This window comes from Fredinandcohnia onubensis, assembly GCF_002734215.1.
GTDB classification, from domain to species: Bacteria; Bacillota; Bacilli; order Bacillales; family Bacillaceae_L; genus Ferdinandcohnia; species Ferdinandcohnia onubensis.
Map to the genome: position 1 here is coordinate 1 of NZ_NSEB01000012.1, position 115,343 is coordinate 115,343.

112 protein-coding genes, 2 pseudogenes and 2 riboswitches (1 of these 116 running past the window's edge) are annotated in these 115,343 nt (G+C 36.9%); of the genes and pseudogenes, 33 read left to right on the forward strand and 81 right to left on the reverse strand.

Annotated features, from left to right (window positions below):
* Positions 1–60: 60 nt before the first annotated feature.
* The 3 genes from CKK03_RS14600 to CKK03_RS14610 are packed head-to-tail and all read right to left on the reverse strand — an operon-like array spanning position 61 to position 1,973.
* Entirely contained in the window at positions 61–1,068 is a 1,008-nt protein-coding gene (locus CKK03_RS14600; protein WP_099363289.1) for an LLM class flavin-dependent oxidoreductase, read from the reverse strand.
* A gap of 15 nt (positions 1,069–1,083) precedes the next feature.
* The gene (locus tag CKK03_RS14605; protein ID WP_099363290.1) at positions 1,084–1,368 is read right to left on the reverse strand and encodes a DUF3219 family protein; all 285 of its coding nucleotides are present in this window, start codon (positions 1,366–1,368) and stop codon (positions 1,084–1,086) included.
* Positions 1,369–1,370: 2 nt separating this feature from the next.
* Positions 1,371–1,973: a class I SAM-dependent methyltransferase gene (locus tag CKK03_RS14610; protein WP_099363291.1), complete on the reverse strand. Its 603-nt coding sequence runs from the start codon at positions 1,971–1,973 to the stop codon at positions 1,371–1,373.
* 137 nt (positions 1,974–2,110) lie between these two features.
* Between CKK03_RS14610 and CKK03_RS14615 the strand changes: the two genes are divergently transcribed.
* The gene (locus tag CKK03_RS14615; protein WP_099363292.1) at positions 2,111–2,434 is read left to right on the forward strand and encodes a LapA family protein; all 324 of its coding nucleotides are present in this window, start codon (positions 2,111–2,113) and stop codon (positions 2,432–2,434) included.
* Positions 2,435–2,463: 29 nt separating this feature from the next.
* Here CKK03_RS14615 and CKK03_RS14620 read toward each other — a convergent pair whose 3' ends face one another.
* A complete protein-coding gene (locus tag CKK03_RS14620; RefSeq protein ID WP_099363293.1) occupies positions 2,464–4,662 on the reverse strand; it encodes an ATP-dependent helicase in 2,199 nt (732 codons plus the stop codon).
* 145 nt (positions 4,663–4,807) lie between these two features.
* Here CKK03_RS14620 and fumC point away from each other — a divergent pair, with 145 nt between their 5' ends.
* Complete coding sequence (fumC, locus tag CKK03_RS14625; RefSeq protein ID WP_099363727.1) at positions 4,808–6,196, forward strand: class II fumarate hydratase; 1,389 nt, start codon at positions 4,808–4,810, stop codon at positions 6,194–6,196.
* Between the two features lie 33 nt (positions 6,197–6,229).
* Here fumC and pepF (CKK03_RS14630) read toward each other — a convergent pair whose 3' ends face one another.
* Positions 6,230–8,020 (reverse strand): oligoendopeptidase F, encoded by a 1,791-nt coding sequence (gene pepF / locus CKK03_RS14630; RefSeq protein WP_099363294.1) that lies wholly within the window; start codon positions 8,018–8,020, stop codon positions 6,230–6,232.
* Between the two features lie 133 nt (positions 8,021–8,153).
* On the opposite strand from pepF (CKK03_RS14630), the gene CKK03_RS14635 reads away from it, so the two are divergent.
* The gene (locus tag CKK03_RS14635; protein ID WP_099363295.1) at positions 8,154–8,939 is read left to right on the forward strand and encodes a hypothetical protein; all 786 of its coding nucleotides are present in this window, start codon (positions 8,154–8,156) and stop codon (positions 8,937–8,939) included.
* A gap of 17 nt (positions 8,940–8,956) precedes the next feature.
* Here the strand turns inward: CKK03_RS14635 and shc are convergent, their stop codons facing one another.
* Entirely contained in the window at positions 8,957–10,843 is a 1,887-nt protein-coding gene (gene shc / locus CKK03_RS14640; protein WP_099363296.1) for a squalene--hopene cyclase, read from the reverse strand.
* A gap of 74 nt (positions 10,844–10,917) precedes the next feature.
* Between shc and CKK03_RS14645 the strand changes: the two genes are divergently transcribed.
* On the forward strand, positions 10,918–12,057 hold the full coding sequence (locus CKK03_RS14645) for a DUF2515 domain-containing protein (protein WP_099363297.1): 1,140 nt from the start codon (positions 10,918–10,920) through the stop codon (positions 12,055–12,057).
* A complete protein-coding gene (locus tag CKK03_RS14650) occupies positions 11,984–12,439 on the forward strand; it encodes a CBO0543 family protein (protein ID WP_245864142.1) in 456 nt (151 codons plus the stop codon). Before CKK03_RS14645 ends, CKK03_RS14650 begins: the two co-directional genes overlap by 74 nt.
* A 22-nt stretch (positions 12,440–12,461) precedes the next feature.
* Here CKK03_RS14650 and CKK03_RS23740 read toward each other — a convergent pair whose 3' ends face one another.
* The 8 genes from CKK03_RS23740 to CKK03_RS14685 all read right to left on the reverse strand — a co-directional run bounded on the left by CKK03_RS23740 (position 12,462) and on the right by CKK03_RS14685 (position 16,851).
* The gene (locus tag CKK03_RS23740) at positions 12,462–12,620 is read right to left on the reverse strand and encodes a hypothetical protein (protein WP_180271261.1); all 159 of its coding nucleotides are present in this window, start codon (positions 12,618–12,620) and stop codon (positions 12,462–12,464) included.
* A 15-nt stretch (positions 12,621–12,635) separates the two neighbouring features.
* A complete protein-coding gene (locus CKK03_RS14655) occupies positions 12,636–13,082 on the reverse strand; it encodes a DUF5392 family protein (protein WP_099363298.1) in 447 nt (148 codons plus the stop codon).
* A 372-nt stretch (positions 13,083–13,454) separates the two neighbouring features.
* Positions 13,455–13,940 carry a Cys-tRNA(Pro) deacylase gene (gene ybaK, locus CKK03_RS14660; RefSeq protein WP_099363299.1) on the reverse strand — a complete coding sequence of 162 codons (486 nt, stop codon included), beginning with the start codon at positions 13,938–13,940 and terminating at the stop codon, positions 13,455–13,457.
* Between the two features lie 18 nt (positions 13,941–13,958).
* Complete coding sequence (locus CKK03_RS14665) at positions 13,959–14,348, reverse strand: VOC family protein (protein ID WP_099363300.1); 390 nt, start codon at positions 14,346–14,348, stop codon at positions 13,959–13,961.
* A gap of 167 nt (positions 14,349–14,515) precedes the next feature.
* Positions 14,516–15,034, reverse strand: a complete 519-nt coding sequence (locus CKK03_RS14670) for a YfiT family bacillithiol transferase (protein ID WP_099363301.1) — start codon at positions 15,032–15,034, stop codon at positions 14,516–14,518.
* Between the two features lie 240 nt (positions 15,035–15,274).
* A complete protein-coding gene (locus tag CKK03_RS14675) occupies positions 15,275–15,670 on the reverse strand; it encodes a secondary thiamine-phosphate synthase enzyme YjbQ (RefSeq protein WP_099363302.1) in 396 nt (131 codons plus the stop codon).
* A gap of 23 nt (positions 15,671–15,693) precedes the next feature.
* Positions 15,694–15,897, reverse strand: coding sequence for a zinc ribbon domain-containing protein (locus CKK03_RS14680; protein WP_099352911.1), 204 nt, complete (start codon positions 15,895–15,897; stop codon positions 15,694–15,696).
* A 57-nt stretch (positions 15,898–15,954) separates the two neighbouring features.
* Entirely contained in the window at positions 15,955–16,851 is an 897-nt protein-coding gene (locus tag CKK03_RS14685) for a TIGR01777 family oxidoreductase (RefSeq protein ID WP_099363303.1), read from the reverse strand.
* A gap of 105 nt (positions 16,852–16,956) precedes the next feature.
* On the opposite strand from CKK03_RS14685, the gene CKK03_RS14690 reads away from it, so the two are divergent.
* On the forward strand, positions 16,957–17,856 hold the full coding sequence (locus tag CKK03_RS14690) for a nuclease-related domain-containing protein (RefSeq protein WP_099363304.1): 900 nt from the start codon (positions 16,957–16,959) through the stop codon (positions 17,854–17,856).
* A 333-nt stretch (positions 17,857–18,189) separates the two neighbouring features.
* Here the strand turns inward: CKK03_RS14690 and CKK03_RS14695 are convergent, their stop codons facing one another.
* Together CKK03_RS14695 and CKK03_RS14700 are read right to left on the reverse strand one after the other, a co-directional pair.
* Positions 18,190–18,765, reverse strand: a complete 576-nt coding sequence (locus CKK03_RS14695; RefSeq protein ID WP_099363305.1) for an ECF transporter S component — start codon at positions 18,763–18,765, stop codon at positions 18,190–18,192.
* A gap of 164 nt (positions 18,766–18,929) precedes the next feature.
* Positions 18,930–19,059: riboswitch (FMN riboswitch) on the reverse strand.
* A gap of 110 nt (positions 19,060–19,169) precedes the next feature.
* Positions 19,170–20,171: an LLM class flavin-dependent oxidoreductase gene (locus tag CKK03_RS14700; protein ID WP_099363729.1), complete on the reverse strand. Its 1,002-nt coding sequence runs from the start codon at positions 20,169–20,171 to the stop codon at positions 19,170–19,172.
* 197 nt (positions 20,172–20,368) lie between these two features.
* Here CKK03_RS14700 and CKK03_RS14705 point away from each other — a divergent pair, with 197 nt between their 5' ends.
* Both CKK03_RS14705 and CKK03_RS14710 read left to right on the forward strand, forming a co-directional pair.
* Positions 20,369–21,619 carry an Nramp family divalent metal transporter gene (locus CKK03_RS14705; RefSeq protein ID WP_099363306.1) on the forward strand — a complete coding sequence of 417 codons (1,251 nt, stop codon included), beginning with the start codon at positions 20,369–20,371 and terminating at the stop codon, positions 21,617–21,619.
* Between the two features lie 124 nt (positions 21,620–21,743).
* Positions 21,744–22,454, forward strand: coding sequence for a DUF421 domain-containing protein (locus CKK03_RS14710; RefSeq protein WP_099363307.1), 711 nt, complete (start codon positions 21,744–21,746; stop codon positions 22,452–22,454).
* Between the two features lie 44 nt (positions 22,455–22,498).
* Here the strand turns inward: CKK03_RS14710 and CKK03_RS14715 are convergent, their stop codons facing one another.
* Positions 22,499–23,068, reverse strand: a complete 570-nt coding sequence (locus CKK03_RS14715; protein WP_099363308.1) for a GNAT family N-acetyltransferase — start codon at positions 23,066–23,068, stop codon at positions 22,499–22,501.
* An 88-nt stretch (positions 23,069–23,156) separates the two neighbouring features.
* Between CKK03_RS14715 and CKK03_RS14720 the strand changes: the two genes are divergently transcribed.
* Complete coding sequence (locus tag CKK03_RS14720; RefSeq protein ID WP_099363309.1) at positions 23,157–24,572, forward strand: Na+/H+ antiporter NhaC family protein; 1,416 nt, start codon at positions 23,157–23,159, stop codon at positions 24,570–24,572.
* A gap of 479 nt (positions 24,573–25,051) precedes the next feature.
* On the opposite strand, the gene thiW is transcribed toward CKK03_RS14720, so the two are convergent.
* Both thiW and CKK03_RS14730 read right to left on the reverse strand, forming a co-directional pair.
* Positions 25,052–25,555 (reverse strand): energy coupling factor transporter S component ThiW, encoded by a 504-nt coding sequence (gene thiW, locus CKK03_RS14725; RefSeq protein ID WP_099363310.1) that lies wholly within the window; start codon positions 25,553–25,555, stop codon positions 25,052–25,054.
* Positions 25,556–25,575: 20 nt separating this feature from the next.
* Positions 25,576–26,337 carry a 3-oxoacyl-ACP reductase gene (locus CKK03_RS14730; RefSeq protein ID WP_099363311.1) on the reverse strand — a complete coding sequence of 254 codons (762 nt, stop codon included), beginning with the start codon at positions 26,335–26,337 and terminating at the stop codon, positions 25,576–25,578.
* Between the two features lie 91 nt (positions 26,338–26,428).
* Positions 26,429–26,535, reverse strand: a riboswitch (TPP riboswitch).
* Between the two features lie 136 nt (positions 26,536–26,671).
* Between CKK03_RS14730 and CKK03_RS14735 the strand changes: the two genes are divergently transcribed.
* Positions 26,672–27,070 carry a hypothetical protein gene (locus CKK03_RS14735; RefSeq protein WP_099363312.1) on the forward strand — a complete coding sequence of 133 codons (399 nt, stop codon included), beginning with the start codon at positions 26,672–26,674 and terminating at the stop codon, positions 27,068–27,070.
* A gap of 19 nt (positions 27,071–27,089) precedes the next feature.
* Here CKK03_RS14735 and CKK03_RS14740 read toward each other — a convergent pair whose 3' ends face one another.
* Positions 27,090–27,752 (reverse strand): DNA alkylation repair protein, encoded by a 663-nt coding sequence (locus tag CKK03_RS14740; protein ID WP_099363313.1) that lies wholly within the window; start codon positions 27,750–27,752, stop codon positions 27,090–27,092.
* A gap of 126 nt (positions 27,753–27,878) precedes the next feature.
* The gene (locus CKK03_RS24155; RefSeq protein ID WP_281254508.1) at positions 27,879–28,010 is read right to left on the reverse strand and encodes a hypothetical protein; all 132 of its coding nucleotides are present in this window, start codon (positions 28,008–28,010) and stop codon (positions 27,879–27,881) included.
* A gap of 310 nt (positions 28,011–28,320) precedes the next feature.
* On the opposite strand from CKK03_RS24155, the gene CKK03_RS14745 reads away from it, so the two are divergent.
* Both CKK03_RS14745 and CKK03_RS23745 read left to right on the forward strand, forming a co-directional pair.
* Positions 28,321–29,373 carry an alpha/beta fold hydrolase gene (locus CKK03_RS14745; protein WP_099363314.1) on the forward strand — a complete coding sequence of 351 codons (1,053 nt, stop codon included), beginning with the start codon at positions 28,321–28,323 and terminating at the stop codon, positions 29,371–29,373.
* 130 nt (positions 29,374–29,503) lie between these two features.
* Complete coding sequence (locus tag CKK03_RS23745; protein ID WP_180271262.1) at positions 29,504–29,647, forward strand: hypothetical protein; 144 nt, start codon at positions 29,504–29,506, stop codon at positions 29,645–29,647.
* A 44-nt stretch (positions 29,648–29,691) separates the two neighbouring features.
* Here CKK03_RS23745 and CKK03_RS14750 read toward each other — a convergent pair whose 3' ends face one another.
* Positions 29,692–30,138, reverse strand: a complete 447-nt coding sequence (locus CKK03_RS14750) for an RlpA-like double-psi beta-barrel domain-containing protein (RefSeq protein ID WP_099363315.1) — start codon at positions 30,136–30,138, stop codon at positions 29,692–29,694.
* 132 nt (positions 30,139–30,270) lie between these two features.
* A complete protein-coding gene (locus CKK03_RS14755) occupies positions 30,271–30,726 on the reverse strand; it encodes an RrF2 family transcriptional regulator (protein ID WP_099363316.1) in 456 nt (151 codons plus the stop codon).
* A 175-nt stretch (positions 30,727–30,901) separates the two neighbouring features.
* Here CKK03_RS14755 and hmpA point away from each other — a divergent pair, with 175 nt between their 5' ends.
* Positions 30,902–32,122: an NO-inducible flavohemoprotein gene (gene hmpA / locus CKK03_RS14760; protein ID WP_099363317.1), complete on the forward strand. Its 1,221-nt coding sequence runs from the start codon at positions 30,902–30,904 to the stop codon at positions 32,120–32,122.
* 73 nt (positions 32,123–32,195) lie between these two features.
* Here hmpA and CKK03_RS14765 read toward each other — a convergent pair whose 3' ends face one another.
* Positions 32,196–33,521 carry a uracil-xanthine permease family protein gene (locus CKK03_RS14765; protein ID WP_425432876.1) on the reverse strand — a complete coding sequence of 442 codons (1,326 nt, stop codon included), beginning with the start codon at positions 33,519–33,521 and terminating at the stop codon, positions 32,196–32,198.
* Between the two features lie 261 nt (positions 33,522–33,782).
* Between CKK03_RS14765 and CKK03_RS14770 the strand changes: the two genes are divergently transcribed.
* Positions 33,783–34,760: a Rieske 2Fe-2S domain-containing protein gene (locus CKK03_RS14770; protein ID WP_099363319.1), complete on the forward strand. Its 978-nt coding sequence runs from the start codon at positions 33,783–33,785 to the stop codon at positions 34,758–34,760.
* Between the two features lie 56 nt (positions 34,761–34,816).
* Here the strand turns inward: CKK03_RS14770 and CKK03_RS14775 are convergent, their stop codons facing one another.
* A complete protein-coding gene (locus tag CKK03_RS14775; protein ID WP_099363320.1) occupies positions 34,817–35,083 on the reverse strand; it encodes a phospholipase A2 family protein in 267 nt (88 codons plus the stop codon).
* 236 nt (positions 35,084–35,319) lie between these two features.
* Between CKK03_RS14775 and CKK03_RS14780 the strand changes: the two genes are divergently transcribed.
* Entirely contained in the window at positions 35,320–36,570 is a 1,251-nt protein-coding gene (locus CKK03_RS14780; protein WP_099363321.1) for an MFS transporter, read from the forward strand.
* Positions 36,571–36,714: 144 nt separating this feature from the next.
* Positions 36,715–37,287, forward strand: coding sequence for a DUF502 domain-containing protein (locus tag CKK03_RS14785; protein ID WP_099363322.1), 573 nt, complete (start codon positions 36,715–36,717; stop codon positions 37,285–37,287).
* A gap of 59 nt (positions 37,288–37,346) precedes the next feature.
* Here CKK03_RS14785 and glnA read toward each other — a convergent pair whose 3' ends face one another.
* Complete coding sequence (glnA, locus tag CKK03_RS14790; protein ID WP_099363730.1) at positions 37,347–38,681, reverse strand: type I glutamate--ammonia ligase; 1,335 nt, start codon at positions 38,679–38,681, stop codon at positions 37,347–37,349.
* 85 nt (positions 38,682–38,766) lie between these two features.
* Positions 38,767–43,255: pseudogene (gene gltB, locus CKK03_RS14795) on the reverse strand (glutamate synthase large subunit).
* A 581-nt stretch (positions 43,256–43,836) separates the two neighbouring features.
* Here gltB and CKK03_RS14800 point away from each other — a divergent pair.
* Positions 43,837–44,052, forward strand: a complete 216-nt coding sequence (locus tag CKK03_RS14800; RefSeq protein WP_099363323.1) for a hypothetical protein — start codon at positions 43,837–43,839, stop codon at positions 44,050–44,052.
* 29 nt (positions 44,053–44,081) lie between these two features.
* On the opposite strand, the gene CKK03_RS14805 is transcribed toward CKK03_RS14800, so the two are convergent.
* The 5 genes from CKK03_RS14805 to CKK03_RS14825 form a co-directional block, all read right to left on the reverse strand.
* Positions 44,082–44,909 carry a hypothetical protein gene (locus CKK03_RS14805; protein ID WP_099363324.1) on the reverse strand — a complete coding sequence of 276 codons (828 nt, stop codon included), beginning with the start codon at positions 44,907–44,909 and terminating at the stop codon, positions 44,082–44,084.
* Positions 44,896–45,801, reverse strand: coding sequence for a WD40/YVTN/BNR-like repeat-containing protein (locus tag CKK03_RS14810; RefSeq protein WP_099363325.1), 906 nt, complete (start codon positions 45,799–45,801; stop codon positions 44,896–44,898). Before CKK03_RS14810 ends, CKK03_RS14805 begins: the two co-directional genes overlap by 14 nt.
* A gap of 122 nt (positions 45,802–45,923) precedes the next feature.
* A complete protein-coding gene (gene nadE / locus CKK03_RS14815; RefSeq protein ID WP_099363326.1) occupies positions 45,924–46,742 on the reverse strand; it encodes an NAD(+) synthase in 819 nt (272 codons plus the stop codon).
* Positions 46,743–46,781: 39 nt separating this feature from the next.
* Complete coding sequence (locus CKK03_RS14820) at positions 46,782–48,257, reverse strand: nicotinate phosphoribosyltransferase (RefSeq protein WP_099363327.1); 1,476 nt, start codon at positions 48,255–48,257, stop codon at positions 46,782–46,784.
* A gap of 28 nt (positions 48,258–48,285) precedes the next feature.
* A complete protein-coding gene (locus CKK03_RS14825; RefSeq protein WP_099363328.1) occupies positions 48,286–48,834 on the reverse strand; it encodes a cysteine hydrolase family protein in 549 nt (182 codons plus the stop codon).
* 197 nt (positions 48,835–49,031) lie between these two features.
* On the opposite strand from CKK03_RS14825, the gene CKK03_RS14830 reads away from it, so the two are divergent.
* Positions 49,032–49,319 carry a hypothetical protein gene (locus CKK03_RS14830; RefSeq protein ID WP_099363329.1) on the forward strand — a complete coding sequence of 96 codons (288 nt, stop codon included), beginning with the start codon at positions 49,032–49,034 and terminating at the stop codon, positions 49,317–49,319.
* 47 nt (positions 49,320–49,366) lie between these two features.
* Here CKK03_RS14830 and CKK03_RS14835 read toward each other — a convergent pair whose 3' ends face one another.
* The gene (locus CKK03_RS14835; protein ID WP_099363330.1) at positions 49,367–49,645 is read right to left on the reverse strand and encodes a DUF1292 domain-containing protein; all 279 of its coding nucleotides are present in this window, start codon (positions 49,643–49,645) and stop codon (positions 49,367–49,369) included.
* A gap of 417 nt (positions 49,646–50,062) precedes the next feature.
* Between CKK03_RS14835 and CKK03_RS14840 the strand changes: the two genes are divergently transcribed.
* Positions 50,063–50,944 carry a DMT family transporter gene (locus CKK03_RS14840; protein WP_099363331.1) on the forward strand — a complete coding sequence of 294 codons (882 nt, stop codon included), beginning with the start codon at positions 50,063–50,065 and terminating at the stop codon, positions 50,942–50,944.
* Positions 50,945–50,992: 48 nt separating this feature from the next.
* Here CKK03_RS14840 and CKK03_RS14845 read toward each other — a convergent pair whose 3' ends face one another.
* The 3 genes from CKK03_RS14845 to CKK03_RS14855 all read right to left on the reverse strand — a co-directional run bounded on the left by CKK03_RS14845 (position 50,993) and on the right by CKK03_RS14855 (position 54,337).
* The gene (locus tag CKK03_RS14845; RefSeq protein ID WP_425432871.1) at positions 50,993–52,618 is read right to left on the reverse strand and encodes a long-chain-fatty-acid--CoA ligase; all 1,626 of its coding nucleotides are present in this window, start codon (positions 52,616–52,618) and stop codon (positions 50,993–50,995) included.
* A gap of 111 nt (positions 52,619–52,729) precedes the next feature.
* Positions 52,730–53,404 carry an N-acetylmuramoyl-L-alanine amidase gene (locus tag CKK03_RS14850; protein ID WP_099363333.1) on the reverse strand — a complete coding sequence of 225 codons (675 nt, stop codon included), beginning with the start codon at positions 53,402–53,404 and terminating at the stop codon, positions 52,730–52,732.
* A 126-nt stretch (positions 53,405–53,530) separates the two neighbouring features.
* Positions 53,531–54,337 (reverse strand): RDD family protein, encoded by an 807-nt coding sequence (locus CKK03_RS14855; protein WP_099363334.1) that lies wholly within the window; start codon positions 54,335–54,337, stop codon positions 53,531–53,533.
* Positions 54,338–54,676: 339 nt separating this feature from the next.
* Here CKK03_RS14855 and CKK03_RS14860 point away from each other — a divergent pair, with 339 nt between their 5' ends.
* Positions 54,677–55,657 carry a stage II sporulation protein M gene (locus CKK03_RS14860; protein ID WP_099363335.1) on the forward strand — a complete coding sequence of 327 codons (981 nt, stop codon included), beginning with the start codon at positions 54,677–54,679 and terminating at the stop codon, positions 55,655–55,657.
* Here CKK03_RS14860 and CKK03_RS14865 read toward each other — a convergent pair.
* From CKK03_RS14865 to CKK03_RS14885, 5 genes are read right to left on the reverse strand one after another with little or no spacing between them, the layout of a single operon-like run.
* Positions 55,635–56,993 (reverse strand): DUF58 domain-containing protein, encoded by a 1,359-nt coding sequence (locus CKK03_RS14865; RefSeq protein ID WP_099363336.1) that lies wholly within the window; start codon positions 56,991–56,993, stop codon positions 55,635–55,637. The two genes, CKK03_RS14860 and CKK03_RS14865, sit on opposite strands and share 23 nt — an antisense overlap.
* Positions 56,944–57,873, reverse strand: coding sequence for an AAA family ATPase (locus CKK03_RS14870; RefSeq protein WP_099363337.1), 930 nt, complete (start codon positions 57,871–57,873; stop codon positions 56,944–56,946). The genes CKK03_RS14865 and CKK03_RS14870 overlap by 50 nt, the downstream gene beginning before the upstream one ends.
* Positions 57,870–58,997, reverse strand: a complete 1,128-nt coding sequence (locus tag CKK03_RS14875) for a DUF4350 domain-containing protein (RefSeq protein ID WP_099363338.1) — start codon at positions 58,995–58,997, stop codon at positions 57,870–57,872. Before CKK03_RS14875 ends, CKK03_RS14870 begins: the two co-directional genes overlap by 4 nt.
* Positions 58,984–59,637 carry a DUF4129 domain-containing protein gene (locus CKK03_RS14880; protein ID WP_099363339.1) on the reverse strand — a complete coding sequence of 218 codons (654 nt, stop codon included), beginning with the start codon at positions 59,635–59,637 and terminating at the stop codon, positions 58,984–58,986. The genes CKK03_RS14875 and CKK03_RS14880 overlap by 14 nt, the downstream gene beginning before the upstream one ends.
* Before the next feature lie 13 nt (positions 59,638–59,650).
* Positions 59,651–60,565, reverse strand: coding sequence for a hypothetical protein (locus tag CKK03_RS14885; protein WP_099363340.1), 915 nt, complete (start codon positions 60,563–60,565; stop codon positions 59,651–59,653).
* Positions 60,566–60,797: 232 nt separating this feature from the next.
* Between CKK03_RS14885 and CKK03_RS14890 the strand changes: the two genes are divergently transcribed.
* Positions 60,798–61,292 carry a metallophosphoesterase family protein gene (locus tag CKK03_RS14890; protein ID WP_099363341.1) on the forward strand — a complete coding sequence of 165 codons (495 nt, stop codon included), beginning with the start codon at positions 60,798–60,800 and terminating at the stop codon, positions 61,290–61,292.
* On the opposite strand, the gene CKK03_RS14895 is transcribed toward CKK03_RS14890, so the two are convergent.
* Positions 61,289–62,410: an NAD(P)/FAD-dependent oxidoreductase gene (locus CKK03_RS14895; protein ID WP_099363342.1), complete on the reverse strand. Its 1,122-nt coding sequence runs from the start codon at positions 62,408–62,410 to the stop codon at positions 61,289–61,291. The two genes, CKK03_RS14890 and CKK03_RS14895, sit on opposite strands and share 4 nt — an antisense overlap.
* 187 nt (positions 62,411–62,597) lie before the next feature.
* Between CKK03_RS14895 and CKK03_RS24160 the strand changes: the two genes are divergently transcribed.
* Positions 62,598–62,726, forward strand: coding sequence for a hypothetical protein (locus CKK03_RS24160; protein ID WP_281254511.1), 129 nt, complete (start codon positions 62,598–62,600; stop codon positions 62,724–62,726).
* Positions 62,727–62,895: 169 nt separating this feature from the next.
* Positions 62,896–63,051, forward strand: coding sequence for a hypothetical protein (locus CKK03_RS23750; RefSeq protein WP_180271264.1), 156 nt, complete (start codon positions 62,896–62,898; stop codon positions 63,049–63,051).
* Between the two features lie 23 nt (positions 63,052–63,074).
* On the opposite strand, the gene CKK03_RS14900 is transcribed toward CKK03_RS23750, so the two are convergent.
* The 5 genes from CKK03_RS14900 to pgoN form a co-directional block, all read right to left on the reverse strand.
* Positions 63,075–63,890 (reverse strand): nucleotidyltransferase domain-containing protein, encoded by an 816-nt coding sequence (locus CKK03_RS14900; RefSeq protein ID WP_099363343.1) that lies wholly within the window; start codon positions 63,888–63,890, stop codon positions 63,075–63,077.
* Positions 63,891–64,006: 116 nt separating this feature from the next.
* The gene (gene hutP, locus CKK03_RS14905; protein ID WP_099363344.1) at positions 64,007–64,444 is read right to left on the reverse strand and encodes a histidine utilization transcription antiterminator HutP; all 438 of its coding nucleotides are present in this window, start codon (positions 64,442–64,444) and stop codon (positions 64,007–64,009) included.
* 173 nt (positions 64,445–64,617) lie between these two features.
* Positions 64,618–65,022 carry a MaoC/PaaZ C-terminal domain-containing protein gene (locus CKK03_RS14910; RefSeq protein ID WP_099363345.1) on the reverse strand — a complete coding sequence of 135 codons (405 nt, stop codon included), beginning with the start codon at positions 65,020–65,022 and terminating at the stop codon, positions 64,618–64,620.
* Positions 65,019–65,468, reverse strand: a complete 450-nt coding sequence (locus CKK03_RS14915; RefSeq protein WP_099363346.1) for a MaoC family dehydratase N-terminal domain-containing protein — start codon at positions 65,466–65,468, stop codon at positions 65,019–65,021. Before CKK03_RS14915 ends, CKK03_RS14910 begins: the two co-directional genes overlap by 4 nt.
* 170 nt (positions 65,469–65,638) lie before the next feature.
* Complete coding sequence (pgoN, locus tag CKK03_RS14920) at positions 65,639–66,475, reverse strand: glyoxal/methylglyoxal reductase (RefSeq protein ID WP_099363347.1); 837 nt, start codon at positions 66,473–66,475, stop codon at positions 65,639–65,641.
* Between the two features lie 311 nt (positions 66,476–66,786).
* On the opposite strand from pgoN, the gene CKK03_RS14925 reads away from it, so the two are divergent.
* Entirely contained in the window at positions 66,787–67,713 is a 927-nt protein-coding gene (locus CKK03_RS14925) for a nuclease-related domain-containing protein (protein ID WP_099363348.1), read from the forward strand.
* Positions 67,714–68,415: 702 nt separating this feature from the next.
* Here CKK03_RS14925 and CKK03_RS14930 read toward each other — a convergent pair.
* The 4 genes from CKK03_RS14930 to desA form a co-directional block, all read right to left on the reverse strand.
* The gene (locus tag CKK03_RS14930) at positions 68,416–68,589 is read right to left on the reverse strand and encodes a twin-arginine translocase TatA/TatE family subunit (RefSeq protein WP_180271265.1); all 174 of its coding nucleotides are present in this window, start codon (positions 68,587–68,589) and stop codon (positions 68,416–68,418) included.
* 94 nt (positions 68,590–68,683) lie between these two features.
* Positions 68,684–69,283, reverse strand: a complete 600-nt coding sequence (locus CKK03_RS14935) for a response regulator transcription factor (RefSeq protein WP_099352957.1) — start codon at positions 69,281–69,283, stop codon at positions 68,684–68,686.
* On the reverse strand, positions 69,280–70,413 hold the full coding sequence (locus CKK03_RS14940) for a sensor histidine kinase (RefSeq protein ID WP_099363350.1): 1,134 nt from the start codon (positions 70,411–70,413) through the stop codon (positions 69,280–69,282). The genes CKK03_RS14935 and CKK03_RS14940 overlap by 4 nt, the downstream gene beginning before the upstream one ends.
* A 68-nt stretch (positions 70,414–70,481) precedes the next feature.
* A complete protein-coding gene (gene desA, locus CKK03_RS14945; RefSeq protein WP_099363351.1) occupies positions 70,482–71,519 on the reverse strand; it encodes a Delta(5) desaturase DesA in 1,038 nt (345 codons plus the stop codon).
* 306 nt (positions 71,520–71,825) lie between these two features.
* Between desA and CKK03_RS14950 the strand changes: the two genes are divergently transcribed.
* A complete protein-coding gene (locus CKK03_RS14950; RefSeq protein ID WP_099363352.1) occupies positions 71,826–72,416 on the forward strand; it encodes a guanylate kinase in 591 nt (196 codons plus the stop codon).
* Between the two features lie 47 nt (positions 72,417–72,463).
* Here the strand turns inward: CKK03_RS14950 and CKK03_RS14955 are convergent, their stop codons facing one another.
* The gene (locus CKK03_RS14955) at positions 72,464–73,399 is read right to left on the reverse strand and encodes a manganese-dependent inorganic pyrophosphatase (protein WP_099363353.1); all 936 of its coding nucleotides are present in this window, start codon (positions 73,397–73,399) and stop codon (positions 72,464–72,466) included.
* An 89-nt stretch (positions 73,400–73,488) separates the two neighbouring features.
* The gene (locus CKK03_RS14960) at positions 73,489–73,782 is read right to left on the reverse strand and encodes a DUF6509 family protein (protein WP_099363731.1); all 294 of its coding nucleotides are present in this window, start codon (positions 73,780–73,782) and stop codon (positions 73,489–73,491) included.
* Between the two features lie 304 nt (positions 73,783–74,086).
* Here CKK03_RS14960 and CKK03_RS14965 point away from each other — a divergent pair, with 304 nt between their 5' ends.
* Positions 74,087–74,287, forward strand: coding sequence for a hypothetical protein (locus tag CKK03_RS14965; RefSeq protein WP_099363354.1), 201 nt, complete (start codon positions 74,087–74,089; stop codon positions 74,285–74,287).
* Positions 74,288–74,322: 35 nt separating this feature from the next.
* Here the strand turns inward: CKK03_RS14965 and CKK03_RS14970 are convergent, their stop codons facing one another.
* From CKK03_RS14970 to CKK03_RS14995, 7 genes and pseudogenes are all read right to left on the reverse strand, one after another.
* Entirely contained in the window at positions 74,323–75,276 is a 954-nt protein-coding gene (locus tag CKK03_RS14970; RefSeq protein WP_099363355.1) for an ArsA family ATPase, read from the reverse strand.
* A 14-nt stretch (positions 75,277–75,290) separates the two neighbouring features.
* Entirely contained in the window at positions 75,291–75,554 is a 264-nt protein-coding gene (locus CKK03_RS14975; RefSeq protein WP_099352965.1) for a cory-CC-star protein, read from the reverse strand.
* 71 nt (positions 75,555–75,625) lie between these two features.
* The gene (locus CKK03_RS14980; RefSeq protein ID WP_099363356.1) at positions 75,626–77,371 is read right to left on the reverse strand and encodes a carbon starvation CstA family protein; all 1,746 of its coding nucleotides are present in this window, start codon (positions 77,369–77,371) and stop codon (positions 75,626–75,628) included.
* A 533-nt stretch (positions 77,372–77,904) separates the two neighbouring features.
* Positions 77,905–78,144, reverse strand: a pseudogene (locus CKK03_RS24250) (transposase zinc-binding domain-containing protein); the annotation flags it as partial.
* Positions 78,145–78,279: 135 nt separating this feature from the next.
* Positions 78,280–79,074, reverse strand: a complete 795-nt coding sequence (locus tag CKK03_RS14985) for an ABC transporter ATP-binding protein (RefSeq protein ID WP_099363357.1) — start codon at positions 79,072–79,074, stop codon at positions 78,280–78,282.
* Positions 79,049–80,077, reverse strand: coding sequence for an ABC transporter permease (locus CKK03_RS14990; RefSeq protein WP_099363358.1), 1,029 nt, complete (start codon positions 80,075–80,077; stop codon positions 79,049–79,051). The genes CKK03_RS14985 and CKK03_RS14990 overlap by 26 nt, the downstream gene beginning before the upstream one ends.
* 177 nt (positions 80,078–80,254) lie before the next feature.
* Entirely contained in the window at positions 80,255–81,274 is a 1,020-nt protein-coding gene (locus CKK03_RS14995) for an ABC transporter substrate-binding protein (protein WP_099363359.1), read from the reverse strand.
* A 311-nt stretch (positions 81,275–81,585) separates the two neighbouring features.
* Here CKK03_RS14995 and CKK03_RS15000 point away from each other — a divergent pair, with 311 nt between their 5' ends.
* A complete protein-coding gene (locus CKK03_RS15000) occupies positions 81,586–82,929 on the forward strand; it encodes a sodium-dependent transporter (protein ID WP_099363360.1) in 1,344 nt (447 codons plus the stop codon).
* A gap of 36 nt (positions 82,930–82,965) precedes the next feature.
* Here CKK03_RS15000 and CKK03_RS15005 read toward each other — a convergent pair whose 3' ends face one another.
* Complete coding sequence (locus CKK03_RS15005; RefSeq protein WP_099363361.1) at positions 82,966–84,309, reverse strand: hemolysin family protein; 1,344 nt, start codon at positions 84,307–84,309, stop codon at positions 82,966–82,968.
* Between the two features lie 223 nt (positions 84,310–84,532).
* Between CKK03_RS15005 and CKK03_RS15010 the strand changes: the two genes are divergently transcribed.
* A complete protein-coding gene (locus tag CKK03_RS15010) occupies positions 84,533–85,066 on the forward strand; it encodes a YceI family protein (protein WP_099363362.1) in 534 nt (177 codons plus the stop codon).
* A gap of 33 nt (positions 85,067–85,099) precedes the next feature.
* Here the strand turns inward: CKK03_RS15010 and dacB are convergent, their stop codons facing one another.
* From dacB to CKK03_RS15035, 5 genes are all read right to left on the reverse strand, one after another.
* The gene (gene dacB, locus CKK03_RS15015; RefSeq protein ID WP_099363363.1) at positions 85,100–86,566 is read right to left on the reverse strand and encodes a D-alanyl-D-alanine carboxypeptidase/D-alanyl-D-alanine endopeptidase; all 1,467 of its coding nucleotides are present in this window, start codon (positions 86,564–86,566) and stop codon (positions 85,100–85,102) included.
* Positions 86,567–86,725: 159 nt separating this feature from the next.
* Entirely contained in the window at positions 86,726–87,556 is an 831-nt protein-coding gene (locus CKK03_RS15020) for an undecaprenyl-diphosphate phosphatase (protein ID WP_099363364.1), read from the reverse strand.
* Between the two features lie 73 nt (positions 87,557–87,629).
* Positions 87,630–88,244, reverse strand: coding sequence for a DedA family protein (locus CKK03_RS15025; RefSeq protein ID WP_099363365.1), 615 nt, complete (start codon positions 88,242–88,244; stop codon positions 87,630–87,632).
* 99 nt (positions 88,245–88,343) lie between these two features.
* Positions 88,344–89,096, reverse strand: a complete 753-nt coding sequence (locus tag CKK03_RS15030; RefSeq protein WP_099363366.1) for an exodeoxyribonuclease III — start codon at positions 89,094–89,096, stop codon at positions 88,344–88,346.
* Positions 89,097–89,120: 24 nt separating this feature from the next.
* Positions 89,121–89,855 carry a glucose 1-dehydrogenase gene (locus tag CKK03_RS15035; protein ID WP_099363367.1) on the reverse strand — a complete coding sequence of 245 codons (735 nt, stop codon included), beginning with the start codon at positions 89,853–89,855 and terminating at the stop codon, positions 89,121–89,123.
* Between the two features lie 135 nt (positions 89,856–89,990).
* On the opposite strand from CKK03_RS15035, the gene CKK03_RS15040 reads away from it, so the two are divergent.
* Both CKK03_RS15040 and mntR read left to right on the forward strand, forming a co-directional pair.
* A complete protein-coding gene (locus CKK03_RS15040) occupies positions 89,991–90,953 on the forward strand; it encodes a hypothetical protein (RefSeq protein ID WP_099363368.1) in 963 nt (320 codons plus the stop codon).
* Between the two features lie 66 nt (positions 90,954–91,019).
* The gene (gene mntR, locus CKK03_RS15045; RefSeq protein WP_099363732.1) at positions 91,020–91,436 is read left to right on the forward strand and encodes a transcriptional regulator MntR; all 417 of its coding nucleotides are present in this window, start codon (positions 91,020–91,022) and stop codon (positions 91,434–91,436) included.
* Between the two features lie 25 nt (positions 91,437–91,461).
* Here mntR and CKK03_RS15050 read toward each other — a convergent pair whose 3' ends face one another.
* From CKK03_RS15050 to CKK03_RS15070, 5 genes are all read right to left on the reverse strand, one after another.
* Positions 91,462–93,480, reverse strand: a complete 2,019-nt coding sequence (locus tag CKK03_RS15050) for a DUF4179 domain-containing protein (protein WP_099363369.1) — start codon at positions 93,478–93,480, stop codon at positions 91,462–91,464.
* Positions 93,481–93,599: 119 nt separating this feature from the next.
* Positions 93,600–94,046: a YndM family protein gene (locus CKK03_RS15055; protein WP_099363370.1), complete on the reverse strand. Its 447-nt coding sequence runs from the start codon at positions 94,044–94,046 to the stop codon at positions 93,600–93,602.
* A gap of 95 nt (positions 94,047–94,141) precedes the next feature.
* Positions 94,142–95,938, reverse strand: a complete 1,797-nt coding sequence (locus CKK03_RS15060; RefSeq protein ID WP_099363371.1) for an ABC transporter ATP-binding protein — start codon at positions 95,936–95,938, stop codon at positions 94,142–94,144.
* A complete protein-coding gene (locus CKK03_RS15065; RefSeq protein ID WP_099363372.1) occupies positions 95,922–97,661 on the reverse strand; it encodes an ABC transporter ATP-binding protein in 1,740 nt (579 codons plus the stop codon). The genes CKK03_RS15060 and CKK03_RS15065 overlap by 17 nt, the downstream gene beginning before the upstream one ends.
* Positions 97,662–97,779: 118 nt before the next feature.
* Positions 97,780–99,114, reverse strand: a complete 1,335-nt coding sequence (locus CKK03_RS15070) for an MDR family MFS transporter (protein WP_099363373.1) — start codon at positions 99,112–99,114, stop codon at positions 97,780–97,782.
* A gap of 127 nt (positions 99,115–99,241) precedes the next feature.
* On the opposite strand from CKK03_RS15070, the gene corA reads away from it, so the two are divergent.
* Positions 99,242–100,192, forward strand: coding sequence for a magnesium/cobalt transporter CorA (corA, locus tag CKK03_RS15075; RefSeq protein WP_099363374.1), 951 nt, complete (start codon positions 99,242–99,244; stop codon positions 100,190–100,192).
* Between the two features lie 83 nt (positions 100,193–100,275).
* Here the strand turns inward: corA and CKK03_RS15080 are convergent, their stop codons facing one another.
* Positions 100,276–102,495 (reverse strand): glycoside hydrolase family 3 protein, encoded by a 2,220-nt coding sequence (locus CKK03_RS15080; RefSeq protein WP_099363375.1) that lies wholly within the window; start codon positions 102,493–102,495, stop codon positions 100,276–100,278.
* Positions 102,496–102,965: 470 nt separating this feature from the next.
* Between CKK03_RS15080 and pepF (CKK03_RS15085) the strand changes: the two genes are divergently transcribed.
* Positions 102,966–104,780, forward strand: coding sequence for an oligoendopeptidase F (pepF, locus tag CKK03_RS15085; RefSeq protein ID WP_099363376.1), 1,815 nt, complete (start codon positions 102,966–102,968; stop codon positions 104,778–104,780).
* An 81-nt stretch (positions 104,781–104,861) separates the two neighbouring features.
* Here pepF (CKK03_RS15085) and CKK03_RS15090 read toward each other — a convergent pair whose 3' ends face one another.
* From CKK03_RS15090 to CKK03_RS15125, 8 genes are all read right to left on the reverse strand, one after another.
* Positions 104,862–105,338 (reverse strand): NUDIX hydrolase, encoded by a 477-nt coding sequence (locus tag CKK03_RS15090; RefSeq protein WP_099363377.1) that lies wholly within the window; start codon positions 105,336–105,338, stop codon positions 104,862–104,864.
* 70 nt (positions 105,339–105,408) lie between these two features.
* A complete protein-coding gene (locus tag CKK03_RS15095; protein WP_099363378.1) occupies positions 105,409–105,798 on the reverse strand; it encodes a VOC family protein in 390 nt (129 codons plus the stop codon).
* A 15-nt stretch (positions 105,799–105,813) separates the two neighbouring features.
* A complete protein-coding gene (locus tag CKK03_RS15100; RefSeq protein WP_099363379.1) occupies positions 105,814–106,569 on the reverse strand; it encodes a class I SAM-dependent methyltransferase in 756 nt (251 codons plus the stop codon).
* Positions 106,570–107,134: 565 nt separating this feature from the next.
* Entirely contained in the window at positions 107,135–107,581 is a 447-nt protein-coding gene (locus CKK03_RS15105) for a hypothetical protein (RefSeq protein ID WP_099363380.1), read from the reverse strand.
* A 160-nt stretch (positions 107,582–107,741) separates the two neighbouring features.
* Complete coding sequence (locus CKK03_RS15110; protein WP_099363381.1) at positions 107,742–110,114, reverse strand: polyprenyl synthetase family protein; 2,373 nt, start codon at positions 110,112–110,114, stop codon at positions 107,742–107,744.
* Positions 110,115–110,183: 69 nt separating this feature from the next.
* Positions 110,184–110,675, reverse strand: coding sequence for a DinB family protein (locus CKK03_RS15115; protein WP_099363382.1), 492 nt, complete (start codon positions 110,673–110,675; stop codon positions 110,184–110,186).
* Positions 110,676–110,693: 18 nt separating this feature from the next.
* Positions 110,694–111,398 carry a class I SAM-dependent methyltransferase gene (locus CKK03_RS15120; RefSeq protein WP_099363383.1) on the reverse strand — a complete coding sequence of 235 codons (705 nt, stop codon included), beginning with the start codon at positions 111,396–111,398 and terminating at the stop codon, positions 110,694–110,696.
* Positions 111,399–111,420: 22 nt separating this feature from the next.
* On the reverse strand, positions 111,421–112,302 hold the full coding sequence (locus CKK03_RS15125) for an aminoglycoside 6-adenylyltransferase (protein ID WP_099363384.1): 882 nt from the start codon (positions 112,300–112,302) through the stop codon (positions 111,421–111,423).
* A gap of 263 nt (positions 112,303–112,565) precedes the next feature.
* On the opposite strand from CKK03_RS15125, the gene CKK03_RS15130 reads away from it, so the two are divergent.
* Positions 112,566–114,395, forward strand: a complete 1,830-nt coding sequence (locus tag CKK03_RS15130) for a M6 family metalloprotease domain-containing protein (RefSeq protein WP_099363385.1) — start codon at positions 112,566–112,568, stop codon at positions 114,393–114,395.
* Positions 114,396–114,456: 61 nt separating this feature from the next.
* Here the strand turns inward: CKK03_RS15130 and CKK03_RS15135 are convergent, their stop codons facing one another.
* Positions 114,457–115,343, reverse strand: the final stretch of a protein-coding gene (locus tag CKK03_RS15135) for a DNA topoisomerase III (protein ID WP_099363386.1). Its footprint extends 1,285 nt past the window's final position; only the last 887 of its 2,172 coding nucleotides appear in the window; its start codon lies beyond the right edge, outside the window; the stop codon is at positions 114,457–114,459.

The window sequence follows — 115,343 nt, forward strand, 5'->3', positions numbered from 1 at the left end:
TTAAATGTCCTTTACAAAGGGTACAGTTTATATGTTCCGTGGTTTTTTTGTCCGATAAATTTAAATACTGTTAAGGCCCATCTCTTTAGCTATTAATTCATAGGATTTGAGTCGATCCTCAGGGGAATGCGTAATGGTTACGATCATAAGTTCATCGGCTTGATATGCTTGTTGAAGCTCAAAGAGTCTATTTTTCACTTCTTTTGGGTCTCCAATGATGACTTTTTGTTTCATTTTTTCAAAACCATCGTAAAGATTCTCTTTATCTAGGTATTCCTTCGCTTCTGAAATGGAGGGAACTCCCTCGTAACCTTCTTTCTTTTCTCTTTGCTTTCCCCAGATATAAGAACTTAACGCAATATCCTCGGCTCTTTCCTTTGTTTCGGCACAAATGGCAGAAACAGTAACAATTACTTGTGGCTTGTCCCCTTCATTTCGCGTTACAAAATTTTTAAGATAGTCTCTTACAATCTCTTCACCCTCATTGTCGCTCATAAATAACCCAAAGGTATAAGCTAGCCCTTTTTCTGCAGCGAGTTTAGCGCTCTTTTTGCTTGTTCCCAAAAGCCAAGCGACTGGCGGTGATTCTGGGATTGGAGCAGCTTTTAAGTTAGCAAATTCATGGTCAGGTGGAAAATCATGATGTATGAAATGTAGAAGCATATCGATTAATTCTGGCATTTTCCAAACCTGTTGTAAGAAATTGTCGGACAAGGCATTCGTTGCTTCTGCAGAACCACCAGGAGCCCTGCCAATTCCGATGTCTATTCGATTTGGAAATAGTGTAACAAGCATATTATAGACCTCAGCCACTTTATATGGCTTATAATGTGGCAATAGAACCGCTCCCGAACCAATTCGAATTGAATTGGTATGTGCTCCAATATAACCGAGCATTACCTCAGGCGCAGGACAGGCTAGTCCTGATAAGTCGTGATGCTCAGCAATCCAATATCTAGTGTATCCTAACCGTTCCCCCGCTTGGGCTAGTTTCATGGATTCCACCAATGCTTCTTGCGGTGTTTGATTTGCAGAAATGGGAGCTTGGTCTAAAATACTTAATCGCATCTTTTTGACTCCCTTCTATTCTTCTATTTTACGAAGAGTCAGTCTGAAGTGTCCTACCTGGCCTTTTTCATAAAGATTCGTGATAGAAGTTGAGTATTCCTGGATATTCACTTTACACTCTATATCTCGATCTGGCACTTTTAAGTTAAAAATTCCTTTGTATAATAATGTTGTTACATCATGATATTCTTCGGTTGTTACTTTGAAATCTACTCTTATAAACAATAACTCATCATTTAGCTCTTCATGGTAATCTGTAATATTCAAATTATAATCATCTAAGTATATTTCGGTAACCATTATCAGCACTCCTCTTTATCATTTTTTATTTCCATCACGATGAATAATCCTCTATAAAATTCTTTACGATCCATAATTTTTAATCCATTTTCTTTAACGAGTTTTTCAGTTTCCCGATTTAGACAACAGCCATCACAAACTTTTTTCCAAGCAGGAGTAAGCCAATCCTGTAGTTTTGATAGAAATGGATTTCTCATTTTCACATGTTCAAACATGAGAATTGTTCCATTTGGTTTGCAAACCCTTTTCATTTCAAGTATCGCTTTTTTAGCGTCTGGAATCGTGCAAAACACAAGCGTGGCAACTACGGTATCAAATGTATCATCTTCAAAAGGTAAGTTTTCAGCACCCGCTTGCACAATTTCAATCGGCACAGTAGCATGTGATTTATTATTAATAGCTCTACTCGTCATTTGTGGATTAGGTTCGATTGCTGTTACACGGTTAACGTCCCGGTAAAGCGGGAAATTAATACCTGTTCCTGAACCCAGTTCAAGTACTTGTCCTGTTGCTTTGTTGAGCAAATGGCGACGAATCGAGCTGAACTTTCTTTTTTCAAGTGGTTTCATAAAAAAATCGTATAGCGTTGGAAATAGCGTACTCATTCTTTCAACTCCATTAGCCTTCAATACTTTCATTATATAATAATTGGGATACGGATTTCGAATAATTGGTATGCACTAGGAACATGTAATGCTAAAATGGTAAGATAAAAATAAGATTGGTTAAGGAGTTGTATGTTTTGAGATTCCAGTGGAATTTAATTTTAGGACTTTTATTTGCACTTATTGTAGCAATCTTTGCGGTAGTGAACGTGGATTCTGTTCGAGTTAATTATGTTTTTGGTTATACAGAAATCCCACTTATTTTAATTATTCTGGGTTCAGCTTTACTTGGTGGCTTAATCGTGGGCATGTTTGGTATCCTTCGTCAATATAGGCAGCAACGTCAAATCAAAAAGCTAGAGAAAGAAATTGAGCAACTTAAGAGTGCGAAAGTTGAGGAAACACCAGTAGAGACAAAAACGGAAGTAGATACAACTGAAAAAGCAGAAAGTGAAAAATAAGGAAAGGAGCTTACCCTTTCCTTTTTTCGTTATTTTACCCGCACCCCATCTGCTGGCTCCAATAACCCCATTTCTAAACAGGTTTCAAGTAGCAATATTTTTCGTTCTTTCTGAAATTGAATTTCGATTCTTTCACCGGTTACCGACATAATCGTTCCGTGACCAAACACACGATGCTTTACAGCCATTCCCTCTTCGATATCGTCTCCCCTTTTAATCGCATTTGGATTATATGGAACGATCGTCTTTTCACGTACCAGCTTTTTCTTTTGATCTGCATGCTCTACTCTAACCGGTGGAGAGATAATATTTTTTACATTTGCCACAAATCGTGAACCTGAAACGTCTTTTCCATTTTGTTTTTTATAAGATAAAAGTTCGAGTTCCTGTTCCGCGCGCGTCATTCCTACATAAAACAACCGGACTGCCTCTTCCATTAGATCACGGTTGCCATCTTTATATGTATTAATCTCATCATGTGAAGGAATTACTCCTTCGATCAGATCAATCATATACACTTTTTTAAACTCAAGCCCCTTTGAACTATGAAAGGTAGAAAGGGTGATCGCATCTTTATTTTTATTAAACTTCGAGGCTTTTAATAGATTTTCAAGATGTTTTAGACGTTCAGCGAATTGTTCCATGGTTTCAAGCGTATCAGCTATTTCCTCGAGTGTTTGAAGCACACTGAATAAATAATCCGTTTTAAATCCAAGCTTCTTACTCATTTCTTTTAGTGTTTTATCGTAGCCAAGTTGATTTCTTATTAGCTTAATCGCCTTTAGTGGCTTTTCTCCCTTCATTTGTTGGAAGGTTTTTTTACATGCTTGAATTTGTTTTATTTGATAGTCTTTTAACCCTTTATTTTGTAGCAGTCGCTCGAAAATGGATTCCGTTGGCTTCTTTTTTGTTAATTCGAACAATTGTTCTCTTGATAGAAAAAAACCACATTTCGTATATAATTGTTCAAAAATATCAATTCGTTTATCTGTAAATGTCATCCTCATAAAATTCAATATATCTTTTACGACCCAATGTGAAAAGAAACGATTATCTGAATCCTTGATATAAAAAGGAATTTGATTCCGATCAAGCTCATTGATTAACATGATTGAAGATGAGTTATTCCGATATAGTACAGCGACATCCTTCTTCTCGGCTACACGATCAATTTCTTGGACAATGTATTTTGATTGAAAACGATAATCCTCAAATTGTTTAATCTCAATTGGCTTATGATTGGGATTTTCGGTGAACATATTCTTATCGTAGCGGTCTTTATTTCGCTTGATAAAACGATTAGCTACATGAACAATATCCTTAGACGAACGGTAGTTCTGTTCCATTTTAAGGATAACTGCGTTTGGATACACATTTTTAAAATCAAGTAAATACTTCGGCTCCGCTCCCCGCCAAGAATAGATCGATTGATCATCGTCTGCCACAACATATAAGTTTTGATGGGGCTTCACTAGCTTTTCAATAATCGCATGCTGAACAAGCGAGGTATCTTGGCTTTCATCTGTGAGGAGGTAATCATAACGATTTTGATATTTTCGTAAAATCGTTTCATCGCTTGAAAATGCATCATTTGCAATCGTCAGCATATCATCATAATCAAGTAAAAGAGATTTTAGATTTGCATTTTTTATCTTTTCATATTCCTCAAAAATGGCTTCGACAAATGGAATATCACACTCAATCTTATCCCACTCATCACGAGGAAGTAGCTTGTTTTTAATATAACTAATATAGGTGGTTAACTCTTCAAGCTGTTCTTCCGTAATGTTCTCACCATTCAACGATTTAAAAATTTGCCGTAGCAGTCGTTTTTTATTAGGCCCACCATCTTGATTACCCTCAATTAATTGATATGAAATTTGTTGTTTATACACATAATCCCTTACAACCTGGAATGCCAAACTATGAATGGTTGAAAAATCCACTGAATCTACTGAGTGATCTGGGAAGAAGCGAGCAAATCTATCCTTCATGTCAGCTGCTGATGCACGGCTAAAGGTTACGGCCTTAATTCGTGAAGGATGTACTCCTTCTTCTTCAATTAAATATCCGATTCTCATAATTGTAGTGGTCGTTTTACCCGAACCAGGTGACGCTAATAAGAGCAAAGGTCCTCTTGTATGAAGGACGGCCAGTTTTTGTACTTCATTTAATTGGACACCAAGCTGTTCCTTCTTTCGATGAAAAAAGCTTTCCCCTTTATTCATGTTAGCCCACCTCCTTTTTACTCAAACTACAATTATAAAGTCTATTTTTTTTATTGACAAGGATGTTGAAATCCAAACAAGCTATGACATAAAACAAGGGAATAATTGGTACTTTATAGAGAGAAGAAAAATTGAGGTGATTATCTTGGATTATCGAATTGAAAAAGACACCATGGGCGAAATAAAGGTACCTGCTGATGCATACTGGGCTGCCCAAACCCAACGAAGCAAGGAGAACTTTCGAATTGGGACGGAAAAAATGCCACAAGAAGTGATTGAGGCCTTTGCGATTTTAAAACGAAGTGCCGCCATAGCAAATGAAAAGCTAAGGAAGTTAAATGCCAATAAAACAAAAGCGATTATGAACGCGTGTGATGAAATTTTATCAGGAAACATATTTGATCATTTTCCGCTCGTTGTATGGCAAACAGGCAGCGGTACGCAAAGTAATATGAATGTAAATGAAGTCGTTGCTAATCTGGCTAACCAATGGTTAAAGGATAACGGGATTGATGAACGAATTCACCCAAATGATGACGTCAATATGAGCCAAAGCTCCAATGATACCTTTCCAACCGCAATGCATATTGCGGGTGTGAAAGCAATTCATGAACGCCTTCTTCCTGCTATTAAGAAGTTGCAAACCACATTAGAAGACAAGGAGAAGGAATTTGCTAACATTGTAAAAATCGGAAGAACCCATCTTCAAGATGCTACACCATTAACTCTCGGTCAGGAAATAAGTGGCTGGGTCCACATGTTGAAACGATCCATGGAAATGATTAAGGAATCTACTGAAAAAATGCTCGCCCTCGCCATTGGTGGGACGGCAGTAGGGACGGGAATTAATGCTCATCCTATGTTTGGGGAGAAAGTAGCAAAGGAAATTGCGGAACATATGGCGCTTGGCTTTTATTCATCCGAGAATAAATTCCATGCGTTAACCAGTCATGATGAAATCGTATTTGCTCACGGAGCTTTAAAAGGATTGGCAGCTAACTTGATGAAAATTGCCAATGATGTCAGATGGCTTGCAAGTGGGCCACGTTGTGGAATCGGTGAAATAACAATTCCGGAAAATGAGCCCGGTAGTTCGATTATGCCAGGGAAAGTAAATCCGACTCAAAGTGAGGCACTTACTATGGTTGCGGTTCAAGTCATGGGAAATGATGCTACGATCGGAATCGCAGCGAGTCAAGGAAATTTTGAGCTTAATGTGTTTAAACCAGTGATCATTTATAATTTCATACAGTCCGTTAGACTTTTAGCTGATTCGATGGAATCTTTTAATACCAACTGTGCTGTTGGAATTCAAGCAAATGAGGCAGTTATCTCTAAATACCTGCAAGAATCTTTGATGCTTGTTACTGCTTTAAATCCACATATCGGCTATGAAAAAGCAGCTGCGATTGCGAAGCATGCTCATAAAAATGAAATCTCTTTGAAAGAAGCAGCCTTACAGTTAGGAATTTTAACAGAAGCCGAGTTTGATCAATATGTAAAACCTGAAGAAATGGTACATCCAAAGGAATAAAAATAGCCTTCCACTATCGGAAGGCTTTCTTTATTAAAGGTTGGAAAATTCCTCTACTAGTTCATTAAATTTCTTTAATGAATTTTCAATTGGATATGGAGTTGTAAGGTCCACTCCGGTCTTTTTCAACAATTCGAGCGGGTAGTCGGAGCTGCCGCTTTTTAAGAATTCAAGATAAGAAGTGAGTGTTGTTTTGTCCCCTTCTAAAATTTTTGTGGCAATATGAATCGCTGATGCAAACCCGGTTGCGTATTTATATACGTAAAATGGTCGGTAAAAATGTGGGATTCGGGACCAACCATATTTTACTTCATCATCGAACACGAGTTCCTCACCATGATACTCTCTAAATAATCCCTCATATACTTCACTAAACGATTCAACATTTAAAGGCAATCCTTGTTCTGCCATTTCGTGCGTTTTCTTTTCGAACTCTGCAAACATCACTTGGGTAAAGAAAGTTCCTTTAAATTTATCAATAAAGTGATTGATTAAGAATTTCTTAACCTCTTCATTTTCTTCATTGTTCAATAAGTAGTTGATTAATAGGACTTCATTTACAGTTGAAGCTACCTCAGCTACAAAGATACTGTAACGTGCCGTAATCTGCGGTTGATGCTCAGAGCTTAGTTTACTGTGTACTCCATGGCCACATTCGTGAACCAATGTAAATAAACTGTCTAAATCATCCTGATGGTTCAACAAAATATATGGATGTACACCATACACACCTAGATTATAAGCTCCGGAACGTTTTCCAGGCGTTTCCCGTACATCGAAATAACGAGATGTTCTAAAATCCTTCAGGGTTTGAATATAATCTTCGCCTAGTGGAGCAAGTGCATTGCACATCATTTCAAATGCTTCATCATACGAAATATCCTTCTTTGCCCCGCTTACGAGTGGAACACTTAAATCGTACTGACGAAGCTCATCAAGACCTAATTTTTCCTTGCGGATGCTTGTGTATTTGTGCATGGCATTGATGTTTTTCTTTGTTGTTTCGATTAGATTTTCATAGACATCTTTTGGAACATTATCTCCGAACAATGCTTTTTCAAGTGCAGATGGATAATGACGCATTTTTGAAATGGTCACATTATTTTTAATGGCGGCAGATAAAGTCGAAGCGATTGAATTTTTTAAATGAACATATGGCTCATAATAGGCTTTATAAGCTTCTTTTCGCTTTTCGCGATCCTCATCCTCGATCAGTTTTGCATACATTCCTCTCGTTAACTCTACCTTTTCCCCATCATCTTTCGTGATCTTACCAAAGCGAATATCGGCATTATTCATCATACCGTATGTTGTACTTGGTGCAGAAAGTGCTTCGCCTAATTGAGAGAGAATCTCTTCTTGGTCTTTATTTAAAACGTGTGGTTTATACCGGTACGATTCAAGTAATTCTTTTTCAAAGTACTGAAGTCCTTCTTCCTCGGCAATGTAACGCTTTAACGTTTCTTCCTCTAAGCTTAATAAGAACGGCATGAAAAAGGAATTCTTTGTGCTCACCTTTACACTAAGCTGCTTAGCTCGGTCTAAATATGATTGTGATTTGGTAACTCGAGTATCTTCATCTACCTTTAACATGGCATAGGCAAAAAGTTTGTTAAAATGGAAAGATAGTTTTTCACTCAATGTTAAATACTCACATAACGAATGTCCGTCATGAATATTTCCATCAAATTTTCCTAGCTCTTCCCCCATCTTCTCAATGAATTTGAAGTCTTCATCCCATTTACTTAGGTCAGAATAGAGGTCATCTAAATTCCATTTTTCCTGTTCAGGCACTTCAGTTCGTGATGAATACGTAGTTGTCATCGCAATTCTCCTTTGAATTAAATTGAAATTACTTTTATTATGTAAGAAAGAAATATATGATATGAGATAGATATGTTTCATTTTATTGTATATGAATTACATAAATTTGTAAAAAATGAAAGGATGTTCATACATGGCGAACACATTGCCTCATGTAGAGGACTCAGGCGGAACTGTATATCTCCCACCAAAAGGTGATTATGAAACATTTGTTGATGATGCCAACTATGAAGAGAAGGTTCGAGAATGGGGCCTTTCTGTTAAAAAGGAATACTGGTATAAAGAAAGAACACATCAGCGAATCGTGACAATTAAAGGATATGAGGTGTACGGTAAAACCGGGGAACACAATACAATTGTCCTTGAGTTTCAAGATGGAAATCTCACTTGTATTCACCCTGCCTATTTAAAAGAAATGCAGTCTCCAAGCTTTACAAAAGCCGCTATTTCAGACACAACTGTAACTCAGCCGAAGAAAAAGGAAACGGTGAGCAAGGTGGTTGCTGAGAAACCGAAAACAACTGAATCCAAACCAGCTGTTATAAAGGAACAACCTGAAAAGAAAGCGAAAAAAGAAAAAGCACCAAAAATCGAGCTGCCAACAGATAAGGTTCATTTTACCGCTAAGGTTAAACAATTTGCGTTAACATGGAATCATTTTAATGAGGATAATGATGAAGTCATTGTTTTTGAGAATGTCGTCGTTCAGCAAGAAGATCCGCTGGAAATTGGACTAGCTTGGTGTTCTCATTCAAAGACATTAAAAAAATTAGAGCTCGAACCCGGCAATTCCCTTGAATTTGATGCCAAAATCGTGAAGAAGAAACTTGCAAAAGGCAAGGACGTTGATGAAGAGTTCATCATTGAAGACCCGGTTCACTATAAAATCAACAATCCATCAAAATTAAAGAAAAGCTAAAAGAGCATTTTGTTCTTTTAGCCTTTTTTTATATACTTCTTTTGATAATGAGAGAGTGCCAGTAGCGGGAATATATAACGATAGCTATGATAGTGAATATAAAAATCGCCTGCCATCCCTTGACCTTTCGGATAGTTTGTCGTCCAGTCATCTCGGTCTAAATTTTCGAGAAGAAATTGAATCCCTTTATCAATGGCTTTTGTTCGGTTTTCACTTGCTGAAATTAGCGCATCCAGCGCCCAAGCGCTATGTGTTAATGTACTTGTTTTTAAAGGAACATATTTATTTTTATTATCGCTCCTACAAGATTCACCCCAGCCTCCATCCTGATTTTGAATGGATTCAAGCCAGATAACTGCTTTTTTTATAGCCGAGTACGTTGGTAACACACCAACAGCCCGTAAGCCCGTGACTGCTCCCCATGTTCCGTATATATAACAAATTCCCCACCGCCCATACCATGAGCCATTCTCCTCTTGATTATTTGTAAGCCATCTGATGGCCGATTTTATAGAAGGATGATCCTTAGGGAGATTTGTATATCTACCAAGATACTCAAGTGTTCGGCCAGTCACATCTGCTGACGATGGATCTGTTAAAATATATTCTGCTTTTTCGATGGGTAACAAGCTTAGTAGTTTACTATCCGTATTTTTTTCAAAGGCTGGCCAACCCCCATCATCATTTTGCATGGACATAAGCCAATGCAACCCTAGTTGCCAAGATTGTCTGTAAATAGGTTCTTTTTTTACCGTTCTTGCTATTGATCGCAGTGAAGAAGTTGTATCATCCACATCTGGATGTATGGTGTTCATGTCTGCAAAGCCCCATCCGCCAGGAGGTCCAGAGGGATTCTGGATGGCCCAGTCCCCGTATTTGTAATGTTGACGATCAAATAAATACTGGTTGGCCTTTTTAATCATTGAATCTGATGCGGGTACCCCTGCTTCTTGTAAGGCATATCCGAGAAGAGAAGTATTCCATATATCGGCAGTTGTATATTGCATATGAGTATGGCCATGTATTTCGGTTTTCATTGTCTTTAATCCGTTAACAGCATTTTTAATCAATGAGTGATGTTTAGGATAGCCCAAGGAAAGTAATGCAAAAATCATCAGAAATGTGGAACTGAAATAACCTAGAAAAGTCCCGTCAGGCTCTATCCGGCGTAGCATATATTGCTTTGCTTGTTCCAGTGCTACTTGGTGAAGATGTGCAGGTAAATCAATTAAACTTTTGATTGCTTGTTGAATTCCTGAATAAAATGACCGCCATTCGGGTGAATGTCGAAAATCAAATATATCTTCCTCTCTTTTACTGGTTAATTCAGATAAATCAGGACTATTCTTGGTTCTTAGTTGAAATTTTTTATCAGCAAGAATCATAATCGGTGTGAGATTTGCCCTGCCGAATTCTGAAAAACGATAAAAATGAATTGGAAATGAGGTGGGAAGTAGAATTAATTCAAGTGGTAGCGGGAAAAATGTTGGCCACTTTTGTTGCCCTGTTAAGGCTAGCATGAATTTTGTGAACATATGGGAACTCTTAAGACCTCCATTTTTCACAATAAACGATTTTGAGCGTACCATCCTTGGTTCTGTTTTTTTTATAAGCCCTGAGTATAGGAGTGCGTAATAAGCCTCCACAGTCGAGGATAAATTTCCATCCCCTTCATCATAAAAAAGTTTCCATGCACCATTCTCTTCTTGCCTGCTTAAAATTCGTTCTGTTAATTGTTGAACTAACTTCTCATCATTTATTTCAAGACTTCTTAATAAGATAATCATATAACAATCGGTTGAAATTCCTGTTTCAAACGGATACTTCCATGAGCCATTTGGAGACTGGTCCTTCCTAACTTTTTCAATCAGATCCTGTAATTTGTTATTAACCTTTTCTAACATTTGACACCTCCCTTCAACCTACTCCATACATATTCAGCGTAATCCACGAGCATTCATAGAGGAGGTCAACACAGATGTGCAAATTTTTCCAAAAGGAGAAGCTCCCACTCTCTGAATCTATTTTACAAATCAAAAAAGCGCTTAAAAGACGACAAAGACAAAAACTGATTCCCTCACCTTCAGTAGAAGAGCAGTATTTGATTCAGCGAATACATGCGATAACGGGAAGTCTTAATCTGAATAATATTACGCGGACAAAAGCATATCTGGATTTCTATCATGCCCACCCTGAAATCCATTGGGCATTCCTTGGACATATGGTGTCCAGGAATGGAGGGTGGAATATGACAGATTTAAAGGGTGGCCAGCTTTCAAGACTGTTAACACAGAAAGAAGCGGAGTCTTATTTTTCATTTTTGGAACGGGGGAACTGGTTGATTTTTCAAGATGCGTTTCCTCAATTCTTACTCTACGAGGCTAGTAAACGATATCAGCGAAATTTATTTTACCTACTCCCCCATTTTCATGTTTCGATGTTTATGGAAATGATGTGGAATTATTTCTGGGTGAAACAGGACGCGTATCTACTAACGATGGCTCAAATTATTAATGAGCAAAGCTATCTTGAAAAGCGTATCATTTCAAATACCACTTATAAAAAAGAAGTCCTCGATACACTGGAATTCAAGCTTCAGGATTTATTCGATTTGAATCATATTCTTTTTCCGTTCGAAGAAAAAGGAAAAACTCACTTGATTGGTCAAACCCTCCATCAATTTAAAAGTGTTCGAGAACGTATCTTGTTAGGAAAACGATTGTATTCCATCTTATTTAGTGATAAAAAGACGCTGAAACAAGTGGAGATGTGGGCAAATAAAGTCCCACATACAGGGTCTAGAAAGGATTACTGGCCGCATATTTTTAATCAAGTGGATGAGGGCTTGCCTGGTACAATATTAAAATCACGTGTGAAATCCTGTGAACTTACAAAAGGTTCTCCAAGAATATATAGCCCGCGATTAGAATTGGCTTGGAAAAATAGAAGACATAAGCCTGTTGAAATTGGGGATTGGTATAAGGATTGGGAAGTGATTCATTACCTTACCGATGATAATGAAAACGTGGATGGAGAGATACAAAATGAATACTGTAAAACGCTCGAAAAATTCGAACTCGCAGCAATTGCTAAAAAAGCCATTTCAATTTTGGACTAATTTAGGCCTGTTAGTTACAGTCCTAGTTGGCACCCTTATTGGGACATATCTCGACCTGTATTTTGTTGGTAAAGGCTTGTACTCTTTTCCAGAGCGTCCTTTTCCTGAAGTGTTTTCCATTCATATAGGGTTTACCTTACTCGGTTTACCGGTTACGTTAGTTGTATTTCTATCTATCTGTCAAAAACTGAATTTGTTTGGAAAGCTTGTTGCTGTGTTCGTACTTGCTTCTACCATGGCTTGCGGAGAAAAACTGTCTGAAGGCTTTGGCTGGTTTATTCACGAAACCTCATGGAAGCATGTATATTCACTTTTTGGATATACAGTCTATTTATTACTCATGCTAGTTGTCTATTATCTAGTAACAACTAAAAAAACCTGACTCTTTGGGTCAGGTTTTGTCATTATGATCCTAAAACAAATTTACTTCTTTTTTTACTAAGGGATGCATTTACTCCTTGGCTTTGCAGCTTAAGAAGGATTTGGTGGATCGTTTTTTTCGTTTTTGTTTTTTTTACAGGGACTGGTTCCTTCGACTTTGCTTCGATAATGCGTTCCGTCATTATTTTAAAACTCCTTTATGAATAAAGATTTCGCTTTTCTCTCTGTTTTTCCTCATTTAAAAACTCGATAAAAAAGTGTAAAGCAAGCTTTGGCTGACTTTGTAGTCTCGAAATATAGTCTTTCTGACGCCCTTCTGTTACTACATCACTCTTTTTAATTCTTTCAATGATATATTCGGAAGAAATTGCTTCCATTTCTTTTTTCTTCAATTTTGCTTCTTTTGATAAGGCAAATCCAATAGCTCCGAGGATTGCATATATAACAAGTGATGGAATTGCTTCATTTGTAAATGGCATGAAAAATAGTAAAAAACCAAGGTTGATTAGTGAAATCGTGATCAATGGAAATGACCAGAATATATATTTTGAGGTCTTCGCCATGATCGGACTAAGTTTCTTATGTAGCTGCTCAAGCTCCTTTGTGATAAACAATGGTAAATTCTTCGTTGTAAATATATTCAATATGAACTCCCCTTCCTTTTTAGTGAATGAGAAAAAGCCTATACCATAATCGACATAGGCCTTAAAAAAACAAAAAAGACCTATACCATGTTATTGGTAAGGTCTTGCTAACAACGTTATAGTTGCCAACAAAGCCGAGAGAAATATTCTCTGTAATGACGACTTTGCTGTTAAAGCTACTCCCCTTAAGGGTATTAAGTTTAAATATTTGATACTTATATATTAACATATTAGCGTTTTTCCAACAACCCTTTAATGAAATTGAGAGGGATTATCCTGTTAAAAGGAGTTATTTAAATGGATTTATGAATTGCATTGTTCGTAGTTTCTTTGAAAAGGATATATTTGTCAGATTTGTTTTGTGCAATAGCTCTACCCTTTAATGATATCTACGAACCTACCATTAGTGGAGACTATTAGGTCATCTACTTTTAATTCCACTTGCATCCCGATTTTACCAGCACTTACAACAATACTTTCAAGATTGTTAGCATGTTCGTCAATAAATGTTGGATATGCTTTTTTCATACCAATCGGGGAACAACCACCTCTAATGTATCCTGTGAGTTTTTGAATATCCTTAACCGGTATCATCTCAACCTTTTTTACTCCGGATACGGATGCTGCTTTTTTAAGATCAAGTTCTTTTTCTACAGGAATCACGAACACAAAGATCTCCTTTGTATTGCTGTGGGCTACAAGTGTTTTAAAGACTAGTTTTGGGTCTATCCCGACCTTATTCGCCACAGAAACTCCATCAATTTTCCCATCATTGCTTTCATATGTATAGATTTCATATGGAATCTTTTTTGAATCTAAAATTCTCATGGCATTTGTCTTTGTATGTCCCTTTGCCATTGTTTGACCTCCAATTATTTATAATCCCAAAATTGTTTTCTTACGTTCTTCTTTTTCTGATTCATTATGGTATTCAAATAATCCGACATGATTTCCCCAAGGGTCTGAAAATGTAGTCCATTTTACTGGGACATCTTCTCTTGAATAAATTTCAAAAGGCTCTATTTTTAAATGATTGATAAGCCTTTCACGCTCATTTTCAAGGTCGTCTACTCCTAATCTTAATGGACCGGAACCAATAGTGCTATCTCCTTCAGCAATTTGAAGCCAGCACCCTGGGATAAGCTCCCACTCAGCAAACCCTTCATGCGGGATAAAATCAGGCTTTTTCTGAAGCAGCGCTTCGTACCACTTTTGTCCCTTAGAAATATCAGCGACACGAAACTGAATAGTCATTTCATAAATCAAGTAAAACCATCCTCTCTTATTTTATCCATAAAATTCTTTAAACCTAGTCTATATACCTTTAGTACTTAAGAAAAACAGGCAGTACCTTTGACTGCCTGTATAAAGTGGGAGGTGAACTTACTCTTTTCGAGGTAAGCATAAAAGCTGATCGAAACATTGCAATTAATTTACCAGTTTTTCCTTTTTGCTTTAGTTGTTATATGTGCAAGATGATGATTGCCATGCCAAGCGCAGAATCCTAGAAAAACACCTAGTTTCATTTCGCCACCTTCTGGATGAACATAGGTCAGTTGGAATTCGTCCTTTGCAAAGTTTTGTAAAAGAGTCACCCAGCGCTTGTGAACACCATCGATAATTGCCAATGAAGCATCAACTGGTAGAGTCGAATCTGATAGCTTTGCCCATTCAGCTTCATCATACGGTTTAATAACTGGACTATTTTCTGTTGCGGCTAATTTAAAACGAACATAAGAATTCATCGATGCGTCTGCAATATGATGAACAACCTGTCGAAGTGTCCATCCACCTTCCCGATATGGTGTATCAAGCTGTTGGTCTGTTAAATCCTTCACTGCTGCCCTTACTAATGCTGGTAATTTCTCGATCTCATTAATCCAGTTGCTGACTAATTCCCCTGTTAAATCCCCGTGAAATTGGAATTCTCCTATCGGATAACGTTCATCCATCCTTATTCCCCTCCTAAAAATTCAAAAATTTAAGTCTTATTTCCATTTTAACAAATGCTTGCAAAAATTTCTGCTACACATACACCGAAAATATTAGATAGAGATTAAGGTAAATGAGAGAATGAAGGAGGAACTTGGAAAGCATATCTAGATGGTACTGATGATATGGAGTGGATTCACGATATAGATGAAATTGTATTTTACAACGGTGAATAGGCGAATCTATCAGGATTCGCCTATTTATATGATTTTTACATAATAGGTACGTGTTCGTGGACCATCAAACTCACAAAAATAGATACCCTGCCATGTACCTAATAGTAAACGTCCTTCTGTCACAATTACGTGTTGTGATGCGCCGACAGTACTTGCCTTCATATGAGCGGCCGTGTTTCCTTCCATATGACGGTCTAGCTCATCATGCCATGGGTAGACTTCATCGAAACGACGTAACATATCCCGTTTCACATCAGGGTCCGCATTTTCATTAATCGTTATTCCTGCTGTAGTATGGGGGCAATATACGACCACTACGCACCCTTTCATTCCACTTTGATCAACTACATCTTGAACTTTATCAGTTACATCAATCATTTGGTCACGCTTATTTGTTTGTATAGTGAACTTTTGCAGCATGATTCATTTGTCTCCTTCAATAATTATCCAAAGAATAAATCAAGTATGTTTGATGCTTTTGAAGAATCCTTGTTATAAAATTCGGAGTAGCCACAATTCTTACAATACACCACAGTAAAACGATTATTTTGGATATCTAGCATTTTTGTAATCCCTGAACCTGTCATCGAAACATCCTTCGTCCCCGCATTCGTACTTCCACATTTAACGCAGCCTTTACCTTGCATAAAATCCCCTCCATTAAGATCTAATAGTATTATTTACGGTTATATGGGAAAATAGTTTCAAATTTTTTTATTTTTTATTTGTGCAAGAGCTTGGTCAATTGTAGGATAGCTAAAAGTAAAACCTTCTTTTACGAGACGTTCTGGAATAACCCATCTACTTTTTAAAATTAGTTCCGTTTCCGTTCTAATGAAAATCGCCCCAAGTTCAAGAAGCCAAGCTGGTGCAGGCAAGCCTAGTCTACGATTGAAAGCTCTTCTAAGCGCATTCATCAACTCACGATTTGTAATGGGGTTCGGTGTTGAACAGTTAAATACTCCAGATAAGTGATTGTGGTCGTGAATGTATAAAATAATCTTGAACAAATCCTCAATATGAATCCAACTGAATTTCTGAGTCCCAGGCCCTTGAATTCCACCTAGTCCAAAGCGAACTAAGTTTTTATAAGGAATCATTACCCCTCCATCTGAACCAAGGACGATTGAAATACGTAGAGCTACTTGCCTTGTTTTCGGTAATGTAAAGGAAAAAAAGGCCTCCTCCCACCTTTTCGCTACCTCTACTGAGAAACCAGTTCCAATTTCACCGTTTTCCTCGGACATCGGTCTGTCTTCCGCGTGGCGATAGATTGTAGCTGTACTAGAATTAATCCATAAGGCTGGTGGATTGTTACATTCTTTTATTGCATCCCCCAATAGTTTTGTTGTTTCTGTTCGTGAATTGAGAATTTCTTGTTTGTTTTTCTCATTGTATCTGCAATTAACAGACTTTCCAGCAAGGTTAATCAGCATTTCAGCATCCTCTAATGCTTGTATAATACCTCTTTTATCGTTCCAAGTTATGTTTGGTGTATTTCTAGAAATAACTTTAACTTCATAACCAAGTTCAGTGAATTTTTTATAAAAATAAGTACCCACAAACCCGGTACCACCCGCAAGGACGATCTTCTTTTTCATAGCTCCATCCCCTTTTCTTTATGTATAAATAGTTTACCATTTTCTGGTGCTAGTTGCGAAAAATGAGTATAATAAATTTGAAATTAAATCGAAAGGTTGTGGAGTATGGTTTACAAGGAACGAACGGAATCTATCGTGATTAGAATTATAAAATTATTGCAAAGAAGAAACGAATTAAAAGAAAAACAATATTGTTCAAATCTGATTAAGGGATATGAAGGAGAAGTTTTATTTGATTCTTATACTAAAAAGTTAGAATGCGAATGTTTTGTTATAAATGATTTATTACTCCAATATAATAACACCACATTCCAAATTGACACCCTAGTAATTACCCCAGACAAACTGTATATTTTTGAAGTGAAAAATTATGAGGGTGATTATTATTTTGAATCAGACATACTCTACAAGAAACCAAAAAAAGAAGTCAGCAATCCGCTTAACCAGCTTCATCGTAGTGAATCCTTACTGCGCCAATTGCTCCAAAGTTATGGCTTTACAATACCGATTCAAGCTTACGTAGTATTTGTAAACCCCGCTTTCACCCTATACCAAGCACCACTCACTAAACCCATTATCTTTCCAACACAATTACATGCATTTTTCCAAAACCTAAATAAGTCGACCGCAAAATTAAATAAGAAACATAAAGTACTAGCGGACAAGCTAGTATCATTGCATGTGGAGGAGTCTCCGTATCGTACATTACCAAAATATAAGTATAGTGACTTGCGAAAAGGGATTTGTTGTGTGAATTGTGGTTCTTTTTCCGTGAATGTTGTTGGAAGGAAGTGTATTTGCCAAAATTGTGGTAAAGAAGAGATGGTTGTGGATGCTGTAAAACGTAGCACGGACGAACTAAAAATGCTTTTTCCTGAATTAAAGATCACAACAAATATTATTCATGATTGGTGTAAGGTTGTGGAGTCTAAACGACGAATTGGTAGGATTTTAGATAAGTTTTATCATAAAAACGGATTGCACCAATGGACTTATTATGATTAATACAGCTCAAATTAATTATAAAACTTATATATTTATTGCATGAGGAACATAACTTAAACTTCATTGACGAGTTAAGTACTTCATCAAGTGCATGAGGAACATAACCTAAGCTTCATTGCCGAGTTAAGTACTTCATCAAGCACATGAAGAACATAACTCAAGCTTCATTAACGAGTTAAGTAGTTCATCAAACGCTTGAGGAACATAACTTAAGCTTCATCAAAATGTATGAAGATCATAACTAAGTCTCATCAACGAGTTAAGTACTTCAATCATTACCTATTCAATAACCAAAAACAGGCACCCAACCTGGGTGCCTGCCTTTACAGAACTCTATATTGATGAGGCTTGTTTATTGATCCACGGATGTAAGCGAGCATACAACAGCATGAAGATTGTTGCCACAATCAATCCTTTTAGTAAGTTAAACGGTAGGATTGCGTAAACCACCATTTTGAGTGTTTCTGGTGATGACATCGCCGGGATATTCAAGAAAAAGTTGAATGCCGGTAAGAAGACATAATAGTTAAGAACACTCATGATGATTGCCATCATGGCTGTGCCGCCAATTAGTCCGATTGTTAGGCCTAATTTTGTTTTTAATAGTTTAAAAATGTAGTAGGTTGTTAGAACAAATATAATCCCTGCTACAAAGTTTGAGATGTGACCGACGGGTACACCTGTTTCACTGCCGGTAATAAAATAATCAATCATGTTTTTGAATAATTCAACTAAGATACCGGCCATCGGTCCAAAAATAAGTGCTGCTAGTAAAGCTGGAACATCACTAAAGTCGACGTTCAAGAAGCTTGGGAATGTTGGCAATGGAAAATTGAAGAACATGAGGATGTACGAAATCGTACTCAACATTGCAATTGCCACAAATTGACGTAAAGGTATTTTTTTCATTTTTCTTTCCTCTCCTCTTTTGTCGATCCACCTCAAAAGAAGAAAGGTTCAGCTTGTTAAGACATACCCAAATAAAAACCCCCAAGAATAGTTTCTTGAGGGAGTTAATGTAAAGGCATGCTTAATAAACATTCAAAACGTAAAACTTTTTGAACGCGCAGAACCTCCATCTTCTCCCATCCAGACTATACTGTCGGCTTTGGAATCGCACCAAATCCTGCCTTGCGGCTCGCGGGCTTAGAGAATAAACTCATCACCGCCGGTCGGGATTTTCACCCGGCCCCGAAGATAGATCATTATTTAATTACAGTTTATTGTATCAAGTTTATAGATTATTGTGAAGGAATTTGCTTCTAATCGCCCAATTAATTATAAAAAGCTACCTGTTTCTTAAGCAAAGGCACTTATTTTCCATCTACAACTTCTTTTAATATCTCATACGAACGTTTTTGTTTATTCGGATCATAGATGTATGAAACAGCCATAAGCTCATCGACATTATATTTTTCTTGGAAGCTTGTTAATTGGTTCCGGATGGAATCTTTGCTTCCTAATAATGTAACACTGGACATAGAAGTTGCCATTTCTTTTTCAGGCTGATTCCAAAGTTCATCCATGTTATCAACGGGTGGCTGTAATGGGGTTTGTGTACCACGAACAACATTTAGGAAAAATTGTTGCATGGTTGTTAGTTCCCGTTTAGCCTCTTCATCGGTTTCTGTTGCAATTACATTTAGGCAAACCATCATGTATGGTGAGCTTAAATATTCCGATGGTTCAAAACGTTTGCGGTAAATGGAAATAGCTTCTTCCATGAACCGAGGTGCAAAATGTGATGCAAATACATATGGCAGTCCTAATTTGGCAGCCAAATATGCTGAATCCGTTGAGGAACCAAGAATATATATTGGTACATTTGTACCAACTCCCGGATAAGCTTTTACATAGCCTTGTTTTTCCATTGGTCCAAAGTATGTGAGCAAGGCATTTACATCATTAGGGAAAGTATAGACAGAATCATTATGTGAGCGTCTTAAAGCACTTGCGGTCATCATGTCCGTTCCTGGTGCACGGCCAAGCCCTAAATCAAGACGGTCTGGATAAATGGTCGCCATTGTTCCAAATTGTTCAGCCACAACAAGTGGTGAATGGTTTGGAAGCATGATACCTCCTGATCCAACCCGGATTTTTTCGGTATGTTCTAATGTATGTTTTATTAAAATTGGTGTTGCTGAACTAACCAGTGTTGGTGAGTTGTGGTGTTCAGCTATCCAATAACGTGTGTATCCCATTTCTTCAGTAACTTTGGCTAGGTCAACCATAGCATCAATTGCGTCTTTCCCATTCTGTCCTTTGCGGATTGGAGCAAGGTTTAGAACGGAGACTGGTATATTTATATTTGTCATTTCACGAATCCCTTCTTCCATTTTTCTTCAGTCCTATTTTATCAATTGAAAGGAAAGAAACAAACTTTCCTGCTTGAGTCAATATTCCTAGGAATATTCAGACCATTTGAATCAAGTTTATTTAACTAGTGTGTGATAAAATTTTAAACTATAGAATTATTGCAATAATCAAATAACATTACGAAGGGGGCTACTTTATGTCAAATCTTAATACGGAAATACACGCACCTACGAGTTATAAAAAGAAAATAGCGATGATTGGCCCAGGTTTTGTTGCAGCGGCAACCGGCGTAGGAACCGGTGATTTGGTAGCAGCGTTGGTTGCAGGAGCAGGCTTTGGCTTAGTATTTGTTTGGGCAATTATTCTTGGTTCTATTTTTAAATATTTTCTAAATGAAGGTGTGGGTCGTCTGCACCTTGGTACAGGTAGAACGATCATCGAAGGCTGGCAGCAAATGGGAAAATGGGCTACTGGTTATTTCGGTATTTACTCTGTTATTTGGGGATTTGTGTATGGAGCTGCGGCAACCTCTGCCTGTGCTTTGGCCATGAGCGCGATGTTCCCCATTCTTCCCTTTTGGGCATGGGCTGTTATTCACGCAATTGTAGGATTCCTCCTCATTTGGAGTGGTCGTTATCTCCTATTTGAAAAAGTAATGATGTTTCTAATTGGTCTAATGTTTGTTTCAGTAGTTGGTTCTGCAATGTTATTCCTCCCTAACATTGGTGATTTATTAAAGGGGTTTGTCCCAACTGTTCCAAAAGGTTCCTTCATGCTTACACTCGGACTAATTGGTGGTGTTGGTGGAACAATCACGATGGCTTCGTATGGTTATTGGTTAAGAGAAAAAGGCTGGAAAGGAAAAGAGTGGATTCCGATGATGAGGTTAGACGCAAAGGCAGCCTATTTTATGACTGCGTTGTTCACTCTTTCTCTTTTAATAGTAGGAAGTCAGTTTCTATATGGTAGTGGAATAGAAATTCAGGGAGAGCAAGGGTTATATCAATTATCTGAAATGATTGGGGATAAATTTGGTAGCGCATTCACATGGCTCTTCTTAATTGGATTTTGGGCTGCGGCATTTTCTTCTCTTTTAGGAGTTTGGAATGGGGTTCCATATCTATTTGCAGATTTTGTGCGACTAATGAAAAAAGAATATAATCGATCAGTTACTGAAAAAGATCCAGCTTACCGTGCCTATTTAGCCTGGTTAACCTTCCCTCCAATGCTTCTTTTATTCTTTGGTAAACCAGTTCAATTAATTATTTTATACGGTGCCCTCGGAGCTCTGTTTATGCCTTTTTTATCGATTAGTTTATTGTGGTTGCTTAATTCCAAGCGTGTTGGAAAAGAGTATAGAAATAATTTACTATCTAACATTGTATTAGTAGCATGTTTAATCCTATTTGTAATTTTATCCGTTCAACAATTGGTAGGATTATTCTAAAGCATAAAAAACACTTTCTATTCGCAACGATAGAAAGTGTTTTTTATTGATATGCTAAAGATAAATAGTAATGATGTATTTAGTACAAACTAATTAGGAAAAATTAGGTTAAGGTGGATTAGTTATGCATTTTTTTGCTTCTCAAGACCATCTCACAGCGGTTGAATGGATACTCAGAGCAATTGTAGGTTTCGCGTTCTTTATCGTGATAGCTAGAATGATGGGGCAGAGAACGATTTCTCAGGTTGGGCTTCTCGACTTTGTTATTGTCTTACTAATTGGAAATATTATTGCTCATCCATTATCAGATGAGGGATTAGGTTTAAAAGGTTCGATGATTACAATGACTGTAATTTTGGTTTTGTATTTGATTGGTATTTTATTAAGTTTACGTTCACACAGAATAAGAAAATTGTTTATTCCCGCCCCTATTTTACTGATAGAAAATGGAAATATTCTTTATAAAAATTTGAACAAAGCTAGGATTTCAATCGATGTACTTTTATCAGAATTAAGGATGAAGAGTACGGAGGATATTCAGAAGGTTGCACTTGCGTTTTGGGAGCTGGGTGGTTCTTTTTCTATCTTCTTAAAAAGTGAACACCAACCGCTTACTCCGAGTTCATTTAACCAGCCTATTAAACCATTTCAATATCCTAGGACATTAATCAAGGAGAAAAAGATTGATTATAACGAGCTACAGCAAATTGGTAAAAATGAAGATTGGCTGTTACAAAAAATTTCAAACACCTACAAAAATGTAACACTAAATGAAATTCTTCTTGGAACGATCGATGAAAATGAAAATGTGACAGTATTTCTATATCACTACTGAAATCTCCAGGGAGTATACCATTTCTCGTTAAACTGTGTATACTCCTAATTTTTAGGTACCTTGATTCTCCATATCATATGGTCAAAACTTTCACCCCAGTAATCCTTTAAAATAACATCTGGATTACCAAATTTATTTTTCCAATATTTTTGTGCATTCTTATAACCGCTATCTAAACAAAACTCTTCTATATTCCCATCCTTTAAAATGGTTAATATTGATTGCAACAACAAAGCACCAATGCCTTTTCTCTGGTATTTCGGATGGACGAAAACAGTTCCAATTTCAACTAGATCGCAAAAGGCATTATTCATTTTGCAGATTAGTCCACTTGCAGGACCATATTCGATGGTTCCAACAATTGTCTTGTTATGGCTGGCGATTAGGAAATATCGGTTCTTGCCCCCGCTTTCATAATCACTGTGTAGATAACTTTTTTTTGTTTCAATTTCCTCGTCTATATCTTTTGTTAAATGAGCTATCCCTTCTTTCGCAAAAGTGTCTATAATGACATCCCTAAAAAAGCGATGAAGTTCATCCTTATCTTCAATTTTTGGCCTTCTAATATCTATATCCATTACTAAACTCCCCTCCTTGAGTAATCCTGTTTCCATAACCCTTAACTCCCCTTACTAAAAATAGTCCTCTCCCAAATTGGTCATACTAATCAAATGAACATTTTCAATATTGGAGGATTATGGTTTGGAACATTCATGGATCTCACTAATTCCATTTTTAATTGTAATTGGAATGGCGATTTGGTTAAAGGATATTTTACCTGGACTTGTCTTAGGATTATTGGTTGGGGCGATCCTTGTTACATCTGATGTATTAGGTGGAACCCAGCAATCAATTACATATATTGTGGCCACTTTATCTGATCCAACAAATATTAAAATCGTAAGCTTTTTATATGTTTTTGGTGGTTTAGTTGGGATGATGAACATCGCCGGGGGTATCAAAGGATTTACAGAATGGATTGGGGAGAAAATTAAGAGTGAGCGTGGCCTACTAGGACTCATTTGGCTTACCCTCCCTTTTACCTTTATGATGCCAATGTTTCGGATTATGATGATTGGTCCCATCATAAAACAACTCATTAAAAAAATGAACCTATCAAAACAAAAGGTCGGCATGACATTAGACATTTCAACCGAATCGGTTATTGTTCTATTACCTGTTGCAACTGCATTTGTTGGATTTATGGTTTCACTTGTCGAAGGTGGCATTAAAGGTCTTGATTTAGGGATGTCAGCCTATCAAGTATTTTTATTGAGTATTTTGTTTAATTTTTATGCGATTGTGATGCTTCTAATTGGAATCATCCAAACGTTTTGGCCATCTAAAAAAAGCCATAAATCCCAACACCACACAGACGAAGAAGAACATGATCATGAATTTCACCGAATGGGAATTAAAAAAGAACTTTCTCTTGTAAAAGCACAGCCTTGGCATTTAATTGTCCCGGTGTTTTTACTTCTAGGATTGTCTCTCTATCTACTATGGGAAAACGGTAGATCACTTGGTGCTCAAACAGTCTTTGAAGCTTTTTCAATGGCTGATGCAACTTTTGTGATGCTGCTGGCTGTATTTATCACACTTATTTTCACTTTTGTGTTTTATGTGATTCGAAAGCAGAAGTTACATGAAATTATGTATCATTTTTACGATGGTGGAAACCAAATGATGCAGGCGATTACCCTTCTCATTCTTATTTGGGCTCTTACTTTATCTGCGGAGGAACTTGGGTTTTCTGAATTTATTAGTTCCACTTTAGGTTCATTTTTACCAGGATTTTTAACACCTGCGACAATTTTTCTAATCGGGTCAGTTGTTGGGTACTTTATTGGTTCCTCTTGGGGAACTTGGGGGTTATTTATGCCGCTTGGAATTGCTTTGGCTCTATCAACTGGTGCCTCCATCCCATTAACCGTCGGAGCTGTTTTTGCGAGCGGTGCATTTGGAGCATTAACTTCCCCACTTGGTGACACAACGATAACCACGGCCTCAATCTTAGATTTAGATCTAGTCGAATATGCGCAATACAAATTGAAAGTTTCAGCAATAGGAGGAATCATCGCTGTTGTGTTATATATCATTGGTGGATTGGTGTTCTAAAAAAGACTAAACAATACAAGTCAGTAGTTCAACTATTGGGGTGCGAATCTTTCTTTTTTGGAATCAGCTTTACCAATTTTTGGATTTTACGCATGACTTTATATTGCTAAACTGTATAAAAGCATACACATTTCTATTTTACGTATGCTTTAATCACTTTTTCACTTAAAAAAGATACGTAGATGGATATTTATTACATTTTTTGTCTTAGTTGAAATCAATATTACCATTTCTTGGATTTTACGCATAGCTTTATATTGCTAAACTATATAAAAGCATACGCATTTCTATTTTACGTATGCTTTTATCACTTTTTCACTAATAAATGATACACAAATGGATATTTATTACATTTCACGTCTCTTTTCATGCATAGCATAGCATATATAAAACTAATTCATGTTGCTAAACCTGTGATTTTGGATGTAGCTCATCTTTTCTGAACTACTAAACATACATGTTTAGTCTTTTTTTAGGTATTAGAAGTTTCGTTCTTGATATGTTTTGAAGGCGGGATTCTTTAGTACGATTCCGACAATAATAAATCCGAAAATAGATCCCACAATTGAGCTAAAAATAAACGAAGGTATGAAACCAAAAATGGCTGCATCCTGTCCAAGAATAAGTGTGGCAATTGGATAACAAGCTATTGCCCCTAAGAACCCTGTTCCAATAATTTCACCTGTCATTGCCATTGAAGCCTTCTTCGTTTTGGAATATAGGAATGCTGCTAAAAAAGCCCCTATCATACTTCCTGGAAAGGCAAATAAAGAGCCGGTACCAAGCATGTTTCGAAGTAAGGATACAGAAAAAGCTTGAAGCACGGCATATGCTGGACCTAAGATAACCGCCGACAAAACATTAATAAAGTGCTGCATAGGAAACACCTTAGTGAACCCTATTGGAATCGCAAATAAATGACTTGTAACTGTTCCAATAGCAACAAGCATTGCTGTAAATGTCATTTTTAGTGTTTTACTCAAAATGAAACCCCCATTACGATTTAATTCATTACCAAACCACCATCAACAATAAGGTTTTGACCTGTTACCCCTTTACCCCAAGGTGATGCAAAGAAAAGAACTGCGTTTGCCACATCTTCTGGAGTTGTAACTTTTTGAAGAGGTGTAGATTCCTTAATCAATTGGAAAACCTCTTTAGATGTTGCCGAACTCGCATCAGTTGTTTGAAGTAATCCTCCAGAAATCATGTTTACGTTTATTCCATATGGACCGAGGTCTTTTGCCATGTTCCGGGTGAATCCCAAAAGTGCTGCCTTGCTTGTGTTGTAGTCATGGTAAGCAACAACAGGATTTTGAAAGAGATTCGTACCAATTGTTACAATACGTCCAAAACCAAGTTCCTTCATGTCTGGAAGTGCTGCTTGTGTTGTATGTAATGCTCCTTTTATTGCTCCTTCGAGCTGGGCGTGAAAATCCTCCCAAGAAATATTTTCTGCGTTCTTTCTTGCGATTGGGTCAAAACGAAAATTGATTAAGGCGTTATTTACAACGGTCGTTATAGGTTTATCAAAATAATTTTTCGCTTCAACAAATAGGTTCTGTACTTGTTCACGATTCCTCACATCAGCTTGAATGGCAATCGCATTTTCACCAATTTCGTCTTGTAGAGCAAGAGCTTTCGCTTCACTTTGAAAATAGTTAATTACTACCTTTGCCCCTTCATTAGCAAAAGCTTTTACGAGTTCCTTTCCTAATCCACGTGCACCACCGGTAACGAGAATAACCTGATTTTGTAGTTTCATTCTAGTAGCCTCCTCATATAGTAAATAAGAACAACGCAAAAAAGCCAGTTCCACATAAATGGACCTGGCTTAAGGTATCAAGACAAAATGGACATTTTCCACTCTACTTTCCTCCGCCGGTATAATCCGGATCAGGTCCAAAGGGTTAAAAAACGTACGCTTTTCTCTCAGCCCAAATGGGCACCCCTAGTAGTTTACGAATATTCTTTCTATAAGGATAGTATGTACATGTAAAAATGTAAAGGTATTTGATGAATTCGAATTTCTAAGATTCATTATATGGTATAATATGGATAACGGTCTGAATATTCTATTTATAGAAAGGAGTGCTTGGATGTTATTTTATTTAATGATAGCTCTATTTGCAGTAGGAATTGGAGCGATTGGTTGCGGCATTTTTATGTTTTTTGTAAAAATGGAAAAGAAAAAGGCGTTTATTATAAGTTTAATAGGTTTATTCATTATTATTGTGACCATGGGTTCTGGTAATCTTCGGCCCTCCTATGAGAAAGAAACCTCAATAATTGTTCAGGAAGTTTCAGTATCATCCGAAAAAAATGGTGACGGAAAATACAGCTGTAATGTAAGTGATCCTTACAGCGTTTATCAGTTTTATAGCGAAGATAAAAAAGAGGTCGAGGATTTTTGTGCTCGATTTAGTAAAGGTGAAACATATGAAATCACATACCAGTTTAAATCTGGTAAATATACCATTTTGGGAGTAATTAAGTAAAGGCCGGGGTTTCCTGGCCTTAAATATATTTACTACCTTCTCTAACACTTAGCTTTGGCAATGTTGTTTCATTTATAAAGTCACGGACTGAATTAGGGTTTGTCTTTGAGAACTCGCGCAAAGCCCAGCCAATTGCTTTTTGGATGAAAAATTCTTTACTAGTAGCGTTGGCTTTTATGTATTTGTAGAGGATGGTTTCATTTGTTTCTTCCTTATATTTTAACTGGAAAAGAATTGATGAACGTTTAAGCCATAAGTGCTCCCCAAATGCCCAGCCTTCGATTTTTTCCTCTATTGTAATAGGTGTTACTTTAGCTATATTTCCAACTAGATGTGGAGAAAGAACATCGACCGTATCCCACCATGATTTTGTAGTAATGAGTTCCTCTATAAAAGGTAAATGGCTACTATTGATTTTTTTAATAGATTTAACTAAGTAATCCTGTGCAGCATATTGGTATTCTCGTTCATCCTTCATCCACAACTGTGTGACAAGTTCAAGATTTAAAGCCTGTTTTAAAATACCTGTTTCTTTATAGAAATCACGTGTTAATTGTCTTCTTAAAGGTGTTTTTATCCCAAGGAATGGAAAATGGTTTTTCATATACTTTTGCATCGGTAACGAGTTTTCGGGATTTCTATTTTTTTCGAATAACGTAACGAGAAAGTTTAAATCGTCCATTGTATTGCTCCTTTAAAAGATTCGGTATCCTAATTGTACTTGAAGCTCCTCTTATTACAAAATAAAAAAACTATCTTTTCTATGTAAGAATACGTACGAAAAGATAGTTTTTTGAATACGTTACTGTTACTGCATTTTAATAGGAGTTACGACTGCAAATAGGTTTTCTGTTGGATTGTTGAGGTTGACTTCAATTATTTTATACCCTTCACTATCCTTGTAATCATTTGTAACTGGTGTTTTAATCTCGTTGCTCATTTTCCGTACTTCCCTTCTAACATTTTTCTCACACAATAAGTAGTATATGATGGGGTAACGAAAATGTGCTTCCTTTTGAAAAAAATTTTTTACCTCAACATTTTTAATGCCTCGTTACGATACGATTCGGCCAGAGCCACAAATTCACTGATTTTGTATATTCTCGTCCTCCCTTTTTTCTTAAGGTGTGGGGTTCACCCTCGATCAACAAATTTTATTGAAAGGTTTGTCCATCTAGTAGTTCTTAATAACAGATTTCACCTATATATTGTATTAATAGATTTCATTAAAAGAAAAGGTGGTTGCTATATTGATCGAAAATTCATTTTATACACAAGAATTCCATGGACCCTATGAACTATTTAATTTAGGAGATTTTAAACTTGAGGAAGGTGGCATCATTCCAAACTGTCAACTCGCCTATACCACATTCGGAGAACTTAACGAAGCAAAAGATAATGCTATTGTTATTCCTACTTGGTTTTCTGGTACAAATAAAGCCTATGAACCATATATCGGCGAAGGACGAGCATTGGACCGGTCTAACTACTTTATCGTAATCATCAACCAAATTGGAAATGGTCTTTCAAGCTCACCTCATAACAGCCCTGCTCCAATAAGTATGTCGAACTTCCCAGATGTAAGAATTGCTGATGATGTACGAGCTCAGCATCAATTCCTTACTGAAAAATATGATATCAATGAAATTGCGTTAGTTGTTGGCGGGTCAATGGGAGCACAACAAACATACGAATGGGCAGTTAGATATCCCGATATGGTTAAACGTGCTGCTCCGATTGCCGGTACTGCCAAGAATACGACACATGATTTCATCTTTACGGACACATTAATCGAAGCGATTACTTCAGATCCAGGCTGGAATCATGGAAACTACCAGTCTTGTACAGAAGTGGTCGACGGATTAAACAGGCATGCTAAAATATGGGCTGTTATGGGACTTAGTACGGAATTTTACAAACAGGAAAAATGGCGCCTATTTGGTGTCAATTCTGTCGATGAATTCGTCAACGATTTTTTACAGCCTCTTTTTGCAGCAATGGATCCAAACGCCCTATTAACAATGGCATGGAAATGGCAACGAGGTGATGTAAGTCGAATGACAAATGGAAATCTTGAAGAAGCACTTGGAAGAATCACAGCAAAAACATTTGTTATGCCAATTGATGAAGACATGTTCTTCCCTCCGCGTGATTGTGAATCAGAACAAAAATTGATACCTAACAGTGAACTTCGTGTAATTAACAGCATTTGTGGTCATTTTGGCTTATTCGGTGCAGATGGTCCTGCCTATTTTGAGCAGATCGATAAACACCTTAAAGAACTTTTAGGAACTCCAGTATAACAGAGTTTAATTATAGTAAAAGAATCCCGCCATCTACCCGCTAGATGGCTTTTTTGTTAGAGGGCAATGTGTAAAGTGAGCTAAAAAGAGCCATATTAGTATCATAATACATGGGAAAGGATGGAATTGTATGAAGAAAGAAGAACATTTGAAAAATCAGGTTCTTTATATCACGAACTCAGCCTATGATGCATTGCAATCAGAAAATTTGCTTGAGGACAATAATGAAGAAAATAATTACGAACAGATGTCTCAAATGGATAGTGAAAAATAAAATAAAAAAGGAGGACAATTTAGACATTGTTCTCCTTTTGTCATTTAATCAATAGGTGTAATTTCTACATTTAGAACACCAACACTAGGCGCTGCACCCAGTGCTTCAAACGCTTTACGATGTAGATTGATTCGATTCGCTGGGAACTTCTTCACTTCATCAACAACTGTTACGATGATATCTTGATTCGGGACAAACGAAACATTTCGGATTCGTAAACGTTGGCCACATTTAAAGGGGCTATTTTCTCCTACGGCAACAGTCATGTTGTTATCATAGGACCAACCAATTTCACATTTTGTTGGCGTACCTCCCCATGTCCAAGTGGCCTTACCTAAGATAGTTTCAGGATTTCGATTCCAATCCCACCCATAGTAAGGTGCTGGATACTGTGGTACGTATTGTTGGAAGTAATACTCATCATACATATTCCGTGGTTCTAAGTATCCATGACAATAAGGGCAGTAATAACCAGACGTATGTCTTATCATCTCACTTCTACTCCTTTGAAACCATTATTTTACTAATTACTTCGTCTACTTAAATGTATGTTAAACGACTAGTATTGGTTCCAATTAGAGTAATACTTAGGTTTTATCGTTTGAAGTGGTAATGACACCTTTTTAATTTCCTTCGTCTTGGTTTTGTAATCGAAATAGATCAAGCAAATCATTCTTATTCGTAACAAGGTCATCTAATGTATATCCATAAAGCACATTAATGAAAGCCTGTAATGCTTCGTGTAGGGCACGTTTTAGTTTACATGATGGTGAAATGGCGCAATAGCCTCCACCCTCTTTAAAGCATTCAACGATGTTAAAGTCGTCTTCTGTATTCGATACGACTTCTCCGATATTAATCTCCTTTGGATGCTTAGCAAGCTTAAAGCCTCCATTACGCCCTCTAATTGTTTTGATATATTCCAGTTTTCCTAGATGATGAATGATCTTCATTAAATGATTTTTTGATATATTATAAGCTTCCGCAATTTCCTGTATTGTGGTTAATTCTTCGTCTTTTTTCATTGCCAGATACATTAACACACGTAGTGAATAATCCGTATAATTTGTTAATTTCATTATAAAAAACCCCTTATATTGGTGAGTTCTTTATAAGTATAGCATGAAAGTCCTATTTCTACTGTAAATGTGACAACTTTTCAAAAGATGTATTCAAAGGGTATCTTTTATTATCACTGTCATTATATTATAAACATGTATTTAAAATATTGGTTTTGGAAAGGACGTTATATCAATGCTTAGCCAAAAAACAATTGAAATCGTGAAAAGCACAGTTCCAGTTCTAGAGAAATATGGAAAAGATATTACTACTCATTTTTACAAGCGTATGTTCACTAATAACCCTGAATTATTAAATATTTTTAACCATGCAAATCAAAGACAAGGCCGTCAACAAACTGCATTAGCAAACGCAGTTTACGCAGCAGCTGCAAATATTGATAATCTAGCGGTGATTATTCCAGTTGTAAAACAAATTGGTCAAAAACACCGTGCATTAGGAATTCAACCAGAGCATTACCCAATCGTTGGTGAAAATCTTCTTGGTGCAATTAAAGAAGTATTAGGCGATGCGGCAACGGATGAGATCATCAATGCTTGGGCTGAATCTTATGGTGTAATTGCGGACGCATTCATCGGTGTAGAAAAAGAAATGTATAATGAAGCGAAGGAACAACCTGGTGGCTGGGAAGGTTTCAGAAACTTTGTTGTTGAACGTAAGGTGAAAGAAAGTGAAGTGATTACCTCTTTCTATTTAAAGCCTGAAGATGGAAAAGAAATTGCATCTTATCAAGCGGGTCAATATTTAACTGTTAAAGTTCAGCCTGAAGGTGATGAATATACTCATATTCGCCATTATAGTCTATCAGATGCACCTGGAAAAGATTATTACCGTATTTCTGTAAAACGTGAAGAGCATGGTGTTGTTTCAAATTACTTACATCAAGAAATAAATGAGGGCGATGTGATTACTGTAAGTGCACCTGCTGGTGACTTTGTCCTTGAATCAAAAGAAACTCCGGCTATTTTAATTAGTGGTGGTGTTGGATTAACGCCAATGGTCAGCATGTTAAATACGATTATAGAACAACAACCTGAACGTGAAGTTATGTTCATCCATGGTGCTCTTAACAGTGAAGTTCATGCATTAAAGGATGAGGTTGCAAGCCTTGCAGCAAAACATGATCAAGTAAAGAACTTTGTTGCTTACTCTGCGCCTACTGAACAAGATCGTCAAGACATGAATTTCGATAAGGAAGGTTTCATTGACCTTGAGTGGTTAAAAACAACTGTAAATACGAAGGAAGCAGACTTCTATTTCTGTGGTCCTGTTCCATTCATGAAAATGATGTATCGTTCACTAAAAGAATGGGGTGTTGCAGCTGAAAACATACATTTCGAATTCTTCGGACCAGCAAGTGAATTAGAAGAACCAACTGAAGCTGTAACTGCGTAAGAAAAAATAGTAGGAATCAATAAACACAGCTATAAAAATGGCCATCTAGTGTTGTAACCTAGATGGCCTTTTTTTAGGTCAATGATTCTGTTTTAGACACTTTCTTTTCTTCTGGTATGATCAAATTGAGTATTAATACTGCAATTGCTCCGACAGCTGTACCAGAAGATAGAATGTAGTTTGCAAAATCTGGAACACTGTAAAGAATATCTTTTGGTAACACGATTGTACCAACCGTTAATAGAATAGGAACGCCGATTACAATCATATTACGGTCATCAATAGTCACGTGTTGAATTACTTTAAGACCGTTCATAACAATTGCCACACAGACAACTCCAAATATACCTTGAATTACTGGTTGAGGTATACAAGTAATAATGGCAGAAAGCTTTGGAATTAAGCCTAAAACAATTAAAATAATACCTGCTGCAATAATTGCCATACGACTTGCAACACCAGTAATTGCAAGAATACCAGCATTTGAAGAATAGCCCGTCACTGGTGTTCCACCAACTAAAGAACCTACAAAACAGCCAATCCCCTCGCCTACAGATCCACGATTCAATCGTTGGTCATCTAACTCTTCACCCGTAACGGTTGAAACAACAAACCAAGTACCTGTCGTCTCAATTAGAATAATCATATAAATAAATACCATGGTTAAAATGGCTTGAAGATCAAAAACTGGTTGTCCAAATGGAAAGAAGCTTGGTAATGAGATCCACTTTGCTTCTTTAACAACTGAAAAATCTACATTACCAAAGAATGATGCTGTGATTGTTCCAATTACAATGGCTAAAATAACAGAAACTAAACGGAAAAATGTACCATATCCGGTCTTTTTACGACCGAGTAACATAAAAACTAATAAAACCCCTGCCGAAACAGCAGCAACAATAACATTATGTCCGACATTTCCTGGTGAAGAGTATATGCTGTTGAACGCACTTGGCATTAATGAGATCCCAACAATGACAATTACGGTTCCACCAACTAATGGAGGGATAATTTTTCTAACAGTTTTTGCAAACACTTTTAAAGGATAACCTAAAATCGCAATTAAAAGAGCACCTGGTATTAAGCTTCCGAATACTGCTCCCAACCCAAGCTTACCTCCTATTGCAGCAAGGGCACCGATTGGTACATAAGAAGGACCTTGGACAACAGGTAATTTTAAACCACCGATGGTTTGAATGAGCGTAGCAATACCAGCTGCAAGAAAACACATCTGAATAAAGTAAGTTGTATCCATTGTGTTCAATGCGAGTAAGCCAGCAATAATAATGGGTGCAATATAGAGATCCATAGCAAGAACGTGTTGAAAACCTAATAGTAGGGATTTACTTACACTAATCTTGTCATTAACTCCAATGGTTAAGTTTGGATTTTGCTTCATCTGTTCCACTTTTCTTCCTCCAATATTGAAATAAGTATAAGAGCATAACTCTAGTTAATATTGTTAAACCATGAAATAATTCATTAACACTATTAACATGTTGCATAACATATTTGAATTATAAAGAAGGTTTCTAAAAATGTAAATATAAAATACGAATATTTTTAGCGGAGATTTTATTAATGTTCGGTTTTTGTTGACTTCATTACCACTCCTATATAAAATGTAATGAGGGAATACAAGAAATAAGGAGGATTGGTCATGTTAGTTGAGGACCAAGTATTAAGAGATCAGTGGGTTGTTGCAGCAAGAGCAGAAAATATTAAAGAAGAACCACAACAAGTGATTGTATTAGGTGAAAGAATCGTATTATTTAGAACTGAAGAAGGAATCCATGCGTTTAAAGACCTTTGTATCCACCGTGGTGCTGCTCTTTCACTAGGATGTGTAAAAGACGGACAGCTTGTTTGTCCATACCATGGCTGGGAATATAACTCTGAAGGAGATTGTACAAAGATTCCACAGTTACCTGAAGGAAGAAAAATTCCATTAAAAGCAAAGGCGATTAAGTATTCATGCAGAGAAGAATATGGATATGTTTGGGTGAATTTAAATAATAATAATCCTAAAATGTTTGCGTATCGTCCATTCCTTGATGATAGTTATCATAATGTCATTTGGGGACAAACAGAAATAAATGCGAAGCCACCAAGGGTTGTAGAAAACTTTCTTGATGTTGGTCACCTTGCATTCGTTCACGAGGGCTTTCTAGGTGTTCAAGAAAAGCCGGTAATCAGTGATTATAATGTTCATCAAAATGAAGAAAGTATTTATTCAGATGAGATTGCCATCTTCCAACCAGATCCAGACGGAACGGGGGTTTCTAAAGATGTGTATTATACGTACGAAATATTCAATCCTCTTGTTGTCCAATTTACAAAACGAGACCCTGAAAGCGATAATAAAATGACAATTGTCCTGATGATTCAACCTGTTACGGAAGAAAAATCAATCGCACATGGAATCATATCATTTAACTATGATACTGGATCAACTGATGAAGAAACCGTTAAATTCCAAGATATGATTTTTGCACAGGACAAGCCTATCGTTGAAAATCAAAAACCTGAAGATCTTCCATTGGATTTACAAGTAGAGCTATCTTTAAAATCAGACCGTATGAGTATTGCGTATCGTCAATATTTGAAAAAAATAGGTGTTACATTAGGAACAGCTTAAATAAAATTATAAAGTGCCAATCGTCTACTACATGAAAGAATCGATTGGCACTTTTCTTATAATTTAAATAGAGTGCGAAGTTTCATGACATTATAAAAAAATGTAGCATCCCTGCCCTCTTTTGTATATCGATTTCGCTGTTGTCGTAAGCACTCCATAAAAGCTAAGTCACATTCACGTGATGGTCCATATCTTTGATAACAAAGGTCATGTCTCATACAACATGAATCAACCTGATTTGTCGTTGGGCCCGAACCGCCACAACCGGGACCACACCATCTATATCCAGGCATACAAAAACCAATCCCTCTTCTCCTGCTCATAAACACTCCCTCCTTTTATTGTAATGAACTATATTCATAAAATATGTTCTGATTCTATGAAAGGAAGGGCAATTGACATGATGTTCTATAAGACAATTAAAAAATAATTGAAATATCTGATAAAAGTTTGATACTATTATTCTAATATATTGACCACAATTCAAGGCCAATGGAATATTCATTTGCCTTTTTTTATTTGATCTATCTAATTTCTACTTTCTAAGAAGGAGATTGTAATGAAGAAAAACTTTCATTATGCATGGATAATTGTATTTGTCACATTCCTCGCATTCTTAGCTGTCCAAGGTGGAAGGCTTGCATTCGGGGCATTCGTGGAACCTTGGGAAAAGGATTTACATATGGACCGGGCAACAACTTCACTTATTTCCACACTAAGTTTTGTTATTTATGGATTATCGCAGCCTTTTATTGGTAGATTGATAGATAGGTATGGTGCACGACTTATTTTATCAATTAGTACCTTACTTGTCGGGGTTAGTTTCTTTTTTATCACTTTTGTTACACAGCCATGGCAATTATTTGTCCTCTACTCCCTTGTATCAGTTGGAGTTGGTGGTGCTTCAAATGTGGCCGGTACCGTTCTAATTACGAATTGGTTTAATAAAAAGCGTGGGCTTGCGCTAGGAATTATGGAAGCAGGCTTTGGTTTTGGACAAATGCTTCTTGTTCCTGGATCATTAATGTTCATTCATTGGTTTGATTGGAGAACAACCATTTTTATATTAGGTGCCTTGTTGATTGTAATCGTGTTCCCTATTGTTCTACTCTTTTTGCGGAATCACCCGAATGAAAAAGCAATGGAGCCTTTAGGCGGAAAAGTTATCGAAGAAGAGGAAACAAAGACAGACTCCTCAAGGAAATCTGTTTCACTTACGATGCTTTTTAAATTGCGTCAATTTTGGTTCATAATGCTTCCATTCGCTGTCTGTGGGTTTACGACAACAGGTTTAATGGATACACATTTAATACCTTTATCCCATCACCACGGCTTTTCAGCGACTGTGACAGGTACAGCAGTCAGTATTTTAGCAGCTTGTAATATTGTTGGAATCCTACTTTCTGGTGTTATCATTGATTATTGGAGTAGCCGTAAATTATTAGTGTTCATTTATTTTACGCGGGCATTATCAATTGGGATTCTAGTCTACTCACATAATACTGTGTTGCTATTACTATTTGCAGCCATTTTTGGATTCGTTGATTTTGCTACAGTTGCACCAACATCATTATTGGTAACCCAATATTTTAAAGATTATTCGATTGGTTTTATTGTTGGATGTCTGTCTCTCAGTCACCAAATTGGCTCTGCACTTGGTGCTTATATTCCTGGTCTTTTATTTAGTAATTATGGGAATTACAACTTATCTCTATATTTTTCAATCTTTATTGTTTTAATTGCGGCGGTTATGAATCTCTTATTACCTGAACCAAATCGACTAAAAGTAGTGGAAAAAAGGGCAAGCTAACTTTTCAAGCTTTGCCCCTTTTTTATTATTCTACCTATTTATGAAGAAATAGAACCATTTTCATTTGTATTCTTATTTGGCCATGGTGTAAAATCTTTAAGCAGTACTAATTATGCGCGAAAAGGTATACGAGGAGAAAAAGATATGAAAAGCATTTTACGAAACTTTATTAATGGTATTTTGACAATTGTTCCAATTATTTTAGTTGTGTACGTTATTTTTAAAGTGTTTTTGTTTTTAGATGGGATATTGGGGAATTTCCTGAAACCTTATTTAAGAGAAGATTACATTCCTGGAATTGGGCTTTTACTCACGTTTGTAGTCATCACAATCTTGGGATGGTTATCAACGAGAGTATTTGCCGGGGCTATCTTTCGGTTGGTTGACAGACTATTAGAAAGGATTCCGTTAATCAAAACACTCTACTCTGTTATAAAAGACACATTTAACTCGTTTCTTGGAGAAAAGAAATCATTCTCAAAAGTCGCACTTGTAACGATACCGGGTACGGATGTAAAAGCAATTGGTTTTATTACAACTGAAGATGTCGAAAGTTTTTATGATCCATTAAAGGATTATGTAGCTGTCTATATTCAACAAACATTTCAAATCGCTGGCTTCACCTTCCTAATACCGAAGGATGAAATCGAAATTATTGACGTCAAACCAGAGGATGCAATGAAATTTGTCGTATCTGGTGGAATGACCTCTAAATAGATATCCCTCATTTTAGAATTCAAGAAAAAGGAACGCATATAAAGTGCGTTCCTTTTATTTTAATAATTCTTCATATATTGTTCCCTTTCCCAAGGATGAACAGATACTCTAAATTGATCCCATTCTATTTCTTTTGCTTCAATAAAATGCTCTAGTAGGTGGATCCCTAATGCATTTTTTATGACTTCATCTTGTTTTAGATGTTCCAATGCTTCTGATAAGGTTGCTGGTAAATCTACAATCCCATTTTCAATCCTTTCCCCTTTTGACATCACATAAATATTTGAGTCAACAGGTGCTGGTGGAGTTAATTTATTCTTAATCCCATCTAAACCTGCAGCTAGAAGTACAGCCATTGCCATATATGGATTTGCGGATGGATCGACACTACGAACTTCAACGCGAGTACTCAAACCACGGGACGCTGGAATCCGAATAAGTGGACTTCGATTTCTAGCCGACCAAGCAACATAACATGGCGCTTCATAGCCAGGTACTAAGCGCTTGTAGGAATTTACTGTAGGATTTGTAACTGCAGTAAAGCTAATTGCATGCTTCATAATTCCTGCAATAAATTGTCTCGCTGTTTCACTTAGTTCCAAATCTCCATTTTGATCATAAAAAGCATTTTCTCCATTGCTGAATAATGATAGATTACTATGCATTCCTGAACCGTTAACCCCAAACAAAGGTTTTGCCATAAAAGTTGCATGGAGACCGTGCTTACGAGCAATTGTTTTAACGACTAACTTGAATGTTTGGATGTCATCACACGCTTTTAAAGCATCCTGGTATTTAAAATCAATTTCGTGTTGGCCTGGTGCTACTTCATGATGGGAAGCCTCAATTTCAAATCCCATTTCTTCTAGTTCAAGGACTATGTCTCGACGACAATTTTCTCCTAAATCAGTAGGTGCTAAGTCAAAATAGCCACCTTGATCATTTAATTCGAGCGTTGGATCGCCGTGTCCATCTAATTTAAATAAGAAAAACTCAGGTTCGGGACCAACATTGAAGTCTGTGAAGCCAAGTTCCCTCATTTCATGTAACATTCTTTTTAAGTTACTACGAGGATCTCCTTCAAATGGGGTTCCATCTGGATGATAAATGTCACAAATGAAACGGGCTACTTTTCCTTTTTCTGCTGTCCATGGGAAAATAACAAATGTATTCAAGTCTGGGTATAAATACATATCAGACTCTTCGATTCGAACAAAGCCTTCGATAGAAGAACCATCAAACATCATTTTATTATCCAATGCTTTTTCAAGCTGACTAACAGGTATTTCAACATTCTTGATCTGACCAAATAAATCAGTAAATTGTAATCGAATAAACCGAACATTTTCCTCTTTCACGATTTGAATAATTTGTTCTCTTGAATATGAATGTATGGGTGACATTTCAATTCCTCCTTTGAAATCTGGTGTGATAGAAAGATAGAATAGTATAATAATCTCTTAAGCCAATGGCAAAGTGTTATTTTATTAATGTTTCATTCGGTAGTTCTTGTTTCTGTAATGCTTTTTTGTATTCTTTTGGAATGATTTTTACCCAATTTTCTAGATGATCATCCCAATGTTTCAGAATAATGGATGCTTTTGTACTTCCTGTGAATGTATAGTGGTTTTCAAGAAGTTGTCGAAGCTTGTGCTCATCCTCTTCTCCAATGGATTCTAAATCCACTAGCGTAACATTGCACTGCTTTCGGAAATGATTAAAGTCGTCTGTGTAAACATAAGCCATACCACCGGACATTCCAGCTGCAAAGTTTTTCCCAATCGAGCCAAGAACTGCAACAACTCCGCCAGTCATATACTCGAGACCATGATCGCCAATTCCTTCTACAACAGCTTTCATGCCACTATTTCTAACAGCGAAACGTTCCCCTGCTAGACCGCGAATATAGGCTTCACCTGAAGTTGCTCCGTAGAAGGCAGTATTTCCAATAATCGTATTTTCTTCAGGAACAAAAATCGAGTTTTCACATGGGTTAACTATGATTTTTCCTCCAGACAATCCCTTTCCAACATAGTCATTGGCATCACCTTCAAGAGCTAATGTCATTCCTTTAGGTATAAATGCACCAAAGCTTTGACCTGCAGATCCTTTGAACGTGAGTCGAATGGTATCCTTAGGAAGACCTTTACGCCCATACTGCTTGGAGATTTCACTGCCAACTATCGTTCCAACTGCCCGGTCTGTATTTTGGATCGGAAATTGTGCTTCCACTTGTTGCTGCATGTCGAGTGCTGGTTTACATACTTTTAGTAGTTCCTTATAATCTAGAGAATGTTCAAGGCCATGGTCTTGTTTCTTCTTGTTGTATTGCGGCCCTTTACCGGAAAATGGTTGAAAAACTATTTTAGATAAATCTAGATATTTTGCTTTCCAATGTGAAGTTGCATGATCACTTGGTACAAGTAAGTCAGAACGACCAACCATCTCGTTAATGGTTCTAAAACCTAACTGAGCCATAATCTCACGTACATCTTGAGCAATAAATCTCATGAAAGCTTCAACATGTTCAGGTTTACCAAGGAACTTCTTCCTAAGCTCTGGATCCTGTGTTGCTATTCCGACTGGACATGTGTCTAAATGACACTGTCGAACAAGTACGCAACCAAGGACAACTAAAGCAGACGTTGCAAATCCGTATTCTTCTGCCCCCAATAATGTTGCCATTACGATGTCACGTCCTGTCATCATTTTTCCGTCGGCTTCAAGTACCACACGATCACGAAGTCCATTTAAAACAAGTGTTTGGTGAGTTTCCGCCAGTCCAATCTCCCAAGGCATTCCTGCATGTTTAATACTTGACCTAGGGGCTGCGCCGGTTCCTCCGTCTGAACCACTGATTAAAATGACATCGGCTAAACCTTTTGCAACACCGGCTGCAATCGTCCCCACCCCTGCTTTCGAAACAAGTTTCACGCTAATTCTTGCTGAAGGATTTGCATTTTTCAAATCATGAATCAGTTGTGCAAGATCCTCAATTGAGTAAATGTCATGGTGTGGTGGTGGTGAGATTAGGCCGACTCCCGGCGTTGAACCACGAACTTCGGCAATCCAAGGGTACACCTTATTTCCTGGTAGTTGCCCGCCTTCACCTGGTTTTGCACCTTGTGCCATTTTAATCTGAATTTCATCAGCATTTACTAAATAGTGACTGGAAACTCCAAATCTTCCAGAAGCTACTTGTTTAATTGCACTACGTCTGGAATCACCGTTGGAATCAGGGGTAAAACGGTCATAATGTTCGCCGCCTTCTCCACTATTGCTTTTTCCTCCAAGTCGATTCATTGCAATTGCTAACGTTTCATGTGCTTCCTGACTTAATGAACCATAGGACATCGCACCAGTTTTAAAACGGCGAACAATTGATTCCACAGGCTCTACTTCATCAATTGGAATCGGCGTCGTTACGTTAAATTTGAACAAGTCACGAATGAAAATAAGTTGCTCCTGATTTGCTTTTTCAACATATTTTTTATAAAGCTCATAATCATTTTTTCGGCAAGCCGTTTTTAATGCGTGTGTCGTGGCTGGGTTGAAAGCATGGAGTTCTCCATCCTTCCGATATTTGAACTCATTTCCTGGTTTTAATGGTATTTCTTCTTCATTAAAGGCGAGTTGATGTCGCATTAGGACTTCTTTTGCCATTATATCTAGGGTAATCCCACCTAAACTTGAAGGTGTTCCTGTAAAATATTGATCGATTACACTTTCTGCTATCCCAACTGCCTCAAATATTTGCGCACCACGGTAGCTTTGAATCGTAGAAATCCCCATTTTTGACATGATTTTCACGATACCTTCTGTTATGGCATTTGTATAATTTTGAATGGCTTTATCAAAAATGATTTCTCCATGTATATCCCCGTTTTTTACCAGATCCAAAATACTTGCCATTGCAAGATAAGGATTAATTGCATCTGCTCCAAAGCCAATTAGCATGGCTAACTGATGAACGTCACGAGCTTCACCTGTTTCAACAATAAGGCTTACATTTGTTCTAGTTCCCTGTCGTACGAGGTGGTGATGAAGTCCACTCACTGCAAGGAGTGCTGGAATCGGTGCCCATTCATGAGTGACATGCCTATCAGATAATTGGATAAGGGTGTGTCCTTTTTGAATCGCCTCATCAACCTGACTAAATAGGTCTTGTAAAGCCGTTTCCAGTGTACCTTCAACATCCTCTGCTTTAAACAACATTGGAATTTCTTTTAGTCTGAAATGTTCTTGAAGTCTTGCAAGTTCATTATCTGACAAAATGGGTGTTTCCAATCGAATACGTTGACAGCTACTTTCAGTTGGATTGAGTAGATTTCCTTCTGCACCTAGAAGAGTGGATGCTGATGTCACAAATTTCTCCCGAATTGCATCGATTGGAGGATTTGGTACTTGTGCAAATAGCTGTCTAAAAATAGTTGTATAAGAGTTGTGATTGATTGGAAAGAACGGCTAATGGCATATCATTCCCCATTGAATTGATAGGATCCTTTGATTCGACTGCCATAGCACCAATTACTTGCTTGATTTCCTCTAAGGTAAAACCGAATACTTGCTGGAACTTTGTAATAGGAAACTCTTTTTGTTCATGAGATAAAGAATTTAATTGATTGATATGAATACGATTAGTCTCTAGCCATTTTTGGTAAGGGTATTCATTTGCTATCTCGCTTTTGACTACTTCATCCGGAATGATTTTCTGTTTCTTTAAATCAACTAGAAGCATTTTTCCTGGACTTAATCTTCCCTTTTCTAGAATTTGGTCCGGTTCAAGGTCGATGACACCTGCTTCTGAAGCAAAAATAATCGTATTATCAACTGTTACATAATATCGCGCTGGACGTAGACCGTTTCTGTCTTGCATAGCACCAATTTGCAATCCATCTGTGAACGCAAAGGCTGCTGGTCCATCCCATGGCTCCATTAAATGGCTTTGAAACTCGTAAAAGGCTTTTAACGATTCATCCATAGAAGGATTATTCTCCCATGGTTCAGGGACCATCATCATAGCTGCGTGTGGTAATGATCTTCCGGAACGGGTTAGAAATTCTAGACTGTTGTCAAAGGCAGCGGAGTCGCTTCCATTCTTGTCAATGATTGGAACAAGTTCCGCTAATTTTTCTTTCCAAATACGTGATTCCAGCTTTTTTTCTCTTGCCTTCATCCAATTGACATTGCCATTAAGTGTGTTAATTTCACCATTATGGACTAACATTCGGTTTGGATGTGCTCTTTCCCAGCTTGGAAAAGTATTTGTGCTATAGCGAGAATGAACGAGTACAAAGGATGATTGGAAGTCGTTGTCTCTTAGGTCAAGATAATATTGATCGAGTTGCCCTGGAGTTAACATTCCTTTATAAACAATGGTTCTTGCTGAAAGACTGGCTACATAAAATGTTTCATTCTTAGATAGCTTTGATTCTCGTATCTTTTTTTCCGTTCTTTTACGGATCATATAAAGGAGTCTTTCAAATTCCTCGACGTCTCCTACGTTGTTACCTATAAATAGTTGACTAATAAAAGGCTGACTCTTTCTTGCGCTTTCACCGATGGGCTTATCATCTACAGGAACCGTCCGCCATCCTAGTAATTCCTGTCCTTCGTCCTCGACAATTGTTTGAAAAGCATCCTGACATTGCTTTCTTAAGACAGGATTTTGAGGTAAAAATACCATTGCTACACCATAGCTACCTGGTTCCATCATGCTCAGTTTTGAACAAGCTTTTTGGAAAAACAAATGTGGGATTTGAGTTAAGATTCCTGCTCCATCTCCTGTATTTAAATCACCAGCTTGTGCGCCACGGTGTTCCATACGACAAAGCATGGATATACCTTGTGTTACCGTTTGATGTGTGGCTTCTCCTTTCAAATCAGCAATGAAGCCAATCCCGCAAGCATCATGTTCAAATTGCGGATCGTATAACCCCTGTTTATTTGGTTGTCGAATTTGTTGCATCCAATCACCCTTTCCATTTGTTTATTCGTTGTGAACTAAAATTTTAGGTTATGAAATCGTCTTTTTCTTGTTTTTTATTTTATACCGTTATTATCCATCTAATCAATGCTAATTTTTAATAAAATTAATCTAATTTTGATATCAATTAAAAATAATCATGACAAAACCCTTAATCTTCCTACTTCGTATCTGTATATATAAGTGGGTTTTTAGTATGGTTTTTGTATTTATGTTGTTGGTGCCAAGAGTGGAAAATGATGAATATAGGAGGTTTTTAGTGTTTATACCAATTTTTGATAATATTAATCTAATTATGAGATAGATTAATTTAAAATAAAGTGATTATTGGATTAAAAAAGAACGCACAAAATGATTGTGCGTTCAAATCGATTCATTAGTTTACATAATGATATTATGTTCTACTTCAATGTTTTTTCAAAACAAACAGATTCATATTCTTGAAAACTTCCCCCCTTCCCCCTAAAAAATCTTATATTTTATGAACCAAAAGAGTTTTCCCACGTATATTATCAAGTGAATATTTGGGCTCTTATAAATCAATTTCTTATGAGGTGATATGTATGTTTGTTGTTCATTACTTTGAAAATAAAAATCTCTTATTAACACAACTAGTACAAAATGTTCCGGTTGTTGAAGATGCGATTAAAATAAAAGGTCGAAAAGGAAAAGTAATCAATGTAACAGACATTGATGGAAGAAATGTCCATGTGCAGATTGAATTAGATCGTATTGTTAAAAAGAGTGCAGTTGTTGATCCAAAAAAGAAAAGAAGATAAACTCTACTAGAGCGCACCCAAGTGCGTTCTTATCTTTTTAATACTAGGATTTCCTTATCTTCCAACGATGCTTGAAAAAGAGAGATTGTTCCAGCCACACCTATTCCAGAACTCGAATCCATTTTAAAATCATCATTTAGAGAAATTGTCCATTTAGCTTCATAATCATCAACTAAAACAACAGCTAATGTGCCAAATTGAACGATTTGGTCCCAGTTAAAGGTTTCCTTACTCCCGCCATGTTCAACTGTAATTCCTTCTGTGTGTACAGATATCGAACTATCGTTCCCTCTCCAATCACCATGTAAGGCTGACCCTACATAATAATAAGAAATTCCACTTCCTCGGTCGCCATAAGTTCCAATATATTGGTGGAGTGAATTATCCATAGCCCTATATGTCATCGCAGCAACATCATTTGTTAACCAGTCAATTTTATATTCACCCTTCAGTTGATACGGAAGCGTCTCCTTTTGACGTGCGAAAATGCCATAATAGGTCCGATAATACCTGGCTTCTCCCTTTATTTCTTTTACAACGAAAATATTTTTATAATCTGGCGAAACACTTACGATTTGAAGGATTGGATGTTTAAAAAGCAATGTAGCATTAATCAAAATAAATAATAGTAAGATGGATAAACTTATAAATTTCCCCATCTTTTTAATGTTAAATAGAACGATCGTTGAAAGCCCCAATAATATAGCTATTGCAATATTGAACACATAAAATAGGCGATTGTCACTGTACTCCACAAAAAATTTAGCATGGAGGTAAAAATAGACCATTTGGAGACAAAATAATCCGATAGCCATTGCAAACGAAATCCAACCAACTAGTTTTTTACGGTTCTTCATTGGGGGCTACCTCCGATTCAAACTCCCAGGTTAAACCTTGGTCAAATGAAATGAATTTTCCTTTTACTTTTCCACCCATATAGTCTCCATTTGGCCCTTGACTAAGAAGCACGGAAAGATGTTCATCTTCTTTATAAGGTACCTCTGCCGTAACGAAGACCTTATGATATTTTTCTGGAATAGCAAAGCTTGCTTGTTTCCATGAGTGTCCGGCATCCTTAGTTACATAAAAGTCCGGCTCTTCCGGATTAATGACTCCGTACGATAAAAAGCCAATATTCTCATCGACAAAACCTCCATTATAAAGAAGTCTTGTTGTCCCAGGATAAGCTGCTTCTCGGAAGGAGTTACCTCCATCATTTGTGATGAAAATAGCCGACCATTCCTGAGACATTGTTCTGTCGCCGGATAAAATGACATAGCCAAATTGTTCATTAAGGAAATCCACCTTTCGAAACCGAATACCTGGGGCATTTTCATATACAATTGATTCCTGCCAGGTAACACCATTATCCAGTGAGGTAATTAATTTTATGGGACCTAGAGTAGTTAGAAATGCTGCTCTTTTATTGGAAAGAATATAACTGTCAGGAATGAGTTCAGTTTTATTTTCGTTATATTCACCACTAAAAAGGTGATCGAATTCAACTGGAACTTTAACCCAGTCCTTCCCATTGTCATATGTAATGTTTAATTCACTATTTTGCAATGAATATCCAATCCTGTTCGTGACAAGTGTTGGTTGCAATGGGGCTGGTTTCTGTTCTGAAACTGGAGGATCCACAATGTTTTTTGATGGTGGAGAGTTCTCAAATAATTTTTCATAATTAAAAATTGAAATTACCAAGATTATGACTACTAAACTAGAGACAAAAAAGAACAGTTTTTTCAAAAAGGTAGACTCCTTTGCTTTATTAGTCTGTTTAATTTTAACAAAGGTTTCCAAGATACAATAGCAAATTATAGAAAAAAGCCTGTCCCAAATGTTTTTCACATTTTAGAACAGGCTTTATCCTATTTCCACCAATCATCGAACATGCTTGCTGGGACTTGTCGTTTATGCTGAGTAATGAGATAACGCTGCTCAATTTTATCGGCATCTTCTTGCGAAATTTGTTTTCCTTCTAGATAATCATCAAGAAGATCATATGAGATTCCGAGCTCGGTTTCGTCGGCTTGCTGTGGTGTATTGTCTAATAAATCTGCAGTCGGGACTTTCAAATACAAACGTTCCTCTGCTCCTAATTCCAATAAAAGCGCACGTCCTTGTCGTTTGGTTAGCCCTGTTAATGGCAATACGTCAGCTCCACCATCACCGTACTTAGTAAAGAATCCAGTAACGGCTTCAGCGGCATGGTCTGTTCCAACAACTAATAAATTGTGCATGCCTCCAACTGCATATTGGGCAATCATTCTTTCGCGTGCTTTTACATTACCTTTGTTGAAGTCACTAATCTCTTCGCCTGTTGCTTGCTTGTATTGTGAAACAAATGCGTCCACTGTTGTTGCAATATCAAAGGTTAATGCGCGGTCTGGTTGGATAAAAGAGAGTGCAGCCTTGGCATCATCTTCATCCTTTTGAATACCATAAGGCAAACGAACAGCTATAAAGGTCACCTCATGTCCTTCATTTCGTAATTCTTCTACAGCCATTTGACATAGCTTGCCCGCTAATGTAGAATCCTGACCACCGCTGATTCCTAATACAAATCCTTTTGTCTTACTTTTTAACAGATACGCTTTTAGAAATGCTATTCTGTGTTTTATTTCCTCTTTTGGATCAATACTAGGCTTTACATGTAAATCATTTATAATCTGTTGTTGAATACTCATGAAAGTTCCCTCCTTTAATGGTTGTTTAGGAACAAACTCTTATCCGTTTACCTTACCGATTTTTTCTTCAATATTTAATTTTACTTCTTCAATTCGGTTCATTTTATTATTCCAGCATTCTTGACTGAGGTCTACTGGATATTCTTCCGGCATCGTCGTACGTTTATACTCGTCCCAAAGTAATTCCAAACCTTCATTTAGATATTCACGAATTTGTTGTAGGGTTGGAATTTCATATACGAGTGTTCCATTTTCATAAATCGTGTGCTGTAATTCCCTTGCCTCAAAGTTCGTAACAAACTTGCTGATAAACGTATGAACAGGGTGGAACATTTTAAGACGTTCTTCGTGTTGCGGATCTTCATGCTCAAGGGTAATATAGTCACCTTCAGACTTTTGACTGCTCTTATTAATTATTCTATACACGCGCTTTAAGCCTGGTGTTGAAACCTTTTCAGGATTTCCACTTATTTTGATAGTGTCTACCATATTTCCGTTTTTATCTTCAATGGATACAAGTTTATAGACTGCACCTAATGCTGGTTGGTCATAGGCCGTAATCAGCTTTGTACCAATGCCCCATGAGTCGATTTTTGCGCCTTGAGATTTTAAGTTGATAATCGTATGTTCATCAAGATCATTCGATGCTACAATTTTGGCGTCTTTAAATCCGGCTTCATCAAGCATTTTGCGTGCTTCTTTTGATAAATAAGACAAGTCTCCACTATCTAAGCGGATTCCAATAAAATTAATATTGTCTCCTTCTTCCTTTGCAACCCTAATCGCATTTGGAACACCGGATTTCAATGTGTCATATGTATCAACGAGAAACACACAGTTTTTATGCGTTTTTGCATAATGTTTAAATGCTTTATATTCATCGCGATAGGCTTGTATCATGGAGTGTGCATGTGTACCGGAAATAGGGATATCAAATAATTTACCTGCTCGAACGTTAGAGGTTGAATCAAAGCCAGCAATATAGGCAGCTCTTGTACCCCAAATCGCTGCATCCAATTCATGTGCTCGTCTTGTACCAAATTCCATCGCAGTTTGATCGCCAACTACCTGTTTGATACGGGATGCTTTAGTCGCAATCAATGTTTGGTAATTAATAATATTTAAAATAGGCGTTTCCAATAAAACAACTTCACAAATCGGGCCCTCAATTCGAAGAAGTGGTTCATTAGCAAAGACGATTTCTCCTTCCTTCATCGACCGAAGCGTACCTGTAAAACGTAAATCCTTGAGATAGTCCAGAAAATCCTCCTTATACCCCTCTTCTCTTAAATATGCAATATCGGTTTCACTGAACGAGAAATTTTCAAGAAAATGAATGATTCTCTCAAGACCGGCAAAAACGGCATACCCATTTCCAAATGGAAGTTTCCTGAAGTTTACTTCAAAAACGGCTCTTCGGTTATTTAAGCCTTCCCTCCAATAAATCTCAGCCATATTAATTTGATATAGATCTGTATGTAATGCAAAGCTGTCATCTTTATAATATTTATTCATCCAAAAATACCTCCAGTAATTGACCCGCTTAACGTACTTCTGCGCCTATGGAATCTTTAAAATGGCCTAATGCCCATTCATGACCAGCCTGGTTGAAGCTTGCAACCGCTGAGCTATGAATGACAATTTTAAAACCACGATTATAGGCATCAACAGCCGTATGAAGTACACAAATATCTGTACAAACACCTACAATATGAACCTCAGTGATTCCACGCTCACGTAATTTAATTTCGAGATTGGTGCCTGCAAATGCAGAATATCTCGTTTTATCCATCCAGTACACATTTGAATTGGTTTGTTGCTCATTAAACACACGCTGTAAATCACCATACAGCAATCTTCCTGACGTATCCTCAATATTATGAGGTGGGAAAAGTTGCGTTTCTGGATGTAAATCATCGCCTTCTTTATGAAGATCAATTGCAAATACAACAAAGTCATCATTTTTGATAAACTCTTCGGTGATGCGAACAATTTCTTTTTCGATTTCTTGACCGGGTTCTCCACAAGTCAATGCACCATCACTAGCCACAAAATCATTTGTATAATCTACATTTATCAATGCCTTTTTCATATGATTTCCTCCTTAATATGAACATTCTCTTGATTTCATATCATAACGATTCGATTCATCCAGGTTGATGTTACCTCTAGTGGAAAATTTTTATTAGGCTATAACGTCCATTTTATATGAACTTTGTTTATTTTTGAATAGAATTGCTCTTTTTTGTAGAATCTTAAATAAGCAATTTGGTAAATGGAGTTGTGTACATGTTTAAAACAATCACTGAACAGGGTTGGGTGTATGAGTACATAAGCAATAGAAAAAAACCGCTTCCAGTTGTCCTAGGGACGAAAGGTACATGGACAGGAAACAGGAAGCCGATGATTATTTTAATAGGATTTACAATGATGGATGTTTTAGTCCTTGGCGATTTGTACGGTGTATCACATCATCCCGTAAGGAAAATGAAAACGAAAGAAATTATCTACTATGCAATTAATATTATTGAAAAAAAGAAGGTAAAAGAAATTATCAAAGAATGGAATGAGGAATAGAAAATAACTCCACGCTTTTACGTGGAGTTAGAGGTTACCATTTAATTTTAGTCTTCTTCTAGTTCCTCATCGAAAATCTCATCGAAAGCTGAAGACACTTTTTCGAATTCCTCATCACTTTCAATTGCGGAAAAATCGCCCTCTTCATCGATTTTCAAAAAGAAGATATCGATATCATCTTCAGTATCCTCTTCTAAGTCTTCAAGAAAACCAACTGCCACATACTCTGTCTCTTCAATTGTTACGACGCCAAGAACTTCTACGTCTTGCTCCTCACCAGTTTCATCACTAATTGAAAATACTTCTCCAACTTTAATCTTTTCCATATTTGAACCCTCCCCAAAAAAGTTATGTACTCTTTTATCTTTCCAGTGAAAAGATAAAACATACCTGTACACATTAATAATACTCGATTAGGAAACAATAATCCTGTGATTCGTTTTACAATCACAAAATATCAATGTGGAGGGAAATACGATGAATATTCTATTTCGCTTATTCCCAGAGTTATTTTTCACGTTCGTAAAACTAACAATATCCATTAGAAGATTAACTTCTAAGATTTTGTATTTGTTACGAATTCCAGCTTTAGCGTAGGAAGGATATTCAATCAGTATGTTCGATTTCTCATTGATAACGAAAGAGGTAAGCAAATCGTGCTTGCCTTTTTCGTTGTTTTCAGATGAAATTCAGATATTTACATTTAATTTATGGTATGATGAGGAAAAAGTGGGAGTAATAATATGAATCCATATTTATTTGCTGTACTTGTTGTGACCACTACTGCGTTAATGGGCTCATCTTTTGCGGTTGGTAAAATCGGATTGGAGTATGTGTCACCGCTTCTTCTAGTTGGATTACGTTTTACAATTGCTGGTATTCTTATGGCTATGTTCGTTTGGAAAAAAACACTTCCCAAAAAGGTACTAGATTGGATACGTATTTTTACAATCGGTGTTTTTCAAACAGCAGGTGTCATGGGTTGTATTTTCTTAAGCCTACGAACGATCTCTGCTGGGGAATCATCAATCCTCACATTTAGCAATCCATTACTCGTTGTCATATTAAGTACCATCTTTCTTGGAATCCGCTATCAACTCTTTCATTGGATTGGCGTAACCGTTGGTTTTGCAGGAGTCTTTATTACACTTGGCTTTCATCTTCATTTAGAAATTGGAATTTTATTAGGCCTTGGCGCCTCACTATCATGGTCGATTGGAACATTGTTAATTAAAAAATGGGGAACACGTTTTAATATTTGGGTATTAACAGCTTATCAGATGCTTTTTGGTGGCCTTCTGCTTCTCTTAATGAGTTTTACACTAGAAACACCCGCTATAACAATTGCGCCTACATCGATTTTTATTATTTTATGGCTTGCAATTATGGCTTCAATCGTGCAATTTGCCATTTGGTTTTATTTAATAAATATCGGCGACCCAGGAAAAACGTCAGCCTTCTTATTTCTTGCCCCCTTCTTCGGAGTTTTATCTGGATGGCTTCTTTTAAAAGAAGTAGTAGAATGGTATGTCTATGCTGGTTCACTGTTTATTTTTCTAGGCATCTTTCTAGTGAACTGGACTTTTTCAAAGGATAAAAAAATCGTGCAAAAGCTTGGCGCATGAAAGGACCCCGTTTTCCAAATGAGGAAAATCGGGTCTTTCTTATTTCTATTAGTTAATAAATTTTTCTTTTTCCTGCCAGTATTCTTTGCGAAGATGTACTTTTTGGATCTTACCAGAGGCTGTTTTTGGTAATTCAGTCTTAAAGACAATCTTTGTAGGCGCTTTAAAATGCGCCAAACGACTGCGAGAAAATGCAATTAACTCTTCTTCTGTTACCTCATAGCCATCGCGTTTCACTACGATTGCCTGTGGCGTTTCTCCCCATTTTTCATGAGGTATAGAAATAACCGCAACCTCTAATACGGCGGGATGGTCGTATAGTGCACTTTCAACCTCAATCGAAGAGATATTCTCGCCACCACTGATTATGATATCCTTCTTCCGGTCTGCTATTTCAATATTTCCTTGTTCGTCTACAATCGCCATATCTCCTGTATGATAATAGCCACTTCGAATGACTTCGTCCGTGCCTTCACTATTGTTTAAGTATCCTTCCATAACAGTGTTACTGCGAACGATGACTTCCCCAATTTCTTTTCCATCTTGAGCAACATCTTCCCCAAATTCATTAACCACACGTACGTCGGCTCCAATAAATTCATAGCCAGCTTTTGCTTTTAGACGATATTTTTCATTTTGGGAAATATCACTCTGTGTATCGCGTATGATGGAGGTTGTAATCAGTGGCGCAGCTTCTGTCATGCCATACACTTGGATAAACTCCCACTCTAGCTCCTCTTCTACACGTTTAACAAACGCTGGTGGTGGCGCTGAACCGGCGATCACAATTCGTACATCTTGGTCCTGTTTTGCAACTTCATTTGAGGCAGCATATTGTAATAATGTATTTAAAACAGTTGGTGCCATATGCATCACGGTTACTTTATAGGTATTTATTTTTCTGAATATCTCATCAGGCTTGACCCTTCGTAAGCAAACCTGTGTAGCACCGTTCGCTGTATAGTAAAAAGGTGAGCCCCAGCCATTAACATGAAACATGGGTAAAATATGTAGTAATGTATCACGGTCAGATACACGAAGATGATGCATGGTTGTTAATGCATGGAGGTAATTACTGCGATGTGAAAGCATAACACCCTTTGGCTTTCCAGTTGTTCCACTTGTATATAATAATGTCGCAATGTCTTGCTCATCCATCTCAGGACGCTCAATTGCTGTTTTTTCAAAACGTGCCAGCCATTCCTCATAAGGAACAGACCATTCTGTGTCACCTATTTGTCCATGGATAATGATCTTTTCAACCGTTTTTAGTTTATCCCGAATGGGTTCAATGTTACCGATTAGCTCATGGTCGACAAACAATATTTTTGTTTCACTGTGGTTTAATATATACTCGTAATCCGTTGGAATTAATCTTGTGTTTAAAGGAACAATGATGGCTCCAATTTGAAATACACCATAAAAGCCCTCAAACATTTCAGAGGTATTCGGAGCTAAGTACGCGACGCGGTCTCCTTTTTCCACACCAAGATGCCTTAATCCACGTGAAAGCTGGTTCACCCTTTCGTTTACTTCTGCATACGTAAAGCTTTTGTCGTCATCAATTAACGCCGTTTTTGTACCATACAGTTTGACAGCTCGATCTAAGAATTGTGATAAAAGCAAAGGCACGTACAAATTGTTCTCCCCCTTTAGTAAGTTAATACGAAGCATGTATACGTTTTCATTATAATGAATATTTCCAAAGTTTTCAAACTATTTCAAATGAAAAAACCTATACTTTAAAGGAAACTTTCCTTTAAAAAGTATAGGTTTAGTGACAACTCAGAATCCAATTCTAGACCAATCAAATAATGACCCAGGATCTGTTTTTCTTCCCGGAGCATATTCATCATGGCCAATGATATGGCGTCTGTCATGTAAAATTGATGGATTTCTTTTTACTATGTTATGTACCAAGCGGTTGAGCGATTGATATTGAGCATCCGTATATCCAGCCAATGATGGATCGATTTGATTATAGATGTCTTCTGGTATAATTGCTGTCATTTCCTCTTTTGTTCCCATCGCAATGAGTTCGATGCCTATTGAGTAGTCATTCATTTTATTCTCATACTCTGGAAAATCACGCAAACTTCCTTTTCCAGCATGATAAGCAACCCTGTTCTCAGGGACTAGACTGTAGATTTCTCCGTCTCGATCAATTAAATAATGAACAGAAACATTATATTCCTCAAAAAGGGAGTAGACATCATCTACATTATAAGGATCTTCGGGCTTGAGTGCGGCATTGCTAATAAAATGAATCATAAGATGTGTGATTTGGTTTGTACGATTCTCTGAATAATCAAGCGGTAATGATTTATTTGTTGTAGCAATGATTTCTTCTGAATCCACCTTTACCTCCGTATTTACAACTTTTAGTTCCTTCGCGTGTGCTGAACACCCTGAAAAAAGGCTGATGATTAAAAGTCCAATGCTAAAAATTTTCCATTTCATATTCCGAATCTCCTGTACGATCTTAGATCCTAGTATTTGTAGGTCATTATACCCATTGACGTGATAAGTAATCTGCAACATTTATTATACATAGGATAAGCTAAGATGTCAGTCTAAAGTAGGAGATTATAATTCAAATTCCCATTCATCCTTCAAAATTATGTATAGGACCAATAGCTCATTTTCTAATTGTTCATATGTTTTTCCTGCTATTTCGATTCCTGCCTTTGGTAGCAAAATATCTGCAATTTGTTTTGTTCTTCTGTCTTTTACATCATCCTTCAATTGTAAAAAACGATTGCAATATGTTTGTAATAGCTTCCATTCCTTATTTCCAAATGATTTCAATGCCCATTGATCAACTGTAAGAGAATTCTTTGTAAGTCCCCTTTTCCAAATCTCTTTTTCAAGCGGACTTTGTTTTTTATGATTTTTTGCTCTTCTTTCGTGAATAACGATTGTACCGGCAACTAAATCGCCAATACGCTTATGTTTTGAATGAAAGAAAACCATTATGATGCCTACAAAATAGGCCGCTGGCATGGAATCAATAATGCGAAGAAAATTACGAATAAAGCTTGATAGCAATGTAATACTATGCCCATTTTCTTGGATAACTCGAATTCCTACGACTTTTTTTCCAATGGTCTTTCCTCCTGCAAAAAATTCAAGCAGAAAAAAATAACCCCAGTTTAAGATAAATAAAAGAATGATAGTAATGGCGATTGGTCCAGAAGAAAAACTTTCTCCAAGCAACCAAAGATCCGAGCCTCCATGTAATATAAGTAATAGAGTAAGTAAAACAAGAAGACTTGAGGTTGTTAATATTAATGTATCTAGAAAAAAAGCTGCAGCTCGGCTACCTACCCCTGCTAACTGAAATTGGATGGAAACAAACTCGGGTGTTTTTATATTGGTCTGTTCTTGATTCAAAAAGAATCCCCCTTTTCTAGGTAGTTTTTTACATATGTTGTTTCTATTTTTCTCTAAAATTACTATAATAAGGATATCCCGCATTAACTGGCAGTAAGCTCCTATGGATCAACTGCCAGTAAAAGCCCGATAAAGAGAACAAAGACTAAGAGCGCCACGTCCTGTGGCAACGTCTTTGTGACCCACATCGTGTGGGCCTCAACTAACATTCAGTGAGGGTTGAGGCAGACTAAGATCGCGACGTCCTGTCGCAACGTCTGCACTAGCACATCCTGTGCGTCGAAAAACCCTCACTGAATGAAGTTTCACTTTATCGCTATTTCAAGAGGTGATTACATATTGAACATGAAGCAATTTGTCAATCAGCATCGTGATGAATGGAAGCAGCTTGAGCAATTGATTTCCATCTTACATAAGCGTCGAAAATCGCGTAACAGTACCGAAATTAATGAGTTTCATAGACTTTATCAAAAGTGTGCCGGGCATCTTTCGTATAGCCAGACCTATTTTCCAAATGAGGAAATTACGCCTTATTTAAATGGTCTTATCTCGAAAGCGCATAATCTCCTGTACAAAGACCAAGTATCCAGTTTTCAACAGATTCGTTATTTTTTCAGTACGAAATTTATTGGACTATTACTCGAACAATGGAAATTTGCGGCAGCTGCTTTTATATTATTTACTTTAGGTGGTGTAGGAAGCTTTTTTTCCGTTCAACAGGATCCCCTTCATATGTTTTCCATATTGCCCGCAGAAATAGCCCAAGGGGTTGACCCAGACTATTTAGGAAGTGCAGATGGTGAAGTGGATTCATCTCTTATGTCCGCAAGTATTATGACAAATAATATTCAAGTTGCTATACTTGCGTTTGCCAGTGGAATCACCTTTGGTTTCTTAACCATCTATATTTTAATCTACAATGGCATCATCGTAGGTGCGTTGGCTGGATTATATTGGCATTACGGGAAAACCTATGATTTTTGGGCATATATCGTCCCTCATGGAATGATTGAGCTTACAGCTATCTTTATAGCGGGTGGTGCTGGGTTGTTGATGGGCTATAAATTGCTCGTTCCTGGCCAATATACAAGAGGCTATCAGCTCAAGTATCAGGCAAAACGCTCTGTGCAATTGCTTTTAGGTACGATTCCTTTATTTATAATAGCAGGTATTATTGAAGGTTTTATCACACCTGCTGCGATTTCGCTTGAAGCTAAATATGCTGTTGCAATCATAACGGTTATTGGAGTGATTCTTTACGTTGTAACAGGAAAACTCTTTTTACTAAAAAAAGAAGCTACAGCAAGTTCCGATTCATGATATTGATATAGTAGGAAACAGCTGTAACTGCTAATTTATCCTCATCGGCCTCAACCATCATGAGGCCTTGTTTTTCCCATTTTTGTTTCTCCTTCTTTTTCACAAGCATCTGTTGCTGTGCCATACTTTTTAGCATGGCTGTTTGGACAGTTGTAGGCTTCTCCTCTATTCTTTGGGTTAATGTGGCATCCCGGATACCGATCATTAGGAAATAATGCCTTTGTCTAAGTTTTCTTAAATAGATTAACATGCTTTCTTCCCTTAAAAATGTATGTATATCACTAAACAACAAGAGAAGACTTCGCTTTTTCTGCATTGTTTCCAAATAAGATAAAACGGCACCATAATTCGATTCTGCAGCATCTACTTTCAAATTATAAATTGAATGCAAAATCGGTTGGAGATGTGCCATCCCTTTTCCGGCTGGGACAAAAACCTTTACATCTGTTGAAAATGCTAAAAAAGAAACATAGTCCCCATTTTGTAGTGCTGCTGTTGCAACTGTAATAGCGGATTCCATCGCTCTCTCAAGTCGATTTCCCTTCTCTAACTCAGCACCCATCATTCTCCCACAATCTATTAATATCGTAATATACTTCCCATGCTCTGGTTCATATTCATTCGTCATCACTTCATGTAGCTTAGCGGTTTGCCTCCAATTGATTGTTCGGGGGTCATCACCTATGACATAACTTCGTATTTTTGAAAACTCACCAGCACCTGTCTGTTGTTTTCGGATTTTTACACCTTCATATAATAAAAATTTCTGTGCATTTTCAAGATACTGCCTTGTTTCGGATAAATCTGGTATAACCCTTACTTCGTTACTTACTGTAAATGTGAGTTGTTTTTCCCATAAGCCTAGGAAGCTTTTGTAGCGGAAATACAATTTGTTCATTTGATAATCACCGCGCTCCATAGCTCGTGTAACATATGTGATTCGGGAAGTCGTTTCACCAGATATCCTTCCACTGATCGGAAAAGGCTGAGTAAAGGAAACGGGAATGCCGTCTATTAAACGGTATGTTAGCCCATAAGTTGAATGGTTTGTTACTTCAATCTCGATGGTAGTGGGAAGCCCACGCTCCATTTCAGTTTGTAGTTTGCGTTTTGCAGAAAGCTTTTTTTTCCTCGGTGAAAACATCAAATCTACTAAGCTTCCTATGAGAATAAAGAGATTTAACCCAATCATCATCTCCCATGAAAGCTTTAATGAAAGACTTAACAAAAAGCTAATAGAAAGGATTAGTAACAAAATAATCAATCGTTTTGTAGGTAGGATGCCTCTATCTAGGAACAGGAACCGATCCCACAAGCTCTTCAATGATCTCGTCAATGGTGATTCCCTCCAATTCTGCATGTGGAGATAACTGAATTCGGTGCCTAAGTGCAGGTTTTGAGACCATTTTTACATCATCAGGAGTCACATAATCTCTTCCCGCTAAATATGCCCAAGACTGTGCAGCTTTTCCGATTGAGATTGCTGCTCTAGTACTTGCACCAAATTGGATCGTTTCGGATTCTCTTGTTTTCCGAACAATCTCGATTATGTAATTTAATACGCCTTCACCTAAAGTCACTTTTTCAATTTCCTGTCGAATCGATACAAATGTTTGAAGGTCAAGGACATTTCTAGCATCGTATTGAATGAAACTTTGTTCGATTACTTGCTTCACAATATTTTTTTCTTCCTCGGAAGCTGGAAAATCAATATGTAGTTTAAATAAAAAGCGATCCTGTTGCGCTTCTGGCAAACGATAGGTACCTTCAAATTCAATTGGGTTCTGGGTGGCAACAACGAAGAAAACGTCTGGTAACGGATACGTCTCGCCCTGTATGGTTACTTGTTTTTCTTCCATCGCCTCTAATAGTGCTGCTTGTGTTTTGGCAGGCGTACGGTTAATTTCATCGGCTAAAAGAATATTTGTGAAAACAGGCCCTTTTAATGTTTCAAAGCTGCCTTCCTTCATATTGTAAATCATACTACCTGTAATATCACTTGGTAAAAGGTCAGGTGTAAACTGAATACGTGTAAAATCACCACCAAGTAAGGTTGCAAGTGTGCGCACCATTTGTGTCTTCCCAGTTCCAGGTACACCTTCAATTAGGACATGGCCTCCAGCTAAAATGGCAGATAATAAAAGTCGTAAATTTGTATTTTGACCTAAGATTCGTTGCTCATATTTCTCAAGTAAGGATGTCAGTTCTGATCTCATCCTTTCTCCACCTCATTTCGTAATTCATCTAAGTTTTTTGACCAAATTAAATAATCTTGTTTGGTTAGTTTTTCATTTTCTAAGATTATTGTAAGATGGCGTAGATACTGCTTCACTTCGCTTTCTTTTTTTCCTGACCAACGATGTGCAAGCTTCGTCAAAAGTTCTGTCCAGTCCCGATGAAAAGGAACCCCCCATTTTTCCTGTATCAGCTGTTTCACATAATCTGCTTGAATGTTTAACGATTCATGATAGTACCGGCCTCTTATATACCATGCACTTAAGGCACGAATACCTTCATCACTAAAACGAACATTTTCTTCGCGGGGAATAATAACCTGCCCAAATCGTTTTCCTCTGTACCAAAGCCAAAGTAGGACGATTAATCCACCCTGTAAAAGCAATACTAAAAACCACCTCGGGTACAATGTTGTCAAATTAGAAGCATTTTTGGTACCATGAACATATTCATCAAAGAAATAAATCGACGCCTCCTTATCCTCAATTAACGATAATACAAGTGGGATGTGATCGTAGTCTGATAGATTGCCATTTAACATCCACTCTGGTGTAATAGTTGTAATCAATTCACCGTCTCCGATTTTTTGGCTTGTTGCAATTACACCTGCTTCATCCTCAAAAAGTACCTTTTCTTTTTTGCTTGGAATGATTCGGGTTTTAGCTTGAAAAAACGAATCATATTCTATACCGTTTTTATCCCTGATGGTAATCGCCTCATCAAGAAAAGGGTCAATATCTGCTGGAAGAGTCTTTATATCAAACATTCCTCTTGGGTTTTCCTTAAACAAAATCATCTTGTTTCCAGCTTTTATAAAATTCAAATAACCTTTTACATCTTCTTGTTCTGGTGTGAAATAAGGTTCTACCATAATCAGAATTTGATTCTCATCTTGTTTGGTGAGAAGATTTGGAGAGTGTGACCAACTTTTTACGGTATTTTCATTTTTCAAATATGTATAGATTGCCTTGACGCCGGTTGGAGAAGGAGAATCAGACACATAATGTGGATACGCTTTTGGGTTATAGGATTCAATAAAGTAAGTTAGAAAGAGTAGGATCCCAATCAGCCCAATTAAGGGAATCCATACTTTAGTTTTGCGCATGATTGTTCCCCCCTCCTCCATTTGCATCTAGCCAGATAAAAGCTTTTTCCCGAAATTGACTGTACTCCGCTCGATCAATCTCATATTCTCCATAAGTAACTTCATCAAACACGAGGGCTAAATCATAAAACTGAACGGCCCACGATTGATTTACTTTGCGCAGTTCATCATAATATTCCCAATTTGTTTTCCATACTCTTGCCTCAAGCCATTCTTTTTCATGAAAAAATAAGAGCAGTGCCAAAAACAGATGGCGCGTTGCAGGTGAAAAATGTTCGTTTTCTTCTTGCTTGATCGCTTCACGTAAATGCTTTTGATAGGTCCAGTTTAATTCCTCAACTGAATGAAGAGGTTTATGTTTATTAAACTTTGCCTTTCTTGTTTGATTTCGAACAAGTAAAAATACCGCAATACCTACTAATAAAATGGCTGCAAGAATGACCAGGATTAGCACCACATCTGCGGCACCACTTCCCGATTCAATTGCAGGGAACAAACTTTCTAATAGATCGGCCAGCCATTCTTTTACTTTATTCCACCATTCCTGAAACACATTCCTGGACTCGTCATAGTAAATCCGGTATTCTTTTTCATTTAATATTTCATCAATACGATCTCTTGCATCATTTATTTGTGCCATTGTTGATCACCACTTATCTAGGTTCATTAAAACCCTCAATCATCTCATCCAAGTCCTCTGCATCATGTCTAACCCTTGCATCAAGGTACATTACACCATATCCTACGGCAAAAAGTAAGGTCGTAAAAACGGTTGTTAAGTTAACAATTAAAGTTAACAGAACACTGTTGCCCATAAAGATTCCGAAAGTTGCTTCAACGGCAAAGCTAATCGCACTGATAATTAAAAAGAAAACAACATATAGACAAAAAAGGACCCATCCACGTTTCTTTGATAAATGCCAACTCCTAGAAAATCCAGGAGATTCATAGTCTAGTACCACAGAACCAAAATAAAAGCCCCACCGTGTAAGTAGATAACCGATCCCAACGAACAGCCCTAAGCCTAAAGCAATTGCAAAAAGAATCCCGATAATAGGTATGGCAATGGCACCAAAGATACCAATTGGAACTAAGATCATAACGGCTACAAAAAAGAAACCAAATACAATTAGACCAAACAAAATGTTACTTCCGAGCATTGCCCAAAAACGTGTAAATGCCTTTTTTATAACCGAACCTATTGTATATTCTTCGTTTTTACGAATATGATTTAATGCTATTAGTATTGCAGCCTCAGCAACAGGAAATAAAACCACACCTACTAGACCGACAAACATGGATCCTAATGCTCCTCCATATCCAATCTCCTCGGCTACCACTGTTTCATCAAAGCTATTTAGCACTTGAGTAAACCAATCATCCCCCGGACCAACTTCTCTAAAAAAGCTCGTTCCTGAAGCTAATAAGATCAGCGCCTCGAGTATGTATACAGGTCCCATGAAAATCAGTAAGATTGTAAAAAAGTCACGAAATCGATTTTTACTCAAACTAAATGTAAGATCCAGAATTTCCCCAAATCCCTTTGGTCGTGAAAATTTTGTGTTCAAGCTGCCTTCCCCCTGTTTTGTGTTGAAAAAGATTGTATGCTAATAACGCCTATTTTAACATTATTCTGGAAATTATTCTCTACAAATTTAGAAATAATTTCTAATTTAGGTATGAGGAAATAGAAAGACCTAAACCCAATGAATTAAGACACCAGGCATAAAAAATAGGCTTTCTTTTTTCTACAAAGCCAAACAGTTACAATAGGTAAAAAAACATTAGGGATTGATATACATGAGGATAGCAATTATTTCAGATACACATATGCCAAAGCGAGCAAAAAAACTACCTAAAATAGTAATAGAAGGACTACGCGGTACCGAATTAATTATTCATGCTGGAGACTGGACAGCAATTGAGGTTTATGAAGAACTGCAAACGTTAGCTCCGGTTATAGGTGTGCGAGGAAATATTGATCCACCCGAGTTACCATTTGAGGAGAAACTAACGATAGTAATAAATGGGTATAGAATCGGAGTCGTCCATGGGCATGTTGGTAAAAAGAAAACAACACCAGAACGAGCCTATGAAGCTTTCCAAGACCAAAAGTTAGATTTGATTGTGTTTGGGCATTCCCATATCCCATATAAAAAGTATCTGGGTAAAACATTACTTTTTAATCCAGGCTCCCCAACCGATAAACGGTTCCAACCACAGTTTTCATATGGAATTGTTACGCTTGGGGAGACCTTGGATGCTGAGCACTTCTATTTTGATCGTAAGAATTAATTCATATTAATTGCCCCTACAATCTCATAGAGACTTAGGTCGATTTCAAGTGTTTTTTCCATGGCAAGCTTCGCTAATTCACCACCTAAAAATGGGCCAACTGTTAATCCCGAAGCACCGAGCCCATTAGCGGCATAAAGATTTTCAAAGCCAGGGATTGCACCAATCACTGGCAAAAAATCTGGTGTGAACGGTCGAAAGCCAACTCTTGTTTCTACTACCGTTCCCTCCGATAACCCAGGAGCAATATGTAAAGCTTTATCGAAAATTTCATGAAGTCCACCTGCGGTTACTCGGTAGTCCAGCCCTTTATCATTTTCATGTGTTGCACCGACAACAACTTTCCCTTCATCAAATGCCAAGATATATTGATCATTTGGTGGCATTACAACGGGCCAATTGGCTGTGTTTGAATCTTCAAGACCTAAATGAACGATTTGAGCTTTTTGTGAGGAAACAAGAAAATCAATACCGAGAGGCTCAAGTAAATCATTTGCCCAGACCCCTGCTGTTACAATAATCTTGTCAGCCTCAATTATTTCATTTTCTATTTTTACACCGATTACGTGTTTATCCTTTTTTACGAGACTCGCACTCCCATTTCGTTCAATGGCACCATAATGTTTGGCAGCACGAATCAATGCATTTCGAAGCTCCCGTCCATTCACTCTGGCAGCCCCACTTACGTGTACAGCTGAAAATTCTTCAGATAATGGCGGAAACAATTCGGTTGTCTCTGCGGAACTCAAACGTGTAATTTCTCCAATTTCCGGAGCATCTTTCCGACGAGTATGTGCCCGCTCTTCCATTTTATCTAGTTTGTTTTCATCAATATGAAGACTAATCGCTCCTACCTTTTTATAACCAGTATTAGTCTCACCTAATGCTTCAAGCTCGCTTATTAACGTTGAATAATATTTTGCGCCTGCTTTTGCTAAACCGTACCAAGCTTTATTTCGACGTTGGGAAAGCCATGGACAGACAATTCCCGCCGCAGCATCAGTTGCCTGACCTTGATCCTTACGGTCGACAATGATTACTTTTTCACCTGCTTTTGCCAGATGATAAGCAGTTGACGAACCAAGTATCCCTGCTCCAATAACAAGATATGATGTCATTATTTCAAAATCCCTTCTATGCTCTAGATGTGATTTATTTTACTAAAAATGTGCGTTAGAAACATCTCTTTGTCGAAATTTGTATAAAATTCTTTTTATTACCCATGATATAGATAACGCTGTAAAATATAGGAAAAAAGATAAATGTATAAAACAGCGGAAATAAGTACCGAAAGGAGGCTTACAATTGGCTAAAAGGAAAAATAACCACTCTCAAACAGGAGCAAATAGTATGGACACGGAATTTGGCGCAGAGCAAGGCTTAAGTAAAAAGGCAAGGAAGAAAGCTGCACGAGAAAATAAGAAAAACAAATAAATAACCTACTTTTATTTAGTAAAATAAAGTACATTCGCAAAGTTTCGTACCGGTACATATTTGACCTGTTCCTAAGCTAGTAATTAATTGGAACGGGTTTTTTCTTTTGATACGTGGTTATTGGACAACAGTATCTGCCCGTATACTTGTTTAGAGGGGGAGATATAAAGTGAAACAACTAGAAATTCAAATGATTTTATTTGTCGGAGCAACTTTAGCTCATGAATACTGGCAACATTGGGGCCTTCCAAGAGTCTATTATTGGGATGTTCGACACTCTCATCTAAAAAAAATAGAAGATGATTCAGATGAAAAAATTGCATAGGAAAAGGGATAACTTTGTTACCCCTATTGCTGGTAGCTCTTACTTGTTTCGTCAGGTTTCCAGGCTTCGGTTAATAGGTCTCTAAAAAGTTGATTAAGGAGGCCAGTTGGATTAAGGGTACTGGATTTTAATTTAGAATTATAGAGTTCTAGGTGATGAATTTCCTGTTCGATAAATTTGTCTAGTTCCGATAGTTGATTTACTAATTTTTGACCAGAAGTTTTAGCTCTGATCAGTTTCTCAATGTCCTGTTTTAGCTCGTCCTCTTTTATCGCTTCTGCAACAAGTTTAATCAAATCAAGACTACCCATTTTGTTGTGTTTTTCAATAGATTTTGCCATCAATAATGGCCGAATCACATTGATATACGTTTTGACATGTGCACCCTTTTCTTGAATGGTTTTAAAATTTCCTTTTGCCATTTTTACATAGTGGTACATGCTTGGAATAGGTGAAAAAAAAGTAGGTTCCAATTGTTGAATTCTTTCAAAGAATGAATATGTTTGGAAATAAGTGATGTTCGAGTGTAACCACTCCAGAAGCGCGGGATTAGATTTACGAAATAGCCGAAGTGCCTTTGTAAGTTCCCAACCACTCATATCGACCAATGGATGGACAGGGATGCCGACTTTATCATGTTTCGGAATTTCAAGAACATCTCGCTTTGGATCAATTGAAAGGTACCAATCGGGATGATGAATATAAATAAACCGAACATCAAAATCACTACCTTCGGATGAAATGCCCCAAGTTCTGCTTCCAGCTTCACAAGCGTAAAGAATTTTAACGTTGTATTCTTTTTCGATTTGATTAAGAATCTCTACAATATGTTCTTTCAATATGACACCCCTCCCTAACATAAGAAAAGGAGATGCTTTTGTCATCTCCCTTTAGTAAGTAGTATTCTCAATATACGTGCACATAAAACTGATCATATCGAATTGCCCTACAAGCTTTAAATGTGATTTATCCCGAGACCAATTGTTTCGTGTTCAAGTCCTTTAATTGGCGCACCAATTGTTCCGTATAAAGCAACGGCTATCCATTCTCCCTCTTCCTCATTGGTATAAGGAGCACCTCGGACGATGGCAAATCGTAGACCGACTGTTCGACTGATTTCACCTATTGCCGTTTGCCCTCTTGTCACACCTTCAATTCCTTCAATAATCGCGTGATACAAGGCATGGGTTTCACGATACTGTGACTCATGTATAAGGCCATGTCGCTTCGCAGCTGTTTCAACAGCAGCAATCACCTTCTGCATGTTCATCGATCCGACTTTTCCTTGGCAGTAAGTAACATCCTTCAACGTAAATGATAAAGTTTCCATTTCGTTTTCCGTTAATGTTGCTAAAAGTACAGCAATCTTTCCAATTGCTATTTTTTGAGTCATAACTAAAAACCTCTAATTTCTGAATTTTCTTGTTATCTATTATCTTATTAAGATTGTAAACTTGAGTTAAATCGATTGTCAATGGATTTGGGAAATTTTAGTATAGTAGTATAGTAGTAATCTACCTTGATAAAGTATGGAGGAATGTAAGAAAAACCCATTTGAAAATGGGTTTACTTGTATTTTTCAAAAACGATTTTTCCTTTGATTACGTGTTTGTCATGCTGATTGTATGCAGCAACATCAAAAGTTAACACGTTTTCATTTATTTCTTTTAATGTAGCTTTTAACGTTATCACATCATTCAAAAACACCATGTTCCGAAAACGGATGGAATAGGTTTGAATAAAGCCTTCCTCATAGTAAGGTGTAAATAGTTTTGCTAGATTTCCCATAGTCCACATACCATGCGCAATTACACCTGGTAATCCAGCTTTATGTGCTTCATCATCTATGGTATGGATTGGATTGTAATCGTTGGATGCACCAGAATATTTTATTAGGTCCATTCTAGAAACTGGCGGGAGTTGGAGATTTTGTAGTGAATCACCAATTTGAATATTTAGTAACGAATTCATGCCAACATCTCCTTTCTAACCGCCTCCGTGATAATAACGACTAACTTAGATGAAAAAATGAGCCCGCCCTTTTCATCTTCTCCATTTTCACTAATTGTTAGAAACCCCATTGTTCCCGTAGAACCCTTTTTCTCCACGTAATTTTCGAGCTTTGAAAAGCAATATATCACTTCACCAACACATATTGGTCTATCATACTTGAATATTTGTTCACCATGAATAAGACCTTTTTCTGGTAAAACAAGCCCTTCAATATTTCCAAATTCTAATACTCTAGGAAATGTTGGTGGCGCAATATTCGCTTTATACCTGGACGCCTTCCCATACTCTTCATCAATGAAAATAGGATGAGCATCACCAATGGCCTCGGCAAATTTTTTGACCGCTCCTCTTTCGATAACATTTTTCACTTTTACTGATTTCTTACCGATAAAATCTTTTAGCACCTATAACACCCCTTTAATCAATTGGAAAAGCGATGTGAGAAAAACAAATATTATTGCATTGTTTTTTCTCATTTAGTATATCTTCATTTTATTTTGAAAGTTTAGGTAATACAAGACCTATTAATAAAGCCACACAGTATAATAAACCGTGTGGCTTTCTATTAAATCACTCAAAATCCAGTTGTCATTTCATCAGGATGTGATCCGATTCGGTCATTCTTGTTGAGTGCGCTTATTTTTTCCATATCTTCATGTGAAAGTTCAAAATCAAAAACATCCGCATTTTCTTGAATGCGGTGCTCTTTTATTGATTTAGGAATGGTAACAACACCGTTTTGTAGGTCCCAGCGTAAAATAACCTGCGCTACTGATTTATTGTGTTTTTGACTGATTTCTAACAATGTTGGGTCGTTCAGTAATTCTCCTCGTTTGAGTGGAGACCAAGCTTCTAACTGAATGCCTTCCTTTTTACAGAATTCATGCAATTCTGTTTGTGTCAAATGTGGATGGTATTCAACTTGGTTTACCATTGGCGTAATCTCTGAATTTTTTATGAGATTTTCAAGATGATGAACCTGGAAGTTGCTAACACCAATTGCACGTACACGCCCTTCTTTATACAGCTTTTCTAAGGCATGCCATGTTTCAATATACTTGTCTTTTCCTGGCCAGTGAATCAAGTATAAGTCTAAGTAGTCTAGACCTAATTTTTGTAGGCTTGTTTCGTAAGCTTGTAGTGTAGATTCATAACCTTGGTCGCTGTTCCAGACTTTTGATGTAACAAATAATTCTTCCCTGTTAATACCAGATTCGCGAATTGCTTGTCCAACACCTTCTTCATTTCTATAAACAGCAGCAGTGTCGATGCTTTTATAACCATGTTTAATTGCCCATTTGACAGAATCAATAACCTCTTGACCTTCTTGTACCTTAAAAACCCCTAGGCCAAACCATGGCATTTTCACACCGTTATGTAATGTTGTTGTATCCTGAAGCCTTTTAACCATAAAGCTCCTCCTCATTTTAAGAAAAATTTACCACTAACAGTTTCTCACACGTTAAATGATTTTTCAAATTTGAAGGATTTTTTAAATAAAAAAATTGAAAGTCTGGCTTATTTTGGAATGAAGTATTTCGTTAGTTTTTGTGCAGATATAGTGGAGAATACAAGAAGTATAAATAAGAATGCGATATTTCAACACATGACCTCACACTTTTGGCTTTTGGAATATAAGTAGTTTTATAATGAAAGCAATCGCAAAAAATATTGTAAAAATACAGATTGTTTTGTAAAATATTGCTGAAAGGAAGTGGTAGATTGATTATTAAAGCTCGTGGTGAAAATACTGAATTGGAATTATTTCGTTCTTTACGAATCCGCAAGAAATTAGAAGAAAAAGACGAAAATTACTACATGTATCTTGAAAAAGGATGGCACGGTGAAAAACAGTTTGACGGATTGCTTTTAGGCCTCACAAATGATTACCTCATTTTAAACAATCTTCTCCTTGAAGTGAACAACACTCTATTTCAAATCGACTCCCTACTCACCACCCATAACAGAATCTATATCTTTGAAGTAAAGAACTTCGAAGGTGATATTTACATTGACGGTGACCACTGGCACTTACTTTCCGGAAAAGAGATTAAAAACCCGATTACCCAAGTCTCCCGCAGCGAATCTTTGTTTCGGCAGCTATTGCAAGAACTAAGGTTTAATTTGATAGTTGAATCAGTGATTGTCTTTATCAACCCTGAGTTTTATCTTTATCAAGCACCTGTAAAAGGACCATTTGTATTTCATGCCCAACTTGGCCGCTTTATGAAAAAAATAGATCATTCAGCTACTGGGGAAATAACCGGGGGACTTTTGAGATTAGCGGAAAAATTAGTTTCATTACATATTAAGGAATCCCCATATAAGCGGTTACCTGCATACAATTATGAGGAATTAGAGAAAGGGATTGTTTGTAAGCGTGGATGCTCATTTATGGATGTTGCTAATCCAAACTATCTTGTGTGCCCAAGTTGTGGGGAGCTGGAACCTAAGGAATCAGCAGTGCTACGAAGTGTGAAAGAGCTTAGCTTGCTTTTTCCGGAAAGGAAGATTACGACTAATCAGGTTATAGAATGGTGTGGGGGTATTATTACTTCAAGAATAACAATTAGAAAATATTTGTTTAAGAAATATAAACTTGTTACCACAGGTAGATCAGCATATTTTGTAAGAAAGGAGGATAAATAAGCTACAATTTTTTTGCGGTATAGCATTTATCGTTTTACGGTATGATACTATACCGATTGGCTCGTTTGCGATATATTACTTATCGTTTTACGGTATGATGCTATACCGATTAGCTCGTTTGCAGTATAGCATTTATCGTTTTACAGCATGACGCTATACCGATTAGCTCGCTTGCGGTATAGCCTTTATCGTTTTACGGTATGATGCTATACCGATTAGCTCGTTTGCAGTATAGCCTTTATCGTTTTACAGCATGACGCTATACCGATTAGCTCGCTTGCGGTATAGCCTTTATCGTATTACGGCATGCTGCTATGCCGATTACCACGTATGCAGTATAGCCTTTATCGTTTTACGGCATGATGCTATACCGATTAGCTCGTATGCGGTATAGCCTTTATCGTTACACGGCATAAATGCTATACAGATTACCACGTATGCGGTATAGCATTTATCGTTTTACGGCAAGATTCTATACCGATTGGCTCGTTTGCGATATAGCATTTATCTTGTTACGGCAAGATTCTATACCGATTAGCTCGTTTACGGTATAGCACTTATCGTTTTGCAGCATGATGATATACCGATAACCACGTTTGCGATATAGCATTTATCGTATTACAGCATGGTGCTATACAGAATAATGACTCAAATTCTTTAAACACAAAAAAAGAGAGGTTGACACCTCTCTCAGTACGTTTCTTATTTTGATTTTGTTTCAACATCGTCATCATCAAGGATTCCCTTTGTTGCTTTTTTAAACTCGCGAAGTGTTGTTCCTGCGGCTTTTCCTAGCTCAGGAAGCTTTTTAGGTCCGAATACAAGTAATGCAAAAAAGATAATTAATATTAATTCTCCGAAACCGAGGTTTCCCATATTCATTCCACCCTAAAACGAAATGTATTGCATTCTTATTTTAGTCCTACTCCACACATTTTTCAATTAGAGTTTTTCAAGGGATATTTTAATTTTATTTAAACCAACCTTTTTCTTTCGATTGGGTGATGGCTTCAATGCGATTTTTGACTTCGAGCTTATCCAAGATAGTAGAAATATAATTTCGGACAGTACCTGTTTTAATTCTAAGCTCATCCGCAATCTCTTTTGTATTTTTACCGTCCGCCACAAGCTCTAGTACTTCTCGTTCACGCTCTGTTAATGGATTTTCGTCTGCATACAAATCATCCATTAATTCAGGAGCATAGACACGTTTTCCACTCATCACACTACGAATCGAATCTGCCAATTCATCACTAGGACTATCTTTAAGGAGGTACCCTTTCACACCAGCCCTTAAAGCACGTTGGAAATATCCTGTACGAGCAAAGGTTGTTAAAATAATAACCTTACAGTCTGTTTCTTTTAATTCTTCGGCAGCTTCAAGACCAGTTTTTAGGGGCATTTCAATATCCATCATGCATATATCTGGCTTGAGCTCCTTCACAAGTGTAATCGCTTCTTGTCCATTACTGGCCATTCCAACAACTTCCATATCGTCCTCTAAGTTTAAAAGTGAACCAAGCGCTCCAAGGACCATTCGTTGATCTTCAGCAATTATGATTCGTATCATAAAAGTCCCTCCACTTCGACCTGTTTTCGTACATTTGGAATTTTAATAATTAATGTTGTGCCATCATTTGACTGAATTTCTAGGCTGCCATTTACAAACTCTAAACGTTCTCTCATCCCTTGAAGTCCGTGACCACCAACTACATCTTTATTAGGTATCGTACCAATCCCATTGTCTTTAATCATGACAGTGATTTCATCTTCAATTTGGACTATTTCAATTTTACAGTGGCTTGCTTTGCTATGTTTCACAATATTGTTGATGCCCTCTTTGATTAACATGCTGATGATATTCTCGTAGAATAGTGAAACATCTTTAAGAGAGTTGTCCTGGATATATTCAAATTCTATTCCCGCGGCTCCTAATATTTGTTGAACTCGGACAATTTCTTCCTTAATTCGGATACCACGCATTTGTGAGACCATTTTTCGAACTTCATTCAAAGCTGTTCGTGCTGTTTGTTGCACATCTTTTAATTCGTGACGTGCTTTTTCCGGGTCTTTATGTATGAGTTTTCTAGCTAAATCACTTTTTAAACCAATCATCGAAAGCTTTTGACCCAATGTGTCATGAAGGTCCCTTGCGATCCGTTGTCGTTCTTCTTGTTTGACTAGTTCTGCAATTCGTTTATTTGCATCCTCTAATTGTTCCTCGAGCTTCTCTTGTTTCTTTTTGTTATAGATATTAAATGGTAATAGAATTACGCTGATCCAAATGATGATTACGAATGGGATTTGGGTTAGAAATACCTCTTCTTGTAATACCAGATTGTAGTTTATTGAAAATGTCGTAGCCACAAGATGTATGATGTACAACGTTAAAAAGGCTACTCGGTTTTTGATGTGTCCGTTGTAATATGCAATATAAAAAGCAAAATAAATAAATGCAAAGAGAATTGACATGGTTAATGAAATAGCGATTAGGATTGACGTCCATAGATAAACAGGCCATTTTCTCGAAATAAAGGCAAATCTTAGTGAAATGAAAAAGATGACCGTTAGAATGATGCCGGTGATTATTTCCGCTGTCGATGACGATTGAAAGATAAAATAAAACGGCAAGATGCTAATTACTGCCCAAATATATGGTGAGACTCCTGACCATTTTTGAAAAAGTGAGTATTTCTTCATAGAACCTACCCTCATTTAGTTCAAGATTATTTTGTATTTTATCATATCATACATAAGGAAAACCCAGCTTATTTTTCTAAGCTGGGGATTTTTTTAATCTCTTTTTGTTCGGCAACGATTTCTTTAATTTTTCCATAGCCAACAAATACTTTTTCTTCTTCATCCCACAAACGGAATTTAAGTGATTTTAGACTAGTTTTTAATGTGATGGTTGGTACCTTTTGAAGAGGTTCAGTTTGATTGTGTACCTCTTCTAGTTTGTAATTCGGTACTCGTGGACTTAAATGATGCACATGGTGATACCCGATATTTCCTGTCATCCACTGTAATGGCTTTGGTAGCTTGTAAAATGAGCTTCCTTCAACCGCAGCTTTTACATATTCCCAATGCTCATCTTCTTCGAAATAGGAATCTTCAAATGTATGTTGAACATAAAATAACCAAACACCAGCAATCCCTGAAACCATAAAAATGGTTCCCTGAACTAGTAAAAATGCCTGCCAACCAATTGTCAGACTTACTATAACAGCGAGTGTAACGATTCCTAAATTTGTAATATACGTGTTCCAACGTTCCTTCTTTTTCGCTTTTCTTCTGTTAAAACGATTTTCAATTAGGAATACAAAGATAGGTCCTAAAATAAACATTACAAATGGATTTCGGTAAACTCTGTAGGCCAGACGCTTCCATGCTGATGCTTCTAAATACTCTTCAACCGTCATAACCCAAATGTCTCCGGTACCACGCTTATCAAGATTAGAGCTTGTTGCATGGTGGACAGAATGATCATGCCCCCATTTGCTATAAGGGAATAATGTTAATATCCCAGTAATTGTACCAACGATTTTATTTGCCGTGCGATTTTTAAAGAAGGAGTGATGACAACAGTCATGGAAAATGATAAATAGTCGGACTAGAAACCCCGCTGCAACTACGCCAATCACAAGTGTCAACAGATAAGAGATGTTTAATGAATAATAAGCAAGTACCCATAATCCAAGATAAGGAATTAAGGTATTGCAAAGCTGAAATACACTTGCCTTAAGGTTCGATTTTTCAAACGGTGCCACTTGTTTACGTAAGCTTCTTTGATCTAATTTGTTCATTTAATCCTTTCCTTTCTAAATTCTCATTTCATATTTTAATCAGATTTTTAAATTTAATGAGGGAATTGCTGACAAATCGCCAACAGTTTTCTACATTTCCAATGTTACAAAAGAAAAAAGGTTTGCACTAGACATAGGTGTCATGTGAAATACATGATAAATGTCATATACCGTGTCCAAAGATTTAAAATACACAAAAAATTAACACTTAATATGGGCTAAAATACATTTTTTATGCTATACTTAAAAAACAGAATATTTAAACTAATATTCATTTTAAAATTTTTTTATAGAAGGAGGAAACCTATGTACAGATTAAAAGACAAAGATAGGATTTTCATTTATACTGGCCCAGATGGTTCTGGCAGAAAGACATTAGGAAAGATGGTTGCAACAGCATTTGATATGCAGACCGTTCCCTCATTCACAACTCGAAGCCCCCGCCCTTTTGAAAACAACGGAGAAGATTACCACTTTGTAAGTAAAGAAACCTTTCGCCAAATGATGCAGCAAAAAGAATTTCTTGAGAGTGTTGAAATTGATGGATACTTTTATGGAATACGTGAAATTGATATTGTAAATATTTTTAAGAAAAATAAGGTAGTTTATTTAACGTTAAACCCTGAAGGTGCGGATGTTTTGAAGCAAATGTATGGAGATAAAGCAGTTCGAATCTTTGTGTATGCTGATAAAGATACTGTACTAGAACGACAGATAAAACGTGGGGATAGTCCTGAGGACATTGAGCGCCATATGAAGCACTATAATGAAACAATGGACTATAAGTCTGCTTGCGAGCATGTATATGAAAACTATGATCTACCTCAGGTCTCATATCAGATAAGTGAAATGATTGAAACGTATTTAGATAGACAATTAATTGCGGATGATTATTAAAAAATAAAGCCCTAAAGAGGCACTAACCTCTTTAGGGCTTTTAGATTTTATAAGCTATTGAAGCTCTCTGTAAGAACTGGAACAACTTGTTTCTTACGAGAAACAACACCTTTTAATTCTGCTGTTTTGTTATCGAGTGTAACATTAAATGCTTTTTCAACTGCTTCTGTTTTTGCACCAACTGCAAGCCCTACAGAATCATTGTTTAGAATGTCTGTAATCACGAGTAAGAATAAATCAAGTCCGTTATCATTAATTTGTTGATTCATTACTTCTTCTAGCTCACTCTGTCTAGTAAGAACGTCTTGAGGGTCCACAACATTAACCTGTGCAATTTGAACTTTGTTACCATTCATTGAGAACTCTTTAGAATCTAGAGAAACTAATTGTTCGGCAGTTTTGTCACTCACATTAGCACCAGCCTTTAACATTTCAAGACCGTAGCTATCAGCATCAACACCTGCAATCTCAGCTAATTCACGCGCAGCTTTTACATCTTCATCTGTACAAGTTGGTGATTTAAATAGGAGTGAATCCGAGATGATTGCAGAGAGCATTAAACCAGCAATTTCTTTTGTAATCTCAACATTATTTTCCTTGTATAGCTTATTAAGGATTGTAGCTGTACAACCAACAGGCTCAACGCGGAAATATAATGGATCACTCGTTTCAAAATTTGCTACACGGTGATGGTCGATTACTTCTTTGATTTTTACATTTTCAAGTCCGTCGGCACTTTGTTGAAGTTCATTGTGGTCAACTAAAATAATGGATTGAACTTCTTCATTTGCTACATTTTCCACTAAACGTGGTGCTTCCGCTTTAAAATAATCCAATGCATACTGAGTTTCACTGTTTACTTCTCCTAAGCGGACTGGCTCAGCATCCAAACCAAGTTTGTTTTTTAATTCTGCATATGCAATCGCTGAACAAATTGTATCAGTGTCTGGGTTCTTATGACCAAATACAAGTACTTTTTCCATTTATGCATTACTCCTTATTGCTTAATATGTATGATGTACTCTCTCATTTTACACAAAGATTCGTAGAGATTAAACAATTTTGGTCATTTTTATTCATTTTCTTCCTCTAAATGTGTTTTACAAAATTCTTTTACAATTGTTTCTTCCTCTTCTTCCAGTTCAAACTCAAGAACTTTTTGAGTGTTTTTTTCATAAATATGATATTGGGCAATTCGCTCACTATTTGTGTCAACCGCATAAATCACTTTTAATTCAATTCCATTTTCAGAATATAAATCGTCATCCTCCGGTACTTCAATGTCCAAAAAGAACTCGTAACGATCGCCCTCTAATATCCCAGTAGGATCCTTTAGTTTTTCAACTGTATATCCAGTAATATTCATATAAATTTGCCACCCTTCAAAATGATTTAAGTCCGTACCTATTATACACATTCTTTCCTTAATGGTGAAAAATTTGCCACCCATTCCTTGTATTTTTACGAACCGTACACATTTTGACACATAGGACTTCCTGTAAACAAATAGAATAATAATACATCCCAAAAAAGCGCAAGGTGACCGTCTATCGGTGACAAGCACAAGAAAAGCGCTGACAGAAGGCGTCTTTTGCCTTCAGAAGCGATTGGCTTGTGACCTCGAGCCGATGGTACCTGGAGCTAGACATTGGAAAAGGAGTTGTTGTTGAATGACACTACTAAATAAAATCGCATTATTCTTTGTCATATTATACTCCGGTATTATCTTGATGAATACGTATTTAGGGGAAACAGAACGAGTACAATCGAATGTTGTGATCTTTATGTTAAATGGATTTGCTTATATCGTGTCTGCAATGGAAATGGAAAAAGAGAAAAATCAACTTCGTGGAAGTCAATCTACAGCATAAAAAACGACCGCTTCGGTATTTAAGCGGCCGTTTTTCTATTCATTTGTTGAATTCTTAACGATTTTTGTTTTGATATGTTCTGCAAAATCCTCTAACAACTTAACTGAGTTTATATCCGTTTCAAATAACGGGATATAAACTTTTTGTTGAGTTGGAAATTCTTTTTCAATCTTCGATATATATTCTTGTTCATTACTTTTGCGCTTTTTCAGAAACTCTCCATCAATATTTTCTGCTAAGAATTTATTAATAAACAGCGTATTAACCCCTATATTATGCCTTTCGAGTAATCTTAAAGCATTTGCTGTTTCAATAATCGGCAGTCTTTCTGGGTTAAGGACGAAAATAAACCCGGTCATGTCTCTATTTAAAATGATTTCCCTTACAGCACTAAAGCGTTCTTTCCTTTTCTGCAATACCTTATAAATTGGATCTTCTATTGGTTCACCGTCATTTAACAACTGTGTATAAGTATCATTTCTCTTTTTTCTTCTCTCAAGCATACCATCAATCCAAACACTCATTAACTCAGGAAGAGTAAGTAATCGAATTGTGTGTCCAGTAGGCGCCGTATCGAAAATAATTGTATCATAGTCTCTTCCTTCATCAAGAATGATAGAAACGATGCGATCAAATAGAGCCGCCTCTTCTGCTCCTGGTGAGGAACTAGCAGCATCAATTTGGCGATTAACCTCATCTTGCATATGTGAACTAACTACACCTTGGATGTTTTCTTTTACGGTTTGTATATACTTTCTTGATTCAATTTCTGGATCAATTTCAATTGCCTCCATGCCTGGATATACCTCAATAGCTTGGTTTTTCAATGGTTTATGAAAGATATCTCCTACATTATGTGCAGGATCGGTTGATACAAGTAACGTTTTAAGGCCCTGTTGGGCATGTAAAATCGCTAATGCTGCAGCACTCGTCGACTTTCCTACCCCTCCTTTTCCACCAACAAATACAATCTTTCTATCTCCAATCATGTTGATTCCTCCATTTAACAACAGCGAATTCCTGTAAGCGGAGATTTTTCCATCCCCATTCGCAAGTGCCAGTCATGAAATTTTTCAAGCATATAAGGATAAAGCTCTAATGTATAGTAAAAGGCAGGGTTTGGGAGTCCGAGAGTTTCAGATAAACATAGAAGTAAGAAAAGGTCATCCTCGTCTCTTAATTCCCGTGCAATTTCTGTCCGATGATTTACTGAAAGAATCTCATCATATAATTGGAGCATCCTCTTTAATGCTTCTATTCCCTTCATTCTTTCACCTTCTTTACATAAAGTGAAAAAGGAAGCCCTCTACATGAAGGGTTCCTTTTCCAAACGGGTATTTACATGTTTGAATCAAAATTTTGTGGTGAATCCTTTTTACTTAATTCTTTAAAGGCGATTAGTACGATCCAAACGGCAAAAATTAAAATGATGCTTCCGAGAATAAATAACAGTAAATTTGCATCTGTCCCCCCTACACCTGCCCAGTCAAAGATAACCTGTTGGACCATTGCCCATACGGTCATAACAAGAAGGAAAAGCATCGGGATCAGGGTAACAAGATAGTTTCGACCTAATCGTTTTAACCACACGGAAATTAACATTAAACTTATTGCCGCTAATAATTGGTTAGAGGTACCGAATAATGGCCACAATACATACCCACCTGAACCAAAACCGTTTGGTCCCTTTGGTAAAAGAACTAATGCTGCACTTGTAACAACGGCAACTGTTGTGGCTACATGGGCTTTTTGAAGTGCTGGAACTTTATATTCAGAACCTAGCTCTGCAATAATATATCTCATTAGACGAACTGATGAGTCTAACGTAGTTGCAGCAAAGCTAACAACAATTATGGCAATAATGGTGGCTGCAATATCAGTAGGTATGCCAATACCGGTAGATAATTGTGCTCCACCGGAAATAAAGTTTCCTAGTCCGCCAGAATTCGCTGCTGCAAAACTACTGTATGCTGCTTTAAAGTCTCCAGCATTTGCAAACAACGTGACGCACGCAATGATAGATATTAAGGCAAGGAATCCTTCCCCTACGGCACCAAAATAGCCTACAAAGCGAGCGTCAGTCTCTTTATTTAATTGTTTTGATGATGTACCTGAAGACACCAGTCCATGGAAACCAGAAATTGCACCACAGGCAATGGTAATAAACATGAGTGGTAACCATGATTTATCTGTAGCCTCTGAATTCAACATAGGTGCTGTTACTTCTGGATTTAAAAATACAAGCCCTAAATACATAATACCTAACCCGATCACAAGCTGGTGAGAGTTGATATAGTCTCTCGGCTGAAGTAATTTCCACACAGGTAATGTGGAGGCAAAATAGCAATATACCATTAGGATAACAATCCAAACAAAGAAAGCCATAGAAACTCCGCTTAGACCAAATAAGGTCGTAGCCTCTGCTCCACCAAAATAGCTTACAAGATCAATTTGTAATGCGGGTATCTTACTTGTTAGAATGGCTGAACCATACATGATTATTAGTGAAATAATGGAAGGAAGTAACATGCTTCCTTTTTTCCTATAGACAGCGTATCCAATCCAAATTGCAAGCGGTATTTCAATAAAAACAGGAATGACACTTGCCGGAAATTTGATAAATAGATTTGAAATAACCCAAGCAAAAACAGCGTTAACCATCAACACCAAAATCAGAATGATAAATAAAAATAAGAGCTTTGCTTTTTTACCGATTAGTTTATCTGCAAGTGTACCTACAGATTGCCCTTTGTTTCTGACTGAGAGGACAAGTGTACCAAAATCATGTACGCCTGCAGCAAAAACCGTACCTAATACAACCCATAACAACGCGGGTCCCCAGCCCCAATAAACAGCTATGGCAGGTCCTACTATTGGTGCTGCACCTGCAACGGAAGTGAAATGATGCCCCCATAAAACATGTTTCTTAGTTGGTACAAAATCGACCCCATCATTAAACTCATGAGCAGGTGTAACAAAATTTGGATCAAGGCGATAAATCTTTTCAGCAACAAATTTTGAATAATACCGATAACCTAAAATAAAAACAACGGTACCAAACACTGCTAACCATATTGCACTCAAGTTTTTTCCCTCCAATACAAATTTTTTTAATAGATTATAAAACTTAATGCACTTTTCATGTTAAAACGGATTTGTAAGCGCTGTCAATACTATTGTCTAAAAAATCTATATTTTCAATTATCGACAAAATAATCAGTCATATTTTTGTGAAGAATACTATCAATCTATTTATGGTCATAAAAAAATCCCTAAATGAAGGCCGTTCTGCAAAAAGCATAAGATGATGGCGCCTAGAGCTAGACAATGAAGGCGCGATCCCTTTTTCTTACCCTCACTTGTGCTTCGGCCCGTGTGAGGGTACGATTAACTCTCTTTCGTACCCTCACTTGTGCTACGGCCATTGCACGAGGGTATGATTAACCTTCTTTCGTACCCTCAATTGCGCTTTGGCCATTGCATGAGGGTACGATTAATCTCTACACTCCTCACTACGGCACATCCTGTTTTCTTATTGTTGATTTTCAAACCAAAACTCAACATACCATCATCATTCGTAACTCTGTATTCAGCTATAGCTGACCTAGAGCTAGACAATGACAAAAACGGCTTTTACAAGTAAAGCATACAAATACAGGTTTAGAATTGTATTCATTCACAACCAAGACATTCATACCTGGCAAAGCCTAAGTCTGCCGTCTCACATCTGATTGCTTTCTCAACAGCCTCTTTTATATCGTTACGATAGGACTCAGGGTATGTATTTGAATACATCTTCCAATAACCATCAAAATGTCCTTAAGTATTTGTTTGATGACCCCACTTTTCCTTTTCATAAGCAAATCCGTACCTTTCAATTCAACTACGAACATTATACCGAACAGTTATCCACAAATCGATTATTTTATAATTTCCTAACCAATAAAAAAACCCGCGGAAGATTTATGCTCCTTCGCGGGCTTTTTTGTTCGTTATGAAAGCAATGCACGATCATTTGTCATTTTCGCGCCTCTGATTCGTTGGAACTCATTTAGTAATTGCTCAATCGTTAGATTCGCTTTTTCCTGTTCATTAACCTCTAAGATGATTTGTCCCTTATCCATCATGATTAGACGGTTCCCTAAATCTAGAGCTTGCTGCATATTATGCGTGACCATTAATGTTGTTAAATTGTATTTTTCGACGATTTCTTTGGTTAAGTTTGTGATTAACTCAGCACGAGCTGGATCAAGTGCCGCTGTATGTTCATCGAGTAACAATATTTTCGGTTCAGTGAAGGTGGCCATCAATAGCGATAATGCCTGCCGTTCCCCTCCTGATAACAATCCCACTTTTGCAGATAAGCGATTTTCTAACCCTAAGTTAAGGGATTGGAGCACTTCCCTAAAGTAGTCCTTGCGCTTTTTTGTTACTCCTTTTCGTAAGGTCCGAGTTTTATTTCGTGAATATGCCATCGCGAGATTTTCTTCAATGGTCATATTTGGCGCTGTACCTGCCATTGGATCCTGGAATACACGTCCAATGAGCTTAGCCCGTTTATGTTCTGGTAAGAATGTAACATCTTTACCAGCAATATCAACAGAGCCTGCATCCGGAATGAGCACACCCGATATTACATTCATTAACGTTGATTTACCAGCACCATTACTACCAATTACAGTTACAAAATCCCCTTCTTTTAACTGTAGATTGGTCCAATCAAGGGCAATTTTTTCGTCTGGTGTACCTTCATTAAAGATTTTATGAATTTGATTTAAGTGTAGCACTTGCTTCACCCTCGCTTTCTGAAGGTACGTTCTTCTTTCGTACAAGTTGTTGTCGTTTTGCTCGTCTGCTCTTCTCTTTTGTTCCTTCCAGGATTTTTGGTAGGACTAGTGCAATGATTACGATGATGGCAGTAATCAATTTCATATCTCCAGGCTGTAGGAACTCAACACGTAACGCTAGTGAAACAACGATACGATAAATAATCGCACCACCGATTACTGCAAGTGTTGCTCGTGCAATCGTTTTGGCACCAAAAAGGGCTTCACCAATTATGACGGAAGCTAAACCAATAACGATCATCCCAATACCCATTCCGACATCGGCAAATCCGCCTTGTTGTGCAATTAGTGATCCTGAAAATGCTACAAGCGCATTTGATAGACCTAATCCAAGAATCGTCATCAAGTTTGTATTAGCAGAAAAGCTGGATATCATTTTTTTATTATCCCCTGTTGCTCTTACTGCAAGACCGATTTCTGTTCGTAGGAAAAGGTCAATTAAAAACTTAATTAAGAAAGTAACAACAATCATAAACAATAAGATACCCCATGTTTTTGGAAGGCTATCTCCTAAACCGATTGTTGTTAAAATAGAATTAAACAATGAATCGATTCCTAATGAAGCAGATATATCAGATACGTTTGTAAAAGTTGTATCAATATTTAATAACGAAACATTTGATTTACCCATAATTCGGAGATTGATTGAATAGAGGGCGATCATCATTAAAATACCAGCTAGTAATGCATTAATTTTTCCTACCGTGTGTAGTAATCCGGTGATACTCCCTGCAATAAATCCAGCAACAAGTGCTAATAATGTTGCAATAAAAGGATTTACTCCATTTGTTATCAAAATGGCGGAAACAGCAGCTCCTGTCACGAAGCTGCCGTCAACCGTCAAATCTGGAAAATCTAAAATACGGAAGGACAGGTAAACACCAATTGCCATGATTGCATAGATGATTCCTGATTCAAATGCCCCAAATAATGCTGTAAACATGTTGAATCATCCTTTCTTTAAGTACTGTTCAAAAAAGAGGATGAAAAGGACCAAGAAGTTCGAGGCGGCGAAGTTTTGAGTACCGGAACGTATGTAGTTGATACGTGAGGAACGCAAAAACAAGCCAACGAAGAAATTCGATGTGTCATTTTCACCGGACTTTTTGAACATCATTGTTTATTCACCTTCGTAGATGTCAGCCATTTCTTCCCATTCAGGTTTTATTTCGATTCCTTGCTCTTCTGCTGCTTTTTTATTAATGATAAGCTGTAGGCTATTAGGAAGTTCAACTGGAATTTCAGATGCTTTCTTTTCACCTTTTAGAATCTTTGCAGCCATAAGTCCAGATTGGTATCCAATATCATAGTATTCAAATCCACTAGCTGCAAATCCACCGGCTTTCATTGAATCAAGCTCACCAACGAACAGCGGAATATCCTTTTCATTTGCTACTGCAATGATTGAATCTAAAGCTTGAACTGCAGTGTTATCAGTTGGAATATAAATTGCATCAACACGGTCAACTAAGCTTTGAGCAGCTTGATTAACCTCAGCAGTTGTAGACACAGAGACTTCTACTAATTCCGCACCATCTTGTTCAGCATATTCCTTTACTTGCTCAACCTGTACAACAGAGTTTTGTTCTCCAGAGTTGTAGATGACTCCAATCTTCTTCGCTCCCATTTCACCGGTGATGAAGTTAATTGTTGTTTTAGTAGCATCTGGATGGTTATCAGTTGTACCCGTAATATTATCGCCAGGCTTATCGAATGCTTCTACTAATCCAGCACCAACTGGGTCTGTTACTGAAGTGAAAATAATAGGAATTTCACTTGTTGCATTGAGTGCAGCCATTGCACTAGGCGTTGCGTTTGCAAAAATTAAGTCCACTTTGCTACCAACAAGGTTTTGTGCAATTGTTGCTGTGTTACTTTGCTCACCTTGCGCATTTTGGAAATCAAACTTTAAATTTTCGCCTTCCTTAAATCCTTCATCTTCTAACGCTTTTTTGAAACCTTCTGTTGCAGCATCTAAAGAAGTATGTGGTGCATATTGTGTAATACCAACTACTACTTGATCTTTTTCACTGCTGCTACCAGCATCCTTTGAAGTGTTGTCAGTAGCATCACTTCCACATCCTGCTAAAGCAAGGAAGCCAGCTAATACCACTCCTAACATTTTTGTTGATCCTTTCATGCATATCCCCCCAAAATCTCTTTACTCTTTTTTGATTTTCTAGTAATCTATTACTTTACTAGAATAATAATATTCACGCACTTTTACTTTATCGCATAAAAGCAAAAAAGCGTTAATGCATGCCATTAGTTAATCGTAATATTATCATTCTAGACGCTTTCCGTCAATTATTTTCTGAAGATTTTCCACTTTCAGCTTATAATTTTTTTCGAACAGCGTTAAAAGATTTTTTGTTTTCGTATGATAATACGTTTTATTTTATTTCACTTAACAAAAAATAGAGTAATATGAGTTGCGATGGAGGTATTTATTTGAAGCAATCTGCACAATGGTCATCAAAATTAAGCTTTATTTTAGCGGCAGCTGGATCTGCTATTGGATTAGGGGCGATTTGGAAATTTCCTTATGTGGCAGGTACAAGCGGTGGCGGAATTTTTTTTATTATTTTTCTTATATTTACATTGTTAATCGGTTTACCACTTTTATTAGCTGAATTTGTAATTGGGAGAACGACCCAAAAAAACGCGATTCAATCTTTCAAAGAATTAGCACCACGAACGAATTGGCATCTCGTTGGTCGATTAGGTTTTTTTACAAATGCGGTATTACTTTCTTTTTATAGTGTTGTTGGTGGCTGGATTTTAATTTATTTAGTAAGTGGTAGTATTGGTAAATTAAATGGTTTGACGGAATCAGAGTACGGATCATATTTTGGAGAAACCATTGCAAATCCATTTCTTGTTGTGCTCGCACAACTATTATTTATGTTAATTACCATTATTGTAGTTGCAAAAGGAGTCCAGGCTGGTATTGAGAAGGCAAGTAAATGGATGATGCCTGCACTTTTTATTCTTTTCATCGTTATTATTTTTCGTTCAATCACGCTTGAAGGTTCCCTTGAAGGAATTTTGTTTATGTTAAAGCCTACTCTTTCATCACTAACTTCTGAGACCATTCTTTTTGCACTAGGTCAATCCTTTTTTGCTCTTAGTGTTGGTGCCTGTACAATGTTAACTTATAGCTCCTATCTTTCGAAGAAGGAAAATATGGTACAGTCGGCATTCTCAATTGTGGTGTTAAATATTCTTGTTACCCTCTTGGCAGGGTTAGCCATTTTTCCGGCCGTATTTGCCTTTGGCTTAAAGCCTGATGCTGGGCCTGTCCTTTTATTTAATGTGTTACCAACCGTTTTTGGAAAAATGCCTTTTGGCATCGTATTTCTATTAGCATTCCTGCTTTTATTTTTATTTGCAACTCTTACGTCCGCTTTTTCGATGCTTGAATTAATTGTAGCGATCTTAACAAAAAAGAACGAACAAAATCGAAAAAATATTGCATGGATTGCAGGACTAGTAATCTTTTTACTTGGTGTCCCTTCTGCCCTTTCTTTCGGGGTATTAAGTGATGTTAGTTTATTTGGAAGATCCATTTTTGATCTTGCTGATTTTCTCGTTAGTAATATTCTTTTACCTGTTGGGGCTTTCTTTATATCTATTTTCGTATCATTTATATTTCCACGAGAAGCACTCTATAAAGAAATGCAGATGGGCAGCAAATTTCCCATTATAATAGTACAGGTTTGGTTCTTTTTAATTCGCTATGTCGTTCCAATTGTAATTATCATTGTATTTTTAGATAGTTTAGAATTTATTTAAAAAAGGTGTTCCAATTCAAATTGGAACACCTTTTTCTTACTCTTTTTCTTTGTCATCATCTTCCCGTACTGGGGCTAGATTGTTAATCACCTTTATTCTCATGATGCGTTTCTCATCCATTTCAACAACCTTAAAAGTATGATTTTCGTACTCAATCTCTGGAAATGCATCTCCTGAAGGGATATATCCCAATTGACCTATTACAAAACCGCTTAATGTATCGTATTCATCTATTGGAAGGTTAATCTTTAGAATATCTTCCACTTCATATAAATTAATCGTTCCAACCATGGAGTATGTCCTATCATCTAACTGAATATATTCTTCATCCTCAACTGTATATTCATCATATTCATCAAATATATTACCAACGATTTCTTCAATTAAATCCTCAATTGTAACAATTCCATCTGTTCCACCATATTCATCGATCACAATGGCCATATGGATATTATTTTTTTGTAATTCCTTAAATAATTCATTCGTGTGCTTGGATTCCAATACAAAATAAGGATCTCTTAGCAGATCTTTTAAGTTAAATGAGACATCATCACAGTCATCAACAAACTTTATTAATTCTTTGGAATGTAGTATTCCAACAATCTGATCAATACTCTCATCATAAACAGGAAAACGTGTGTATTTTTCTGTAGTAACAAGATGAATAATTTCTTTTAGTGTGTAATCGAGGGGAATTCCAACAATATTCGTTCGATGTGTCATGATGTCCGACACTGTTTTATTATCAAACTCAAAAATATTGTTGATCATAATTTTTTCTGATTCTTGTATGGTCCCTCTTTCTTTACCAACATCGACCATCATTCGAATTTCTTCTTCCGTTACATTTTCATCCTCAGCATTGGGATCGACACCAAACAATCTTACAATTCCATTAGTTGATACCGTTAGTAGCTTAACAAAAGGTAATGTAACCTTGGATAAAAGTGTTAAAGGTCGAGCAGCAATTAATGAGACTTCTTCTGCTTTTTGTAACGCCAACCTTTTTGGAACCAGTTCTCCTATTACTAATGTAAAGTAGGATAGTATGAGTGTTATTACTACAACTGAAATTGTATCCAGAAGAGTTGGAGCAATTGGAACTTCAAGGTCAATTAACCACCTTGTTAAATATGTAGCAAAGCTTCCAGCTGCAAATGCACTTGCTAAAAAACCTGCTAATGTAATACCTATTTGGATTGTTGCTAAAAATCCACTTGGGTTTGATAGAAGTCTATGTAACAAAATCGCTTTCTTATCTCCACTGTCAGCCATCATTTTTACTTTATTATCATTTAATGAGACCATTGCCATTTCAGATGCGGCAAAAAATGAATTTAATAAGATTAAAATGACAAGAATTAAAATCTCAGCAAGCATCTTTAGTACCTCCAAGCATCAGAAAAAAACATATATTTATTTAATTAAATTCCCCTTCTTTTAATCGCATTATGCTTTATATAAAAGTAATGGCTTTTTTTGAAAAAAATGTATTCATTTTTGATTGACAGGAAGTTAAAAGGACATTATAATTTATCTTAAAGTAATATATCTTGAATTTAAGATAAATGATTCTAAAATAACTTTTTGGGGGATTTTAAAAATGGCAAACACAAAATGGGCAGTGGACGCATCACACAGTAGTATTGATTTTTCAGTAAAACATATGATGATTGCAAAGGTAAAAGGTTCTTTTGAGAGCTTTGAAGCTACTATTGAAGCAGATCCTGCTGATTTAACATCTGCAAATATTGAATTCAATGTTGATCTTGCGAGCGTTAATACAAAGAATGGAGATCGTGACAACCACCTTCGTTCTGCTGATTTCTTTGATGTAGAAAACCATCCAGCAATGACTTTCAAATCTACCTCTATCGTAAAAACAGATGATGATGAATACAATGTAACTGGTGATTTAACAATCCATGGTACTACTAAATCTGAAACGTTCCAGGTTGTATTTGAAGGTGCAGGTAAAGATCCATGGGGGAATGAAAAAGTAGGTTTCAGTGCAACAGGAAAGATCAATCGTAGCGATTATGGTTTAGTGTGGAATGCTGCACTTGAAACGGGCGGCGTTCTAGTTGGGGACCAAATTAAAATTTCTATCGAAATCGAAGCTGGAAAAGCTGAATAAACTAACACGAAAAGCAGGCCACAGTGGCCTGCTTTAATAGTTATATAATAATGTAACGATTTTATCCTCAATTGGTTTTCCGTGGGCATCGGTCATTAAGTTGTTTAAGAGAATCGAAAAGATAAGGTCTTCCCCACTCTTCGTCTTAATATATCCAGATAATGAACTCACTGTTCGAATTGTTCCAGTCTTCGCTTTTACCTTCCCCGCCATCTCAGGATTTTTCATTCGATAACGTAATGAACCATCCACTAGTCGTTCACTATTACCTGCTACAGGTAATGAATGTAAGAATACAGGAAACCAGGTTTGTTTTTGAGCAGTGAAGAGCAGCTTTGAGATGTCGTTGGCAGACACCAGGTTAACATGTGAAATACCTGATCCGTCTCTAATGACCATACTGCTTGGGTCCACTCCAATTTTTCGAAGCTCATCTTTTACAACTGCAATCCCTTTATCCCAACTCCCTTCCCCATTACGAATACGTCCCATTTCCTTAACGAGTGTTTCACCGTGTCCATTATTACTTAGCTTCATAAAAGGAATGAGGAGTTCCTTTAATGGAATGGATTGATCAGTTGCAATTAGTTCTGCATTTTTGGGAGTTATTGCAATACCATCTGTTCCAATCACATGGATTCCGTTTTTCGCTAATGCATTCTTAAACAAATCTAATGTATAACCTGTAGGTTCCCACACTGTCATCCATTCTTGAACCGATTTTGCATTAACAGGTATTGTCCCTTCAATCGTAATCACATTCTCACCATGCTCGCGAATGATATCGATGTCTTTTTTCTCTTCTTTTTGAACCGTTTTTGTGTTATTGATGATATTGACATAATTGTTCGTAGGTTGTACTGAAATTTCAGCTTTGTTTCCCGCTTTCTTTCCAGGTGCCACCTCGACAATTAAAGTACCTGAATCATAATCTTTATTCGGAGAGGCTGTTAACCCTGAAACGGCTGAACCATAATAATAAGTCTCATCGCTCCACGTTAAATCGATTGAATAACGCTCATCATCATACCAAGAATCATCCGCTATTATATTTCCAAAAATCACATCGACTCCAGATTTCTTGATTTTTTTTGCAAGTAAATCTAAATCATGCTGGAGTAAAGTTGGATCTCCTTTTCCTTTCAAATAGAGATTTCCTGATAATTTGTTCCCTACAAGCTTACCATCAGTGAGAACTTCAGTTGAAAACTGGTAATCTTCACCAAGAGCCGATAACGCCGTTGCTGCTGTAATTAGTTTTAAATTGGATGCTGGTCGAAGTCTAACATCTCCAGCATGTTGATATAAGATTTCTCCACTTTTTGCTGACCTAATACTAATTCCAGCAATTGCACCTTGGAGGTTAGGTTCATTTAGAACCAGTTGATTAAGTTGTCCAAGGACTTGATTTTGGTTTGCGTTAGCAATTGCTTTTTCTTGTTGTGGGTGGATGGAAGGCATAATGGTTATGGCAAGTAAAAGTACAGCAAATAGTAACATTTTTTTAGTTCGAATAATGGTTTTCCTCCCTTTTTCTTTTTTCTATTGTACAAGTATGGAATCTTTACCATATTTTATACAAAAATGCAGGTAATATGAAGTACGAAATGTGATTTATTTGCATAAAAAAAGCATCCCACACTTGAGATGCTTTAAAACTTATAAGAATACAAAATAAATAATAGCTGCTAGTACAATGCGGTAAATCGCAAATGGTAATAGCTTGATTTTATCGATGAGGCGTAGGAAGAAGCGAATTGAAATGAGAGCAAACACGAATGCACTAATAAATCCTGCAATAAATACTGGAAGTGCGTCCACTGAAAAATACTCTATGTTTTTTAGAAGTGAAATTCCACTTGCTCCTGCCATGATTGGAACAGCCATGATGAATGTAAAATCGGCAGCTGCTCTATGGCTAAGTCCTACAAGTACACCACCGGAAATGGTCGCACCTGAACGTGAGAATCCTGGCCATAGTGATAAACATTGAATGAGACCCACTGTTAATGCTTGCTTATACGTAATTTGATCCACAGTTTGCGTATTTGGATGTTTAGCACTATATCGGTCTGCGACAATCATTAGGATTGCACCAATTACTAGTCCAATTAATACAGTTTCAGTTGTGAACAAATATTCATCAATTGTATCTTCAAATAATACTCCAAGGATACCTGCAGGAATTAATCCTACAATAATATGTGTTAAACGTAAGTGTTTAGCTCCAACTGGAACAATTTTATTTTTGCGATTTAGTCCAAGTAAATCAATAAACCTATCTTTAAATACAACAACTACAGCTAATATTGAGCCGAGTTGGATCACAACTTTAAATGTGTTTGCTGGATATTTTCCAAGAAACTCCTCTGTTTTTAGCCACATATCATCGACAATAATCATGTGACCTGTTGAGGAGACTGGGGCAAATTCTGTTAACCCTTCAACCAGTCCTAAAATAATCGCTTTAATTAGTTCAATTATATCCATTAGACGTAAAGTACTCCTTTTTTAAAATGTCTAGTTTCAGGCGCCGATTGATGTGCGCCCGAAGCATTTCTAATTATCTTGTTTTTGATCTTCTCTTGGTGAAAAATATAACAAGAAACCCAATTCCTGCTAATGCAATTAATGCATAGGTGATATTAGAGTAAATATCCATGTAATGAACAATTGTATCCCAAGATTCACCAAATGCAGCTCCTAGCATTACAAGAATCACATTCCAAATTAATGTTCCAAGTGTTGTAAAGAAAATGAACATCCAAAAGTTCATATTGGACATCCCTGCAGGAATGGAAATCAAGCTTCTGATTAATGGAACCATTCGACAGAAAAATACTGTCCAGTATCCATATTTATCGAACCAAGCATCTGCTTTATGGATATCCTCTTTTGTTACACGTAATATACGACCATAGCGGTCAACAATTTTCTCTAATCGCTCGACATCAAGTAAGCGGCCAATTCCGTATAGAATAATCGCACCTACAACTGATCCCAGTGTTGCAGCAATGATAACCCCCGTTACGGTTAATTTCGTAATAGTGGTCATAAATCCACCTGCAGTCAAAATCACCTCAGATGGAATGGGTGGGAAGATGTTTTCTAGTGCAATTAATAGAAAAATTCCAACATACCCAAATTGATCCATAAAATCTGTTATCCAATTATCCATTTTTACCTCCAAGAAGATGCTATTACCAATCTTTCGATAGCATTCTTATTGTAATCTATGTTTGTCCTTCTTTAAAGTATTCCTTTAAAATTTTTCCAATCAATGAATTTCCAGAACAACCGGACAGTGGTCACTCCCCATGATGTGTGAGTGAATCTGAGAATCTTTTAGTCGATCTTTAAATTTCTCAGATACGATAAAATAATCGATTCTCCATCCAATATTTTTTTCACGGACATTCCGCATGTAACTCCACCATGTATATTGATCGGTCATGTCTGGATAGAAATATCGGAAGGAATCAATGAATCCAGAATTGAGTAGATTGGTCATTTTTCCACGCTCTTCATCAGTGAATCCAGAATTTCCTCGATTTGATTTTGCATTCTTTAAATCTGATTCGGAATGAGCGACATTTAAATCGCCACACAGAATAATCGGTTTGCTCTCATTTAATCGAGTGAGGTAATCAAGCATTCGGTCTTCCCAATCAAGACGGAAATCAAGTCTTGCAAGATCTCTTTGGGAATTTGGTGTATAGACATTGATTAAATAAAAATCTTCAAATTCTAATGTAAGGATTCGCCCTTCTGATTCTTCGTTTTCATCTCCAACGCCATATGAAACGGAAAGTGGTTTTATTTTTGTGAAAACAGCTGTTCCTGAATAGCCCTTCTTAACCGCATAATTCCAATATTGATGATAGCCTTCAAGGTCTAGTTCAATTTGCCCTTCCTGAAGCTTTGTTTCCTGCACGCAAAAAATATCAGCGTCCATTTCATGAAAATAATTTAAAAACCCTTTTTTTACACAAGCACGTAATCCATTCACATTCCAAGATACAAGTTTCATAATCTATAAAGCTTCCTCTCTTTGTTACTCCTCATATATCATTTTTCTCGTCATTCCTCCATCTACAACGAGATTAATCCCTGTAACAAAATTATTTTTCGAATCGGTTAGATACAGGCATGCATTTGCAATGTCAGTTGGAGTACCGACCCGCTTTGAAAAGTGTTGGTCATGGTCTTCTTTACGAAGTTCCTCATAGTTACCTGTTTCAATCCAACCGGGTGAGATTGCATTTACTGTTATTTGATACTCCGAAAATGAAGCAGCAAGTGCGTGAGTAATAGCAACGATTCCGCCCTTCGTTGCTGCATATCCTTCTGAATGTGCTTCAGACATCATGGCCCTTGTTGACGCAATATTAACGATTGAGCCACCAGATTGCTTCATATATCTTGCAGCTTCTCTCGAACATAAGAACACACTTCGTAAATTCGTATGAATTACGTCATCCCATTCTTCAACCGTGACATCGAATGGTGATTTGAATAAGCCTTTGCCGGCATTGTTTATTAAAATATCAATTTTACCATAGGTTTGATAGGTTTGGTTTATCAAATTTTTGATATCCTGTTCCATTCTTACATCTGTTTTTATAAAAATGGCTTCCTTACCTTTTTCCTGAAGTTCAAGGGTTTGGTTTGTTCCCGCTTCTACATCAATATCTGCTAAAATCACTTTATCTCCATTATGTGCGTAACTATTCGCTATTCCTCTGCCAATTCCATTTGCCGCACCTGTAACAATAACAACACGATTCATTTATTTCACCAACCTATTATTCATAGTTTCAAAAACTTTCCTAATCCATTATAAACGACGAAGCAAATCTGGCAAAATAAAACAGAGATTCAGGTGTTATAAGAATGATAAAATATGTATTGGGGAGTGAGGTTTTTGAGGAAAAAAATTATTGCATTCCTATTCGTATTATGTAGCCTTCCAATTCTACTAAGCTTAGACACTATCACGTATAACTCTTCATATTATGCTAAATACGAGTCACCAAATGGAATTCTTTTTCTAAGCTATTCAGAAAACTGGAATGAGCAACAATTAGAAGAGCTTTATCAGGAACTAATAAAAAACAAACATGGTGAGGAAATTACCCTGTTACAAGAAGTTCGGGTCTTGGATGGTCCATCACCTTCAAATAATAGGATTACAGGAATCTATCATCCATTTATAAGCAGTATTACCCTTTATAAAGGAAATGAACATACAAATGCTCGAGAATATCGAGATACGTTGTCACATGAGTATGGTCATCATTTTGCCTATTATTATTTTCCTTCGCACCATTTTCCATTTTCAAAATGGGCGAAGCTAAGAGGGTTAGATGATATACCTATTCATTGGAATTCATTTTTAAATTACTCCGTATCAGCACATGAATGGTATCCGCAGGAGATTTTTGCAGATGATTATGTCCTATTATATGGTGCAACTGATGAAGCTAATCGAGATGAAGTCTATTCGAATGAAGCGTTTTATATGCGAACAGAGCATGAAAATCAGAAACTTACGAATGTCTTGGGGAATCAAGAATTGCAACAATTTATAGAGCGAGAAACAGGAATAAAGATCGATGATGACCGAAAATTGAAAACTCCTAAGTTGTCTTTAGTTACTGATGACAGTTTGACTTTTGATATCGAAAAAAAGGAAAATGTCGCATATCGATTAAATCTAGCAGACTATGAATATTATGAAATTACAGATGACAAGAGTGGTTCTGTTACTTTTTCAATTAATCATATCGATTTGCCTGAAAATGAAGTTATATCTATAGATGTTCTTGATTTGGAAACGTCAATCGGCTTTCGCACGGATGATATCCGACTTCATTTGGAAGATTAGATAGAAAATTATCCGCATTTCATTATATAATATAAACAGAGAGTTTTTTGAAAGGCGGTAATGACGATTCCGACACCGAGTATGGAAGATTATTTAGAAAAAATTTATTTATCGATTCAGCAAAAAGGCTACGCTCGAAGCGTGGATATTGCTTCTTCATTAAATGTTCTCCCTTCCTCCGTTACAAAGATGATGCAAAAGTTGGACGAGGAAGGCTATGGGATTTACGAAAGATACAGAGGCTTTGTGCTTACCGAAAAAGGATCTACAGTCGCAAAAAAACTAGTCGAAAAACACGAGATGCTTGAAGACTTTTTGAAAATGATCGGCGTCCAAGACCATAATATTTATGAGGAAGTTGAAAAACTTGAGCATTATATAAGCAAAGAAACTTCTCTATGCTTATCAACCCTAATTGACTTTTTTGATGAAAATCCTTCCGCGAAAAAAGAATACCTGCAATATCGAAAAGAGAAGATGTAAAAAGCTCAGGATATCCTGAGCTTTTCTATTTCAATTTTATATCGACATCTTCATCTAGATAGGTAGTTCCCCAATAACCGTTAATTTGCAGCCACCCAGGAACACTTTCTTCAGTAGAACTCTCACCATAGACTTCAAGTAACACTTTCGTTTGATAATGACGAGGTTGCTCTCCCGCATACATATATGCATTTTGGACATACTCATCACGGTTGTATATTTTCCCGTTTCGGTCAACAAATACACCATCACTATCCATCATACCGATAGGCATAGCCGAAGTGTTATTTCGTCCTAACACATCAAAATGAAGCGATTCAAATTTTCGTCCTTCCTTCATTTCAGCAGTTATTTCAATTTTTGTAGGCTCACCAAGTTCAACTTTATCAATTGAAATGTTACTTCCTTGATAATCAAAGGTTTGTGGAAATGGTTTGTTCATATCAATTTCTACCTTATAGTAATCATTCTTCGTATAGTACAATGAGCTTAATTGAAGACTGGCTTCTTTTGGGTTCTCAAAATAAAGTGAATCAAAAGGTGATTGAAAAGTAGCGTATTGCCCATCCCCACCTTGAATTGGAACACTCCATCCAAACATCGCTGGTTTTGCCTTCTTTTTCTTTGTTTGGATTCCTTTAAAAAACAGTTCGTTAATATATTTATCACATGTCGCTTGCTCAAACCGATATTGAAGAAGCGTTATCGTTGGAGCTATAATCAACTTCTCTATCTCTATTGGAAACCCATCTACTGTGAAATTTTTGTGGACTACATGTTCGAACGATTCTTGCTTTTTAACAGGTATCTCAAAATTCCATTCACCAGGGAAAAACGAACCCTCTCCATATACATCCATCCATTCAAAGTTTTCAGCATCCTTTTCCATCTTTTGTAGTTTTGATAGATTCAGTTTAATGGTTTTTGTCTCGGATGAAACGGGTAATAAACTAAGTATCCCCTTAAAAACATCTCCTTCACTCTCTAGGGCTTGAACTGGTAAAGGGTTGAGAGGAATGGCCTGTTGGTCAAAAGTCTTCATTTCTTCTTCAACAAATACACCATTCCAAATATTAATTCCATATTGTTCACTGTTTTCAAAGCTTTCAACTTCATAATAGATTAACGTTTGAAAATCATCGGCGATGGCGCTTTTTATCGTAACCTTAATTCCATTGCTTTCTTGAACAAGATTAAGTGGCTCCCCTATGCCACTTTTTAAGTAAGCTAATAGTTGCTTATCCTCTTGATCACGCCAGTCAAGCCATGAGTAATACATATAAGCAAATCCATTGGTCACGTAACCTATTAAGAGTAGTAAAACGAGTGAAGATGCAATTCCAATACTTATTTTGGTTCGTTTCTGTTTCTTCTTCTTTTTAAATTCTTCAATTTCAATTAATCTTATCTTCACCTTATCAAAAAACTGTGCAGGAACTTCAATCGCATCAGCTTTATCGATTAGTGAATAAATTGTAGCTTGGAACACTGTTAGACTGCTTTGACAGCTTTCACAACTGTGTAAATGAATCTCAAATTCTATTTTAGAAGGACGGTCTAAAGTTCGGCTTAGATAATCAATGTATTTTTCTTGATTATGGCCTTCTTCTACTCCACTCAAAATCTGGATACCTTTATGTAAATGTGCTTTTACTGTTTCGACAGGGATTTCTAGTATGTCGGCTGCCTGATTACGAGTAAGGCCAAGAACATATGTTAAAGCGAGAGCATCTTTGTTCATTTCATCAAGCATCTCTAGGACACCCTCAACCGATACTAGCGTATTTCTGTGCTTACATTCTTTTATAAATAGGGAAATAACCCAATTTTCAAAGGAAGCCTGCTTTTTTTTCTTATGTATTTCCGCCTGCACCTTTACCATCACATTGTAAAAAATTTCTTGGATGTCTTCCGTTTTTCTTATATAGACAGAGGCAAGTTTGTATAAGCTTTTTTTTCTTTGTTCAAACCAATCGATGATTGAATCCATGTTTTTTTGTTGCAACTTCTTTATTAAAATAGGGTCTGTTTCCGTTTTGATCACAATTTATGTCGCTCCCTTACCTTTCCTTCTCTCACTATTTCAACATAAATCGTGCGAATCCTCCTTTCTAGAACAATAAAAAAAGACTAAATCAGTTTTGATTTAGCCATAAAATACGTTTATTTCTTTTTTAATTCCTTTGTTTCTTCATCATACTCTTCAGCAAACTCAGTTTGAAAATTTGGTCTAAATTGCGATCTGTTTTGTACTCGTGGCTCTTCTTCAAGTACCTTATTCTGCATATAAGCATGGAACAGGACTTCGCTGAGAGCAATTGCACCGGCTGCAACTAGAGAAGCTGTGATTAAGCCTGATGTATTATCCATAAACATGTAGCTCAATATCCAAATTGAAAAGAAAGATAAGCCGAAATCTGCAATAGTAGCAACGGTATTCCCTGCTCTCGGTAACGTAAATAAATCTCCAACAACGTATGCAAGCCCCGTTACAAGTATACTCATGAGTAAAATCTCTCCAAAGGAAGCACCTCTAAATATTCCAAAAAGGGACAAGAGTACAATTGATATCACGATAAACTTAATTCCTAATGCCTTAAAGTGCCTCATGATTTAACATCATCCTTTAATTCTTATTTAGGCTTATCTTTTGATGATGTCCTAAAGAATATAAAAGGTAATTTTTGGTCAGTGATAATGTGGATTTAGATAACCTGATTCTCTAATTGACTATGATATAGGTTGTGATAATACCCTTTTTGCTGTAAAAGAGAGAAATGATCTCCTTTTTCGATGATTTCTCCGTCTCTCAGAACAATAATTTGGCCTGCTTTTTCAATCGTATTTAAGCGGTGGGCAATGATGAAGCTTGTCTTCCCCTTCATTAATCGTTGTAGTGCTTCTTGAATTTTCATTTCTGTGACAGTATCAATACTACTTGTCGCTTCATCTAGGATAAGAATAGACGGACTTGCAAGAATTGCTCTTGCGATCGAAAGTAGCTGCTTCTGTCCTTGACTAATGCCACTACCATCTTGCTTTAAAATCGTGTTATATTGTTTCGGAAGTTTCATAATAAACGAGTGTGCATTTGCCAATTTTGCAGCTTCTATCACCTCTTCGTCTGTTGCATCTAGTTTTCCATAACGAATATTTTCTATGATAGAGGCTTGGAACAGATAAACATCCTGAAGCACAAAGCCCATATTTTGACGAAGGCTTTCTCTTGTCATGGATGAGGTATTCACTCCATCAATTCTTATTGCACCTTCGTCCGGTTCGTAAAATCTCGATAATAAATTAATGATTGTTGTTTTCCCAGCACCCGTAGGGCCAACAAAGGCAACCGATTCTCCTGCCATTACTTCAAATGATACATCTTTAATTGTATTACCACCCTTGTCATAAGCGAAAGAGACATGGTTGAATTCGACTTTGCCATTAACTTCATTCATTTTTTTCGCATCGGTCTCGTCCTTAGCCTCTACTTCTTCATCTAAAATGTCAAATACACGTTCAGCACCTGCAATAGCTGATAGCAATGTATTGAATTGATTGGCTAAGTCATTCAGTGGGCGGGTAAATTGTCTCGAATACTCTGCAAAAATGACAATCGTTCCAATGGTGATATGTCCATTTAAAGCAAGTATCCCACCAATCCCTGCAATGATTGCAAAGCTTAGGTTATTTAATACGTTCATAAGTTTCGGGATAAAACCAGAATAAGCTTGGGCAAAATAGCCTGCTTTCTTTAGTTTTTCCCCCTTTTCTAAGAATTCATTGATTACTTTTTCTTCTTGTGAAAAGGTCTTTACAATTCTTTGACCAGAAATCGTCTCTTCGATATAACCGTTCAGTTCTCCTAAATAACGTTGCTGTTCCTTAAATAGCTTCCCTGTTCGTTTTGTGATCCACTTAATCCCGATAAACATGATAGGGATGATCATCATCGTAATCAAAGTTAACAGGGGGCTAAGCCAGACCATTATCGCTACAGTACCAACCAATGTAAGTAAACTTGAAAAGATTTGAATGACAGACGTATTTAACGTCGAGCTTACATTTTCAATGTCATTTGTAATTCGGCTCATCAGTTCCCCATGTTGGCGTTTATCAAAAAAGTGAATCGGTAACCGATGTAATTGCTCGAAAAGTTCAGTTCTCATCGAAAAGACTGTATTTTGAGCGATCCCTACCATCCAATAGTTTTGATACCACAGGGAAATAGAATGAAGAATATACACAATTCCTAAACTAAGAAGTAAAATGAGGATTCCATAATTGTCTTTTGTCACGATATATTCGTCAATCCCTCTTCCTAGCAAGTACGGCCCTAGGAGACCAAGCCCTGAACTCACTACTACCATAGCTAGGACAGCAATTAATAACTTATGATTGACCGCCAAATAGGACCAAATTCTATTGACCGTTCCCATTCTGTCCTTAGCCTGTTGTGGCTTACTCCCATCATTTTGTTTAGGGCGATTAATTCGCGTTGACATGAGCTTGTCCCCCTTTTCCGAACTGTGTTTCATAGACCTTTTGATAAAAGGATGAGGTTTGTAAAAGCTCTTCATGGTTTCCAGTGGCAAGTAATTTTCCGTCTTCAAGCAGTAAAATTGTATCAGTTGCCATGGCTGTGTAAATCTTGGAAGTAATAATCAATGTTGTACAGGTGTATTCTTTCAATGCCGTTAATAATTGGGCTTCTGTTCTTAAATCTAATGCACTTGTACTATCATCTAATAGCAGAATTCTAGGGTTGCGAACAAGTGCTCTCGCTATTGAAATTCGCTGTTTTTGGCCTCCCGATAGGTTAACCCCTTTTTGACCAATGATGGTATCGTATTGTAATGGAAGCTTTTCAATGGTTCCGTGAATTTGGGCGACCTTTGCTGCTTCTATGATTTCTTCCATCGTCGCATCTTGTTTACCCCAGCGGATGTTCTCCTTGATCGTTCCAGTGAACAACAATGCCTCTTGAGGAACATAGCCAATTTGTTTTCTCAATTCATCAAGTTTTCGATTCTTCACATCCATCCCGTCAATCACCACTCTTCCATGAATAACATCATATAATCGTGGAATTAATTGAAATAAGGATGTCTTACCTGAACCGGTTGCCCCAAGGATTGAGACTGTTTCACCTGGCTTTATTAAGAAAGAAATATCCTGTAAAACCTTCACGTTTGTTCCAGGATACTTGAAATCAACATGAGAAAATTCAATGCTACCTTCCGGGTTTTTAATACTTTTGACATTCTTTGTTGCCTCTATTAAGTCAACCTTAGTATCAAATACATCAATGACACGTTCTGATGAAGCTTTTGCCCGTGAAAAATGCATGATAATCCATGAAAAAACACCAAGTGCACCCGTAATCCTTGTCGTATAATTGATTACCGCAACAACTTCCCCTACTTGAACATTTCCATTACTCACATCAATACTCCCAAACCATAGAATCGCAATGATGCTAGCGTTCATTAAAAGTAAAAGTACCGGCATTGTCAATTCGATAAGGCGAAGCGATTTTATCGTTTTCTCCTTTAAGTCTTCGTTAGCATGTAAAAAACGGGAGGTTTCATGCTTCCATCGTACAAATGCTTTGATAAGTCGCATTCCCGATAGATTTTCCCTCATCACTCCATTGACGGTATCTAGTTTCTGTTGAACAGATTGAAAAAGCCTTCTCGCTTTCGTCATAACAAAAATAAGAAATATAATTAAAAAAGGAGTCGTAATAATGAGCATCATCGCAAGCTTGGCATTAACGATAAAAGCCATAACCATTCCAAAAATGATGAGCATCGGTGCCCGGATAGCGATACGCAGACTCATAAATACAGTATTTTGTAACTGGGTGACATCATTGGTCATTCTCGTAATTAATGTTGCTGTATCAAATTTTTGAAGATTTGCAAAGGAGAAGGATTGAATTTTCCCGAACAATTCTTTCCGAATGTCAAAAGCAAAACTTTGACTGGCATGTGAAGCAAAAAAGGAATTTGTAATACCTGATATAAAAGCAAGTAGCGAGATGCCGACCATAATTCCTCCCCACTTCATCACAACAGAAAGATCATTTTGTAATATACCATCATCGATCACTTTTGCGATTAAAAGCGGTTGCAAGAGCTCTACCGTAAGTTCAACAAAAGTCAAAACAAGAGCAATCGAAATGGCTAGTCGATAGGGTTTCAAATAAGAAAGTATTCTAAACATAAGGGCCTCCAAAATATGTACCAGAACAATTATTTCAATTTCCGAATTATTTTAATCATACAATATAATCCATTATTATTATAGAAAAAAAACACCAAAAGCATCCGCTTTTGATGTTTTATTGGTTTTGTAGTCTGTGAGAATATAATTTTTGGCTGACAAAAAAGCTGATAGCAGTTGCAAGAATGACTGTAATTAACATATAAAGAATCAAATGATGCATTCCCTTTCCTACATCAACTTGACTTGTAATAAGCATTCCCATGATACTTGCCCCAAATGTGGTTCCAATGTTTCTTGCAAAGAATTGAAGACTTGTTGACATTCCCTTTTGATGAGCTTCTGCCAATTCCTGTGATCCAATTGTCCCAATCGTAACGACTATACCGAATGCAAAACCCTGAATGGTTAAAATCGTAAAGATATACCAGAAACTTGTGTCTTTATTCATGAAAAGCGCAAGAACTGCTGATAGTATGAGCAGGCCGTTCCCTAAAAAGATTGTTTTTCGATATCCATATTTTAAGATGAGGTTTCCTGAAGGAACAGATGCAAGCATCCAGGCAACACTCATCCCGAATAGAACGAGTCCACTAACTGTGATTGAAATCCCTTGAACTTCCTGCATAAACAATGGTACATAGTTAGAAAACGCAAAAATACTTAAAAAGATTAAAAAACCATTAATATTTAACCAAGAAATATTCTTATTCTTCAATATTTCAATTGGGATGAATCGTTTATCTGACTTTTTCTCGGCGTATATAAATGCAATTAAAAAGAGGATCCCAATTATATTGTAGATTACAAGATTTTCAGTTGTAATGGTGTTCATTAAAAACGCAAGCATACTTCCAGTAAAAAGAAGTGCGCTAAGATAATTAAGTGGGTTTTTATCCTTAGTAATGCTTTCTTTGTAAGGAATTAAACATAAAAGAACAATGATTCCAATTGGAATATTAATAAAAAATATCCACCGCCATGAAAGTGTCTCAACGAAATAGCCCCCGACAAGCGGTGCAATGACAGCAGCAACCCCCCACATGGCTGAGAAGAACCCCTGAATTTTTCCGCGTTTTTCGATTGAATAAAGGTCACCGGCAATAATCATGGTTAATGGTGATACTCCACCAGCCCCTAAGCCCTGGATTCCACGGTATACGATTAGTTCTACCATCGAGTCTGCTAATCCACAAAGTAATGAACCGATTGTAAATAGAATGATAGAAATACTAAAAATTTTTTTCCTACCATAAATATCGGCAAGTTTCCCGAATATTGGTAAGGAAACAGTAGAAAATAAAACATATATGGCAAACATCCACCCATAAAACTTATATCCACCTAGTGTTTCTGCAATCGTAGGGGCAGTTGTCTGGAGGATTGTTGTATCCATAGCACTGATAAGCATCGCAAGTACAATACTTACTAACACAAATGGTCTAGATTTCATATTGTCTTCCCCTTTTTAGTTTTGAATTACTCCATTATACTAAAGGAATTGGAAAAAATAAGCTATATGTTATTATAAAAAAAATACTTTACGTACATGATTTTATCAATAAAAATGAGGTTATTTAATGATTCGCATTCTTGCAATTAGTCATCAAAACGAACGTCTAACTGATATCCCAATTACAGCAATAAAAAACACAGATTGTAAATGGTATTGGATTGATTTTAACCGACCGACTGAAATGGAAATTGAGGAATTATCAAAAACACTACAATTTCACCCACTGGCTATTGAAGACTGCATCCATGTGTTGCAACGACCTAAATTAGATTTTTACGAAAAAAATACGTTCTTTGTTTCACACAGTCTTCATCGATTTACACTGGAAAAAGAAGAAATCAATATGTTTCTAGGTGAAGGATATATAGTGACCTTTCATTTATCAGAATTAGGTGAAATAAATGATGTGTGGAATCGATTAATGGTTACTGAAACGATTGAGAACTGGGACCCCTCTCTCGTGTTGTATCACATCATTGATAAGCTGGTTGATAATTATTTTCCAGTTGTGTACCAACTTGAAGATACCTTAAATGAAATTGAAGACAATTCTAATGAAAAATCGATGGAAGAGCTACTTGATGAACTTTTTGATACGCGTCATAATTTACTTACCTTAAGGCATACGGTGGTACCAATGCGGGATTTGGTTTATCGAATTGTTAACTCACATCGCCTTGACCTATTGCAGCATCGAATTGAATATTTTCATGATATCCATGATCACCTTTTACGACTAACGGAAAAAATTGATGCGAGCCGGGAGCTTACTGCGGATATTCGCGATAGCTATTTATCGCTAAATTCGCATCAAACCAATAAAGTGATGCGCATCTTAACTGTTATAACGACAATCTTTATGCCACTAACGTTTATTGCCGGCATCTATGGAATGAATTTTAGTCATATGCCTGAACTTACATATAGATATGGGTATTTCGTAATTCAAGCAATTATGATTGTAATTGGAATTGGTATGTTTGTGTGGTTTAAGAAAAAAGGTTGGTTTCGGTGAGGTTTAGGTACGGTTGCTTGTTGGATAAGGGAGATAGCATATGAGCCGACCAAACATATAAATTTTGGTCGGCTCTCTTTTAATTATTTCTTTTTACCATTATTCGATTTCTCTTGTTCGTAAGTTAGTCCAAATCCGTATTCGTATTTGACACCCGCTTTAGTCTTATAAGTGAAATGTTTATATTCTTCAGGTGCAAAGCTTGGAACATCACCTACTTCTCGCTCTACTGCTTTCGCGCTAGCTGGTATAGCGAATGGAAGTTTACCAACCGGATTGAATTCTCCAGTGATTACGTCAAATACTGCTTCTTGTTGTGTACCAAAAGTACCAATAAATGCAGCTGCTTTTGGTTCAAGCTTATTTATTAGCCATTGGTTCGTAAAGTTTACAGCAGTGATCGTTGGAACCGCTTTTTGGATCTCAACAATTCGGTCTACATCAGATATTCCAGTTTCTGGACCAACCGTAATACGTGGGTTATTATCCCAGTTCGATTGAGTTGGTTTTACATATACATATGCATGTGTTGCTTCCTCAACACGATCAACTATTTCAATGTTAGGGAACTTTTCGTTAAGAGTATGCTTTAAATCTGTAGTAAATCCTTCAGATTGTTTTTTAGATTCCTCAATCACATATTGTTCAGGATTATCATTACTTCTAGGTGCTGCAACTCCAACAAATCCTTCAACATAAAGCTTAACATTCTCTAATTTCTCTTCTGTTAACGGTAATAGGTTTTCACCTTTCACCTTATCATTTCGCATTAGAACAACTGATTTTTGATGTGCTTCATAAGCTAAAGCTCTGTGTTCTTCATCGTTTGCCAAAGCAACCGCTTCTTCAGGATTTACATAAGGATCTTCAAACAGTCCTAATGTCATCATTTCAGAAAGAGTATAAGTTAATGATTCGTCTACTTTTTCAATGTCTAGAAGGCCTTTGTTAACTGCCTCGATTAAGTACTCTGGTGTTGCACTACCTGAGATAATATTGGTACCAGCATTTACAGCTTTTGCAACTTTTTCTGCTGCTGTTTTATCATTGTATCCCCATGCACTACCTGCAACTGCACCTGAGTCAGAGTTAACATAACCTTTGAAACCAAGTCCTTCACGTAAGTAACGAATTATCCCTTCATTTAATGTCATACCCACTTCTTCAAATTGCTGATCCTCTTGATTTACATATGGTGGTAACCCCTGGTCAGCACTATCATTACTTGGATATGCATAATAAGGCATTACAGATGAAACTCCTGCTTCAATCGCTCTTTGGAACGGAGGAATGTGATACTTTTCCATACTTCCCTCTGTCGGATAAATGTTAAAGCTACCGTTTTCAAAGTGAGGATCTTGTCCATCATCACGAGCTCCGCCACCAGGGAAATGTTTTACTGTGATTGCTACACTGTCTTTTCCAAGTTCTTCACCTTGGAAACCTCTGATAATTTCATAGTTCATATCTCCAACAACTTTTGGATCTTCCCCGAATGTTTCTTCAATTCTTGCCCATAGTGGATCAGTGGCTACATCGGCCATATATCCATACACTTTACGAATACCTGCTGCTCGCCATTCTTGTCGGGCAATATCGGCGAATTCACCAACAGCTTCTACATCTCTCGCTGCAGCTAAACCTAAGGTTCCAGGCCAGAATGTGTGTTGATCTTGGGAATTGGTGATATTTGTATAATCTGTTGATGCAGAGTTTCTAGGATTTGAAGTGATAACAACTGGAATCCCTAACTCAAGATCTTCTGCTAATTTTTGCATTTGGTTATTATAATTTGCGATATCTCCTAAGTTTTGAGACAAACGATAAATAACATGGCGCAATTTTTTATCAGTAACAATTTTACTATTTTTAGGTGTTACAAAATTTCCATCTGTTGGATCTGCTTCTGGAGTGTGTGTAGCGATATACATCAACCCAGCCTTTTGCTCAAGACTCATTTGACTAATTAAATCAGCCACACGTTCTGATACTGGTTTTCTCCAGTCTTCGTAGACATCTAAGCTTTGATCTCCATTTGCATCTCTAAAATACTTATCGCTAATTTTTAGAATTCTATCTTGAGTTGCTACTTCAATTTCTGGTTGACCTTCTGCTTTTTCAACTTTATAGGTTGTGATTGCACCTCTTCCGTCATACGGAGTAGCTTCTCCCTCATTCCCTGTGTACCCCTGCTCATCTGCAAAACCAATTGTAGGCGCTACAAGTGAGAGTGCAAGTGTACTTGCTAAAAGTTTTTTCCTTAATTTTGAAGACTTTCTGATTTGCCTCGATACTGATGCCATTTTTCTTCCTCCCTAATAAATGTAAGTTTTCACATAAAAATAGTGTGATTTATAGAAAAATACGTCCCACCCAAATCGTTTTTTGTGGGGTTTGTATTTATTCTCGAGTTCATTTCCTGCTTGATTGAATTGTTAATAGAAGGAATGATTTTGGAATATTCATTTAGTTAACGCTTTCAGAATACGCTTCCATTTTTGTGAAATAAATAATTAATTAGACTACTAAACAAATTAATTACTAATATATTACCATTCTAATAAGTTCATCGTCATGAGTCTAAGATACTTATTTGACGCGGGACTTTAGATGGTAATTATTTCTAGTAGGTATAGTAAAAAGGTATGGTTTTTAACTAAATAATCAGATGTATTTAAATTTTTCATAAAAACTTTATGAAAATACTATTTAATCCCCCCTCATTTCAGATATAATAATACTTAGAGTGCCGAAATAATTAGGGGGTAAATTTATGACAAAGGTAAAAGAAAAACTATTAACTCGTTCAGAGGTCCCTGTTGAACAAACTTGGAAACTGGAAGATTTGTTTCAATCGGTTGAAGCATGGGAACAAGAATTAGCTTCAATTGAGTCTGATGTATCAACTGTAACAAAATTTAAAGGGCAACTAGGAAATGATGCAAAAACATTCTTAGATTGTTTACTTGCAAAAGAAGAACTTCAAAAGCGTATGGTTGTACTAGGTACATATGCGAGTCTACGATTCAATGAGGATGCGACTAACCCTGAGAATCAAGGAAATGCAGCAAGAGTTTCGTCTCTTTTTTCAGCAATTGGTGCAGCACTATCATTTATTGAGTCTGAAACACTTGCATTACCGGATGGAACAATTGAACAATACATAAAAGAAGAAAAAGAATTAGAAGTATTTCAGAATAATTTAAGCGTCATTTTGGATAAAAAACCACATACCCTTTCGCCTGAAACGGAAGAAGCGTTAGCTGCTCTTGGTGAGGTTCATGATGCACCATATATGATTTATCAACGAAGCAAAGCGTCTGATATGACATTCCCTTCATTTAATGATGAGGAAGGAAATGAGCTACCCCTTTCCTTTGCTCTATTCGAAGATCGCTACGAGCTTTCTGAAAATCCGACAATTAGACGAAATGCATTCAATACTTTTTCTGAGACATTGAAAAAATATCAAAATACGTTTGCGGCTGCATATGGTACAGAAGTAAAAAAACAAGTGGCATTATCAAAATTACGTAACTATGAATCTGTTACTCATATGCTCTTGCATCCACAACAGGTTACTCTTGATATGTACAATAATCAGTTAGATATTATTCAAACCGAACTTGCTCCACATATGAGAAAATTTGCGAAATTGAAACAACGCGTTCTCGGCATAGACAACATGCATTTTAGTGATCTAAAAGCACCAATGGATCCTGATTTTAATCCAAAAACAACCTATGAAGAAGCTTCAACAACCATTCTTGAGGCTTTACAGGTGATGGGTCCTGAATATAGTGCCATCATGGAAAAAGGACTTACTGAGCGTTGGGTTGATCTCCCTGCTAACGTTGGGAAATCAACAGGTGCCTTCTGTTCCAGTCCTTATGGTGCTCATCCTTACATTTTAATTACATGGACGGATACAATGCGTGGGGCATTTATTTTAGCTCACGAACTTGGGCATGCAGGTCATTTTTACTATGCAAATGGACATCAACGAGTTGGAAATACTCGCCCATCTACTTACTTTATCGAGGCACCATCAACCATGAATGAGTTACTTTTAGCTGAACATCTATTATCGAAAACAGACGATAAGAGAATGAAGCGTTGGGTGATTCTTCAATTGCTAGGAACTTACTATCATAACTTTGTGACTCATTTACTTGAGGGTGAATATCAACGTCGAGTTTATGCACTAGCTGAAGCTGGAAAACCAATTACAGCCCCTGCCTTAAGTGCTATTAAAGGTGAAGTTTTAAAATCTTTCTGGGGAGATGCGGTTGAAATTGATGATGCAGCAAGCTTAACATGGATGCGTCAGCCACATTATTACATGGGACTATATCCATATACGTACTCTGCTGGATTAACTGCTTCTACTGCTGTAGCACAGTTAATCAAAGAAGAGGGTCAACCTGTAGTTGATCGTTGGATTGAAGTATTAAAAGCTGGTGGTACAATGAAGCCACTAGAATTAATGAAATATGCGGGTGTGGATATGTCTCAACCAGATGCAATCCGCAAAGCAGTTGCCTATGTTGGCGAATTAATTGATGAATTAGAAGGACTTTACGAATAATAGTGATAAAATGCCCAGAGCTTTTCTGGGCATTTTCTAACTTTTTTTAATCCATTTACTAAGCAAGTAATATATTCTAACCTAAATTTCAAACGAACTTTCTAGTTCCCACAAACGTTCTCCTATTTCATCGATTAGCGCCTTTGCTCTTTTTTCGATATTGGTAGGGAGATTATCATTGTTAAAGAACTCTAGATTTATACTTTCTCCATCGTTCATTTCTAAATTACCACTGACGTTCAAAGCATGAAATAAGCTAATTACACTGTAAGTTTCATCCCCATTTGGATAACGAAAATAATATCGGGGGCCAGAAAAGACACCAATTAAACTGAAATTATTTGCTATTAGTCCTGTTTCTTCTTTTAGTTCACGGGTTGCAACTTCTTCAATTGTTTCCCCAAGTTCCATAGAACCACCCGGTAATCCCCAATCCAATGTGTCCGATCGATGCTGAAAAAGAAGCTCTCCTTTATCATTAATTACAAGAATTGTAGCTCCTACTGTTATGATAGGTTGAGTACCGATTAATTTTCTTAATCTAGAAACATAGCCCATATATATACTCCTCATCATAAGATATGTACTTGGAAAATTGACAAAATGTCCTTAAAAGGAATCGTTATTGTTAACCCGTACAAGCCATAATGATATTTCCATCTAGGTCTTTGAAATTAAACCAAGCAAAGTTCTCCCCCACTCTTTCAATTTCCCTTACGATTTCGATATCACATGATTTAATAAAATCATAGGCAACATCAATGTCGTCAACTAGAAAATTAAAAATCGGGTTTGGCGATGGTTTGTGGATGAAAGCAGGGTCAAAGGCATGGTCATCTAAGGTTAAACCCGTGCTTCCATTGATTGGAATATTATAAACCGGTGATTGAACACTTTTTAAATCTGGTTCAAATCCTAAAATCTTGCTGTACCATTCAACTGATTTTGTTAAATCTGTAACGTGAATGAACACACCTCCCATTGTGTTTTTAATTGGAGATTGGTTCGTTTTGTTCATTTTTACCACATCCTTTTATAGTTTACGAGCTTTTATGATCATCGTTGTAGGAAATTTCCGTGCTTTGTATAACGAATAATAGCGATCTGATACCTCATTCTCAATTGAAGTTAGTGACGAAGAAATATCACTTTCTATAACTTGATCTATCGTAAAACCTGCTTTTATTAATTCATTTATATACGTGCTCATTTTTCTTGTTGGTATTACCATCGGTGCATTTTCACCTTTAAAGTTACTGTATGTAACTGTTCCTTCGTTCTGATATGATCCTTCTAGGTAAATACGGCCATTTTCACTTTTTAAATGAGGATATAAAGGATGATCCCAACTAAATAGGAAATAACCACCAAATAGCAAATAGTCATAGATTAATTTAAAAGTGGCTGATAAATCTGTTGACCAACCGATTGCATAAATAGAATAAACTAGATCAAAATATTCCTTCGGTATGCCAATATCCTTCTCCATTGGAGCACAATATAAGTGAGGATTCAAACCTTTTAGTGTTTCATTCGCAGTTGCTATTTGAGATACTGACAAATCTACTCCCCATATTTCACCTGCTCCTTTATCTGCCATGTATTTTAATGAATGCCCACTTCCGCAACCAATATCAAGCACTCTCCTAAGTGATATATTCTCAAGTAGTCCCAATTCATCCTCTGTTTGTGTAAACGGACCATAACTAGGAAGAGCATCCTTTCCATTAAAATGATGCGCTACAATGTCCCAGCTCTTTTTATTGTTTATCAAAATGTCATTTGTCATAACCTTTACCTCCTCTAAAACATACATTCTATAAATAATGTAAATATCCTTTTCTATAAATGTAATAAAAATCCATTTGCGTATCATTTATAAGTAAAAAAACAGTATAAACATTCGTAAAGAAGAAATGCGTATGCATTTTTTGAATTTGGTAGTATGAAGTCATGCGTAAAAACCAAAAAAAGGTAGAAATGATTTTAAAAGAGATCATAAATGTAAAAAAAGTCCATTTGCGAATCATTTATCAGTAAAAAGGCAAAAAAAACATACGTAAAAAAGAAATACGTATGTTTTTATTTAGATTGGCGGTATAAAAACATTCGAAAATTCTAAAAAATGTAAAAAGATTTCAGAAACGAAGATAATGTCCCTAAAGAAATATTAAGTAAAACAATAGCACCCTTATTTGCAGGACGTAAATAGGTAACATCAAGTTGCTAATAAGGGTACTATCTATTAAACTATATTTGTTTTTTAATACATGATTTTTTATATTGCTTTTTTGTATGTTATTATTTACAATGTTTCTCCACTATAATTGTACTACTTTAGAACTTGAGCCCCTTTAAAAACACGTAAACGATTGGATTTGTCTTAAGCTGATTCCAAAGTATAACCATCTAAAGCCATTCCATCTATACCCTGAAACGGATCTTCTGCCAACAAAAGTTGGGTAGAACCAGAATTGTCCTGGGCCTCGTAACCATACATAGGTATATCTAAACAGACATCCTCTGATGCTCCCTGGATCGACTGCAAATGCTTGAGCTTGTTGAGATTGCGAAGGAACAAACGACGGTGGTGGTGCAGTTGGTGGTCCTCCTCCCTGTCCCTGGCCAGCTGGTCCAAATGGTGGCCCACCTCCAGGCCCTTGGCTTGGTGGTCCGAATGGTGGTCCCATCGAACCTCCGCCAAATGGCGGGAAGAATGATCCCATCTGTCTTTCATATTCGTAATAATTGTCTAAATCAGTGTGGTATGGTGGTAGACCGTTTGGGTCGTAATAATACATCTTTTTATACACTCCTTATTCATAGGCTACTAGCATCCTATTCCATAGGCTTACGCCTTTCAACTTGTACCTCTAAAATGTGCTTTTACCTAGAACCTTAGGAAAATTAAAAAACACCTGTCTCTGATACCCATATAGTATCCAAAGGCAGGCTTACATGTTAGTGGTCTCTATGTACAAAATAATTTAATATTTGTTTTAAGAAACTAGTTTTTAGTTGAAGATCTTGCAAAACTTCCATCGCCTTACAGTAATGTTCCCACATTTCCTTTTTAGCACCCTCTAAACCTAGGATGGTGACAAATGTTGATTGATTGTTAATGGCGTCCTTTCCAACCATTTTTCCAAGTAATACGGGTGCTCCTTCAACATCTAGTAAATCATCTTTAATTTGAAAGGCTATACCAGCATGATAAGCAAACTTTTTTAAAGCTTCTATTTCTCTTTCGTTCACTTTTGAGAGTATGGAAGGCATGATGAGAGCAGCCTCAAAGCCTTTACCAGTTTTTAAATGGCACATAAGATTTAATTCTTCAAGTGTTAATTGTTTGCCCTTAGAATTTAAATCCATTGCTTGCCCTTTGCACATATCTTCTGTACTTTGGGTTGAGTATTGAATCAACTTAAGTACCACTTCTGCATCAAACTGAGTAAGGGATGCTTGCTCGAAAGTTGCCCTTTGAGTCAGAAAGAGACCAGTTAATTCCGCAATGGCGGTATTATATACTTGATGGACCGTTTCCTGTCCACGTCGAAAGGATGCATTATCCTGTGATGGAAGATCATCATAGATTAAAGATGCCGTATGCATATACTCTAATGACTTCAGCAATGGAGCAATCGTGCTTTCTTTTAACCCATATTCTTTTACACCCATCATCCAAGTTACGATCGGTCTCAGCCTTTTTCCGCCTCCATCTAGACTATAATTTGCAGCGTTTATTACTAGTGAAACATCATTTTTATGGTGGTTGATGTATAAAAGGTTATTTATCTTTGTGCGCACGTCTTCAACTAGCTCGGTAAATTCTTCTTTTTCTTTCTGTTCATTTTTTAAGTTCGTAACCATATGATCTCGTAATAGTTTATCAAAGAAATCGACATCTTCTGCTTTTCGAACCATTTTCTGTACTACAAGATTAAAGGCCGGACTACCCGAAGCGAATGTTTCCATTATTTCTTCATACACCTTGTTTCCTACCCGCTTTTTAAATCGTTTCAATCCATTAATTGCACGATTTAAAATGATTTCACAGGCTTCTGGATCAGATTTGTATATGTTATGGATCAGATAAGAAATGACAGCCCAATATAATTCATATGGGTTTACTAAGTCGGTTCGCTTCTTGTGATGTGTCAAATAATACGTATATGGGGTTACAGCTCTGTCCTCCAGGTCAGAAAACATATCCGAAAAATCATCTGCAAGTTGATTATAAATCCCATAACAGAAAATCCGCTTATCATGGCCATCATCTTCGGGCGCATTTATTAAAGAACGAACAATCAAACGTGATGAGGATGATTTAATAATTATTGGTACATATAAATCTTCATTCGTATACGTTGCATTTGAAAGAACTTTGTCACGGTCGATTTCTTGTGATTTAAAAAAGACATAGGATTGTTCAAAAAATGAGTGCAACTTCTCTTCGGGTTGCTGATTCTTAATGTACAGGAAGGCTTCTGAAAGTTCCGATTGTACAAATTCTAGTAAATTCTTATTTTTCCCTGTCCACTTCCCTGACTCAGGTACAGTTTCAGTAAGCAGTGTTGTACGTATCATATCGGAATATTGCCGCTGTTCTTTGTCAGTCAATATCTTTGCATCCAAAAGGTCATCGATAAATGGATAGGTAAGACCATAGGCAAAGCCTAGTCGAAGGGCAGTACTCAATTTATTAGAACGAGCTTCTGGCGAGAGGTCCTCCCCCATTTCCTCAATCTCATTAATGATGACGCCCGCAATGATTTTGATTAATTTCCTCTGAGCATGGGTTCCATCCATTCCTTCTGGTATATTAATAGACACAGTTTTTAATTTTTCCAACAACCATATAATCGTCGATTCAATACCTTCCTTTTGTCCCCATCTGTATAACCCTGTTGTACTAAAAATATCCATTCCTTCATTTTGATCTTTTGATACTGTTTTGAGCAAATGTTCTTTCAAACTAGTAACAACGTTATCAATCCTTGATTGGGTATTAGACGCTCTGAGATCTTTTCCCATATCTCTCATAAATATATATGAAATACTTCTGTCTAGGTAATGATTTAATTTCCCAGTATAATTTAGCCATCTTATATAACTATAATAATCCTTTGTATCGGATGGCCTTTTTGCCCTTTTCAGAAAAGGAAATGGCGAAGGATGAATATGCTGATGCTTCCAAGCTTTGAAGTCTTTTGTTAGTGTTGGAATATAACTTTTGTCATTGATATCTTTATATAGTACTTGAAAATATTGAGCGGCTTTCTTCTCAGCCAGTTGATAACATCTTTCGGCATTGTTTCTTAATCCAACATTCATTTTTATAGATACCTCAACTTTTGTTCATTACCTTATATGTATGATAGTTAGGTGGATTCATAACGTTAATCATTCGTAATAATAACTAAAATCCATAGTAGATGTTATCTTTCTGCCAATAAAGTTTGCAGATACAGGACTTCTACCTAATTCTCTAGCCCATACTGAGAGTTGGCCAATATGGTGTATTTCATGTGCAATGATATGATGAAGGATTTCATCAACTGTATATAGCTCGTTGTCCCATGCAACCTTTATTTTTCTCTCTTTTATTTCTACCAAACCTGATTTTAAAAACCCATTTATTTCTTTTCGGTAATGGTCAGAAAGGAGTTTAACCTTACCTAAATTGTTATATTCCGAGTACTGAACGATTACATCGTCCATTCCCCGAATTCCCCTTATCCAACTATACTCCACATCAATAATATGAAATAATGTATATAAAATACTACCTACTCCACCTGTGCGCTCCTTTACCAAATCATCAGATGATAGCTCTTTACACCATTCAAACCATTCATCTCTTACCTGCCAGTTATACTCAAAAAACTTTATCAATTGAAACACCCCGAAACCTTACTGTTTTTGAAATAATGCGGTTAATAATCCAGGTACTCCAAAGACTTCATTTGGCTGTTCAACCACCTTCATTTCTCTTATTTCAATTTCTTTAAACTCTCTAAAAATAGACTTTAATTTTTGATCGGTGTAGCCTAAACCACCCTTTAGACTCCGTAATCGATAAACCTCCCAGTCAGAGATATCGGACCCTCCAAATTCTCCGCCCTCGGCAAAGCAAGTAAGGGCAAAAAAGCCATTTGGTTTTAATGCCTTTTTCACTAAATTTATGTATGATATCCTTCGATGAGGAGCAATATGGTGAAAGCAACCTGAATCATATACAATATCGTAAGTACCTTCCTCAACCTCTAATTCAAAGATATTCTTATGAATGTAGTGTATTTGTAACTCACTTTCATTAGCACGCTCTTCGGCCCACTTAAGAGATTCTTCAGATAAATCAACAGCATCAACGGTACAGCCCTTTGCTGCAAAGTACATTGCGTTTCGACCTGGCCCACATCCTAATTCCAAAACTCTGCCTCCAGTGAAGAAATTTCTATCAAAGTATGAAACTAAGTTTTCGTCGGGAGAGTTCACAAAGAAAGGTATGCTTTTTTCCCTGTCAGTATAAAAAGTATCCCAAAAATGTGTTGGCTCACGCAGTAACGAATCTAACATTTTCAATACGTCTTCGATATCATAAATTGTTTCTGACATAAGGTATTACCCCTTTCCGTTTTTAATAAATTTCTTTGGCATCCGACGGCAAATTTCTCACATGCATCAAATACTCACTCATTTTCCGATCATCCTCAATTGGATATGTAAACACTAGCTTTTCTGCTACTTCTAAGGCTAACGTTCTAAATAAATGGCAAGTGATAAAAATAGAATCCCAAAAGTTCTCATAGTTATGGTCTGAATATGTTTTTTCGTACTGCTGCCAATAAGATTCAGGAAGGCATTTTTTAAAATACTTCCCCATTTTTCCAACAGAAACCTGAAAATCTGTATCGCACCCAATCCACCATTCAACCATTTCATCCAAGCGTTGCCTAATAACTACTTCAAACATTTGTTTAGCATAGGGTAACTCGTCTCGCCAAATTCCTTTGGCAATATTTTGTAAACACCACCAAAAATCATTACAACTACTAAAAAACATTGCTTCAGAGGGTTGTTTGACTTGATAATCAATATCTGTTGGAGCAGGAATGGATGGTAAGATATTGTCTTTATCTATTAAAGGTACTGTCAGTTTATCACTACCATATTCTTCAAGCATTTTTTCTTTTGTTTTGATGTGAAGATCGATTCGATTTCCATCTTTAAAAAGCATTAAATAACCATAAGAACGACTAAAATCTAGATTAGCGCCGCATAATTGGTCATTTCTATCTGGTTCCTGTAACATGAGTAATTCACCAAACATGTTAATCCAGCTCTCATCTTCTATAAAAGATTGAGTATTCGTGACTACGTATACAATATCGTAATCTTGAAAAATATCTTTAGGAACATTTGAATTAGTCCGTGAGCCATTCATGTAGACAGCTCGAATTCGTTCGTCTCCTTTTGCGATATTCAGGATTAGGTCCATCATCACTTGTTTGTTTCTCATAAAAATGCTCCTTGAAATATACTTTCAGTAATATATATTTCTATTCTTGTCATCTAATCACCTGCATTTACCCATAAAAATTAATTACTAGTTAAACGTTACTAACCAAAAAGACCCAAGCCTTATTTACTATAACCTAGGACTATTTCTCGATTTGTAAAATAATGAGAATTAGGTCACATAGTTAGTTAGGACGAACGAATCTTATATGTTTCCGAATATTCTGTTATATTTTCCCTATCATACATAAAGGAGTGATGTTTTTGTTAAAAGTATTATCAAAAGCGGGTCTTACTCTAGCTTTAGCTGGGAGTGTTCTACTTACTGGGTATCAACTCAATGAGTCGCCTTCGGTTGAAACGAGCAAGCACGATATAAGTCTTGCGAAATATGTTGCTGCGACTCCAGAACTAGCTGAAAAAGCAAAAGAGTTAGGATTTGATGTGTCCAAAGTGGACCCAGCTGAAAAAATTGCGAATCACGGTAAGAAGTTTCAACAACCTGGTGATAATCATGTAGCTTACAAAGAAGCCACAGGGGATATTCCAGTTCTGGTCATTCTAGCAAAGTATAAAGATGGTGATGAACCGATTGGTGATCTTGAAGGCCAGGTTCCTGCCGAATATTATGAGGATCTTATTTTTGGAAGCGAATACAATCCGTATGAACTCGATTATTTTAAGCAGTATGATGGTCCAAACGTGCCAAAGGATCGCACCATGCAAAACGCCTATAAAGAATCTAGTTATGGCAAAACGAATATAATGAGACATGAAAATACTGAGTTTACTTGGGTGGAACTACCTAAAGGAGCCTCTTACTACCTCGATCAAGAAGGAACGTTTGCTGAAAATGGAAAGTATGTTCTTGGTAACGTAAATGGTGATGCACATACGGGTGAGTTTGTTCGTGATCTTCTGAAGGCAGCTGATGATCAAATTGATTTCTCTAAATACGCCGAAAATGGAGAAGTTCCAAATATTTTTATCGTTCACGAGGGTACTGGAGCGGAATGGAGCCGCGACCCTGCTCAATTCTGGTCCCATAAATGGAATCTATTAAGTGCTCTGTACTATGGGAAATACTATGAAACTGGTAAACCAGCTGATGTATACGAAGGCATGAGCCAATCTGAGTGGATTGCGAAAACGCAAGCGGAAGCGATGACATATGATGGCGTAATCGTTAACAACTACAACATCCAACCTGCGATTGGTGGAAATGTAGCTGGGTATAATGCAGCAACTGGTGAATATGATGAAACTTCCGCTACAGGCCCTTACCCTGCGCAGGTTGGTGTCTACGCACATGAATTTGGTCACGCGTTAGGATTGCCAGATTTCTATGATACAGCATATAATTCTGAAGGTGTTGGTAACTACTCAATGATGGCGGGTGGATCTTGGATGCGTTACCCTGATGCACTAGAATACAACGGTAACTCACCCACCCATTTCGATCCATTCTCCAAGATTTTCCTTGGCTGGGTGAATCCTATTGAAGTGAAACCAGAAGATGGTGTTCAAGAAATTACTTTACCTTCTATTGATCAAGCAACGGATAGCAATGGTATTGTAAAAATGGAAGTACCAGGTTCAAACGGAACAGAATATTTCTTATTCGAAAATGTTCAACAAAGCGGCTTTAACCAAGGCTTAATCCGTCAAGGCGAAGATGCACATGGATTAGTTGCATGGCATGTAGATGAAAATATCATCAATTTATACCAAACTGCTGGTTTCCGTCCAAATAACGTCGCAAACTGGATGAATAAGAGATTCCAACACAACCAGTCACAGACTGCAAGTGACGGTACAGTAGTAACACATTATGGGTTATCAGTTCTACAAGCAGATGGAAAATATGATCTTGAAAAATATGCAAATCGTGGAGATGCTGGTGACTTCTTCAAAACGGGCAATAAAATCACTCCGGTTTCTGGCAATGTTCACACTGGTTCATACTACTTCTGGAAAGGCAATGGTGCAACACCTGCTGATTCCGGAATCCATGTGACGGATATTGTAGAAAACGAAGACGGTTCGATTACAGCTAAATTCTATTACAGCACAAACGAGGGTAAGAAAAAATAACTATGAAGAAACCTGAGTCTACTAAAGACTCAGGTTTCTGTTGTATTTGGAACCAAATAGGTTACTTATCAAGCTTTAGCTTTGCTAAGGCATCTGCTAATGCGGTATTAATCGGTTCTTCTTTTTGCTGTTTTTTCATGAAATTGGACACTTCACGTTTAGATAGTTTTCCTGATTGGTTCTTTTTGCGTCGCTCGTTGAAGGTTGACAATTTTTCTCGATGTCCACATTTACATACGAATAATTGTCCTTCCCCTTCTCCGCGTAGTTCCAATTTCTTGTGGCAGTTCGGGCATCTTGCATTTGTTACTTTTGCAATGTTTTTACGATGACCACATTCACGGTCCTGACAAACGAGCATTCTTCCCTTTTTCCCATTGACTTCAAGCATCAATTTCCCACAATCAGGACATTTTGTGCCTGTGATGTTGTCGTGTTTGAACCTCGAATCACTCATTTTTATATCTTTAACAACTTCTTTTGTGTACTGTTTTATATCCGAGATGAACGTATTCTTTTTCAATCGCCCTTTTGCGATTTGTTCAAGCTTCTGTTCCCACTCAGCTGATAGCACAGGAGATTTTAAATCATCAGGTACTAGCTCTAATAGTTGTTTTCCTTTATTGGTGATGTGGATGTCTTGCCCTTTTTTCTCAATTAAAAATGTATTAAAGAGCTTTTCAATGATATCTGCACGTGTCGCTACCGTCCCTAATCCACCTGTTTTGCCAATGGTTTCAATTAAATCCTTGCTTTCTCCAGCCATATATTTTGCTGGATTCTCCATTGCGGAAAGTAAGGTTCCTTCATTGAAAGGCTTTGGCGGTTGCGTTTCTTTTTCGATTTCCTTTACAGAAAGGATCTTTAGAGTTGATCCTGGTTGAACGGAAGCTGGTATTTGACCTGCATCATCATTCTCATCAGTTGAAGTAATCACTTCTTTCCAAC

Coding starts and splice junctions, on each gene's coding strand:
- CKK03_RS14730 (WP_099363311.1), bottom strand. CDS start 26,337: ATGAAACTACAAAATCAGGTTATTCTCGTTACCGGTGGTGCACGTGGA.
- CKK03_RS23740 (WP_180271261.1), bottom strand. CDS start 12,620: ATGACGGAACGCATTATCGAAGCAAAGTCGAAGGAACCAGTCCCTGTA.
- shc (WP_099363296.1), bottom strand. CDS start 10,843: ATGTTAGAAAAGGTTAATAACAAATTACAGGATCTGATTGAAAAAGTT.
- dacB (WP_099363363.1), bottom strand. CDS start 86,566: ATGTTACTATTTGCTGTACTTTTACTTGCCATAACCATTATGCCTTCC.
- CKK03_RS15025 (WP_099363365.1), bottom strand. CDS start 88,244: ATGGATAATTGGATAACAGATTTTATGGATCAATTTGGGTATGTTGGA.
- CKK03_RS14695 (WP_099363305.1), bottom strand. CDS start 18,765: ATGAAAAAAATACCTTTACGTCAATTTGTGGCAATTGCAATGTTGAGT.
- CKK03_RS14875 (WP_099363338.1), bottom strand. CDS start 58,997: ATGCGCAAAACTAAAGTATGGATTCCCTTAATTGGGCTGATTGGGATC.
- CKK03_RS14820 (WP_099363327.1), bottom strand. CDS start 48,257: ATGAATAAATATTATAAAGATGACAGCTTTGCATTACATACAGATCTA.
- CKK03_RS14995 (WP_099363359.1), bottom strand. CDS start 81,274: ATGAAAGGATCAACAAAAATGTTAGGAGTGGTATTAGCTGGCTTCCTT.
- CKK03_RS15005 (WP_099363361.1), bottom strand. CDS start 84,309: ATGCTTGCTGAGATTTTAATTCTTGTCATTTTAATCTTATTAAATTCA.
- CKK03_RS24155 (WP_281254508.1), bottom strand. CDS start 28,010: ATGAGCAACGAGATTAAAACACCAGTTACAAATGATTACAAGGATAGT.
- CKK03_RS15100 (WP_099363379.1), bottom strand. CDS start 106,569: ATGACAAATGACATTTTGATAAACAATAAAAAGAGCTGGGACATTGTA.
- CKK03_RS15120 (WP_099363383.1), bottom strand. CDS start 111,398: ATGTCAGAAACAATTTATGATATCGAAGACGTATTGAAAATGTTAGAT.
- CKK03_RS14835 (WP_099363330.1), bottom strand. CDS start 49,645: ATGGAAAAGATTAAAGTTGGAGAAGTATTTTCAATTAGTGATGAAACT.
- corA (WP_099363374.1), top strand. CDS start 99,242: ATGATTCGCATTCTTGCAATTAGTCATCAAAACGAACGTCTAACTGAT.
- CKK03_RS23745 (WP_180271262.1), top strand. CDS start 29,504: ATGAAGAAAGAAGAACATTTGAAAAATCAGGTTCTTTATATCACGAAC.
- CKK03_RS14965 (WP_099363354.1), top strand. CDS start 74,087: ATGACACTACTAAATAAAATCGCATTATTCTTTGTCATATTATACTCC.
- desA (WP_099363351.1), bottom strand. CDS start 71,519: ATGAACAAATTAGATCAAAGAAGCTTACGTAAACAAGTGGCACCGTTT.
- CKK03_RS15110 (WP_099363381.1), bottom strand. CDS start 110,114: ATGAATGTTGGATTAAGAAACAATGCCGAAAGATGTTATCAACTGGCT.
- CKK03_RS14740 (WP_099363313.1), bottom strand. CDS start 27,752: ATGGACGATTTAAACTTTCTCGTTACGTTATTCGAAAAAAATAGAAAT.
- CKK03_RS14845 (WP_425432871.1), bottom strand. CDS start 52,618: ATGCTTCGTATTAACTTACTAAAGGGGGAGAACAATTTGTACGTGCCT.
- CKK03_RS14935 (WP_099352957.1), bottom strand. CDS start 69,283: ATGATACGAATCATAATTGCTGAAGATCAACGAATGGTCCTTGGAGCG.
- CKK03_RS14710 (WP_099363307.1), top strand. CDS start 21,744: ATGCATTTTTTTGCTTCTCAAGACCATCTCACAGCGGTTGAATGGATA.
- CKK03_RS14600 (WP_099363289.1), bottom strand. CDS start 1,068: ATGCGATTAAGTATTTTAGACCAAGCTCCCATTTCTGCAAATCAAACA.
- CKK03_RS14645 (WP_099363297.1), top strand. CDS start 10,918: ATGTGCAAATTTTTCCAAAAGGAGAAGCTCCCACTCTCTGAATCTATT.
- CKK03_RS15095 (WP_099363378.1), bottom strand. CDS start 105,798: ATGAACAAAACGAACCAATCTCCAATTAAAAACACAATGGGAGGTGTG.
- CKK03_RS14780 (WP_099363321.1), top strand. CDS start 35,320: ATGAAGAAAAACTTTCATTATGCATGGATAATTGTATTTGTCACATTC.
- CKK03_RS14770 (WP_099363319.1), top strand. CDS start 33,783: ATGTTAGTTGAGGACCAAGTATTAAGAGATCAGTGGGTTGTTGCAGCA.
- CKK03_RS14940 (WP_099363350.1), bottom strand. CDS start 70,413: ATGAAGAAATACTCACTTTTTCAAAAATGGTCAGGAGTCTCACCATAT.
- CKK03_RS14750 (WP_099363315.1), bottom strand. CDS start 30,138: ATGATAAGACATACGTCTGGTTATTACTGCCCTTATTGTCATGGATAC.
- CKK03_RS14680 (WP_099352911.1), bottom strand. CDS start 15,897: ATGCAAGGTAAAGGCTGCGTTAAATGTGGAAGTACGAATGCGGGGACG.
- CKK03_RS14650 (WP_245864142.1), top strand. CDS start 11,984: ATGAATACTGTAAAACGCTCGAAAAATTCGAACTCGCAGCAATTGCTA.
- CKK03_RS14975 (WP_099352965.1), bottom strand. CDS start 75,554: ATGAAGGGAATAGAAGCATTAAAGAGGATGCTCCAATTATATGATGAG.
- pgoN (WP_099363347.1), bottom strand. CDS start 66,475: ATGGTTAAAAGGCTTCAGGATACAACAACATTACATAACGGTGTGAAA.
- CKK03_RS14880 (WP_099363339.1), bottom strand. CDS start 59,637: ATGGCACAAATAAATGATGCAAGAGATCGTATTGATGAAATATTAAAT.
- CKK03_RS15090 (WP_099363377.1), bottom strand. CDS start 105,338: ATGGGCTATGTTTCTAGATTAAGAAAATTAATCGGTACTCAACCTATC.
- CKK03_RS14825 (WP_099363328.1), bottom strand. CDS start 48,834: ATGAAAAAGGCATTGATAAATGTAGATTATACAAATGATTTTGTGGCT.
- CKK03_RS15020 (WP_099363364.1), bottom strand. CDS start 87,556: ATGGATATAATTGAACTAATTAAAGCGATTATTTTAGGACTGGTTGAA.
- CKK03_RS14735 (WP_099363312.1), top strand. CDS start 26,672: ATGTTATTTTATTTAATGATAGCTCTATTTGCAGTAGGAATTGGAGCG.
- CKK03_RS15030 (WP_099363366.1), bottom strand. CDS start 89,096: ATGAAACTTGTATCTTGGAATGTGAATGGATTACGTGCTTGTGTAAAA.
- hmpA (WP_099363317.1), top strand. CDS start 30,902: ATGCTTAGCCAAAAAACAATTGAAATCGTGAAAAGCACAGTTCCAGTT.
- nadE (WP_099363326.1), bottom strand. CDS start 46,742: ATGAGTATTCAACAACAGATTATAAATGATTTACATGTAAAGCCTAGT.
- CKK03_RS14705 (WP_099363306.1), top strand. CDS start 20,369: ATGTCAAATCTTAATACGGAAATACACGCACCTACGAGTTATAAAAAG.
- CKK03_RS14950 (WP_099363352.1), top strand. CDS start 71,826: ATGTACAGATTAAAAGACAAAGATAGGATTTTCATTTATACTGGCCCA.
- CKK03_RS15060 (WP_099363371.1), bottom strand. CDS start 95,938: ATGTCAACGCGAATTAATCGCCCTAAACAAAATGATGGGAGTAAGCCA.
- CKK03_RS14990 (WP_099363358.1), bottom strand. CDS start 80,077: ATGTTTACAGCATTATTTGGGGCATTTGAATCAGGAATCATCTATGCA.
- CKK03_RS14870 (WP_099363337.1), bottom strand. CDS start 57,873: ATGAGATCAGAACTGACATCCTTACTTGAGAAATATGAGCAACGAATC.
- CKK03_RS14690 (WP_099363304.1), top strand. CDS start 16,957: ATGGTTTACAAGGAACGAACGGAATCTATCGTGATTAGAATTATAAAA.
- CKK03_RS14895 (WP_099363342.1), bottom strand. CDS start 62,410: ATGACATCATATCTTGTTATTGGAGCAGGGATACTTGGTTCGTCAACT.
- CKK03_RS14910 (WP_099363345.1), bottom strand. CDS start 65,022: ATGAATTCGTTACTAAATATTCAAATTGGTGATTCACTACAAAATCTC.
- pepF (WP_099363294.1), bottom strand. CDS start 8,020: ATGACAACTACGTATTCATCACGAACTGAAGTGCCTGAACAGGAAAAA.
- CKK03_RS14785 (WP_099363322.1), top strand. CDS start 36,715: ATGAAAAGCATTTTACGAAACTTTATTAATGGTATTTTGACAATTGTT.
- hutP (WP_099363344.1), bottom strand. CDS start 64,444: ATGACTCAAAAAATAGCAATTGGAAAGATTGCTGTACTTTTAGCAACA.
- CKK03_RS15125 (WP_099363384.1), bottom strand. CDS start 112,302: ATGAGAAACAAACAAGTGATGATGGACCTAATCCTGAATATCGCAAAA.
- CKK03_RS14805 (WP_099363324.1), bottom strand. CDS start 44,909: ATGAAGAACCGTAAAAAACTAGTTGGTTGGATTTCGTTTGCAATGGCT.
- CKK03_RS15065 (WP_099363372.1), bottom strand. CDS start 97,661: ATGTTTAGAATACTTTCTTATTTGAAACCCTATCGACTAGCCATTTCG.
- CKK03_RS15055 (WP_099363370.1), bottom strand. CDS start 94,046: ATGAGGCACTTTAAGGCATTAGGAATTAAGTTTATCGTGATATCAATT.
- CKK03_RS15070 (WP_099363373.1), bottom strand. CDS start 99,114: ATGAAATCTAGACCATTTGTGTTAGTAAGTATTGTACTTGCGATGCTT.
- CKK03_RS14635 (WP_099363295.1), top strand. CDS start 8,154: ATGGCGAACACATTGCCTCATGTAGAGGACTCAGGCGGAACTGTATAT.
- CKK03_RS14685 (WP_099363303.1), bottom strand. CDS start 16,851: ATGAAAAAGAAGATCGTCCTTGCGGGTGGTACCGGGTTTGTGGGTACT.
- CKK03_RS14830 (WP_099363329.1), top strand. CDS start 49,032: ATGTTTAAAACAATCACTGAACAGGGTTGGGTGTATGAGTACATAAGC.
- CKK03_RS15010 (WP_099363362.1), top strand. CDS start 84,533: ATGGCAAACACAAAATGGGCAGTGGACGCATCACACAGTAGTATTGAT.
- CKK03_RS15035 (WP_099363367.1), bottom strand. CDS start 89,855: ATGAATCGTGTTGTTATTGTTACAGGTGCGGCAAATGGAATTGGCAGA.
- CKK03_RS14755 (WP_099363316.1), bottom strand. CDS start 30,726: ATGAAATTAACAAATTATACGGATTATTCACTACGTGTGTTAATGTAT.
- CKK03_RS14775 (WP_099363320.1), bottom strand. CDS start 35,083: ATGAGCAGGAGAAGAGGGATTGGTTTTTGTATGCCTGGATATAGATGG.
- CKK03_RS14800 (WP_099363323.1), top strand. CDS start 43,837: ATGTTTGTTGTTCATTACTTTGAAAATAAAAATCTCTTATTAACACAA.
- CKK03_RS14620 (WP_099363293.1), bottom strand. CDS start 4,662: ATGAATAAAGGGGAAAGCTTTTTTCATCGAAAGAAGGAACAGCTTGGT.
- CKK03_RS14970 (WP_099363355.1), bottom strand. CDS start 75,276: ATGATTGGAGATAGAAAGATTGTATTTGTTGGTGGAAAAGGAGGGGTA.
- CKK03_RS15080 (WP_099363375.1), bottom strand. CDS start 102,495: ATGGCATCAGTATCGAGGCAAATCAGAAAGTCTTCAAAATTAAGGAAA.
- CKK03_RS14840 (WP_099363331.1), top strand. CDS start 50,063: ATGAATCCATATTTATTTGCTGTACTTGTTGTGACCACTACTGCGTTA.
- CKK03_RS14930 (WP_180271265.1), bottom strand. CDS start 68,589: ATGGGAAACCTCGGTTTCGGAGAATTAATATTAATTATCTTTTTTGCA.
- ybaK (WP_099363299.1), bottom strand. CDS start 13,940: ATGGCAAAGGGACATACAAAGACAAATGCCATGAGAATTTTAGATTCA.
- CKK03_RS14670 (WP_099363301.1), bottom strand. CDS start 15,034: ATGGATGAACGTTATCCGATAGGAGAATTCCAATTTCACGGGGATTTA.
- CKK03_RS14700 (WP_099363729.1), bottom strand. CDS start 20,171: ATGACAAATATAAATATACCAGTCTCCGTTCTAAACCTTGCTCCAATC.
- CKK03_RS14850 (WP_099363333.1), bottom strand. CDS start 53,404: ATGAAATGGAAAATTTTTAGCATTGGACTTTTAATCATCAGCCTTTTT.
- CKK03_RS14715 (WP_099363308.1), bottom strand. CDS start 23,068: ATGGAAACAGGATTACTCAAGGAGGGGAGTTTAGTAATGGATATAGAT.
- CKK03_RS14605 (WP_099363290.1), bottom strand. CDS start 1,368: ATGGTTACCGAAATATACTTAGATGATTATAATTTGAATATTACAGAT.
- CKK03_RS15105 (WP_099363380.1), bottom strand. CDS start 107,581: ATGTATTATTACGACCCAAACGGTCTACCACCATACCACACTGATTTA.
- pepF (WP_099363376.1), top strand. CDS start 102,966: ATGACAAAGGTAAAAGAAAAACTATTAACTCGTTCAGAGGTCCCTGTT.
- CKK03_RS14955 (WP_099363353.1), bottom strand. CDS start 73,399: ATGGAAAAAGTACTTGTATTTGGTCATAAGAACCCAGACACTGATACA.
- CKK03_RS14960 (WP_099363731.1), bottom strand. CDS start 73,782: ATGAATATTACTGGATATACAGTTGAAAAACTAAAGGATCCTACTGGG.
- CKK03_RS14890 (WP_099363341.1), top strand. CDS start 60,798: ATGAGGATAGCAATTATTTCAGATACACATATGCCAAAGCGAGCAAAA.
- CKK03_RS14610 (WP_099363291.1), bottom strand. CDS start 1,973: ATGAGTACGCTATTTCCAACGCTATACGATTTTTTTATGAAACCACTT.
- CKK03_RS14765 (WP_425432876.1), bottom strand. CDS start 33,521: ATGAAGCAAAATCCAAACTTAACCATTGGAGTTAATGACAAGATTAGT.
- CKK03_RS14675 (WP_099363302.1), bottom strand. CDS start 15,670: ATGCTGCAAAAGTTCACTATACAAACAAATAAGCGTGACCAAATGATT.